The organism is Pseudomonas baetica, assembly GCF_051216495.1.
Classification (GTDB): Bacteria; Pseudomonadota; Gammaproteobacteria; order Pseudomonadales; family Pseudomonadaceae; genus Aquipseudomonas; species Aquipseudomonas baetica_B.
Window position 1 is genome coordinate 1 of record NZ_JBPKAM010000013.1, and the last position, 87,330, is coordinate 87,330.

An 87,330-nucleotide genomic window follows, 5' to 3' on the forward strand; every position below is an offset into this window, starting at 1 on the left:
GGCTCGCTCCCACATTGGAATGCATTCTCCTGTTGGAGCGAGCCTGCTCGCGAAGGGTGCGCCTCGGTCTATCAGTAGCCGTTAGAGCCGTAGTCCACCGTGAAGTCGAACCCGGTCAGCCGTTCCACGCCTGTTTCCAACCGCCCGTCCGGCATCAGTCTCAACCAGCGATAGCCCGGTGCTTGCTCACCCACCTTGAAATCCTCGCTGCCCGGCTCGAACTGGATGCAGGTCGACGGCGAAGCGATCAGTCGTACATTGTTACGCCATTGATCGATTTCCTGATGCACATGACCCCACAGCACCGCCCGCACTTGCGGAAAACGATCCAGCACATCGAAAAAGGCTTCCGGGTTGCGCAAGCCAATCGGCTCCATCCACGCACAACCGATCGACACCGGGTGATGGTGGAAACACACCAGATGATGTCGCTCAGGCGCCTCGCTCAACGAACGGGCCAGCAACTGCAACTGTTCTTCCTGCAAATACCCCGGCACCGAGCCCGGCACCGCCGAATCAAGCAGCGTCACCCGCCAGTTGCCAATGTCCACCACCGGCTCCAGCAAAGCGCTTTGCACCGCCGCTTCGGCCATGACTTGCGGCTCGTCGTGATTGCCGGGAATCCAGCGTGCCGGCGCATCGAGCTGGCGGGTCAAATCGCGAAACCGCTGGTAAGACTCCAGCGTGCCGTCCTGGGACAGATCACCCGTGGCCAGGATCAGATCGATCCGGGGCTGCTGCACGCGCACCTGTTCGATAACGGCTTGCAGGCTGTCGCCGGTATTCATGCCCAGCAGCGTGCCGCTTGCTTCGGCAAACAGGTGGCTGTCGGACAGTTGCACCAGCAGCGCCGGATCGGCGGTGGTCAATGTGGATACGCTCGGCAAGGCGTTCTCCCAGGGCGTGATCACGGAAGGGGGGTCAGTGGCGCAATTATGCTGGGGGATGCTCGAAAGGGGAAACCTGTGAACCTGACGCAGTTCACAAGAACGTTAACGTACTACTTCGTACTCATGACCCAGCGCCAGGCAATGGCTCAGCCATTCACCCAGAAACATGTTCAGTTGGGCTTTTTCGTCAGGCTGGTGCATGGACGCGTTCGGATAAGGGTAGATGCCGCGAAAGCGTCGCGCATGTTCGGCGCTGACCACTTCGGCCATGCAGGCATCGTGATACACCTGAACCTCCAGTTGCGGCACCGGCAGCCACGGCAAGCTGTGTTCCTGGCGCACCTGCAGGGTCGTGGTGTACGGACAGACTTGCAGCACTTCCAGCGCCAGCACACCGAGCATCTGGTCGCCATGGGTCACGGCAATGCGCCGTGCCGCCGGTTCGCTGCGCATGTCCGGCAACAGTCGCATCAGTCGCGCGTAGTTCGCCTCGCAGGACGCTTGCAGCCCCACCAGATCCACCCGATAGCGATCGCGCAGCTTGTTTACGACCATAACCCCCTCACTTCAACGCGGTTCAACGCCAGCCATTGCAAGGCGATGATACTGGCCGCGTTGGCAATACGTCCGTCGCGTACGGCTTGCAGGGCATCTTCAAAGGCCCACACCGTGACGCGGATATCTTCAGCTTCTTCCTCCAGCCCGTGCAGGCCGCCAACCCCGTTACTGTCGCAACGCCCCAGGTACAAATGGACGAATTCGTTGCTGCCGCCCGGCGATGGAAAATATTTGGTCATCGGCCAAAGCGCCCCGATCACAAGCCCAGCTTCCTCCTGCGCTTCGCGGTGAGCAACCTCTTCCGGTTGCTCGTCCTTGTCGATCAGACCAGCGACCAGTTCGATCAGCCATGGATTGTCGGTCTTGCCCACGGCACCGACGCGAAATTGCTCGATCAGCACCACTTCGTCGCGCTGCGGATCGTAAGGCAGCATGCACACGGCATCGTGGCGGACAAACAATTCCCGATGGATTTCACGACTCATACCCCCGGCGAACAATTCGTGGCGCAAGTGCACGCGATCGAGCTTGTAAAAGCCCTCGAAGCACTTTTCGCGCCGAACGATATCGACGGCGGTCGGAATGGCGTTGGCAAAATCGGTCATGACAATCCTCGTGTCTACAACGAGGCTCCAGCCTCGACTTCGCGCCATCCTAACGCGCCCGCGACATTTGATGCAGCCCCTTTCCCGTCAGCGGGATAGACGGTGAGGGCGAAACCCACTCTAATTAGCTTAGTGGCGAACTGACTGCTCCGTTGATAGTCGAAGCGGGTAACTTTTTGCCTTTCCCTGTTTTATGAAGGACGCCCATGTCGCTTTTTAAAATTGCCTCCGTGGCTGCAATCGCCCTGACACTGGGTGCCTGCCAGAGCCTGTTCCAACCGAACTATCGCGCGCCGCTGGATACCACCCGCGACGCCACCGAACAGCTCAAGCCAGGCTGCAAGGACCAGGACTGCCCGCTGGTCAACATCGACACCGTGCATTTCCCCGACGAGCCTGCGCTCGACGGCATCATCGAAAAACGCCTGCTGCAAATGACCCGCACGTCGCCCGATGCCCCGGCGGCACCGACGCTGGCGGCCTACCGCGAACAGTTTTTGCGCAACGCCGGCCCGCGCTACAGCAGCTACCTGCAAGCCAAGGTACGCGAGCAGCATGACGGACTGGTGATCATCGAACTGTCCAGTTACCTGGACACCGGCGGCGCCCATGGCACACCGGGTCGAGGTTTCATCAACTATTCACGCCAGCAGCATAAAGTGCTGACGCTGTCGGACATGCTGGTACCGGGACAGGAAGAAGCGTTCTGGAAAGCCGCACAAGTGGCGCACAACAGTTGGCTGATCAGCACCAAGCTCGATCAGGAACCGGAATTCGTGAAGAGCTGGCCATTCCAGAAAACCCAGAACGTGGCGCTGACCTATGGCGGGGTGATCCTCAAGTACGAAACCAGCAGCATCGCGCCTTACGCGCTGGGCCATGTCGAACTGAAGATCCCCTACCCTCGCCTGAACGGCATCATCAAGCCTGAGCTGTTTCCTGGTCGTAGCTGAAGGCCCTACCCAGTACCAGTTGCAACAGCCCTGCCAGGACCAGTGCCGGCAGGGTTGCACCGATATCCGGATACAAATTGGCCAGCAGATGATAAGTGCTGATCCCGCCCAACCAGGCGAGCAGTGCCGGCCAGCGCAATGCGGCTGACGCAACCTGGCCGCTGCGTTTGCGCAGGATGAAGTGATCCACCAGCACCACGCCGAACAACGGCGCAAATACCGAACCGATCAACAGCAGGAAGTTCTGGTACTGAGCCAGGGGCGCCAGCAACGCGATCAGGGTGCAGACCACACCGATGGCCAGTGCCAGGTGTTCGACTTTCAAGCGCAACAGGATGCCGCTGGACACTGCCGCCGAGTGAATATCGGCAAAGGCATTTTCTGACTCATCCAGCAAAATCAGCAGCAGCGGAATGCCCAGACCGGCACCGGCCAGCGCCAACAGCAAGGCATTGACTTCACCGCTCGGCGCAAACGCCAGGGTGTAGGCGACGCCCAGACTCATCAACCAGAAGTTACCGATAAAGAAGCCGATGGCCGTGCCACCAAAGACGTTTTTCGCGCGCTTGCCGAAACGCGAGTAGTCGGCAATCAACGGCAACCAGGACAGCGGCATGGCAATCGCGATGTCGAAACCCACGGCGAACGGCATCGAGCCGTCACCGGCCTGGGCCCAAAGAGCCGCCAGGTCGGCCTTGGCGAACAGGTTCCAGGTCAGCCAGGTGCAGGCGGCCAGCAGCAACCAGATACCCCATTTACGCAGGATCTGCCGCACGAACGTCAACGGACCGCTGACCGCCAGCAGGGTCGCCAATGCGCCGAAGAACAGCGTCCACAGCACCGGACTGGACATCAGGCTGCCTTCGCCGAAGGCACGGGCACCCAACAGACTGGCGGCGTCGCGCATGACGATGATTTCAAACGAGCCCCAACCGATCAGTTGCAGCAGGTTCAGCACCGCCGGCAGGCTCGCGCCCTTGGCACCGAGGCTGAGCTTGAGCGCGGCCATCGACGACAGGCCGGTGTCGCTACCGATCACGCCGACCGACGCCAGCAACAGCACACCGACGAGCGTGCCGAGAAAAATCGCCAGCAACGAGCCCGACAGCCCCAGGCCCGGCGCGAGCAATGCGCCGGTCTGCAGGACCATCAGGCCGATGCCGAGGGAAAACCACAGGGAAAACAGATCACGACCGCCGAACACACGCTTGTCGGTCGGCACCGCGATATCAGGAGAGTAAGTGCTGGGTTGAATGCTCAAGGGTGTTATCTCAGAGGGACATTTGTTGTTGTATAAATCGCTATCGCCAGCAGGCTGGCTCCCACAGGGGACATGTGAACGCCACAGATCCAATGTAGGAGCCAGCCTGCTGGCGATGGGGCCTGTGCAGCCCCACCTTTTCAGGTCAGATCAAACTTTCTGGTACAGCTGGCTGCCTTCCTGCTTGAAGCGCTCGGCCTGTTCGGCCATGCCTTGGGCGACGTCCACGTCGACTGCGTCGATCCGTTGGTTGGCCGCGTACTCACGGACTTCCTGGGTGATTTTCATCGAGCAGAACTTCGGTCCGCACATGGAGCAGAAGTGCGCGACCTTGGCCGAGTCCTTCGGCAGGGTCTCATCGTGATACGAACGGGCAGTGTCCGGATCAAGGCCCAGGTTGAACTGGTCTTCCCAACGGAATTCGAAACGCGCCTTGCTCAGGGCATTGTCGCGGATCTGCGCGCCCGGATGTCCTTTGGCCAGATCGGCGGCATGGGCGGCGATCTTGTAGGTGATGATCCCGGTCTTCACGTCATCCTTGTTCGGCAGGCCCAGGTGTTCCTTCGGCGTCACGTAGCAGAGCATGGCGCAACCGAACCAGCCGATCATCGCCGCACCGATACCGGAGGTGATGTGGTCGTAGCCCGGTGCAATATCAGTGGTCAGCGGGCCAAGGGTGTAGAACGGCGCCTCGTCGCAGCACTCGAGCTGCTTGTCCATGTTCTCCTTGATCAACTGCATCGGCACGTGGCCGGGGCCTTCGATCATGCATTGCACGTCGTGCTTCCAGGCAATCTTGGTCAGTTCTCCCAGGGTTTCCAGCTCACCGAACTGCGCTTCGTCGTTGGCGTCGGCAATCGACCCCGGACGCAGGCCATCGCCCAGCGAGAAGCTGACGTCGTAGGCCTTCATGATTTCGCAGATGTCTTCGAAATGGGTGTAGAGGAAGTTCTCTTTATGATGCGCCAGGCACCACTTGGCCATGATCGAACCACCACGGGAAACGATGCCCGTCACGCGCTTGGCGGTCATCGGCACATAGCGCAGCAACACACCGGCGTGGATGGTGAAGTAGTCCACGCCCTGCTCCGCCTGCTCGATCAGCGTGTCGCGGAACAACTCCCAGGTCAGATCTTCGGCCACGCCGCCGACCTTTTCCAGGGCCTGGTAGATCGGCACGGTACCGATCGGGACTGGCGAGTTGCGGATGATCCACTCGCGGGTTTCGTGAATGTGCTTGCCGGTCGACAGGTCCATGACCGTGTCCGAACCCCAGCGAATACCCCAGGTCAGTTTCGCCACTTCTTCTTCGATGGACGAACCCAGGGCGCTGTTGCCGATGTTGCCGTTGATCTTCACCAGGAAGTTACGGCCGATGATCATCGGTTCCAGTTCGGTGTGGTTGATGTTGGCCGGAATGATCGCGCGACCACGGGCGATCTCGTCGCGGACAAATTCAGGGGTGATGATTTTCGGCACGCTGGCACCGAAACTGTGGCCGGCGTGTTGCTGATCCAGCAAGCCGGCGGCACGGGCCACCTCCAGCTTCATGTTTTCGCGGATGGCGACGTATTCCATCTCGGCGGTAATGATGCCTTGGCGGGCATAGTGCATCTGGGTGACGTTGGCCCCGGCCTTCGCACGGCGCGGATTGTTGACGTGGGCAAAGCGCAGCTTGGTCAGTTCAGGATCGGCGAGGCGCTCCTGGCCGAAGTTCGAACTCAGGCCGCTCAGGCGTTCGGTATCGCCACGGGCTTCGATCCACGGCGAACGCACGTCGGCCAAGCCTTTGCGCACGTCGATGATGACGTTGGGATCGGTGTACGGGCCAGAAGTGTCGTAGACCGTGACAGGCGCATTGACCTCGCCACCGAAGTCGGTCGGCGTCACGTCCAGACTGATTTCGCGCATCGGCACGAGGATGTCGGGACGGGTGCCCTGAACGTAGATTTTTTTCGAGCGGGTAAACGGCTGAACCGATTGTTGATCGACCTTGGCCGAGTCACTCAGGTTGGTGGCGATTTTTTCTTTTATGGTCATCACGGGTCTCCAGACAGCATCCAGGCAGTGGAATTTTGTCGGAGCGAACCTGTAACGAATGGACGCACGTGGACTGGGGAAACCAGCCGTGCTGTGCTCAGTGCTCGAGGGGTGTTCGATGGTCGAACCACATCCCGGACGAAGCACAAGAGGACTCGCCGGGTGACGAGAAATCTTGTTCCCTACGCAGGCGCTAACCTGATCAGGTTCAACGGGATCCGAAATTATTCGATCTCAGCCTCATAGCAAGGCACCCCGACAAGAACGTGGCCAGTCTAGACACAACTGATCAAGAACGCCAACACCGCGATAAACACCGTGATGAATGGCGCATTTGCAGGATTGTTGCCGGACGAACGCACCACTACACTCGCAACGCCATGCTGCGCATTGACGCTGTGTGAGCCGCGCCGTAGCCTTGGCGCTCAAATTATCAGTGTAATTTCAGGGATCGCCTCATGCTGCGCAAACTCTCACTGGCCCTTGCCGTGTCTTGTGCGTCCAACGGAATGGCCTGGGCAGCAGAAGCGCCCTTATCGACCAAAACCGACCTGGTCAGCGTCTATCAGGAAGCGGTCGACAACAACGCCGATCTCGCGGCCGCCGTCGCCCAATATGGCGCGCAGAAAGAAGTCGTGCCCCAGGCCCGCGCCGGATTGCTGCCGAACCTGTCGGGCGGTGCCGATGTCACCAGCGTGCGCACCTCGATCGACCAACCTTCGGCCACCGCCAACCGCAATGCTCACTCGTACCAGGCCACCCTGGCGCAACCGCTGTTTCGTGCCGATCGCTGGTTCCAGTACCAGGCCGCCAAGGATGTGAACGAACAGGCCGCCCTGCAATTGTCGGCGACCGAACAAAACCTGATCCTGCAAACCGCCGACACCTATTTCAACGTGCTGCGCAGCCAGGACAACCTGGCCTCGACCAAGGCCGAGGAAGCCGCGTTCAAGCGCCAGCTTGATCAGTCCAACGAGCGCTTCGATGTCGGCCTTTCGGACAAGACCGACGTACTGAACTCGCAAGCCAGCTACGACACCGCACGGGCCAATCGCATCGTGGCGCAACGTCAGGTGGATGATGCTTTCGAGGCCCTGGTCACCCTGACCAACCGTCGATATAACTCGATCCAGGGCATCAAGCACAGCCTGCCGATCCTGCCGCCGGCGCCGAACGACGCCAAGGCCTGGGTCGAAACAGCGGCCCAACAAAACCTCAATCTGCTGGCCAGCAATTACGCGGTCAGCGCCGCCGAGCAAACCCTCAAGCAGCGCAAGGCCGGGCATGCACCGACCGTCGATGCAGTGGCGAGGTACGAGAAAGGCGACAACGACGCACTGGGCTTCAGCAACCCGAGCGCCTTCGGCGTGCCGTATAAGGGGGACGTCGAGCAATCGTCGATCGGACTGCAACTGAACATCCCGATCTACAGCGGCGGCCTGATCAACTCCCAGGTGCGCCAGTCGTACGCCCAACTGGACCAGACCGAACAGCAACGCGAATCCCTGCGCCGCTCAATCGTGGAAAATACGCGCGACCTGCACCGCGCGGTGAACACCGACGTCGAACAGGTGCAGGCACGCAAACAATCGATCATCTCCAACCAGAGCGCGGTGGAAGCGACCGAGATCGGCTATCAGGTGGGGACGCGCAACATCGTTGACGTACTGGATGCGCAGCGTTCGCTGTACACCTCGGTCCGTGACTACAACAACACCCGTTACGACTACATCCTCGACAACCTGCGCTTGAAGCAACAGGCCGGTACGTTGAACCCGGGGGATTTGCAGGATCTGGCGCGCTGGCTCAAGCCCGACTACAACCCGGACAAGGATTTCCTGCCGCCGGACCTGGCCAAGGCTGCGGCTGAACAGCTCAAGGCCCGACCCTGACGCGTTCCCTGTAGGAGCGAGCTTGCTCGCGATGGAGCTCAACGATTACGCGGGCTCTCTGAATACCCGCGTTGTCTGGACATTCATCGCGAGCATGCTCGCTCCTACAGGGATCAGGATCGCCAATCAGCGATTCATCAACCGCCCCAACCCATCCAGCAACCGCTGCAACGCGCCCTGATTGGTGCGCATCACCTTCAAGCCCGCGTCAGCCATACGCTGTGCATCCCGTGGCAACTCGAACAGGCGCTGCACCGCCAACGCCAACCCTTCGGCATCCTCCACTTCCTGCAACGCCCCGGCATTGCGCAACTGCGCGGCGATTTCGAGGAAGTTGAACAGGTGCGGTCCACTGAGCACCGGTTTGGCCAGTGCTGCCGGCTCCAGCAGGTTATGCCCGCCGTTAGGCACCAGGCTACCGCCAACAAAGGCGCTGTCGGCCAAGGCATAGAGAAACAGCAATTCGCCCATAGTGTCGCCCAACAACACGGAGGTGTTGGCGGTAACAGGCTCACCCGTGGAGCGTCGAACCGTGGCAAACCCTTGCTGCTTGCACAACTCGAACACCGGGTTGAAACGCTCCGGATGACGCGGCACCAGAATCAACAAGGCATCGGGATGACTTTCCAGCAACCGGCGATGGGCAGCCAGCACCACCTCGTCTTCGCCGTCATGGGTACTGGCAGCAATCCATACCGGGCGTTCCTGCGCTTGCCACTGGCCGCGCAACTCGGCGGCACGTTGTAACAGTTGCGGATCGATGGTCAGGTCGAACTTGATCGAGCCGGTGACTTCGACGGTTTCAGTCCGAGCGCCCAATTCACGGAAACGCTGCGCCTCGGCTTCGGTCTGCACGGCGAACAGGCTCATTTCGGCGAGCATCGGTCCGGTCAGCTTACCGAAACGGCCATAGCCTCTGGCCGAACGTTCGGACAATCGCGCATTGGCCAACGCCACGGGAATCCCACGCCTGGCGCATTGATGAATATGGTTGGGCCAGAGTTCGGTTTCCATGATCACTGCCAATTTTGGCCGAACCCGATCAAGGAAGCGCTTGGCCGCACACGGCAAGTCATAAGGCAGATAGCAGTGTTGAATGCGCGGCTCATTGGCAAACAAGGCCTGGATGCGCTCCGAACCGGTCGGCGTCATGCAGGTTACGGTGATCGGCAGTTGTGGATAACGTTGCAACAAGGCGCGAATCATCGGCGCGGCGGCAATGCTTTCACCCACCGACACCGCGTGCACCCAGATACCACCGGGTTTCATCGCCGGCATCCCGCAGGCGAAGCGCTCGCCGATACGTTTGGCATAAGCCGGCGCCTTGCGCGCCCGCAGCCACAGCCGAATCGCCACCAATGGCAGCCCCAGGTAAAACAGCGCGGTGTAGAGAGTTCTATTCATGGCGGCGGAGTTTATCGGTTTTTTCGCCGATCGCCTGCAAATGCACGGCAAATCGTTCCGCCAGCCAACGCGCCGCCGGTCCCAGTGGCTCATCACGACGCCAGACCAGTTCCACCACCAACGCCGGCGGGGTCCATTCGCTGTTCAGTTCAACCATCTGACCGTGATACGTCGGGTACTGCACCACATGGCGCGGCAGCCAGGCCCAACCGAGGCCACGCACCAACCATTCGGCCATCACGTAGAAACTGTCCGCACGCCACACTTCCGGGCTGGCCGGCTCACTGCCGGGGTAAATGCTGGATTGGGTCGACATCAGCAGTTGGCGATGCTGTGCCAGTTGCTGGCAATTGACCTGTGCCTGTTTCGCCAGCGGATGGCCGACACCACAGACGGTGACCATTTCCACGCTGCCGAGCACCCGCCGCTCCAGCGCCTCGGGGATTTGGTCGTGAAAGAACAGCAATCCGAGGTCGGCACGGCGCTCCACCAGCTTGCGCGCGACTTCGCCCTGAGCGGCGCTGGTCAGTTGCACTTCAAGACTGGGAAAACGCTCGGCCAGTGCCTCGAAACTTTCGATGATCGGTTGATAAGGCATCGCCTCGTCCTGGGCCAGACGCAGGCGCGCCTCCTGCCCGCGCATCATCGCCAGCGCCCGACCGTTGAGCCGCTCACACTGGCGCAACACCTCCCGTGCCTCTTCCAGTAGAGCATTACCGGCTTCGGTGAGTTTCGGCTGGCGCCCGCTGCTGCGGTCGAACAGGCTCACGCCCAGGTCTTCCTCCAGCAGCGCGATTGCGCTGCTGACCGCCGACTGCGCCTTGCGCTGGTCGCGTGCCACGGCAGAAAACGAACGCTGCTCCGCTACGCTCACGAACAAGCGAAGCTGCTCCAGATTCCATTGCATGTTCATGGCCAAACCTATCTTGCTGACAGATAGGTAATGACTTTACCGCATCTGAACAATCTCTAGAATGCCGACCTCAGAGAGCAACACTTCACACGAGGATTGACCCATGACCGCTTACTACTTCCTGGCCATTGCCATCTGCGCCGAAGTGATTGCCACTGTTTCGATGAAAGCGGTCAAAGGCTTCAGCACACCGCTACCTCTGATGTTGGTGATCGTCGGTTACGGCATTGCCTTTTGGATGCTGACCCTGGTGGTGCGCAGCGTGCCGGTGGGGGTGGCTTACGCGGTGTGGGCCGGGATGGGTATCGTGATGGTCAGCGTTGCGGCGCTGTTTATCTACGGGCAGAAGCTGGATATTCCGGCAATACTGGGGATGGCGCTTATCGTTTTAGGCGTCGTGGTGATTCAGCTCTTCTCAAAGACTGCCGGTCACTAAAACCCGAACGCCATCCCCTGTGGGAGCGAGCCTGCTCGCGAAGACGGTAGCCAACTCAGCACCTATGTTGAGTCACGCACCGATTCGCGAGCAGGCTCGCTCCCACAGGTACAACAGCCTCTCCAATCTTCGAGTCTGTATACTGCGCCCTTGTCTTGAACACTGAGGTCGCCGCATGCCATCCGTTATTTCCACCGACGTTCTGATTGTCGGCGCTGGTGTCGCCGGCCTCTGGCTGAATGCGCGCCTGCGCCGCCAAGGGTTTTCGACCGTGCTGGTGGAAAGCGCCAGCCTCGGCGGCGGCCAGACCATCAAGTCCCAAGGCATCATCCACGGTGGTGCCAAATATGCACTGCACGGCGCCCTCACCGGCGCGTCGGAAGCCATCGCCGACATGCCACGGCGCTGGCGCGAGGCCATGGCCGGAGACGGTGAGCTGGACCTGTCCGGCGTGCGCCTGTTATCCGAAGCCCATTACCTGTGGTCCCCCGGCACTATCGCCGGCAACCTGACCAGCTTCTTCGCCAGCAAAGCCGTGCGCGGTCGTGTCGATCAGGTCAAGGGCGACCAATTGCCACCGGCCCTGCAAGACAAGCGCTTCAAAGGCAAGGTCTACCGCTTGGCCGAATTGGTGATCGACGTGCCGAGCCTGATCCAGCGCCTGGCCGACCTGGCGGGTGACGGCTTGCTCGCCGGGCAAAAGATCGAACCGCTATTGGAAGGCGGCGTGTTGGTCGGCCTGAAGGTGGACGAACGCGAAATCCGCGCCCAGCGCATCGTCCTGAGCGCCGGAGCCGGGACGGCGGAACTGCTCGAAACCCTGGGACTGAGCCGCCCCGCCATGCAACGCCGTCCACTGCACATGATCATCGCCAAGGGCCCGGGCCTCAAACCGTTGTATGCCCACTGCCTCGGCGGCGGCACCAAACCGCGCATTACCGTGACCACCCACCCGGCCGCCGATGGTCAGTGGGTCTGGTATATGGGTGGTGATATCGCCGAAGCCGACGGCGTGGCCCGTGAACCCGCCGAGCAAATCGCCACAGCCCAAAAAGAACTCGCCCAGTTGCTGCCTTGGATCGACCTGAGTACCGCGCAATGGGCCACCTTGCGCGTGGATCGCGCCGAGCCGCTGCAGTCGGGGCTGACTCGCCCAGACAATGCGTTTCTCGCCGAGGAAGGTCGGCTGCTGGTGGGTTGGCCTACCAAGTTGGCACTGGCGCCCGACTTCGCCGACCGGGTGATCGCCAGCCTTGAACGCGACGGCATTCATCCCGGCCCGGCAACCGAGCTGCCGCCCCTGCCTAAACCGCCGATGGGCATTCCTGCCTGGGAGCGACTGCTGCCATGAGCCAGCCGACCCTGCACGACCTGCATCGCCCCCTGGGCAGCACCGGCCTGCTGGTGTCTCCACTGGGCCTGGGCACCGTCAAACTTGGCCGCGATCAAGGGGTGAAGTACCCCAGCGGTTTTCAAATTCCCGATGACGACGATGCACGCAGACTGCTCAAACTCACCCGTGACCTGGGCATCAACCTGATCGACACCGCGCCAGCCTATGGGCGCAGCGAAGAGCGTCTCGGTCCGCTGCTGCGTGGGCAGCGACAGGACTGGGTAATTGTCAGCAAGGTCGGCGAAGAATTCAGCGACGGCCAGTCCCGCCACGACTTCACCGCCGCTCATACCCGACTGTCAGTGGAGCGCAGCCTGAAACGCCTGGAAACCGACTTCATCGATCTGGTACTGGTGCACTCCGACGGCAACGATCTGGCGATCCTCAACGACTGCGAGGTCTATGCGACGCTCGCCGCACTTAAGGCCGAAGGCAAGATTCGTGGGTTCGGCTTTTCCGGCAAGACTGTCGAAGGTGGTTTGAAGGCGTTGGAGCAAGGTGATTGCGCGATGGTCACCTACAATCTGAACGATCAAAACGAAAAGCCCGTGATTGACTATGCTGCTGCTCACGGCAAAGCCATTCTGGTAAAAAAAGCCCTCGCCAGCGGTCACGTGTGCCTGAGTCCAGGTGTCGATCCGGTGCGCGCCAGTTTCGAGCTGCTGTTCGAACATCCGGGTGTTGCCAGTGCTATTGTCGGGACCATCAATCCGCTGCACCTCGCCCACAACGTCGCGACCGTTGCCCAGGTCCTACGTAGCAACTGATGCCGCCCAACGCGGCCTTAAGCAGGAGCCGACATGCCGCGTACGCTCATTAGAAAGAACCCGAGCAACTTCAAGACCCTGCCATTGTTCGTCGAAGCGACCCCCGAAGGCCTGAGTTATCAAAGCGTCGGGAGGCCGCTCAACTTCTCCCAGATCCTGCAACGTCGCCGCCCGGTAACAGTCGCCAGCACTGAACGGTTTGCCCTTGAGCTGGCCAACCTCGGGGTGTCGGTGCGCCTGACGCTGCATTGGCAGAACCGCGATTATTGGGTGCTGGTGCGGCAACGCCGACAAGACCGTGGCGACGTGGTGCTCAAGTTGATTTCCGGCTACGTGCCGGCCCATGAGCTGAACCTGCCGCTGCACACGGCGATTCAGGAGATTGCCGAGGAGTGTCTGCTGGAAACACCGGAAGGCTGGCTCGGTGGACGCTTCAACGACACCTGGCTGCCGGCGCCCTACTCGTCGGCCCTGCATTACCGTGAGGCCATGCCCTTTCGCCTGTCGCCGTTGTCGGGCTCGGCGCGGCCGGTACGTTGCGCCAACCTGCCGTTGATCGAACGCCCACGGGCCTATGTGCACTTGCCAACGGCATCATTGCAGTTGATCTACGACTTGCGCCTGGACGTACCCAAGGAAGCTAAATCCTTGAGCCTGTTCCACGTCGACGAGCGACTGGAGGGCGATCAACTGGTAGCCCGGCTGGACCGCAAGCGCCCCGACCTGTACCTGATGCCCTTGCAGGACGGCCATCCGCTGGCCGAGCTCTACACTTTGAAGAAAGATCAGCTGTACCCGGCGAGCACACGCGGGCTCTACCTGGCCGAAAGCTTTGCCCGACAGGAAGGCTGGCTGGTGAAGGATGAGCGGATTCGCTGGAAGGATTGGGTACGGCAGCAGGGTTTGACGCCGCCGGGGAAAAACTCGGGACTGGCGCTGTTGCGTGGCAAGGCGAAGCTACTGCTGAAGAAGATGGTGCCGCGTAAAAAGGTCAGCTCTTAAAACAAAAGATCGCAGCCCTTGCAGGAGCGAGCTTGCTCGCGATGGACGTTAACGAAAACGCGTGCTATCTGGATGAACGCGTTGCCCAAACGTTTTTCGCGAGCAAGCTCGCTCCTACAGGGTATTACTCAGTCTTGCGGATTTTCTCGACGATCGCAGTCGTCGAGCTGTTCTCTACCAGACCCAGCACTTTCACCGTCCCGCCGTATGCGGTCACGATGTCCGCACCAACCACCTGGTCAATCCCATAGTCCCCGCCCTTGACCAGCACGTCCGGCTTGACCTCGCGCAGCAGGTTTTCCGGCGTGCCTTCAGGGAAACTGATTACCCAGTCCACGGCCCCCAGACCTGCCAGCACGGCCATGCGCCGGTCGACGCTGTTAATCGGCCGGCCCGGCCCTTTCAAGCGGCTGACCGACGCATCGTCATTAACGGCAACGATCAACCGATCACCCTGCGCCCGCGCCTGTTCAAGGTACGTCACGTGGCCGGCATGCAGGATGTCGAAGCAGCCGTTGGTGAAGACGATCTTCTCTTTGTGCGCACGGGCATCATCGACGGCCAGCAACAGTTGCTCGAGACCCAGCACGCCACGTTCCGAACCTTCTTCGCGCTGTATCGCACGACGCAGTTCCGGTGCACTGATGGCCGCCGTACCGAGCTTGCCGACCACGATGCCTGCCGCCAGGTTGGCCAGGCCCACCGCGTGAGGCAGTTCCTCGCCTGCGGCAATCGCTGCCGCCAGGGTGGATATCACCGTGTCGCCGGCACCGGTCACGTCGAACACTTCACGGGCACGGGCCGGCAGGTGCAGCGCCGGATGATCCGGGCGCAGCAGGGTCATGCCGTGCTCGCCACGGGTCACCAGCAAGGCGCCAAGCTCAAGGTCATGCATCAACTGCGCGCCTTTGCTCACCAACTCGTGTTCATCGGCACAACCACCGACAATGGTTTCGAACTCGCTGAGGTTCGGCGTGATCAGGCTTGCACCACGGTAAATCGAAAAATCCTTGCCCTTGGGATCGGCCAGTACCGGAATGCCACGGGCACGGGCGGCCTGGATGAGCACCTGGTGATTTTTCAGCGCACCCTTGCCGTAATCGGACAGCACCAGCACCTTGATGCCTTCGAGCAACTCGTCGACCTGCGCTGCCAGTTCGAGCGCATCGGTGGCGAACGGTTCTTCGAAGTCGATACGCAGTAGTTGCTGGTGACGGCTCATGACCCGCAGCTTGACGATGGTCGGCTGGTGCGCAACGCGCTGGAATAACGCCCGCACGCCGGCGCCCTTGAGGCTGTTGGCCAGACTGTCGGCCGCCTCATCGTCGCCAGTGACGCCGACCAGCGAGGCTGGCGCGCCAAGGGCGGCAATGTTCAACGCAACGTTGGCGGCACCGCCCGGGCGGTCCTCGATGTGATCGACTTTGACTACCGGTACAGGTGCCTCAGGGGAAATCCGTGAGGTACCACCATGCCAGTAACGGTCGAGCATGACATCGCCGACCACCAAGACAGGGGCTTGATCGAATCGCGGCATGGACAACTTCATGGAGCAACCCACATACAAAATGAACAGGGGCGCGATATTAACACAGGGCAAGCATCCGCTTGTGTGACCGCTGCAAAGGGATGATACGGAACTGCATCTTGATCATTTTTTGAGCAGAAAATTCACCAAACGCTGGCAGGCTTGGGCCATGTCCAATGTCTGGGTATCAATCTCGCACTCTGGGTGCCGCGGCGTTTCGTACGGGCTATCGACGCCCGTGAAATCCTTGATCCGTCCTTGCCGGGCCGCCAGGTACAAGCCTTTGGTGTCGCGTTGTGCGCAAACCGCGAACGGCGTGCTCACATGCACTTCGATAAAGTCCCCCTCGGCGAACAGCCGGCGGGCAGCGTCACGGTCGGCCCGGAACGGCGAGATCGCTGCCACGATTACAATCAGGCCGGCATCCACCATCAGCCGCGCCACCTCGGCCATGCGCCGGATATTTTCCCGGCGACAGTCGGAACTCATCCCCAGATCACGGCAAAGACTTCCACGCAGGTTGTCACCATCGAGCACGAACGTGTGCAACCCGCGCTGATAGAGTTGCTGCTCCAGAGCATTGGCCAGGGTCGACTTTCCTGATCCGGACAACCCCGTCAGCCAAAGACAGCGCGGCCGTTGTGACTTGAGCGCGGCACGGTCGGCGCTCGACAGCGAGAACGCATAGGGACTGATCCGTGGAGCCGATGTCGACAGCACTTCATTCATAACCGAGCAACTCGTAATCGCGCTGGTACACGCGACGGACCCATCGACGGGTCCGCAGGGAGCAGAAATCCCGCGCAGGTCCGGCGTAGCGATGATCCGAACCATTGATACGAGGCAACGGTGACGTGTGCCCCAGTTGTTCGCAAACCAACTGGAAATCCCGCTCCAGATGTTCCTGATAACCGAGGAAATCCAGTGCCAGATGCCCAAAGGAGTCGGTGAGAAAATCGGTCTGTGCAGCGAAATGCACCTGCCGCCGAATCGTTTCCGGGTGCAGCCAGCGTGCGACGAAATCGTCGAAGTCACGATACTGGCTGACCAGTTTTTGCGCGCACTGATCGCGCTGGCTCAATGCATTGCCCCTTAAAAAGGCATAGGCCGAATACGCCCTCTCAAGAGGATCGCGAACGAAGGCAAACTTGAAACTGCTGGAAAACCGGTCGGGAAATTGTTGCTCGTACCAATACAAAGGCAGGTGCCCGGGACTCCAGCCATCGAACAACGCGGCACAGATGCTGCTGCCGGCACATTTGGGCACGTGGATGAACAGGCAGGAACGCTGTGCAAAGGGCCGGGGGAAATGCAAACTCGCCGACATCGACTTATTCACCGCCTGGCGATCCACGACCGACAGCCGGCCCAGCAAGAAATGCCGTTGCGTCTTGGGCAACAGCTTCCAGAGATAACGTTGCAACATTGCAGCACCCGCGCGAAAGGGATGGCCCTCTCGATTGAAGTCAAAGTTCGTTCAGGAACCTTAACAAGCGTGCTGCCAGGATTTATTCAGGTTTGGTCAAGTCACGTAAGGGTTCGGATACAAATCCCCGAGCGCATTGCACGCCGGAACGGCAACAGGGTGAGTCAGCCTCACCCTGTTGCCGGGACTCAAGCGATGTCTTCGGCCGGAGCATCCAGCCCCATCGCGTGCAGGCGCGAGTAGTAGCCGTTTTGCGCTAACAGCTGAGCGTGGGTGCCTCGCTCGACGATCTGGCCCTGGTCCATCACCAGAATGAGATCGGCCTTTTCGATGGTCGACAAACGGTGAGCAATGACCAGCGTCGTACGGCCTTTCATGACCTGATCGAGCGCTGCCTGAATGTGACGCTCGGACTCGGTATCGAGTGCCGATGTCGCCTCGTCGAGGATCAGCAGCGGCGCATTCTTCAACAGTGCGCGGGCAATTGCCAGGCGCTGACGCTGGCCGCCGGACAGCAACACGCCATTTTCCCCGACCTGGGTATCCAGGCCTTCGGGCATTTGCGAGATGAAGTCCATTGCGTAGGCGTCGGTGGCGGCTTTTTCAATGTCGGCCCGAGGCGCACCAGCCAGATCACCGTAAGCGATGTTGTTGGCAATGGAGTCGTTAAACAAGGTCACATGCTGGGTGACTTGCGCCACATGCCGGCGCAGATTGCGCAGACGATAGTCTTCGATCTCGACGTCATCGAGCAGGATTTCGCCGATGTCGTGATGATAGAAACGGGGAATCAGGCTGGCCAGGGTCGACTTGCCGCTACCGGAGCGGCCAACCAAGGCGATCATCTGCCCCGGTGCCGCCGTGAAGCTGATGTTTTTCAATACTTCACGGTCGGTTCCAGGGTACGTGAAGCTGAGATTACGCACTTCCAGGCGACCTTCGATACGCTCACGCTCGATGGTGCCGTTATCAACTTCAGGTTCAACGTCCAGTTGTTCGAAAATGCTTTCGGCACCGGCAACGCCTTTCTGGATGGTCGAACTGACTTCCGACAGCTGCCGGATCGGCTTGGGCAGCAAGCCCGCGGCGGTAATGTAAGCCACCAGATCACCGGCCGTGGCGTCGCCGCGCAGAAACAGGACCAGGAACATCAGCACCGCCATGGCGGTATAGATCACCAACTGCAACATCGGTGTATAGACCGCACCGGTCTTGGTCATGCGCAGTTGCTTGTCGGTGTTGCCCTGGCTGGCGGCAGCAAAGCGACGCTCTTCATAGCTCTCGCCGCCGAAGCTGCGTACCACGCGATAACCCTGGATGGTCTCGGAAGCCACATGGGTCACATCGCCCATGGCCACCTGGATTTTCTTGCTCTGCTTGCGGAATTTCTTGCTGGTGCTGCTCACCATGAGCGCAATGAGCGGCAGGATCGCCAGCATCACCAGGGTCAGCTTCCAGTTCATCCACAACAAATAGGCAAACAGGAACACCACCGTCAGGCCTTCACGGATCACGACTTTGATGGCGTCGGTGGCGGCACCGGTCACCATGGTCACGTTGAAGGTGATGCGCGAAATCAGGTGGCCGGAGTTATGGGTGTCGAAGTAGCGGTTGGGCAGCACCAGCAACTTGTTGAACAACTCGACCCGCAGATCGTGGACCAGCCCCAGCGAAACCTTCGCCAGGTAGTAGTTGCCAAGAAACGAGCCAAGGCCCTGCCACGCAGCGATCAGAATGATCAGCAATGGCACGGCCATCAGCAGCTGCAAGTCTTTCAAATAGGGAACATTGGGGAAGAGCACCGCTTCAGGGTTACTCAAGCCATCGACGAAATACTTGAGGATGCCGGCCAGCATCGGCTGCGTCGAGGCAAAAATCACGAAGCCAACGATACTGAGCGCAAACATGCCCCAATACGGACGCACATACGACAGCAGGCGCAGGTAAATCTTCAAGCTCGACGGCGCAGGCGAATCAGGGCTAGTCATGAGAACCCGTTGTATGAGAAAAGAGCCCGCGAGTGTAACACAGGCCATTTTAGTCGCTGAGCTGCGGTAACATGGCCGGCTATCCATGCCTCATGGCGTCGAACCCCGGAGTATTGATGCAAGCGCTTGATCACAGCCGATACCTTGCCCTGCGCGAGGGAGCACAGGTCCTTGAAGCGGATGGTTCGGGGGACAAGGTCTTGCGCCTGACAGATGGCTCGATCCTCAAGCTGTTCCGTCGCAAGCGCCTGCTGACATCGGCGGCCTGGTATCCCTACGCCAAGCGGTTTGCCGACAATTGCGATGCGCTGCGCGAGCGACAGATTCCCTGCCCGTCGATCCGGCAGGTTTATCGCATTCCAAGTATCGAGCGTGATGCCGTGCACTATGATCCGCTGCCAGGGCAAACCCTGCGCCAGCTGCTGGATATCCAGGACGACGCCGATCCGCTGCGTGGTCAACTTGGTGTTTTCATGGCCACCTTGCATGAGCGCGGGATCTATTTCCGTTCGGCGCACCTGGGCAACATCGTGCTCACGCCTGAGCATCAGCTTGGCCTGATCGATATCGCCGATTTGCGTGTGTATCGCCGCCCGCTGCGCAAGACACTGCGGCTGCGCAATTTCAAGCACATGGTGCGCTACCCGCAGGATCGTCAGTGGCTGCTCGACGCGCAGGGTAAAGTGTTCATGCAGCATTATGGCCAGACCCAGACCACCTGCTCCCCGGAAGAACTGAACCGGGCCCTGCAGAAATAATCTGGCCACCTTCACCCCCGGGGAGGGGGCGAAGGTCAGGTGTCATGCCAGCGCGGTGCGCTGCGCCTTCAGCACGCGTCCCATGATCATGGCCCCCGGCAGCAGCACCAGAGGCCATAACTCGTCAGGGTTACCGATCAGCAAGCTGCCATCGAAGTTCAGCATGACCAGCGCACAGGCCAGGTACATGCCCCAGGCATCACGCAGACGCCAGGCCTGCCAAAGCGAGGCCGCCATCACCCCGATGAACAGCACCAGCGCCACTGCGCCGCTGTACAGCCCCAGCGCTACATAGATGTTGTGCGGATGCTGGATTGGCATCCAGCCATCCAGTACTTGATCAGTGTGGAAGTTGACGCCACAACCCAGCATCCAGCCGCAACGCTGCCACTCACCAACCATGATGTGAAAGATCTGGATGCGATAGGAGTCACCCCGGGCCCAGAGTGACTGGTACCAGGCTTCGTCATGCACCACCAGGTACAACGTGCCGATCACAACCAGGCTGATTGCCACCGCAGTGCCAACCAATCGCGGCCTGTAGTAGAGACCATAAAGCAACCACATCCCCAACAGGAACGCGACCCCAACCAACGCCGTCCGCGTCTGCAGAACAAAGGTCACCGCGAAAATCGACAGGACAATGGCCAGTACACCTTCGATCCAGCGACGCTCCCTGAACCACAAGGGCAACGCCAGTGCCAGCGCACACCACAGCCAAATACTGGCGTAGATGACATTCTGCAAGCGTGCCGGTAATAGCGCCATCCGGTCGCCGATGACGTATTCATTGGTGACCCAGCTGTAAAGGGCGCAACCGTAGATATACAGCACCAGGATCCAGAACTGCGCACGGACAAACCCCCGGCTGCGGAAAAACTGTGGATCGCTGAAAGCGCCAACCACCATGATGAACATCATCACGTAGAAGACATGCTTGAAAAACTGCAGTTGCCCGGCAATGGCTGCCGGCACCAGAAACCACAGAATGAATACCAGCCAGCCCAAGACCAACGGCTGCCTGAGCAAGCCTGCACCACGCTCCTTGATCAGGAACACCAGACCCGGCACCACCATCAGGCCGTAGAACAGATTGTTGGTCCACTTCGAGGACCAGCCCACCACAAAGCTCAGCAGGAACAGGCAGAGCACTGCTCCAAAATACGAGGTGACGGTCATTTTGCCGGGCTTCATACCACTAGATCCCATGGAGCACCCAACCTGCAACCAGACCGAAAACCAGGGCCGCAATCAATTTGAGTCGATCGAGACGTTTACGTCGCATTTTGTCCAGGCGCTCCTGCGGGACCACCACATGCTCACCGAAGCCTGTGTGTAATACCGCGTCGTTTTCGAGAATCAACGCATAGCGGTTTTGCGCCGCGTACAGGCGCGACAGGTCTTTTTCTCCGGAGAACGCGGAGTAAGGTGCGTGGACCAGATAGTCCGCACGTCGCCGCAGCCCCGGATTGAAGGAGAAACCCTGCCAGTCAGCCTTGTGCGAGCCCAACACATAATAAGGAATGCCGTGACTGACCTTGCGCTCGTTCAGGAACACGTAAGGGCTGTGAACCATCAAATCGTGATTGAAACTGCGCAACCATACCTGAAGCGCCTGCGGATCTTCCTCCAGCAGGCACTGGGACTCTTCGATAAACCCTTCACGGTAAAAATCCCAGTCGTCCTCGCAATGGAAAATCCACGACGTCTGCACCTGAGCATAGGCGGCATCGATGGACTTCAATTGACCCAGGCGCGGGTTATTGATGAAAAACTGGGTATGCGCCCGCCAGTGTTCCGGGATACAGGCCTCTACGGCACTGTCGCCGGAGTCCTCGGTAATGAACACTTTACGGATGGGAGCCGTGTTGAACCGGTCAAACGTTTCGAGGGTTCGCTTCAACAAATCGAAGCGACCGCAACTGGTGATGACGACCGAAATATCGCTAGTCTCGCTGAACAGCATGTGTTTACACCGCACCCTTGATTGTTGAATCGCCTGGCCTCACAGCCCCAGCGACAAGCGTAATTTTTCTTTCCAGTTCAGCGGAGCCCGCTCGCGCAACGGAGCGCGCATCGCGTCGACAATCGCATGTCCCACCGCACGGAAGCTGTACCGCTGCTCTACCAGTGCTTGCCCGGCCAAAGAAATGGACTCGGTCAGCTGAGGTGACTCACGCAATACGGCCAGTTTTTCCCGGAGTTCATCGCGCGTTCGGTAAAGCACTATGTTGTGCATGTCGACAAAACCCAGGGCGCGATTCTCTTCCTCTCCCTGATCGTAGGCAAACAGCACGCAGCCGCAGGCCATGGCTTCGAAGTTCTTGATCATGTACTCGCCCATGCCGACATCGGCACTGACGAAATAACGAATCCGGCTCAGCGTTTCGCAGTATTCCTCGCCTGACTTGGTGCGCGTGACCAGCAGGTTTTCAACCTCGCCCACGGACTCAAGCATCGCCTTGCGCCCGGCATAGGCAACGCTGTTAAGACTGCCGACGAAACCCAGTTCGATATCGCGTTCACGCTGGCGGTTTTGCAACAACGCCTGGTCGTAGCCTTTGGGCACGAAATGGGCATCAAAACCCTCATCGCGCAAACGCTGGCTGACCATATAGCCCGAGCTGATCACCCGCGCCCACGGCAATTTGCGGTAATGGGCACTGAATTTCCCGGTGTATTTGCACGGAATGTAATTCTGATAGGCATCGTGTTCCAGAATAACCAGATTGGGCAGCGTTTGTATGAACCGCACCTGTCTGATTTCTTTTTTGAAGCGCAGGAAGAACACAATCCGGTCGTAACGGGTGACGTCGACATGCTTGCGGAAATACCCTCGCAAGTCGTCCTGCTCTGCACTGCTCAGTTCGCGCTTGTCGCAGTCGCACTGTTCGGCGATTCCGTCATACAGCCGATCCAGGATCGCTCGCTGTTCTTTCTGCACCAGAAACAGAACTTTCAATTGGTCTCTCTCTTGCCAGTCAACTCTTGGACCCAGAACAGCTCGTGGCGTCGCACTGCTTTTCGGAAGAACTCGTTTTCACCAAAAGCCGGCCAGCGTCGGGCTGCAAGCAAACGTTGAATTCCCCGGCGAACCAGACGCTTGAGGGGGAGACGGGGCTGAAGGTCATGCATCATGCCCAATGACATAGCCTTGTTCCACTGCTCTTGAGTCGATAGAGAAGACGTCCACGGTAGCAAGGGCTCAACAGCTTCAAACTGAGGTGGTAGCGCCACCCCCGTACCTGAATCGCCCATAGGCCAGCGATCGTTGTCGTGCAAGTGATTGGCGTAATGCAACAGCCTATCGGGCTGCCAGGTGGTGCCGCTCAGAGCTTGCATCACCGCTTGCTGGGAGCACAGATGGTCCGGATGCGGATCGAAGTGCGGATGTGGCAAAACAATCACCTGAGGCTGAATGCGTTCGATCAATTCGCGCAGATCGGCCAGCAGATTGTTCCAGGACGGCACACCATCGATGTCACTGCCCAAGGTAAATGGATTGAACCTACGGAAATACCGGGTATCGCCAAGTTCGGCCTCGCGGGACGCCACGGCTTCGCCCGGTGCGCTTTGCATCGCAGGCAATTGCAGACAGAAATATCCCAGCTGGATACAACGCTCCTGAGGGACGCCGCCCCACAGCGGCACACTGACACTGTCCCAGGCACGAAGCGAACCCTTCAATCGCGACGCCTCGACACCCTCAAGCCCCATTTGCTGATAGTGCTTGGTTTCGATTTCACCGGCGGTCATGGTCACGATCCAGCTTTCACTGGCGCGACTGTACAACCCGAATGCAGCCAGTTCAGCATCATCAGCGTGCGGTGCAATCACCATCACCCGCTGCCGGCTGTAATCCGGATGCTCGAAGGCCCACAATACAGGCTCGCCGAGCAATCGACAAAAACGCCCTCGCAGACGTAACTCCCCTCGCGACAACACCTGCGCCTGACCACTGAGATTGAGGTAGCGCACACCGTTCACGCCACGCTCGAAGGTTTGTCGGTCAGGGTTATCGCCCCCGGACAACTCGACCACCGGATCGAGGAAGCGCCCCAGCCATGTGCTTTTGATCTGCAGCGCCAACACCAGGGTCGCGTCGTCAACCAGCATCACCCCCTCATCCAGCCGCAGGCGATCGCCACTCAGATGAACTTTGGGCTGCGGCGTATAGGGTGGGAATTTGTACTTGTAATCGCCTTTTGGCGAGTAGAACAGATGGTCGGCAAACCAGGCTTCGTGGGCAACCCAAGTCAGTATCGCGAGCACCAGGCGCATCCACCAGGACACCATCACGCCAATGCCAATCAGTACAACCAGTGTGATAAACAGGGCGATGTGTTTGTTGCGCCGATGGCGCTTGAGCAATTGCTGTTTGCGACTCATGGGTTGTCTCATACGGTGAAGACCGGAACGGGGTTGCACCAGCGATCCTTGTATTCACGGTCGGCGCGACCGAAGGAAAAGCGCAATGGCTTGTCCAGCGCACGGGCATGCTCCCAGGCACTTTGGGTATTGAGGAAGCTCAGTACGCTGCCGGGGCTGAATTCACGGGTCTCAGGGTCGACACCGCCATTAATGTACTCGACACTGATCCACTGCGGCGTCTCGACGCGATACACCAGTTGAATCGCAATCGGCGCATCATTGAGGAAAATAACCGAGCCGATCAGCAACTCGCGCAACAGTTCGATCACCTCGGCCATGCGCGCGGCACCTGTGGCCGGGAAACCCCAGCGGCGCTGAAACAAGTCGCAGTAAATCGCCGCCAGCTCAGCACTGGAGAATTCAGACACCGGTCGCACAACGCCACCTGCCTCTTCCAGCAATCGCAGTTCGCGACGCTGGTTGTAGCGAAACTTCTTCGACAGCTCTTCAGGCGTGCGGGCCATGGCCAGTTGTTCGGCCTGCAGCTTGATGCCGGTGAAGCGGTGTTCGTTCAGCGCCGACAAATAACGACCGCGATGACGCAACGGAGCCTGGGCATCATCGGCAGCCGGCAAGATGATTTCGGCGTTGCCGAGGTCGAACAGGCCCTTCTTGCCACTGCGCTTGAGCACGTCCTTGGACAACGCGAGATCGCGACCCCAGGTCGGAATCGCCGCTTTAACTTCGCCGTTTTGCTGCCAGGCCAGGTAACGCACTGGAATATCGGCCAGGTTCGCCAGGCGCTCGACCACCATCGGATGGGTCGCCACGCTGCCGCCGTAACGCTGCCAGGCTTCTGCATACGTCGAGGCGTCGGCTACCGACCAGCCACGTTCGCGCCAGCCTTGAAATCGGTTGAGCATCAGCCCCTCGGTGCCAGTTCGATAACGTGTGGCAAATGCCAGAAAGCATCACGCACCGCGCGGTCGGAGAAACGTTCACGCAAGCGCTCGAGCATCAGCTCGGCGCATAGATGACGTTGCTGCGAGTCCATCGCGGCCATGTGTTGCAGCCCTTGAGCCAAATGTTCGGCATCGCCAAGCGGGAACAGAATGCCCACGCCTTCGACTACTTCCTTCGCCCCGCCACAAGCGGTAGCGAGCAAGGGCACGCCGGCAGCCATGGCTTCGAGCAGCACCATGCCGAACGGTTCGTGATCGGAGCTCAGGGCGAACACATCAAAAGCACGGAAATAACGCCGCGCCTCAGGCACTTGACCGAGGAACAGCACGCGATCGCCGATGCCCAGCTCGCGGGCCTGGGCCTTGAGATCCTGCTCCAGACGGCCGCTCCCCAGAATCACCAGTTGGCTGTTGGCTGGCAAACCCGGCAGCGCCGCGGCGAAACCGTCCAGCAGCGTGGCCTGGTCCTTGTCCGGATGCAGGCGCCCGACATTGCCGACGATCCAGGCATCCGCCGCCAGGCCAAGGGTTTCACGGGCTTCAGCCGCCGACACCTGCGAAGCCTGCAAGGTGTCAACGTCAATACGGTTGTACAGCGTCTGAATCCGTGAATCCGGCCATTTCGGCAAACAGCGGCGTATATCGTCGCGCACGGCGTCCGACACGCCGAGCAAACTCAGGCGCTTGCGGAAAATATGCGCGAACAGTTTGCGCGTACCGCGTTTGTAATCGTCAAACGCATGGTGCACACCAATCACTGGCAGTGACGTGCCGAGCAGGGCGATATAAATGGGCTTGAAACGGTTAGCGATGCAGAAACTGAAATTGCGCGAGGCGGCGATCTTGCGCAGATCACCGATGGCACCCAGTTTCAGGCCACGAATCGCCTTGGAGCTGTACTCCATGAACAGCACTTCATCGCTGGCGCATTGTGCGGCGACTTCGGCATCGGCAACCCCGGTCAGAAACACCGTGGTCACGCGATAGCCGGTCCCCGCGAACAGGCTGGCGTACTGCCGGGCGCAGTCCAGAAACGGCCCGTCATAGCCGTGGCAGAACTGCAGCACATGGCGTTCAGCCGAGCGTGTCATAGGCGTCCGCACCCTCTTTGACCACCAGGATGTCTTCCATGATCAGGTACTGCAGATCGGAGCCGAAGAACATGTTCAAGGCGTCCGTCGGCGAGCAGATCATCGGTTCGCCACGACGGTTGAGCGAGGTATTGAGCGACACGCCGTTGCCGGTCAGGACTTCCAGCGCTTTCATCATGTCGTAGTAGCGCGGGTTGTATTCGCGCTTGAGCACCTGGGCGCGGGAAGTGCCGTCTTCGTGGACAACTTCCGGCACGCGGGTTTTCCACTCTTCAGCCACTTCGAAGGTGAAGGTCATGAACGGAGCCGGGTGATCGATCTTGATCATCTGCGGCGCCACGGTGTCGAGCATCGACGGGCAGAAAGGCCTCCAGCGCTCGCGGAACTTGATCTGGTGGTTGATGCGGTCAGCCACGCCGGCCACGCTCGGGCAACCGATGATCGAACGACCGCCCAGCGCACGCGGACCAAACTCCATGCGCCCCTGGAACCAGGCCACCGGGTTGCCATCGACCATGATTTTGGCGATCTGCTCCGGCATGTTGTCGAGCTTGCGCCAGGTGGGCTTGTTCTCGTGACGCGCGCAGGCAGCGATCACGTCCTCGTTGCTGTACGACGGGCCGAGGTAGACGTGTTCCATCTTCTCGACCGGTACGCCACGGGCGTGGGACACATAGGCCGCAGCGCCTACCGCGGTACCGGCGTCGCCGGAGGCAGGCTGCACGAACAACTCTTTGACGTCGTCGCGGGCGATGATTTTCTGGTTGAGCTTGACGTTCAGCGCACAGCCTCCGGCGTAGGCCAGCTTGCCAGTTTGCTTGAGTATGTCGCCCAGGTAGTAATCGATCATCTGCAGCGCAATTTTTTCGAACAGCGCTTGAATGCTGGCAGCGTAGTGAATGTAAGGCTCGTCGGCGATGTCGCCTTCGCGCTTGGGACCCAACCACTCGATCAGCTTCGGCGAGAAGTAGTAACCCTTGCCCTTCTCTTTGTAGCGACGCAGGCCAATGACGTTGGCGTAGTCGGTGTTGATCACCAGTTCGCCGTTTTCGAACGAAGCCAGGCGCGAGAAATCGTATTTGCTGGCGTCGCCGTACGGCGCCATGCCCATGACCTTGAACTCACCGTCGAGCATATCGAAACCGAGGAACTCGGTGATAGCGCCGTACAGGCCACCAAGGGAGTCCGGATCGAAGAATTCCTTGATCTTGTGGATCTTGCCGTTTTCGCCATAACCGAAGAAGGTCGTGGCGTATTCGCCTTTGCCGTCGATGCCGAGGATCGCGGTTTTCTCTTTGAAACCGGAGCAGTGATAAGCGCTGGAGGCGTGGGCCAGGTGGTGTTCGACCGGCTCGATCTTGATCTTCTTCGGATCAAAACCCAGTTGTTCCAGACACCAGACGATCTTGTTGCGATAGCGCTTGTAGCGACGGTTACCCATCAGGATCGCGTCGAGTGCGCGGTCCGGGGCATACCAATAACGCTTGGCATACTGCCAACGCGCCTTGCCGAACAAGCTGATCGGCGCGAATGGAATCGCTACCACATCAACGTCGGAAGGCTTGATACCGGCTTGTTCCAGACAGAATTTTGCCGATTCGTAGGGCATGCGGTTCTTTGCATGTTTATCGCGTACGAAGCGCTCTTCTTCAGCCGCCGCGACCAGCTTGCCGTCGATATACAGGGCTGCGGAAGGATCATGGCTAAGGGCGCCGGACAGGCCAAGAATCGTCAATGCCACAGGGGTCTAGCCTCTTTAGTCTGCATGCAGGCGCCGTGGCGCCTCAAAAAATGATGTGCCTTCGCAAAGAGCGCGAGGCAGCTAAAGGGCGGGATTATAGCTCAAAAGCAGCTTCAAGCCTCTAGCCACAAGCGGCAAGCATGCGCGACGGAAGCGCAGGCCTGTTTATTCGCGTGCAGTCCGCCAGTAATACGGATATTGCGATCCTCGCTCTGCCGGTAAATCGTGTACGGCAACACCGCCGTGTCCAGCCCATCAGACGAGCGCCAGGCAAACTAGCATCATGGTTACCCAGGCCACAGTTCATGGCTTCCCAAGATCATGTAGGACGAATCACAAGAACTTGCCCCCTTTTCTCGAGCGGATGTTCCGGCCCTTTCGCGAGCAGGCTCGCCCCCACAAGGGCACGCATTACGCTGTGGGAGCGAGCCTGCTCGCGAAGGCGATTCAGCCAGCGCCGGAGATGTCTTTGGGCAGACGCCGATCAATGACTTGATACAACGCACTACTCTCAGGCCAGTTGCGCATGAACCGCGCCCGATCCCGCACATAGGCCGGGGCGAAACTGCTGAGGGAGCGGTGCTGACACATCGAATCCAGATCAATCAACGCCCAGCGATCTTCCTGCCAAAACAGATTGTGCCCTTTGAAATCGCCATGACTGATTCGCTCACGAACCAGTTCTGCGAACAAGTGATCGAGCGCCCGCAATTCGGCTTCTGGTGCATTGCCGCTTTCTACATACGGCGCAAAGCGTTCAATAATGTCCGGGCCTGGCAGATGCTCGGTGATCAGATAAGCCCGACTGCGCAACCAGAGAAAACGCCTTTCCAATAGCGCCAAAGGCTTTGGCGTGGCGATTCCGAGGAACGCCAGGCGATTGCCTTCCTGCCAGGAATGCCAGGCCCGGCTCGGGCGCCAGAAGCGCTTGAGCCAATGGGCGAAGCCTTTGATGTTGTAACGCTTGATCACCAGCGTACGACCGTCCACCTCGACCTTGCCGACGCTTGCCGCACCGCCGGTCTTGTACAGGTGCCCCTGATCGAGCAAGGCATCGGCCTGCGCCAGTACCGGCAGCAGCGCTGTTTCCTCCTCGCGACGAATGGCCCGCAGGCCGAACGCGCCGCGCTGGACACTAAACAGTGTGCATTCGCGACCGACCTTGATCAGGAAGTCTTTGAGCCGCCAGTTGCGCACCTTATCGATCTGCTTCTGTAAAGCCTCCATGGGCAAGGCATGCTCGCCATTGCTCAGCAGGTAATACACCAGCAACTCTTCAATGAACGGCTCCAGCGCCTTGGGCAACTGGGCAAAAAACACACCGAGGTTTTCCAGGACTTTCTGCCGCGACAATGGCTGACCAGGTGTTTCAACGCAAATCCCGGCGCCATCGATCAAATACAGTCGATTGCCTTGGCGCAGCAGGTTGTCCAGGTGCAGGTCTTCCTGCCACAGGCCTTTGCGATGCATCTGCCCGATTGCACCCAACGCCTCTGCCAGCACCGCCGTTTGTTCATCGGCCAGTACCGGCAAGGGTTCGACCTGCTTCCAGGCGTCGCCCAGGCTTGTCGCGCCCTCCAGAAACTCGAATAGCAGCCAACCGCCCTCGCCGTCCTTGAGCCCATCGGCCAATAGCAGCGGCGTGGTCAGGCCTTGCTCTGCGAGCAAGCGCACGCCATCCAGCTCCCGCTGAAAATGCCGCGCCGCTTTGCTGCCGACCAGCAGTTTGGCCAGTACCGGGCGACCGCGCCAAACACCGGCACCGACATAACGCTGCCCGGGCAACACCCGCAACAGGCTCAGCAGCTGCAATTCGGCTGACCCCGCAGCATCGGCCAACGAAAGGCTCAGCGGCAGTGTTGGGCTGCGGCCAGCGTTTTTCAGTTCGGACAAACGCATCAGCGCTTCTCCTTGTAGCTGCGCCGCGAGGTCAAGCGACCAAGCCAGCTATCGATCAGCGTACTGTCCTGCGGCTGATCCAGGTAGGCAGCCAGCAAAATGCGCAGCTGCGTTTCGCTCCACTCCGGCGCGCGACGCAGCAGTGGCTCCAGATCCTTGACCCGGTCGCGCTGACCGAACAGCAACGGACGGGTCTTTTCCAGGTCGATCAGTTGGGCCTGATAGCCGTCGCCGGTGGCGCACAGAAAAATGTGCTTGGGATAAAAGCAGCCATGCACCTGTCGCTTGCCGTGCAGGCGCTGCGCCAGTTTCCCGCAAGCTTGCAAAATGGCGGTGTGTTGCGCTTCGCTCAGGTCCGACCAGCGCTGCAACAACGAATCCAGATCATCCCAGCCGTCCAGGGCACGGGTCAGCAAGATTGCGCGGACCTCACCGTCGACCTTGCGCTCACCGAAAAACGCCGCTTTCAGCGCTGGAATGCCAAGCGCCTCATAACGACTGATGTTGCGAAACTCCCGGGCAAAACTCGGCTCGCCAAAGGGCGCGTGCAAGGTGCGCATCTGGTAGTTGCTTTGACGCTTGAGGTAGAAACCACGACCTTCCAGATCCAGTCGAAACACACTACTCCAGCCATCGCGAAGGGTGTTGGGCTCGTCCACGGCATCAAGCTGCCGGGCCCAGAGCGCGTCGAACGTACCGAGGCCGTGGCGTTCGAGCAGCGCACGGTCTTCAGCGGCCAGAAAATCAGTCATTCGCGTCCCTCGAAAAATCTCACCACGTGCCGGATCCGCTTTTTGTCAGCGGCCGTAAGGCGGGTCCTTTGGCGGTATTGCAGGTAAAAGCGCAGGCGTTGGGTCGCCGACAATTGATACTTGGCGACCTTGTCCAGGCACGCCAGGTCCTTGGTGATGCGGTACTTGAGCCAGAACCCGCTCCAGAAATCACCGTTGGGGCAGTCGATCAGGAACAATTTGGCCTGATCGTCGATCAGCAAATTGCGCCACTTCAAATCGTTATGAGTAAAGCGGTGCTCGTGCATGGTCCGCGTGTGGCTGGCCAACTGACGACTGACCGTGTCGACCCAGGCGCGGTCCGCCAGCTTTGGGTCGTGCCGCTCGGCCAGGGCCGACAAGTCTTCGGTATGCGGCAGTTCACGGGTGATCATCGCCCCGCGAGCGTAGGCCGCTCCGCGACGCTCCAGCCCCCAGGCCACCACTTCGGCGGTGGGGATGCCCCATTTGGCGAAACGCTTGAGGTTTTGCCATTCCATTTTCACCCGTGGCTTGCCGATATACCGACGCAAGCCTTTACCGGCACCCACGTAGCGCTTGACGTAGTAGTTGACGCCATTGCGCTGAACACGAATGACCTCCGACAGCGGGTCGTGGGTCAGGCGCTCGCCCTGAAGCGCAAACACAGCGTCAAGACTGCCGAAATCCTCGGCCAGATCGCTGTAAGCCGGTTCCAGTGTCCAACCCGCCATCAGAGCGCGTCCCCGTATCGCTGTTTGCGGTCGTAGAGTTTATTGGCTTTACCTTCGAGCCAGCTCAGCAACCCGGCTTCTTCACTGAGAATCTGCCGCAGCGGCTGCTGGAAGTAGCCTTTGAGGAAGCGCAGTTTGTCCCGGCGCGTCAGGCCGATATCCAGGGCCGAAAAGTACAACGCCGCCAGATCCTTGTTGCGCCAGCGCCGGGTGATGGCCTGACGGGTCTGGGCGCGGTGCAGGTCGATCACCGAGAGCTTGAAGTCGTCGGCGGTCACCGGCTTGTCGGTGTGCAGCAAGAAGTGGCAGATATAGCAGTCGCGATGGTTGACCCCCGCGCGATGCATCATGCCGGTCATGCGTGCCACTTCGCCGATGAGCGCGCGCTTGAGCACAGGCGAAGGCGGCTGCTTGACCCAATTGATGCTGAAGTCTTCGAGGCTGATGGTCGGCGCCAGCTCTTCGGTGACGATGAAGGAATGCTGATCCGCCGGATTGCTGCCCCTCTCACCATAGGCGACGGCGGTCATGGTCGGCACCCCGACTTCCTGCAAGCGCTGAATGGCCTTCCATTCCTGGCCCGCGCCGAGTACCGGCAATTTGGCGGTCAGCAGGTTCTTGAAGATCTCGCCCCAACCGATGCCGCGGTGGATCTTCACGAAAAATCCGTCGCCATTCACCTCGGTGCGCAGGGTGCGGCGAGCTTCAAGCTCGCGGTACACCTCGCCTTGGAGCCCTTCGACTTCGGTGAACGGATCGCGGCCCGCCCAAAGGCTCTTGAACGGTTCAGCCAGCATCAACTTCATTTAAGCGTGCTCCGCCAGAATCACATCGGCCGCGTGCTGCGGCATGCTATAGAGGTCGGCCGTCTCAGCGAAGGCCAGACCGTTGCGGCTCCAGGCCGCCCGTGCTTGAGCGTCGTTCAGCATACCGGTCAGGTACTGCGTCAATTGCCCCTGTTCGAACGGCTCGTCCAGCACCAGGCCGGCATCGGCCTCGGCAATGTAATGTGCATAACCACAGACCGCGCTCACCAGCACCGGCAACCCGGCCACCAGGGCCTCAAGCAGCACAGTACCGGTGTTTTCGTTGTAGGCCGGATGGATCAACAGATCGGCGCCCAACAGGAAACGCGGGATGTCGCTGCGCCCCTTGAGGAATGTCACGTTGTCGCCAAGACCCAATGTCGCGCTCTGCATCTGGAATAACTTGGGGTCGTCCTGACCAATTACAAACAGCCGGGTGCGTGCCTTCAAATCAGGATGTAACGCCGCCAGTGCCTTGAGACTGCGATCCACGCCTTTGGTCTTGAACCCGGAACCGATCTGCACCAGCAACAGCTCATCGTCCTTGAGGTTGAATTCGGCGCGGAACCCGGCGCGAATCTCGTCAGCATCCGCGGGCCGGCGGCGATCCTGAGCGATGCCAGGCGGCAGCAAATGGAAACGCTCCAGAGGCGTGTCGTAGTGCTTGATGAACAGCGGTTGCTGCACTTCGGAAATCATCAGCACTTCGGTCTTGGCGTCTCTGGCGAACACGGCGCGCTCGTATTCGGCAAAGTGGCGGTAACGGCCCCAGCGCCGGTACAACGAGTTGCGCAGGTTCTGCGCCTTGTCCTCGAAGCAACCGTCGGCAGCGTAATACACGTCCAGACCGGGCATCTTGTTGAAGCCGATCAAACGGTCGACGGGACGCTTGGCCAGGTCCGCTTCCATCCATTCACTGAGCTTTTCATTGCGCCGATGGTTGAAGAACGCCTTGACCGGCGCCACCAGCACCTCAAAACCCGGCGGCACATCGCCTTCCCAGATCAGCGTGTAGACGCGAATCTGGTGGCCGCGCTTTTGGCATTCCAGGGCAATGCGCATGAAGTCGCGTTGCAAGCCACCAAAGGGAAAGTATTTGTACAGGACGAATGCCAATTGCATCAGCGCAGCTCCTCAGCCAGTAACAACGTGCTCAGTCGGCTCGCGACACGCTCGGGATTCAGGCGCGTGAAGCACAATGGCAACTCGCGCGTCAGGTCAAATTGACGGGCATCTTCAGCCGTCGGCTGGTAAGTGCATTTTTTTTGCAGGCACGGCGCGCAGGGGAAGTCACTGGCCATGTGTATCTGCGATTTGCCATAGGCACCGGTCAGGCCGGGGTTGGTCGGACCAAACAGCGACAACGTCGGCACGTCCAGCGCGGCAGCCAGGTGACCGAGGCCGGTGTCTACCGCCACGCAGGCCTGGGCGCCGGCCAGCACTTTGCCGACACCGGCCAGATTCAGCTTCGGCAGCACCTCGACGTGCTTCATGTCCTTGGCGATGCGCTCGGCGCGAGCCTTCTCGATGGCATTGCCCCAGGGCAGCTTCACCCCGACACCCAGATAACCGACCCGCTCGGCCAGCTCGCGCCAGTAGGCTTCAGGCCAGTGCTTGGTGTCCCAGGTGGTGCCGTGCAGGAACAACACATAAGGATTTTTGCGTGGCAGCTCCACCAGGCGCTCGACGTTCAGGCCATAGTCACCCAGGCCTTTGGGCAAGTCGTATCCCAGGGCCACGGCGAATAGCTGACGCACCCGCTCCACCGCATGTTGTCCGCGAGCCACGGCCAGACGCCGGGAATAGAAGCGTGCGGCAATCGGCTCACGGGCGGAATCCTTGTCGAGACCCGCCACCGGCGCTTTGACATAGCGGGTCAGCAAGGCGCTTTTCAACAGGCCCTGGGCATCGATGACCAGATCGTATTGTGTGGCACGAAGGCTTTGCTTGAAACGCTTCCACTCGCCACTCTTGATGGTTTGCCAGATGTTCTTGCGCCAGCGACGGATCGCCACCGGAATCACCTTGCCCACTGCCGGGTGCCAGGTGGGAATTTCGGCGAAGCCTTCTTCCACCACCCAGTCGAAGGTGATACCGGGAATCGCCCGCGCCGCGTCGGTCAACGCCGGCAACGCGTGAATCACGTCGCCCAGCGATGAAGTCTTGATCAGCAGTACCCGCAAACTATTTGACCTCGACCACAGTGCCCTGCAAACGCTGCAAGGCTTCGTTCACCGCTTGCGGCATCAGCTGGCGCAGGCAGTTGTAATGACCGAATCGACACGTGCGATCGAAGCACGGGCTGCACTCGATGCCCAGGCGCACGATCTCGACATGCTCGGCCAGCGGCGGCGTGAACCCCGGAGACGTTGAACCGTAGACCGCCACCAGCGGACGGTTCAGCGCGGCCGCGACGTGCATCAAGCCGGAGTCGTTGGACACCACCGAGTCGGCGCACGACATCAAATCGATCGCCTCGGCCAGCGAGGTGCCGCCACTGAGGTTCACCGACTCTTCACGCAGACCGGGAATCAACCGCGAACGAATGTCTTCGCCCACCGCATGATCATTCTTCGAACCGAACAACCAGACTTGCCAGCCTTCGCGAATCTTCGCTTCGGCGACCTTGGCGTAGTGCTCGGACGGCCAGCGCTTGGCCTCGCCAAACTCGGCGCCAGGGCACAACGCAAGTACCGGACGATCGAGGACCAGACCGAACTTGGCCAGTGCCGCTTCGCGGGTCACCGGATCGATCTGCAGGCTGGGGCGCGGATAAGGCTTGGGCAGCTCAAGGCCAGGCTCGTAAGCCAGGGCCATGAATCGCTCGATCATCAGCGGGTAACGCTCTTTGTCCAGCGTACGCACATCATTGAGCAGGCCATAGCGGAATTCGCCACGCCAGCCGGTGCGCTTGGGGATACCGGCGAAGAACGGCACCAGCGCCGACTTCAGGGAATTGGGCAGCAGGATGGCCTGGTCGTATTGGCCGGCCAGGGATTTTCCGATGCGCCGACGCGTTGCCAGCTCCAGCACGCCGTGGCCGAGCGGGAAGCTCAAGGCCTGGCGCACTTCGGGCATGCGTTCAAGAATCGGCCGGCTCCACTCGGGGGCCAGCACGTCGATTTCGCATTGCGGGTGGCGCTGCTTGAGGCACTGAAACAGTGTCTGCGCCATCACCATGTCACCGACCCAACTGGGCCCAACGATCAAAATATTCATGTGGCTTCCATAAACGAACCGGGGAGGCATACGCCTCCCCGCCTCGATAATTCTACATTCACTGCAAGGCGACTGTAGGAGCGAGCTTGCTCGCGATGAACCTGAGCGCCCCGCGGGGTATCAGATTAGCCGAGTTATCGTTAACGACCATCGCGAGCGAGCTCGCTCCTACAGCCCCAGCTCACGCCAGATTCGCATGACCTGTCGCCGTTCGTCCGCGAACTGGTCGCCCGGTATCACCCCGGGGTCCTTCTGCAAGGCCTGCCGGTGGGCGGCGGAGCGGTAAGCCTTATAGGCTTCACGCAACAGGCTGGCATCTTCGGCGGGCATCAGCCCCTCGCGCTCCAGCTCTTCCAGAATGCGGATATTGTCAGTCCAGCGCAGCAATGGCGGGTGTGATTCGGACCACGCCAGGGCCGCGTATTGCACCATAAATTCAATATCGACGATACCACCGGCGTCCTGCTTGAGATCGAAGGGCACCGTGGCCTCGAAGGCATTTGCCCCGGTGCCGGCCGCCGTCCCCTTGCTGCCCAGGTTGTCGCGCATCTTGGCGCGCATCTCGCTCACTTCCTGACGCAGCTTGGGCAGATCGCGCGTCTTGCCCAGGATCGCCGCCCGTACCAGCTCGAACGCCCGGCCGACATCTTCACTGCCCACCAGCACCCGCGCCCGCACCAGCGCCTGATGCTCCCAGGTCCAGGCTTCGCCCTCCTGATATCGGGCAAACGCACCCAGCGAACTTACCAGCAGACCCGACGCACCGGACGGTCGCAGACGCATATCCACCTCATACAGCTGGCCGGAGTTGGTCTGGGCCGTGAGCAAGTGAATGATCCGCTGCCCGAGCCGGGTAAAAAATTGCGCGCCATCGATGGGTTTCGGTCCGTCGGTTTCCGCCTGCGGGTCGCCATCGTGGATGAACACCAGATCCAGATCCGAACCATGCCCCAGTTCCAGACCGCCGACTTTCCCATAACCGACAATGATGAAGCCGGGATCGCACAAAGTGCCGTCGGTGCGCAGCGGCGTGCCGTACTTGGCCACGGTCTGACGCCAGGCCAGGGCCAGCACTTGCTCCAAAATTGCTTCGGCGAGCCAGGTCAGGTAATCGCTGACCTTCATCAGCGGCAGGTGACCGGCGATTTCCGAAGCCGCAACTCGCAGGCGATGCGCCAGCTTGAAATGGCGCAAGGCTTCCATTTGCTGCTCGAGGTCGTCCTCGGGAATCCGCGTCAGGCGCTCACGCAATTCGGCAGCCAGCTCAGGCGCCAACGGCGGCTTGAACAGCCGGCCTTCATTGAGCAGTTCGTCGAGCAGTAACGGGAAGCGAGTGATCTGTTCGGCGATCCATGGGCTGGCTGCGCACAAGGTCAGCAAGCGGCGCAGCGCGCCGGGGTTTTCAGTCAGCAATACCAGGTACGCGGAACGACGGGCCACGGCTTCTACCAACGGCAGCACCCGCTCCAGCACCAGATCCGGATTGGCGTGCTCCACCGCCTGAGCCAGCAAACGCGGAATAAAGGCATCGAGACGCTCGCGCCCAAGACGCTGCATGGCACGCAACTGCGGACTGCCGCGCAGACTGGCCAGCGCTTTCAGCGCCTTGGGAGGATCGGTGAAACCGCCCTCCTGCAATTGACGACAGGCAGCTTCTTCATCCTGGACTTCTTCCCACAACGGCAGCCACTCACCGCCGACCACCATTTCACTTTCCGCTCCCTGCTCCTCGTCGGGATCGGCGATCACTTGCCCGAAGTGCCAGGCCACACGGCCGCGCCAGTGCATCAATTTTTCATGAAAGGCTGCCCAGTCGTCGAAGCCCAACATAAAAGCAATACGTGCCTGGTCCTGGGCGCCGTCCGGCAGCATCTGGGTCTGGCGGTCGGCAATCGCCTGGATTGCATGTTCGGTGTAGCGCAGGAATTCGTAACCTTCGCGCAGCTCGCTGACCACCGCCGGCGGCAAATAGCCCTGCCCTTCGAGCGTGCTCAACACCTTCAACAGCGGACGCTGTTGCAGGCTCAGGTCGCGGCCGCCGTGAATCAGCTGGAAGGCCTGGGCGATAAACTCCACCTCGCGAATGCCGCCAGAGCCCAGCTTGATATTGTCGGCCATGCCCTTGCGCCGGACTTCCTGCTGGATCAGTTGCTTCATGGTGCGTAGCGCTTCGATGGCGGAGAAGTCCAGGTAACGCCGGTAAACGAACGGCCGCAGCATGTCTTGCAGTTGCGCGCCGGCCACTTGATCGCCGGCGACCACCCGCGACTTGATCATCGCGTAGCGCTCCCAGTCGCGCCCCTGGTCCTGGTAATACTGTTCCAGTGCATTGAAGCTCAGGACCAACGCCCCCGACGAACCATAGGGGCGCAGGCGCATGTCGACGCGGAATACGAAACCGTCGACGGTCATCGGATCCAGGGCCTTGATCAGGCGCTGGCCGAGACGGATGAAAAACTCCTGGTTATCCAGCGGGCGTTTTGCACCGACGGTTTCGCCACCTTCGGGGTAGGCGAAAATAAGGTCGATGTCCGACGACAGATTGAGCTCCACCGCGCCCAGTTTGCCCATGCCGAGGACAACCATTTGCTGGGGCTCACCGCTGCGGTGACCCGTGGGCACGCCGAATTGCTGGCAATGCCGCGCGTACAACCATTGATAAGCCTGATCGATGCTCGCGTCGGCCATGTCCGACAGATCGCGGCAGGTCTGAATCAGATCGGCCTGGCGGGTCAAGTCACGCCAAATGATGCGCACTTGATGACGGGCGCGCTGTCGGCGCAAGGCGCGCCCCAGCAAATCATCGGTTTCAGCGGCGGTCGCCACTGCCGCAATCTGCGCGCACAACTCACCGGGCGCAAAAGCACGGTCCAGTTCGCCGGACCGCACCAGCTCGAGCAACATCACGGGATCGCGCACGCTTTGTTCGGCGACGAAGTCGCTGGCGGCCGTCACCCGGGCAAATTGGCCCCAGCGTTCAGGGGACCAAGTGGACAAGCCATGGTCGTCATCCAGGGAAGCAACGGCAGCACGGAACGACTGCTCGGCGCGGGTGACAAACGGCAGCAGGATGGAGGGCAGTTCGGCAAGCGAAGGAAGGCTCATGGTCTATCCTTGATCGGCGTGTATTGGGCCGAATGTAGTGATTTGCAGGAATGCACTACCTGGAGGACTGTCGAACAAAAGTTAGAAATAGCTGTAATCTCTTCATTTTTGGCAGCCAACATCAAACTTTCACCTTTTCGGGTTGGTAAAAGACCAACCTTAACGATTATTCTCACAACGCAGCCGGGGGCCACAAGCCGCTCATCTGTAGTTTTACTACTCGTATATACATTAGTAAGGCTGAAATGCCGGATGATTTGTAGTAAAACTACACACCGCCGGAACAACCTGTCGGCAATCCAAGAATTCATAACGTCTGCCCACAAGGCCAGTCGCTAACTCAGGCAACCGATTCTGGTAGCCTTTCCGCCCTGGAGCAAGCCATGCAAGACCTCGATCCCGTCGAAACCCAGGAATGGCTGGACGCCCTGGAATCGGTTCTCGACAAAGAAGGCGAAGACCGTGCTCACTATCTGATGACCCGTATGGGCGAACTCGCGACCCGCAGCGGCTCGCAATTGCCTTACGCCATCACCACGCCTTACCGCAACACCATCCCGGTTACCCACGAAGCACGCATGCCTGGCGACCTGTTCATGGAACGCCGCATTCGCTCGCTGGTACGCTGGAACGCGATGGCCATGGTAATGCGTACGAACCTGAAGGATTCTGACCTGGGTGGTCACATCTCCAGCTTCGCATCCAGCGCGACCCTGTATGACATCGGCTTCAACTACTTCTTCCAGGCCCCGACCGACGAACACGGCGGCGACCTGATCTACTTCCAGGGTCACACCTCGCCAGGCGTCTACGCCCGTGCGTTCATGGAAGGCCGCATCAGCGAAGACCAGATGAACAACTTCCGCCAGGAAGTCGACGGAACGGGCCTGTCGTCCTATCCGCACCCTTGGCTGATGCCTGACTTCTGGCAGTTCCCGACCGTATCCATGGGTCTGGGCCCGATCCAGGCGATCTACCAGGCGCGCTTCATGAAGTACCTGGAGTCCCGCGGTTTCATTCAGCCTGGCAAACAGAAAGTCTGGTGCTTCCTGGGCGACGGCGAGTGCGACGAGCCGGAATCCCTGGGCGCCATCTCCCTGGCCGGCCGCGAGAAGCTCGACAACCTGATCTTCGTCATCAACTGCAACCTGCAGCGCCTCGACGGCCCAGTTCGCGGCAACGGCAAGATCATCCAGGAACTCGAAGGCGTGTTCCGCGGTGCTCAGTGGAACGTGACCAAAGTCATCTGGGGCCGTTTCTGGGACCCACTGCTGGCCAAGGACGTCGACGGCATCCTGCAACGTCGCATGGACGAAGTCATCGACGGCGAGTACCAGAACTACAAAGCCAAAGATGGCGCGTTCGTTCGTGAACACTTCTTCAACACGCCAGAACTCAAGGCGATGGTTGCAGACCTGTCCGACGACGAGATCTGGAAACTCAACCGTGGCGGCCACGACCCGTACAAGGTCTACGCGGCGTACCACGAAGCGGTCAACCACAAGGAACAACCGACCGTCATCCTGGCCAAGACCATCAAGGGTTATGGCACCGGTGCCGGCGAAGCGAAAAACACCGCGCACAACACCAAGAAAGTCGACGTCGACAGCCTGAAGCTGTTCCGCGACCGCTTCGACATCCCGGTCAAAGACGACGAGCTGGAAAACCTGCCGTTCTTCAAGCCTGAAGCAGGCAGCGCCGAAGCCCGTTACCTGGCCGAACGTCGCGCCGCACTGGGCGGTTTCGTGCCACAACGTCGCGCCCAGAGCTTCAGCGTTCCGACGCCACCACTGGATACCCTGAAGGCGATCCTAGACGGCACCGGCGACCGTGAAATCTCCACCACCATGGCCTTCGTGCGAATCCTCGCGCAATTGGTCAAGGATAAGGAAATCGGCCCGCGCATCGTTCCGATCATTCCGGACGAAGCCCGTACCTTCGGTATGGAAGGCATGTTCCGTCAGTTGGGCATCTACTCGTCCGTCGGCCAGCTCTACGAGCCAGTCGATAAAGACCAAGTGATGTTCTACAAGGAAGACAAGAAGGGTCAGATCCTCGAAGAAGGCATCAACGAAGCGGGCGCCATGAGCTCCTTCATCGCTGCCGGTACTTCGTACTCCAGCCACAACCAGCCGATGCTGCCGTTCTACATTTTCTACTCGATGTTCGGCTTCCAGCGTATCGGCGACCTGGCCTGGGCTGCCGGCGACAGCCGTACCCGTGGTTTCCTGATCGGCGGTACCGCCGGCCGTACCACCCTCAACGGTGAAGGCCTGCAGCACGAAGACGGTCACAGCCACCTGCTGGCTGCCACCATCCCGAACTGCCGCACCTATGATCCAACCTACGGCTACGAGCTGGCGGTGATCATTCAGGACGGCATGAAAAAGATGACCGAAGACCAGGAAGACGTCTTCTACTACATCACCGTGATGAACGAGTCCTACCAGCAGCCAGCCATGCCGGCCGGTGCCGAAGAAGGCATCAAGAAAGGTATGTACCTGCTCGAGGAAGACACCCGCGAAGCGGCGCACCACGTGCAGCTGATGGGCTCCGGCACCATCCTGCGTGAAGTACGCGAAGCGGCGAAGATCCTGCGTGAACAGTTCAATGTCGGCGCCGATGTGTGGAGCGTAACCAGCTTCAACGAACTGCGTCGCGATGGCTTGGCCGTCGAGCGCACCAACCGTCTGCACCCAGGCCAAAAGCCTAAACTGAGCTACGTGGAAGAGTGCCTGAACGGCCGTAAAGGTCCGGTCATTGCCTCTACCGACTACATGAAACTGTTCGCCGAGCAGATCCGTCAGTGGGTACCGTCCAAGGAATTCAAGGTCCTGGGCACCGACGGTTTCGGCCGCAGCGACAGCCGCAAGAAACTGCGTCATTTCTTCGAAGTCGACCGTCATTTCGTGGTGTTGGCAGCCTTGGAAGCACTGGCTGACCGTGGCGATATCGAACCTAAGGTGGTGTCTGAAGCCATCGCCAAGTTCGGGATCGACCCGGAAAAACGCAACCCACTGGACTGCTGAGGAGAGATTCTGTGAGCGAACTCATTCGCGTACCTGACATCGGCAGCGGTGAAGGTGAAGTAATTGAACTGTTTGTGAAGGTCGGCGACCGTATCGAAGCCGATCAGAGCATCCTGACCCTGGAATCGGACAAGGCGAGCATGGAAGTGCCTGCGCCGAAGGCCGGTATCATCAAGAGTCTGAAAGTGAAGCTGGGCGATCGCCTGAAAGAAGGCGACGAACTGCTGGAGCTGGAAGTCGAAGGTGCCGCTGCGGCGGCCCCGGCGCCTGCCGCTGCTCCTGCTGCCAAGGCTGAAGCTGCACCGGCAGCCGCGCCCGCACCGGCTGCACCAGCCGCAGCAGCGGCTGCCGCTTCGGTTCAGCAAGTGCACGTGCCGGACATCGGTTCGTCGGGCAAGGCCCAGATCATCGAGATCCAGGTCAAGGTCGGCGATAAAGTCGAGGCTGATCAGTCGCTGATCACCCTGGAGTCCGACAAGGCGAGCATGGAAATCCCGTCGCCTGCCGCTGGCGTGGTCAAGGCCATCAGCGTCAAGCTCAACGACGAAGTCGGCACTGGCGACCTGATCCTGGACCTGGAAGTGGCGGGTGCTGCGGCCCCTGCTGCTGCCGCTCCGGCTCAGGCTGCTGCTCCTGCTGCCGCTGCTCCTGCGCCAGCCGCTGCAGCTCCGGCTGCCCCCGTGGCCGACAGCGTTCAGGACATCCACGTTCCGGACATCGGTTCGGCCGGCAAGGCCAAGATCATCGAAGTTCTGGTCAAGGCCGGCGACAGCGTTGAAGCCGACCAGTCGCTGATCACCCTGGAATCCGACAAGGCGAGCATGGAAATCCCATCGCCTGCCGCTGGCGTGGTGGAAAGCGTTTCCGTCAAGCTGGACGACGAAGTCGGTACCGGCGACCTGATCCTCAAGCTGAAGGTCAAAGGCGCTGCTCCGGCCGCTGCTCCTGCACCTGCCGCTGCTGCTCCAAGCGCACCTGCGCCTGCTGCTGCTCCGGTCGCTGCAGCACCGGCTCCGGCTCCTGCTGCCGCCCCAGCCGCTGCTCCAGCCAAGCCGGGCGCCAAAGTTCACGCCGGCCCTGCCGTGCGTCAACTGGCCCGCGAGTTCGGCGTCGAGCTGAGCGCTGTCGGCGCCAGCGGTCCGCACGGTCGCATCCTGAAGGAAGACGTGCAGGTTTACGTCAAAGCCATGATGCAGAAGGCCAAGGAAGCGCCAGCCGCTGCCGCCGGCGCAACCGGTGGCGCGGGCATCCCGCCGATCCCGGCCGTGGACTTCAGTCGCTTCGGTGAAATCGAAGAAGTGCCGATGACCCGCCTGATGCAGGTCGGCGCTGCCAACCTGCACCGCAGCTGGCTGAACGTACCGCACGTGACGCAATTCGACTCGGCGGATATCACCGAGCTGGAAGCGTTCCGTAACGCCCAGAAAGCCGTTGCAGAGAAGGCCGGCGTCAAGCTGACCATCCTGCCGCTGCTGCTTAAGTCCTGCGCGCACCTGCTCAAGGAACTGCCGGACTTCAACAGCTCGCTGGCTCCAAGCGGCAAAGCGATCATCCGCAAGAAATACGTAAATATCGGCTTCGCCGTCGACACCCCGGATGGCCTGCTGGTACCGGTCATCAAGAACGTCGACCAGAAGAGCCTGCTGCAACTGGCCGCCGAGGCTGCTTCCCTGGCTGAAAAAGCCCGGACCAAGAAGCTCTCGTCGGATGAGATGCAAGGCGCCTGCTTCACCATTTCCAGCCTCGGCCACATTGGCGGTACCGGCTTCACGCCGATCGTCAACGCGCCGGAAGTGGCGATCCTCGGTGTTTCCAAGGCGACCATCCAGCCAGTCTGGGACGGCAAAGCCTTCCAGCCGAAACTGATGCTGCCACTGTCGCTGTCCTACGATCACCGCGTGATCAACGGCGCCGCTGCTGCACGCTTCACCAAGCGTCTGAGCGATCTGCTGGCGGACATCCGCACCATCCTGCTGTAACCCCGGCCGGCCCTCCTTCACCGGAGGGCCTGTCGCGTTTCACGTTTTCCGAGCGCCACGCTCGTACCTCAACCCCGCCAATTTGGCGGGGCTTTTTTTGCCTGATGCTTTTATATAAAGAGAAGGCTTTCCTACATTTGTGGCTGATATCGCCCACAACTCAAGTCCATTTCGCCTCGATATTTTTTGGGGCTCAATAACTAGCCTTGATTGAAGACTGAGAAAAACAGTCAGCACGCTGGTTACTTTTGATCAACTAAATATCGAATGGACTCGACTATGTTCAAGCCAACTGTCGGCCCTATTATTGGCCACACAACGACTGATCAAGCCCGGATTTTTTTACGAGGAGAGTGGCAAAAAGAGGCTTCCGTATTTGCTGGCATACGCTACCGGCGGGTCGGTGATGAATATTGGAGCAAAGGCATTTTTACCCAATTAACTGACGCGCACGATATGACCGCCGTCATTGTTCTTCACAAACTTTTCGCCAATACCGAGTATGAATATCAGGCTGGTTGGTTCAGCCCCATGAACCCGGTGCATACCGTGGAATCCATTCAGGAACTTCCCATTCAATGGCCTAAACACCTTTACCGTCTGCGCACGCAATCAGGCCACCCCACCACTTCGCGGGCCTATATCGTCGGTTCATGCCGATACTTGAACATGACCGCTGGCAGGCCATGGGCACCCCAACTGGGCGACCGGATTTTCGCCGCCATCTCAACATTGGCACAACAGAGCAGCCCACCGATCAGTGCCATTTTGATGACGGGCGACCAGGTCTATGTCGATGATTTGAACGTTATTGCACCCGATCGCGACTACGAAGAAATACTCGCCAAATACCGCGCTGCGCTCTCCCAGCCACACATTGGAAAGTTGATGTCCAGCATTCCGACTTACATGATCCTCGACGATCATGAAATCGAGGACAACTGGCCAGCCAATAGAGCCAGAAGCGATGATGCCTTATACAAGAACGCGATTGCTGCCTATGAGTTATATCAAGCCAGCCACAGCCCGGCCCATGGATTAAATAGCGATGGACAAATCAGTCGCACATTAAATAAATACTGGTATCAGTTTACCCATGGCGATATCGAGTGGTTTGTCACCGACAGTCGTACCCGACGCAGTCTGGCGGCTGATGACCGGCGCATCCTTGATTTCGAACAGGAACAGGCTTTATGCGACTGGTTGACCCACAGCCCGGCCCGGGTCAAATTCGTGGTCACCAGCGTCATGTTCTACCCCGATCGCAAGCGCCAGGGCGATGACGCCTGGAAAGCCTTTCCCGAGCAGCGACTGCGGTTGCTGGAGACGATTCGTACGCACAGGATCAAGAACGTCATCTTCATTTCAGGCGACGTTCACGGCTCCTTGAGCAGCCGCCTGACTCACAGCGAGGATGCAGAGTTCAACATCCATACCATCGTCTCCTCTCCCCTGTGCAACAGCACACTACTGCCCTATGCCAAGGACTCCACCTTTATCCTCGATCAACCGCTGGTGCAAACGGCAGCAGGCGATTATCGACATGAACTGACCGGCAAAGTGATCAGCCAGGACAACTTCGCGCATCTGATTGTCGATACGGAACAGATTCATGTGCGCTATCACGATCGGGACGGCAACCTGTTGCAATCGACAAGTATTCACTTGCGCTAAAAAGCAAAAATCGCAGCCTTCGGCAGCTCCTACAGAGGTATACATAGCCCTGTAGGAGCTGCTGAAGGCTGCGATCTTTTAACAAACAGCCTTACTTTTGATTCAAATTGAAGAAAACTTGTCTGCTGCCGACATATTCTTATAGCACTTGGCCTTCATGTCTCTTGTCAGTCGGTGTCGCAATGATGCAACCTTGCCGCAGGCAACAGTAAAGAGGGCGAGAGCCCGCCGCGTCCAGCAAATACGAAGCGAGTTTCCTTCCCTATGAAGAGCCAACCCGATGCCGCCAGCCGTATGGTGGCCGAGGTAGTGACACAGTTGCCTGTGCCCTCGCGGCTCGGCATGCTGCGTTTCGAACGGCTGAATGAACCTAGCTGGGCGCTGCTGTTTCTCGACCCCAATTGCGAACGACAGTTCGGTTTGCCAGCCGTGGAACTTTGCGCCCTGGTCGGCTCGCCCTACGCCAGCCTGATGGAGCCGGAAGCGCGCTATCAGCTGCATGACGCCATCCAGCAACAACTGAGCGAAGCCTCGCATTACCTGATCCGCTACACCCTGCACACTGCCACAGGCTCGCTGAACCTGCTGGAACTGGGTGAAGGCTATAAACAGCACAATCGACACCTGTTACGCGGCTACCTGCTGGTCATCGACGGGCTGTTCGAAGACGACCCGTTGCTGCCCGCGCTGGATCTGGAAACCCAGAACTCACGCCTGCAAATCGCCCTGGAACTCAACCAGCGCGCCCAGCAGGAGCAACTGCTGCATCTGGACCGGGTGCGCGCCCAGCAGGATTTGATCCTGCTGCTGACCCGCCAGCGCTACAGCAGCAACAACTCCCTGCAAGAAGCCGCCGAACTGATCACCCGCAGTGCCTGCGAGATTTATGAGATCGACTGTGCCAGCCTGTGGCACCTCGATGGCTCGATGCTGATGCCGATTTCGGCCTATCACCGCGCCAGCCAGGAATACCTGCTGCCGGAGCCGATCGACGCCAGCGGCTTTCCCAACTATCTGGACGCCTTGCACACTGGCCGCGCCATTGATGCCCATAACGCCATGCGTGATCCGCGCACCCGGGAAATCGCCGAAGCCCTGCGCCCCCGTGACGTCAACGCCATGCTCGACGCCAGTATCCGCGTCGACGGCCAGGTGGTGGGCGTGCTCTGCCTTGAGCAAACCGGTGCAACCCGCGCCTGGCAGTCGGATGAAATCGCCTTCGCCGGCGAGCTGGCGGACCAGTTCGCCCAGGTTATCAGCAACCATAACCGACGCACCGCCACCAGCGCCCTGCACTTGTTCCAGCGTGCGGTCGAGCAAAGCGCCAACGCCTTCCTGCTGGTCAATTGCGACGGCGTGGTGGAATACGTCAACCCGAGCTTCACCGCGATCACCCAGTACAGCACCGAAGAAGTCCACGGGCAGCGCCTTTCGGAACTGCCAGCCCTGGAAAACCTCAGCGAGTTGCTGTTCGACGCGCCTTCGGCGCTGGCCAAGAGCAACAGTTGGCAGGGCGAGTTCAAGAGCCGCCGCAAAAACCTCGAGCCCTACTGGGGCCAGTTGTCGATTTCCAAGGTCTATGGCGATAACCGTGAACTGACCCACTACATCGGCATTTACGAAGACATCACCCAGACCAAACTCGCCCAGCAACGCATCGAGCGCCTGGCCTACACCGACAACCTGACCAACCTCGGCAACCGTCCCGCATTCATCCGCAACCTCGACGAGCGCTTCGCCCGAGACAGCGATACCCCCATCAGCCTGTTGCTGGTGGACATCGACAACTTCAAGCGGATCAACGATAGCCTCGGCCACCAGACCGGCGACAAGTTGCTGATCAGCCTGGCCCGGCGCTTGCGCAACAGCCTGAGCCCAAGTGGCAGCCTGGCGCGGTTTGCCAGTAACGAGTTCGCGGTGCTGCTGGACAATACCGACCTCCACACCGGCCAACAGGTCGCCAACCAATTGCTGGCCACCCTCGACAAACCGATGTTTGTCGACAACCAGTTGATCAGCGTCACCGGTTCCGTGGGCCTGGCTTGCGCACCGCTGCACGGTCGCGACCCGCAAACCCTGATGCGTAATGCCGGGCTGGCCTTGCACAAAGCCAAGGCCAACGGCAAACATCAGGTGCAAATATTCACCGAAGCGCTGAACGCCGAGGCCAGTTACAAACTGTTCGTCGAGAACAACCTGCGCCGCGCCCTGACCCAGAACGAACTGGACGTGTTCTATCAACCCAAGCTCTGCCTGCGCACCGGTCGCCTGCTGGGAATGGAAGCGTTGCTGCGCTGGGATCACCCGGAAAAAGGCATGATCCGGCCGGACCAGTTCATCAGCGTCGCGGAAGAAACCGGCCTGATCATTCCGATTGGCAAATGGATCGCCCGCCAGGCCTGCCGCAAGAGCAAAGAACTGACGGCCGCCGGACTGGGCAATCTTCAAGTGGCGATCAACCTGTCGCCCAAACAGTTCTCCGACCCGGACCTGGTGGCCTCCATCGCCAACATCCTCAAGGAAGAGGAGCTACCGGCGAACCTGCTGGAGCTGGAGCTGACGGAAGGCCTGCTGCTGGAAGCCACCGAAGACACCCACTTGCAACTCGACCAGCTCAAGCGCCTGGGCCTGACCCTGGCCATGGACGACTTCGGCACCGGTTACTCGTCGCTCAGTTACTTGAAAAAATTCCCCATCGATATCATTAAGATCGATCGAAGCTTCATTCACGAAATCCCGGACAACCAGGACGACATGGAAATCACCTCCGCGGTGATCGCCATGGCCCACAACCTGAAACTCCAGGTCGTGGCTGAAGGCATCGAAACGGCCGCGCAGTTATCTTTCCTGCGTCGCCATCGTTGCGACGTTGGCCAGGGTTACCTGTTCGACCAGCCGATCCCGGGCGCCGAGCTGATCGAAAAGCTCAAACGCTACCCGCGCGGCCCGATCGCCTGACATTGTCGTAGCACTTAGCCCCTGTGGGAGCGAGCCTGCTCGCGAATGCGCTGCGGCTGCTACGTTGATGTCGACTGACACTCCCTATTCGCGAGCAGGCTCGCTCCCACAGAGGTAGTGCTTAACTGGCCGGCATTCGGCACACTGACAGCCTGTTTATTTACTTTCCATCCTGACTGAGGACTGATAATGGTTCTGCGCTCGGAAATTCTGGTGAACAAAAACGTGCTCCCTACCAAAGAACAAGCTCTGCCTGGCCGTGAAACCCCGATGTCCCTGCCTGAGAAACACTACGTTTTCGAAGACACCCCGCTGCTGGGCCCCTTCTTTCAGGACGTGGACTTCGCCATCTTCGGCCTGGGCTGCTTCTGGGGTGCCGAACGGCGGTTCTGGCAGCGCGAAGGCGTGGTCAGCACCGTGGTGGGTTACGCCGGCGGGTTTACCCCGAACCCGACCTACGAAGAAGTTTGCTCGGGCCTGACCGGCCATGCCGAAGTGGTGCTGGTGGTGTATGAACCGAAGAAAGTCAGCTACAAAGAGCTGCTGGCCATGTTTTGGGAACTGCATAACCCGACCCAAGGCATGCGCCAGGGCAACGACATCGGCACCCAGTACCGCTCGGTGATCTACTGCACCACCCCGGAGCAGCTGGATGAAGCACAAGCCAGCAAGAAGGTCTTCCAGTCTGAATTGAGCAAGGCCGGTCTGGGCGAGATCACCACCGAAGTCGATCAGGCGCCGACCGTCTACTTCGCCGAGACTTATCACCAGCAATACCTGGCCAAGAACCCTGAAGGCTATTGCGGGATTGGTGGCACTGGCGTCACCTGCCCTATATAAGCAGCCACAAGCTGCAAGCCTCAAGCTACAAGTTGAAAGCACCCTGCTTGAAGCTTGAAGCTTGAAGCTTGCAACTGCTACTCAGCGATCAACCAATCCATCTTCCACCCGCCCTGGGTCTGTCCAAGTTTCTCGGACAACCAAGGCAGCAACTCACGCAACTCTTCCTCCAGCCCCCACGGCGGATTGGCAATCGCCAAACCGGAACCGTTCAGACTGTTGGGCGTGTCCAGTGGATGCACCAGCAATTCCACGCGCAACAACTTCGGCGCACCCGTACCGGCCAAGTCCTGATAGAAGCGACGCAATGCACGCTGATCCTTCACCGGGTACCAGATCGCCGCCACGGTTTGGCGCATCCGGCCAATCGCCTCCTTCATCGCCAGTGCGCAACGCTGCATCTCATCAAGCTTTTCGAAGGGCGGGTCGATCAGCATCACCGCGCGCTTTTCCGGAACCGGCAGCAAGGCTCGCGGTACATGCCAGCCTTCGCCCAGGTGAACCTTGACCCGACGATCACCGGCCATGTTCTCCTTGAGCAACAGGCCGTCCTCGGGATGCTTCTCGTTGATCAGTACGCGATCCTGCGGGCGGGTCAGTCGCCGCGCCAACTCCGGCGAACCCGGGTAGTAGCGCAACTGGCCATCCGGGTTCATCTCATGCAGCACTTGCATGTAATCGGCGGTCAGGATCGGCAGATCCGGCTGATCCCACAAACGTGCGATGCCTTCCAGGTACTCGCCGGTACGACTGGCCTGATCGCCCTGCAAGTCATACAGACCAATGCCAGCGTGTGTATCAAGATAGGCAAACGGCTGCTCCTTGCGCGACATCAGGGCGATGAGGCGGGTCAAGGTCAAGTGTTTGAATACATCGGCGTGATTGCCGGCATGGAAGGCGTGACGATAATTCATGGCTGCTCCTGCGAAGGCCGGGAAGTTTACCTTTTACCGGCCTGCAAGTCAGGCAATCACGGCTGAGCGGCTTTGTTGGCCGCAGAAATGCCCCGGGACCTACTGCACTTCCTCCATCAAGTACGCCAACAGTTCATCTTTCGGCGCGAGCGGCAAATCAGACTCCTCGAGAAAGTTCGCGACCTTGCTGCGTAACACACGCTCGGGAAACGCCTCAAAAACGCCTGATTGCTCTTCACTCAACCACTGCATCAAGTTGCCGATCTGCGTTGAGGGATCTTCATCACCAAGTTGTCGCAACAGAGTTTCTGGCACCTCCCACCATGGGAAAACCTTCGATGTTTCCTGCACACCGCCACCGATTTCCAGGGACTGCCCATTGATCAAACACCGCGCGATCGCCGGTAGCAAATGCGCCCCCTCGACCTCACCGCACTGGAGCATCGGCAGCAAGTAACGCCCATCCCAAAAACGGAAAAACACCCTGCTGCCATTAGGGAGAAAAACCTGTGTAAGACTGCGCAGGTGCTCGACCAGCACCTGCTGGCTCGCCGAAGAAACCGCCAGCCAGCCCCAGTCGCGAGGCGCCGTGCTCGCTACCCAACTCAGGAACTCACTGTCCACAGCGACAACTCCGACAAAGGGCATCACCTCTTCCCACTCGGCATAGGCGGTATCGGCCCAGATTGGGCTCGGTTTTATTGACGCAGCCAAACGCTGCCAGGCTGCGAGCGGTTCGGCGGCACTGGCGCTGCTGAAGATCGCGAACAGTTGCTCGGACGGTTGCAGCGGCTGGTGCTCCAACCAAGCGTGGGGCGATAGTATTTCAGGCCGCACAAACCCCCTCCTTGCATCGCTCGCACTCTTCACAGAATGGCGCGTTGCTTTTCAGGCTGAGTATTTGCGCCATGTTCAAGGCCGCGCCTTGCACAGGTACGCTCGATTGCCCCATCGGCGGCATCAACGCCCCGCCCACCCCAATGGGCACACTGCTGAAAATCCCTTCAGGCCCGATATTGATCCAGTGCCCACCGGCCTGAATCGTTGCATGGGCACCACCGTCGATGACGATTTGACGACTGGCACTGACGCGATATTGCCCACTGGCATTGACACTCTGACTGCTGACGCGGATGTGTCGATCACCGCTGACGTCCAGGTATTCGTTTTGCCCGACCTGGACGCGCATGTCGTTCAACACTTGCTGACTCCAATTTCGCTGGGCACGCAGAGAAATTTCCTCGGCGCCTTTGCGATCCTCAATGCGCAATTCATTGAAGCCTCCTCCACCGGGACTGCTTTGGCTGCGGAAAATACTGCGGGTTTTATCTGCCGGCAGATCCAATGGCGTTGGCCTCAAGGCATTGGGCAAACAGCCCATCACCAAAGGTTTGTCGGCATCGCCGTCGACGAAACCCACCAGTACTTCCATGCCGACCCGCGGGATCAACACGGCACCGTAACGGTCGTGCGCCCAACCGCTGGCGACCCGCAGCCAGCAACTGGAATGCTCGCTCCACTGCCCCTCGCGATCCCACATCAGCCGCACCTTGACCCGACCGTACTCGTCGCAATGGATCTCACTGTTTTCCGGACCGGTCACTAGCGCGGATTGATACCCGACGACACGAGGCTTCTCGATCAACGGCGCACGAAAGAAAACATCCCTCGGTGTCGCCAGAAACGTATTGCGATAACCCTGGAAATCGTCCGAACCATCACTGCCAAAAAACTCCTCAAGCACCTGCGGCTGTCGACCGTGATGCTCTATTTCAGTCAGCAGCCAAAGATTGTTCCAGTCCTGACGTGGATGCTCCTCGAGCGGCAGAAAATGTCCGCTGACCAGCGCCGATTGATCGCTGCGGCCCCGAGCCTGACGGTAATCCGCACGATGACGTTCCAGCGCTCGCCCCGCCAGATGATTGCCGACTTCCCGGTCGCTGAATTGCCCTGGGAAACCGTAGTCCTCGAGCACCGGCTGTTGCTTGCTGTCACGACGACTTTCCAGTTGCAGATGAGGTTTATGAAAGTCGTAATCGCGGCGCACCACAGCAGTTGGCCGTGTTTCCAGGCGTACACTGAAACTGCTGATAACCGGCACCTGCACCGCCATACCGCTACCCGACAAGTACCGGATCGACTCGGGTAGACGCGGAAAAACGGCCTGGTCATCGCCGAAAACCAGCAAATGCCCACCCGGGCCATGCTGAAAATGGTAGTGAATGCCGAACTCGGAACACAGTCGCTGAATGAATGCCAGGTCGCTTTCCGCGTATTGCACGCAGTATTCACGCTTGGGGTAATCACGGCTGAGCTGAAACCTGAAGGCGTCGCCGAGGATGCCGTGGTCCTTGAGAATCCGGGTGATGATCATCGGCACACTTTGGTGCTGAAAGATCCGCTGATTGATGCGCTGCCCCAGGTACGCCAGTCGCGGCACCAGACTGATCTGGTATTGCGTCAGACGCTTGCCCGAATCACCTTGGCCAATGCGAAAAATCTGCCCGTGAATACCGGAACCCTGTGCATCAAAACTCAGAAACGCCTGACGATGCAGCACGCTTTCGAGCTCAATGTCCGGTCGCTCGCTGACCAATTCAAGATCAAAACGGTAAGGTTGGCTGATGCCCTCCTTGCCCGTGAATTCAAGCACCTTGAACTCACTGTCGACGCCGTCGACGGTCAACGTGAAGCGCGGTTGATTGGCAGAAGCGAACATCCGATGTGTCTCTGCAGATGGGAAGCCGGCGATTCTGCATGAGCAAACAGGTGAATGACCGAGGGGCAGGAAAAACAGAAATGCCCTACTTCCTTTGAAGCTTTAGCTTTCAGAACATGGCTCTATTGGCTATAGACACCACTACAAAAAACACTGCTAGCCCTGTGGGAACTCACACGTTTCGCGAAAGCATAAAAAACGGCCCGCCTCCAAAGGAAGCGGGCCGTTTTCTTTCAAGCGATGGCTCAGCGCATGCGCTCAACCCATCACTTGTTCAGGCGGAAATCACTCTCGGCCGCGGCAAAGCGCTGCAACATGCCGGCGGTCGGGGCGCCCAGCTTGCTGACGATGTAGATCGCCAGGCTGGCGAAGATGAAACCAGGGATGATTTCGTACAGCCCCAGCAGCTCGAAGTGTTTCCAGACGATCACGGTGATCGCGCCGACCAGGATACCGGCCAGTGCGCCATTGCGGGTCATGTCTTTCCAGATCACGGAGATCAGCACCACCGGGCCGAATGCGGCACCGAAACCGGCCCAGGCATAGCTGACCAGACCCAGCACGCGGTTTTCCGGGTTAGCGGCCATCGCGATGGCAACCAGGGCAACCAGCAGCACCATGGCGCGGCCGACCCAGACCAGTTCCAGCTGGGAAGCGGATTTGCGCAGGAAGGTCTTGTAGAAGTCTTCGGTCAGCGCGCTCGAGCACACCAGCAACTGGCAACTCAGGGTGCTCATGACGGCCGCCAGAATGGCCGACAGCAACACACCGGCGATCCACGGGTTGAACAGGATTTTTGCCAGTTCGATGAACACACGCTCGTGGTTCTCACTCACCGGCATGGCCACGGCCGGGTTGGCCGAGAAGTAAGCGATGCCGAAGAAGCCGACAGCGACGGTGCCGCCCAGGCACAGGATCATCCAGGTCATGGAGATGCGACGGGCGTTGGCGATCGACTTGACCGAATCCGCCGCCATGAAACGCGCCAGGATATGCGGCTGACCGAAATAGCCCAGCCCCCAGCCCATCAGCGAAATGATACCGATGAAGGTGGTGCCCTTAAGCATGTCGAAGTTGGCAGGATCCTGCGCTTCAATGGCCAGGAACGTGGTGTCAACGCCACCAGTGGCCAGCAGCACGATGATCGGCGTGAGGATCAGGGCAAAAATCATCAGCGTGGCTTGTACGGTGTCAGTCCAGCTCACCGCCAGGAAACCGCCTACAAAGGTGTAGGCAATGGTCGCCGCCGCGCCGGCCCACAGCGCCGTCTCGTAGGACATGCCGAAGGTGCTTTCGAACAGACGGGCACCGGCGACGATGCCGGAGGCGCAGTAAATGGTGAAGAACACCAGAATCACGACCGCGGAGATGATTCGCAGCAAGCCGCTCTTGTCTTCGAAGCGGCTGGCGAAATAGTCCGGCAGTGTCAGGGCGTCGCCATTGTGCTCGGTCTGCACGCGCAGGCGGCCAGCGACGAACAGCCAGTTCAGGTAAGCACCGACGATCAGGCCGATGGCGATCCAGCTTTCGGAAAGACCGGACATGTAGATCGCGCCCGGCAGGCCCATCAGCAACCAACCGCTCATGTCGGAGGCACCGGCGGACAACGCGGTCACGACGCTGCCCAGGCTGCGACCGCCAAGAATGTAGTCGGACAGGTTGTTGGTGGAGCGATAGGCCATGAAGCCAATCAGCACCATGGCAGCGATGTAGATCACGAAGGTGATCAGGGTTGGATTCGTTACGCTCATTAAGTGACGCCCTGGCTTTGTTTTTATGTAGCAACGACTGTTGAATCGCTTGCAAACGATGACGTTTGGCAGACGATTCGGGACAACGCGCATTTAAGACTGATGTTTCCCCAGGAAAGCCATCAGCCGGCGCACCCTCGATTCAGACGGGTTGCACCTTGGGGCGCGAATGCTAGTCAACAAAGCAAAGAGGGTGCAACCTTTTATTGAGAATTAGTTGCACCCATACGAACCAAATTCGCAACCATCTGTTTTTACTGTCGTTTTTACCCAACCTCGACAATTTTCAAAAAGTAAAAACACCCAGCGGGAACGGCACGTTCGTACCAGAATATATTTCCTGATCTAGCGCGGAATTTTCCGACAAAAAAAGGGTTGCACCCGGTTGCACCTCTGTCAGTGCACGGCTAATCTTGCCGCCAGCTGATGCCACGCAGTCGTGGCAAACATGAGGACAAAAAACATGGCTACCACCACCCTTGGCGTCAAACTTGACGACCCGACCCGCGAGCGCCTGAAGGCGGCCGCGACTTCGATTGATCGCACGCCTCACTGGCTGATCAAGCAGGCAATTTTCAATTACCTGGAAAAACTCGAGGGTGGTGCAACCCTGACCGAGCTGAACGGATCGCCCCGCATCGACGGCGATGACGCCGGTGAAGTGCAGACCGATCACGCGCACCAATGCTTCCTCGAATTCGCCGAAAGCATCCTGCCGCAATCGGTACTGCGTGCCTCGATCACCGCCGCCTACCGTCGCCCTGAGCCGGAAGTGGTGCCGATGCTGATCGAGCAGGCGCGCCTGCCTGCACCGATGGCCGAAGCCACCAACAAACTTGCCGCTTCGATTGCTGAAAAATTGCGCAACCAGAAGAGTGCTGGCGGCCGTGCCGGTATCGTTCAGGGGCTGCTGCAGGAATTTTCCCTGTCGTCCCAAGAAGGCGTGGCACTGATGTGCCTGGCCGAAGCGCTGTTGCGCATCCCGGACAAAGGCACCCGTGACGCGCTGATCCGCGACAAGATCAGCACCGGCAACTGGCAGCCACACCTGGGCAACAGCCCGTCGCTGTTCGTCAACGCTGCCACCTGGGGCTTGTTGCTGACCGGCAAGCTTGTGTCAACGCACAACGAAGCCGGCCTGACTTCGTCCCTGAGCCGCATCATTGGCAAGAGCGGCGAGCCGATGATCCGCAAGGGCGTCGACATGGCCATGCGCCTGATGGGTGAGCAGTTCGTCACCGGTGAAACCATCGCCGAAGCCCTGGCCAACGCGAGCAAGTTCGAAGCCAAGGGCTTCCGCTACTCCTACGACATGCTCGGTGAAGCGGCGCTGACCGAACACGACGCGCAGAAGTACCTGGCCTCGTACGAACAAGCCATCCACTCGATCGGCAAAGCCTCCCACGGTCGTGGGATTTATGAAGGCCCGGGCATCTCGATCAAGCTGTCCGCCCTGCACCCGCGCTACAGCCGCGCCCAGTACGAGCGCGTGATGGACGAACTGTACCCGCGCCTGCTGTCGCTGACCCTGCTGGCCAAGCAATACGATATCGGCCTGAACATCGACGCCGAAGAGGCCGACCGCCTCGAACTGTCGCTGGATCTGCTGGAGCGCCTGTGCTTCGAGCCGCAACTGACCGGCTGGAACGGCATCGGTTTCGTGATCCAGGCTTACCAGAAGCGCTGCCCGTACGTGATCGACTACGTGATCGACCTGGCTCGTCGCAGCCGCCATCGCCTGATGATCCGCCTGGTAAAAGGCGCGTACTGGGACAGCGAAATCAAGCGCGCCCAGGTCGAAGGACTGGAAGGCTACCCGGTCTACACCCGCAAGGTTTACACCGACGTGTCCTACATCGCTTGCGCGCGCAAACTGCTGTCGGTGCCGGAAGTCATTTACCCCCAGTTCGCCACGCACAACGCCCACACGCTGTCGGCCATTTACCACATCGCCGGTCAGAACTACTACCCAGGCCAGTACGAGTTCCAGTGCCTGCACGGCATGGGTGAACCACTGTACGAGCAGGTTGTAGGCAAAGTTTCCGAAGGCAAACTGAACCGTCCGTGCCGCGTGTACGCACCGGTCGGCACCCACGAAACCCTGCTGGCCTACCTGGTGCGTCGCCTGCTGGAAAACGGCGCAAACACCTCTTTCGTCAACCGCATTGCCGACCAATCGATTTCGATCCAGGAACTGGTGGCCGATCCGGTGGCCAGCATCGAACAGATGGCAACCCTGGAAGGCGGCTTCGGCCTGCCGCACCCGCGCATCCCACTGCCGCGTGATCTCTACGGTTCCGAACGCGCCAACTCCAGTGGCATCGACATGGCCAACGAACATCGCCTGGCCTCCCTGTCCTGCGCCCTGCTCGCCACTGCGCATAACAACTGGAAAGCCGCGCCGATGCTGGGTTGCGCCTCCAGCAATGAAGCGCCGACTCCGGTCTTGAACCCGTCCGATCTGCGTGACGTGGTTGGCCACGTGCAGGAAGCCACCGTCGATGACGTCGACAACGCCATTCAATGCGCCCTGAACGCCGCACCGATCTGGCAGGCCACCCCGCCCGCCGAGCGTGCCGCGATTCTGGAGCGTGCCGCCGACCTGATGGAAGGCGAGATCCAGCCGCTGATGGGCCTGCTGGCTCGCGAAGCCGGAAAGACCTTTGCCAACGCCATCGCTGAAGTGCGCGAAGCCGTGGATTTCCTGCGTTATTACGCGGTACAGGCACGCAACGATTTCACCAATGACGCCCACCGCCCATTGGGTCCGGTAGTGTGCATCAGCCCGTGGAACTTCCCACTGGCAATCTTCAGCGGCCAGGTCGCTGCTGCACTGGCTGCCGGTAACCCGGTACTGGCCAAGCCCGCTGAACAGACGCCGCTGGTGGCTGCCCAGGCCGTGCGCCTGCTACTCGAAGCCGGTATTCCGGAAGGTGTGCTGCAACTGCTGCCGGGCCGTGGCGAAACCGTTGGTGCCGGCCTGGTTGGCGACGATCGCGTCAAAGGCGTGATGTTCACCGGCTCCACTGAAGTCGCGCGCCTGCTGCAACGCAACATCGCCGGTCGCTTGGACAGCCAGGGCCGTCCGATTCCGCTGATCGCCGAAACCGGCGGCCAAAACGCCATGATCGTCGACTCCTCGGCGCTGACCGAACAAGTGGTCATCGACGTCGTCTCCTCGGCCTTCGACAGCGCCGGTCAACGCTGCTCGGCATTGCGCGTACTGTGCTTGCAGGAAGATTCCGCCGACCGCGTCATCGAAATGCTCAAAGGTGCAATGGCTGAAAGCCGCCTCGGCAACCCTGAGCGCCTGTCCGTAGACATCGGCCCGGTGATCGACGCCGAAGCCAAAGCCGGCATCGAGAAGCACATCCAGGCCATGCGCGACAAAGGTCGCAGCGTGTACCAGGTGGCCATCGCCGATGCCGAAGAAGTCAAACGCGGCACCTTCGTGATGCCGACCCTGATCGAGCTGGAAAGCTTCGACGAACTGCAACGGGAGATCTTCGGCCCGGTGCTGCACGTGGTTCGCTACAAGCGCAAGGACATCGATCAACTGATCGGCCAGATCAACGCATCCGGCTACGGCTTGACCCTGGGCGTGCACACCCGCATCGACGAGACCATCGCCAAGGTGATCGACACCGTCAACGCCGGTAACGTCTACGTCAACCGCAACATCGTCGGTGCCGTGGTCGGCGTGCAACCGTTCGGTGGCGAAGGCCTGTCGGGTACCGGTCCGAAAGCCGGTGGTCCGCTGTATCTGTATCGCCTGCTGTCGACGCGTCCTACGGATGCCATCGAACAATCCTTCGCTCGCGGCGACGCCGTCGTAGCGCCGGACATGCGCCTGCGTGAAGCCATGAGCAAGCCACTGACCGCCCTCAAAGCCTGGGCCGACAGCCATAAGTTCGCCGACCTAAGCGCCCTGTGCGTGCAGTTCGCCGCGCAATCGCAGAGCGGTATCACCCGCGTACTGGCCGGCCCGACCGGCGAGCGCAACAGCTATGCGATCCTGCCGCGTGAGCACGTGCTGTGCCTGGCGGAAGTCGAAGGCGACCTGCTGACGCAATTGGCAGCGGTACTGGCCGTGGGCGGTTCGGCAGTGTGGCCGGAAACTGACCTGAGCAAGGCATTGTTCGCACGCCTGCCGAAGGACATTCAGGCACGCATCAAGCGAGTATCCGACTGGAACAAAGACGAAGTGGTGTTTGATGCGGTTCTGCATCACGGCCATTCCGATCAATTGCGTGCTGTTTGCCAGCAGGTTGCCAAGCGTGCCGGCGCCATCGTCGGTGTGCAGGGTCTGTCCCAGGGCGAGTCCAACATTGCACTGGAACGCCTGGTGATCGAGCGGGCGCTGAGCGTCAACACCGCTGCGGCCGGTGGTAATGCCAGCCTGATGACCATCGGTTAAACGCAACAAAACCGGGCAACCGCAATGGTTGCCCGGCTTGCAATATCCCTGTGGGAGCGAGCCTGCTCGCGAAAGCGCTGTGTCATCCAACACGGTTGTTGGATGTGACGACGTCTTCGCGAGCAGGCTCGCTCCCACAATTGTTTGTGGCACCTGCTAAGTCGTCGCTCTGCCCCACCATCACGCACATCAATCATCCTGTTCAACCACTATTCCCCAACCTAGACTCGGCCCATTCCAATAAAAGGTAGGCCGCCATGTCCGAGACGTTGCTCAGTTCCCGCAATCTGGCTTTCGAGCTGTATGAAGTCCTTGATGCCGAGGGCCTGACCCGGCGTGAGCGCTTTGCCGAACACAACCGTGAAACCTTCGATGCCGCCCTTGGCACCGCCCGCAACATTGCCGAGAAGTTCTTTGCCCCGCACAACCGCAAGGGTGACGAGAACGAGCCACGCTACGAAGACGGTCAAGCGATTCTGATACCGGAAGTCAAACCCGCGGTAGACGCCTTCCTCGAAGCCGGCTTCCTCAATGCGGCGCGCAGTTTCGACGCCGGCGGCATGCAACTCCCTACGCTGCTATCCCAGGCCTGCTTCGCCCACTTTCAATCGGCCAACGCGGCGTCGACTTCGTACCCGTTCCTGACCATGGGCGCGGCGAACCTCATCGAAAGCTTCGGCACCGATGAGCAAAAACGCCGCTTCCTGCAGCCGATGATCGACGGGCGCTTCTTCGGCACCATGGCCCTGACCGAACCCCATGCGGGGTCGTCACTGTCGGATATTCGCACCCGCGCCGAGCCTGCACCCGACGGCACCTATCGCCTGAAGGGCAACAAGATTTTCATCTCCGGCGGCGATCATCCGCTGTCGGAAAACATCGTGCACATGGTGCTGGCCAAGCTCCCGGATGCGCCGGCCGGGGTGAAAGGTATTTCGCTGTTCATCGTGCCCAAGTTCCTGGTCAACGATGACGGCAGCCTCGGCAAGCGCAACGATGTGCTGCTGGCCGGCCTGTTCCACAAGATGGGCTGGCGCGGCACCACCTCCACCGCGCTGAATTTCGGCGATAACGGTGAGTGTGTCGGCTATCTGGTGGGCAAACCGCACCACGGCTTGAGCTACATGTTCCAGATGATGAACGAAGCGCGGATCGGCGTCGGCATGGGTGCGGTGATGCTCGGCTATGCGGGCTATCTGTATTCGCTGGAGTACGCCCGGGAGCGTCCGCAAGGTCGCGTGCCGGACAGCAAAGACCCGAACACCGCACCGGTGGCGATCATTCAGCACGCCGACGTCAAACGTATGCTGCTGACCCAAAAGGCCTACGTCGAAGGTTCGTTCGACTTGGGCTTGTACGCTGCACGACTGTTCGATGACACCACGACTCTTGAAACCGAGGCCGAACGCAAGCAGGCTCATGAGCTACTGGATTTGCTGACGCCGATCGTCAAATCCTGGCCGTCGGAGTTCTGCCTGAAGGCCAACGAACTGGCGATCCAGATCCTCGGCGGCCATGGCTACACCCGCGAGTACCCGGTTGAGCAGTACTACCGCGACAATCGCTTGAACCCGATCCACGAAGGCACTCACGGCATTCAGTCACTGGACTTGCTGGGCCGCAAACTGGCGCAGAACGGTGGCGCCGGACTCAAGCAACTGATCCGCCTGATCGCCGACACCGCCGAACGCGCCCAAGCCCATGAGTCACTGACCGCACTGCGTGAGCCGCTGGAGAAACTGGTGTCGCGCCTGCAAACCGTGACCATCGGCCTGCTGACGGACCTGGCTCAAGGCAAGGTCAACAGCAGCCTGGCGAACTCGGCGCTGTATCTCAAAGTGTTCGGCCACACGGTGATCGGCTGGCGTTGGCTGGAACAAGCCATTCGCGCCGAGGAAGGGCTGGCCAGGGGGAATGCGGCGGATGCAAGTTTCTATAAAGGTAAGTTGCAGGCGGCGCGCTACTTCCTGACCTGGGAAATTCCGGGCTGCCATCATGAGCTGGCGATTCTTGAGGCTCGGGATGATGTTTGCCTGAACATGCAGGATGAGTGGTTCTGATCCCGAATCCTTGGCGCAGCTAACATTCGCGAGCAGGCTCGCTCCCACACTGGAATGCATTCCCCTGTGGGAGCGGGCTTGCTCGCGAGGAGGCCCGCACCGGCAAAACATCAACCCAGCTTGAACCCACCCATCTGCCGCGCCAAATCATCGGCCAACCGCTGCAACGTCTGACAATCTTCCCGACAAGCCCTGACCTCTCCCGCCGTCGCCCGCGCCAGATCGGAAATCCCCTGCACGTTGCGATTGATCTCTTCAGTCACTGCCGACTGCTCTTCCGTCGCAGTCGCGACCTGATGGTTCATGTCACTGATGCGTTCGATCTGGCCGGTAATCGCCGTCAGCGATATCCCGGTCTTCTGACTGGATTCAACGCCGGTGCCCGTCGCTGCTTGCCCGGTATGCATCGAAGACACCGCATTCTCGGCGCCCTGCTTGAGGCTGCCGATGATCTGCTGGATTTCATCGGTAGAAGACTGTGTACGTCGAGCCAAGGTGCGGACTTCATCGGCAACCACCGCGAATCCACGCCCCATATCCCCTGCCCTTGCCGCTTCGATGGCCGCGTTCAAAGCCAGCAGGTTGGTCTGCTCGGAAATCCCGCGAATCACCGCCAGCACCTGATCGATCGACGCCACCTGATCGGCCAATTCGCCCACCGCACTGGCGGCGACTCCAATTTCGTCAGACATGCCTTCGATATGGCGAATCGAGCCGCCGACCACTTCCCGCGCCTGCATCGCCTCATCGCGAGCCGTTTGCGAGGCGAGCGCCGCATTGCCGGCGTTCTGCGCGATTTCCTGTACGGTCAGGCCCATTTCGTGAACGGCGGTGGCGACCATGTCGGTCATCTCCTGCTGCCGACCGGAACGCTGTGCGGTGTTGTCCACCACCCGCGCTACCTGGCCGACCGCCGTGCGCAAGCGTTCGCTGGTGGTCAGCACTTCACCAATCATGTCGCGTTGACTGTCGAGGAACCGATTGAAACCACGCGCCAGGTCACCCAGCTCATCGGCACGGCCGGAATCTAACCGGTGAGTCAAATCTCCACCACCGCTACCGATGGCCACCAGCGCGGCTGTTACTTGGCGAATCGGACGCACCAAACCGCGAGCCAGCAATACCACCAGCAACAGGCACACCAACGCCACAGCCAGGCCAATGCCGCTGCTCATCCACATGGCGCGCCGCGCCTCGGCGTAGATTTGCGATTGCGGCACTTCGGCCACCAACGTCCAGCCCAAGTCCCGCAGTGGCAGACTCAATGCCAGAAAGTCCTCGCCATTGCGCAAAAAGTTGACGCTCGTGGCAACTTTTTGACCCATGGCGGCTTGCGCGGCCGACTCGCCAATCTGTTCGCTCAGGGTGCGCTTGCCGCTGAATTGCGCCTCGGGATGAACCTGAATCAAACCGTCAGAACGCACCAGATAGACCTTGCCGCGCTCCCCGAAGCTGAAGTTGTGGATCAACTCCGATAGCTCTTTCATGCTCAGGCCAAGCCCGGCAACGCCCACGACTTTGCCGGCCTGCTCGACTTTGAAGTCGATGAACAGCGCCAATTCTCCGGTGGCCTTGTCGTTATCGATATTGAGGGTGCGCGGCTGATTGCTGTCGAGAAACGAGTAGAACCAGCCGTCATTTGGGTTGGATCGGCTCAGGGTCCGGTCCAGGCCTTTCTCCGTGTAGTAACGGTTGGAAGTCCCGATAATCAGCGCTGTAAAGGCCTTATGCTCGGCGCGAAGGCCCTCCAGATACTGCACGAACCCTGCGGTCCGGGCTGGGTCTTCACCCCCGGCCAGCCAATCACGCACCATGCTGTTGCTGGCGATATCCTTGGCCGCGGTGAGGGGTTGAACGAGGATTCGCTCGATGTCGTTGCGCATCGCTTCGATGCTCGACGGCAACGCTTGTTCGACCAGATAGCTCTGGGCGAGACGGTTGACCACAAGGGTATAAATGCCAACCACAATCAGCATGCTGACCAGCAGGGCACTGCCCATGCTCAAGATCAACTGCCATTGAATACTGCGTCGCCAGAACTGCATGGAGCACCCCCAAAGAATAAGAGGCTGAAACACTGCAACAGCCATGCCGATTGTATACAGCTAAACCGACAATTTATTCCTTGGTTGTGCGCACAATCAGTCAAGCCTGATTGATCGTCTTGGAGATCACTTCAACCGTGGCGCTGACTTGCTCTTGGTAACGGTCGAGTTCGAGCTTGTGCTGCTTTTGCATCTCGATCTGCTGGGAACACAGATTCATCGCGGCCAGCACCAGCAATCGGTCACCGATCAATGTCGGGTACTTCTTTTTGGTCTCGGCCAGGGCAGCCTTCAACATCAACGCAGCATCCAGCAGGGTTTGCTCCTCCCCGGCCGGTGCCTTGATCGAATAGTCCTCCCCCAGGATCGAGACGACTTTTACCCCTGCGCCGTAACTCATGCGCTGACGGGCCCAGCGCTGACGCGCTCAACCAAAGCCTGAATGCGTGCCGCCGTGGCGCCGTGCTTTTCTTCCTGCTCCATCAGGCTCAGTTGCAGGCTTTCGTTTTCATCCTTGGCCTGAGCCAGTTCCGCGCTCAAGGCTTGGTTAGTGCCGATCAGGGTCTGATTCTGCTGTACCAGGTCGCTGACCAGTTGTTCCAATTGGCTTAGGGAGGCTTCCAACATTTTGATATCCAGGCATTTTCAAAGGGCGCGTACGATAAAGAAAACTCACCGTGGATGCCAGGGTTATACAGGCGCAAAGCCTTGATTTTCCTGGCCAGTGACCTTTCTCGCGAACTTTAAAGACTGTGATTGGCCGATCTGGTTCCTGCACTTCGTCGCCCGCCCTTTGTGGGAGCAAGCCTGCTCGCGATGGAGACACAGGCACCGCGTGCTTTCAGGCAGCCCTCGTTATCGTTAACGACCATCGCGAGCAGGCTCGCGCCTACAAGGGTATGAGGTAACCAAAAAGCTTTTTGACAGCATCACATTTCAGCAGGTTAGAATCGCTGGCACGCAGACTGCATGGTCAGTTTGTGCCCGCCTTTCAGCTTTTTGGAGTACTGCCTTTGAATGCGACGACCATCAACAGCCTGTTCTTGATCGGCGCGTTGCTGGTAGGTGCGAGCATTCTGGTGAGCTCACTTTCTTCGCGCCTCGGCATTCCGATTCTGGTCATCATCCTGGCCGTGGGCATGGCCGCCGGTGTCGATGGCGGGGGCATCATCTTTGATAACTATCCCACTGCTTATCTGGTCGGCAACCTCGCACTGGCGGTGATCCTGCTGGACGGCGGTTTGCGCACCCGGGTGTCGAGTTTCCGCGTGGCGTTATGGCCGGCGTTGTCACTGGCCACGGTCGGGGTGTTGATTACCACCGGGTTGACCGGCATGGCCGCCGCGTGGCTGTTCGACCTGAACCTGATTCAAGGCCTGCTGATCGGCGCCATCGTCGGCTCCACAGACGCCGCCGCGGTGTTTTCATTGTTGGGCGGCAAGGGGCTGAACGAACGGGTGACCGCGAGCCTGGAAATCGAGTCCGGCAGCAACGACCCGATGGCCGTGTTCCTCACCGTGACCCTCATCGACATGCTCGCCAGCGGCCAGACGGGCCTGCACTGGAGCCTGCTGACTCACCTGTTGCGCGAGTTCGGCATCGGCTCCGTCATCGGTCTGGGCGGCGGCTGGCTCATGCTCCAGCTGGTCAACCGCATCAACCTGGCCACCGGCCTCTATCCGATCCTGGTCATCGCCGGCGGTCTGGTGGTGTTTGCCCTGACCAACGCCCTGCATGGCAGCGGCTTTCTGGCGGTGTACCTGTGCGGCCTGGTGATCGGCAACCGTCCGGTGCGCAGTCGCCACGGCATCCTGCATATGCTCGACGGCATGGCCTGGCTGGCGCAAATCGGCATGTTCCTGGTGCTGGGGCTGCTGGTCACGCCCCACGACCTGCTGCCGATTGCCTTGCCGGCCCTGGGCCTGGCGCTGTGGATGATTCTGTTTGCCCGGCCGTTGTCGGTGCTGGTTGGCCTGCTGCCGTTCAAGGCCTTCCATGGACGCGAAAAGGCCTTCATTTCCTGGGTTGGCTTGCGCGGCGCGGTGCCGATCATTCTGGCGGTGTTCCCGCTGATGGCGGGCCTGCCCAACGCCCAGCTCTATTTCAACCTCGCGTTCTTTATTGTGCTGGTGTCGCTGCTGGTGCAGGGCACGAGCCTGCCGTGGATCGCCAAACTGTTGAAGGTGACAGTGCCTCCGGAACCGGCACCGATCTCCCGCTCCGCCCTGGAAGTGCATGTGACCAGCGAATGGGAGCTGTTCGTTTATCGTCTCGGCGCGGAAAAATGGTGCATCGGTTCGCACCTGCGTGAACTGAAAATGCCCGAAGGTACCCGGATCGCTGCCCTGTTTCGTGGCGAGCAACTGCTCCATCCGTCGGGTAGTACGGTGCTGGAAGTCGACGATTTGCTCTGTGTAATTGGCCACGAACACAACCTGCCCGCCCTCGGAAAACTGTTTAGCCAGGCGCCGCAGCGCGGCCTCGATTTGCGCTTCTTCGGCGACTTCGTACTCGAAGGAGACGCCCAGCTGGCCGCGGTTGCTGCCCTGTACGGGCTGAAGGTCGAAGGCATCGATCCGGACATGTCCCTGGGCCGCTTCATTGCCCAGAAAGTAGGGGGCGCACCGGTGGTCGGTGACCAGGTGGAATGGAACAACACTATCTGGACCGTCGCGGTCATGGACGGGAACAAGATCGGCAAAGTGGGCGTCAGATTCCCCGAAGGAAGTCGCCCGGGTCCGGGTCTCTTCCTCTAAACTCCATACTTCGTCCTGTTTTTTGATCGGTCTTTATGTCAAGCCTGCGCACCTTTTTCGTCATGGTCCTGTTGGGCCTGAGCCTCTCCGTCGGCACGCTGCAAGCCGCCGAACCACCCACCCGCGAATCCGTGCAGGCAAGCCTGGACAAAATCGCCGACCGCAAACTGCCGGAGGCCGATCAAAAAGCCTTGCAGTCGGTGCTGCAGGGCACGCTCACGCAGCTCAACAATCGGCGTGATTACGAGCAGAAGCTCAGCGATCTCAAGCAGCAATTGGCCACAGCCCCCAAGCAGACCGTCGAGAACCAGCGTGAGCTGACACGCCTGAAGGCCAGCACTGTGCTGCCGGTTGCCCAGCGCTTTACCAAGGAGTCGATTCCACAGCTCGAGCAAATGCTCACCGAGCGCTCGACCCAGCAAGCCGATCTGCAAAAAGCCCTGGCCGACGCCAACAGCCTGATCATTACCGCCCAGACGCGTCCCGAGCGTGCCCAGGCGGAAATTGCTTCCAGTCAGACGCGCATCCAGCAGATCAACAACATCCTCAAGTCCGGCAAGGACAGCGGCAAGACCTTGAGCGCCGAGCAGCGTGACCAGCTCAACGCCGAACTGGCAGCACTCAATGCCCTGATCCCTCTGCGCCGCCAGGAATTGGCCGGCAACACTCAGTTGCAAGACCTGGGTAACAGCCAACATGACTTGCTGTCGGAGCGATCCGACCGCCTGGATCATGAGATCCAGGAGCTACAAAACCTGATCAACCAGAAGCGCCTGGCTCAATCCCAGGAGACGGTGACACAGCAATCGATCGAAGCGCAGAAGGCCGGTGGCAGCAGCCTGCTGGCCACCGAAAGCGCCGCCAACCTGAAGCTTTCCGACTATTTGCTCAAAAGCACCGACCGCCTCAACGAAGTCACCCAGAAGAACCTGCAGACCAAACAACAACTGGACAGCGTGACCCAAAGCGATTCGGCCCTGGACGAACAGATCAACGTGCTCAAGGGCAGCCTGCTGCTCTCGAAGATTCTCTACAAACAGAAACAAGCCTTGCCGCGCCTCAGGGTCGACCGCGACCTGGCCGACCAGATCGCCGACATTCGCCTGTATCAGTTCGAAGTCAGCCAGCAACGAGAGTTGCTCAGCAACCCGATCACCTACGTCGAAAACCTGCTGGCGACCCAACCTCCCGAGCAAGTCACCCCGCAGCTGCGCAAGAGCCTGCTGGAACTGGCCACCACCCGTGCAGACTTGCTGGAACGGCTGAGTCGCGAACTGAGCGCCGTGCTCAACGAATCCATCACCCTGCAACTGAACCAGAAGCAACTGCTGAGCACCGCACAAAGCCTGCGGGCAACGCTCGATGAGCAGATGTTCTGGATTCCCAGCAACAAGCCACTGGATGTGGAATGGATACGCGGCGTGCCGGATCGCCTGAAGCGCCAGATCGATACGCTTCCCCTGGCTTCCAGCCTGAGCGAACTGACCGACGGCCTGACCCAGCGGCCATTGCTGTTCCTGCCACTGGCGCTGCTGATCGGTGCACTGCTGTGGCGTCGCAAGCAACTCTATGCCCGACTGAACAAGGTTCACCAGGACATCGGCCACTTCAAGCGCGACAGCCAGTGGCACACACCGCAGGCGATTCTGATCAATATCTTGCTGGCGATGCCGGTGTCGTTGGGCCTTGCCTTATGCGGCCTGGCCCTGCAAATCGACGCTCGCGGGCAGAATGCCAACATGGGTGCGGCCTTGCTGCAAATGGCCCAGGCCTGGCTGGTGTTCTACACCGCCTATCGCATCCTGGCGCCGGGCGGCGTGGCTGAGCTGCATTTCCGCTGGGAAAAACCCCAGGTCGAATTCCTCCGCGGCTGGGTCCGCCGGCTCGGCATGGTGGTGATGGCACTGGTCGCCGTGGTGGCGGTGGCCGAACTGCAGCCGGCGGCCCTGGCCGACGATGTGCTGGGCATGCCGGTGGTACTGATCTGCTATGCCTTGATGACCTGGCTGCTCAGCCGCCTGCTGCTCAGCAGCCCGACCCACGAAAATGCACCGCTGTTCCGCAAGGCCGTGGCCGTTATGTTCACTGCCCTGCCGGTCGCCTTGTTCATCGCCGTGTGCTTCGGCTACTACTACACCGCGCTGAAGCTCAGCGACCGGTTGATCAACACCCTGTACCTGCTGATGTTCTGGATAGTGATCGAAGCCACCTTCGTGCGCGGCCTGAGCGTTGCGGCACGCCGCCTGGCCTACCATCGCGCCCTGGCCAAACGCCAGGCCGCGAAAGAAGCCGGCGATGGCGAAGCGGTCATCGAAGAGCCGACCATGGACATAGAGAAGGTCAACGAACAGTCCCTGCGCCTGATCCGCCTGGCACTGCTCGGCGGCTTCATGGCACTGCTGTACTGGGCCTGGGCCGACCTGATCACGGTGTTTTCGTACCTGGACAACATCACCCTCTACGAATACACCAGCGGCACCGGCGCCAACATGAGCATGGTGCCGATAAGCATCGGCGACATGCTCGGCGCGCTGATCATTGTCGGCATTACCTTCGCCCTCGCTCGCAACCTGCCAGGCCTGCTGGAAGTGTTCGTGCTATCGAAACTGAATCTGGCCCAAGGCAGCGCGTATGCCACGACCACGCTGCTGTCCTACGTGATCGCCGGCGTCGGCTTTGTCTCGACCCTCTCGACGCTCGGCGTCAGCTGGGACAAGTTGCAGTGGCTGGTGGCGGCGCTGTCGGTGGGCCTGGGCTTTGGTATGCAGGAGATTTTCGCCAACTTCATCTCCGGCATCATGATCCTGTTCGAGCGCCCGGTACGGATCGGCGACACGATCACCATCGGCAACCTGTCGGGTACGGTGAGCAAGATCCGTATCCGTGCCACGACCATCACCGACTTCGACCGCAAGGACATCATCGTCCCGAACAAGACGTTCATTACCGGGCAACTGATCAACTGGTCCCTGACCGACACCATCACCCGGGTGACGCTCAAACTCGGGGTCGATTACGGCTCGGACCTGGACCTGGTGAAAGAGCTACTGTTGAAAGCCGCGCGGGAAAACCCACGGGTGCTCAAGGAGCCGGAGCCGCACGTGTACTTCCTGAACTTCGGCGAAAGCACGCTCGACCACGAGTTGCGCATGCATGTGCGCGACCTCGGCGACCGCAACCCGGTGCTCGACGAGGTCAACCGCTTCATCAACCGCGAGTTCAAGAAGCAGCACATCAACATCTCGTTCCGGCAGATGGAGGTCTACCTCAAGAACCTTCATGGCCAGGAATACAAGATGGTACCCATCGAGCCGGAAGCCAAAACCATCGTGCCACTCAACGATGACAAGCAACCGCCGCTGGCACCGCCCGCCGCCAAACTCGACTAACCGGCCATTCCCCAGCAGAATGCTCGGACATTCTGCTGGAGCCGGCCTTTGAAAGCCCTCGACGAACTGACCTTCGATAATCGCTTCGACCGCCTGGGCGATGCGTTTTCCGCCCATGTGCTGCCCGAGCCGATCGACAATCCGCGTATGGTAGTTGCCAGCCCCGCCGCCATGGCGTTGCTGGACCTCGACCCGTCGGCGGCCGAAACCCCGGAGTTCGCCGAGCTGTTCAGCGGCCACAAGCTCTGGGCCGACGCGACCCCGAGGGCGATGGTCTATTCCGGTCACCAGTTCGGCTCCTACAACCCGCAGTTGGGCGATGGGCGCGGTCTGTTGCTGGGCGAGGTGTACAACGAGGCTGGCGAGCATTGGGACCTGCACCTCAAGGGTGCCGGGCAGACTCCCTTTTCGCGCATGGGTGACGGGCGGGCGGTGCTGCGGTCCTCGATCCGCGAATTCCTCGCCTCCGAAGCCCTGCATGCGCTGAACATCCCGACCACCCGGGCACTGTGCGTGATTGGCTCCGACACGCCGGTCTGGCGCGAGAAACAGGAACGCGCGGCCATGCTCCTGCGTCTGGCACCAAGCCATGTGCGTTTCGGACATTTCGAATACTTCTACTACACCAAGCGCCCCGAGATGCAAAAGGTGCTTGGCGACCACGTACTCGCCATGCATTTTCCTGAGTGTCTTGAACAGCCGGAACCCTATCTGGCGATGTTCCGCGAAATCGTCGAGCGCAATGCCGAATTGATCGCCAAATGGCAGGCTTATGGCTTCTGCCACGGCGTAATGAACACCGACAACATGTCGATCCTGGGCATTACCTTCGACTTCGGCCCCTTCGCCTTCCTTGACGACTTCGACGCTAACTTTATCTGTAACCACTCCGATGACCGGGGTCGCTACTCCTTCAGCAATCAGGTGCCGATCGGTCAATGGAACCTCAGCGCCCTGGCCCAGGCCCTGACGCCATTCATTAGTGTCGAGGCCCTGCGCGAAACCCTCGGTTTGTACCTGCCGCTGTTCCAGGCCCATTACCTGGACCTGATGCGCCGTCGCCTGGGCTTCACTACCGCTGAAGACGATGACCAGCAATTGCTGGAGCTACTGCTGCAACTGATGCAGAACAGTGGCGTCGACTACAGCCTGTTCTTCCGTCGACTCGGTGAAGAGTCACCAGTGGCGGCCATGCAGCGTCTGCGCGATGACTTCGTCGACCTCAAGGGCTTCGATGCCTGGGGCGAGCGCTACGTCGCCCGGATCAATCGCGAAGGCACGCTTGACCAGGACCAGCGTCGCCAACGGATGCATGCCGTTAACCCGCTGTACGTCCTGCGCAACTACCTGGCGCAAAACGCCATCGACGCCGCAGAAAAAGGCGACTACTCGGAGGTTCGCCGGCTGCATGCTGTGTTGTGCAACCCGTTCGAGGAGCAGCCTGGGATGGAAAGCTACGCGCAGCGGCCACCGGAGTGGGGCAAGCATTTGGAGATCAGTTGTTCGTCGTGAGGCGACTCAAATAAAGACGTCCACTGGCACATTGAATCGCTCGGCCAACCAGCGGATCTGCCGCAGGTTGAGCTGGCGTTTTCCGCTCAGGATCTCGGAAACAACCGACTGAGGGCCGACACCTGGCAGGTCGCTTTGAGTCAATCCGTGTTCGCGCATCATGTAACCAAGCACTTCGGCACCAGTGGCTTCGGGCATAGGGCGATGCTTGTGATCCCATTCCTCAATCCAGTCACCGATGATATCCACCAAACTCATCAGAGGATGCGACTCGTCAACTCCGGTCATCTCGAGTAACTCGTCGAGTGCCAGCACCAGCGCATCATAGTCGTCTTCGTTTTTGGGTTTACGCAGCAATGGCGATACGAACTCCCAATGCTCAGCCGCGTTTTTGATCAGAACGCTCATGTTCATCCCTCCTTCCATTTACCGCGGTCATACTCGCGGTGATCCAGCACATGTTTGATGTAGATTTTTTGATGCGGATATCGAACATAGGCGATCAGCCGTAATTTGTTACCGCAAATATCGAAAACGTGAAACTCATAGACCTTGTCGGTTGCGGGAAATGAAGATTTCATTTCCGCAAAATCCCTTGGCTTGACGCGCTTTGCGGTTCGATACCACTGGTCCAGTGCGCCGGCCGCTTGCGGCCATCTTTCCTTGGCGTCCCAGATTCGTTTTTCGGAAAACACTCGCATGCAATATCCTTATCGCATTCTGCTATGGGGAGTTAATCACAGATCAAAAATATCGCAAGTTGCGATATTCAGCGACAGACCAGCGGTCTGACCCAGCAGGACTCAGCCTAGTTTTATCGCCAGACACTGCGCGATTGAAATATGAGCAAACGTCTCCAACTAGGTGCTATCAGCTTTCGATTGGATATCGCTCATGTCAGAACCACTCCTCATCCCCTGCCCCCACTGCAACGGCCTCAACCGCATCCCCGCCGAGCGCCTGAACGACCACCCAAAATGCGGCCGCTGCAAGTCCGATGTACTGCTGAACAAACCCTTTGACTTGAAGCAAGGCGACTACGCCAGCCAGATCAAGGGCGATCTGCCGCTGTTGGTGGATGTTTGGGCAGATTGGTGCGGGCCGTGCAAGTCGTTTGCGCCGGTGTTCGAACAGGCGGCGGGGCAGTTGGCGGGCAAGTGCCGGTTGGCCAAGCTGGACAGCGAGGCGAATCAGCAGTTGTCGGCGCAATTGGGGATTCGTTCGATCCCGAGCCTGATTTTGTTCAGGAATGGCCGGGAAGTCGCACGTCAGAGCGGGGCCTTCCCGTTGCCGCAGTTGATGAGCTGGCTGCGTAGCCAGGGGATTTAACGGCCGCGTTGATCGACCTGTGGGAGCGAGCCTGCTCGCGAAAGCGGAATGTCAGCCACTGATGTGTTGAATGTGCTGCCGTATTCGCGAGCAGGCTCGCTCCCACAATGGATCGGTTTCAACAGCAGAGATCAGGCGTTTTCCAGCAGGTTATGCAGCTCGACAAACTGCTGCGTCAGCTTGTGCCGCGGGTCGAGGTGGATCAACGGTATGTTCGCCTGGTGAGATTCGCGCATGCGTACCGAACTGCCCAGATACACCGGCAGTACCGGCAAGCCTTCGGCAATCAATTCGTCGAGCATTTGCTGGGGCAGGCTGGCGCGGGCCTGGAACTGGTTGACCACGATACCTTCGACCGCCAAACCTTCGTTGTGGTCATCCTTTAACTCGTCGATCTCCGCAAGCAGGCCGTAGAGCGCCTGACGCGAAAAACTGTCGCAATCGAAAGGAATCAGCACGCGATCTGCAGCAATCAGCGCTGAAACAGCATAAAAATTCAATGCTGGCGGCGTATCGAGGTAAATCCGATCGTAGTCTTCGTCGAGTTCTTCCAGCAACTTTCGCAGCTTGTTGATCTTGTGCTTGGCTTCAAGCTTGGGCTGCAAATCCGCCAGCTCGGACGTGGCGGTGATGACATGAAGGTTGTCGAACGGGGTTTCGTAGATATCGACCTGGTTTTTCTTGGAGAAAGGCCCGGATGAGAGGGTCTGCTTGAAAAAATCGGCAATCCCCATCGGAATATCATTGCCGGTGAGTCCCGTCAGGTACTGAGTGGAGTTGGCCTGGGCATCGAGATCCACCAACAAGGTCCGATAACCCTCGCTGGCGCTGACCGCCGCCAGATTGCAGGCAATGCTGGATTTGCCCACGCCACCTTTCTGATTGAACACCACGCGCCGCATGTCTAGACCTCCGTGTATCAAAGAATGACCGAGTGTAGTGGTCCACGGCATGGCTTAGCTACCTCCCTGGCTCGCGGACTACACAGTCATCGGTCACTTCCCGCGGAAATAGCGGCAAACTCGTCTGCAAGCCTCAACCAGAGCCGACAGACGGCCCGTTTGCAATGTGAATAATTGGCAAACACTCAATTTTTTCGATCTGGTCGGTACAACTCGCTGTGCAAAATGTAACCAGCATTTGCTACACGTTCCCGGCACCGGGATAATGCGCACCACTCGGCGCCAAGCGCCACGTAGGCCCGCAGGGGCGGGATGAATGTCTGTGATCAATTTCAACATCGCCCAGTGGCGCGCGTGGGCCCCGGGGCTCGAAAGCGTGGACGATTGGCTGGCCTGGAGCCGACAACCGGTCGAGCTGCCGGTCAGCGATGCGGCTCCCGACGTGTCGTTTCTGCCTGCCATGCAGCGCAGACGCCTCAGCCGACTGGCGCGGATGGCATTCAGTGTCGGCTGGCCATTGGCCGAGGGACGCCAGGACCTGCCGCTGGTCTTTGTTTCCCGCCACGGCGAAACCCCGCGCACCTTCGACATACTCAGCGATCTGGCTGCCGATCAGCCACTGTCACCGACCCAGTTCAGCCTGTCGGTACATAACGCGATCATCGGCCTTTGGTCGATCATGCGTGGCGAAACCAGCGAAATGACGGCCCTCGCTGCTGCCGGTGACGGTCTTGAAAACGGCATGCTGGAGGCGGTGACCCTGCTTAATGAAGGCGCGCCCGCGGTGTTGCTGGTGGTGACCGAAGAACAACCGCCCGAGGCTTACTCGGCCTGGATCGACGATGTGCCATTCCCTTATGCCGTCGGCCTGCTGATCACGCCTGGCAATGACTGGCAGTTGTCCCTGAACAGCCCCACGGATGCGTTGTCCAAATCCCGCTGGCCGCACGCACTGAACTTGTTGCGAATGCTGTTCGGTCAGCAAACCCACTGCCAACATGCCTGGAAAAATCGTGTATGGACCTGGCAACGCAATCCGTGACCGAAAAGAATCGCGACGCCTATTACTGGCGCCTGCTGGCCACCGCCGCGAGCTTCGCCCTGTTCGGGCTGGGCGGGCTGTTCCTGCGCCTGGTGGTTTTCCCGCTGCTGAGCTGCCTGCCGGGCGATGCAGAGGCCCATCGGCTGCGCGCACGGCAAACCGTCAGTCGCTGCTTCTGGTTTTTTGTCCGATTCATGGCCCGCGCCGGCGTGCTGACCTACGACATCCAGGGTGCGGAAAAGCTGGGACGACCCGGGCAGATGATCATCGCCAATCACCCGTCGCTGATCGACGTGGTGTTTCTGATCGGCCTGGTACGGCACGCCAACTGCGTGGTCAAGCAAAGCCTTTGGGAGAACCCGTTTACCCGCAGCCCGCTGCGCCGTACCGAATACATCAGCAACGACGGCAGCATGGACATGCTCGATGCCGCCGCCGACGCGCTCAAAAGCGGCCAGACCCTGATCATCTTTCCCGAAGGCACCCGCACCCAACCGGGCCAAGCGCCGGCCTTTCATCGGGGGGGAGCGGCAATTGCCGTGCGGGGTGCGAAAATCCTCACCCCGGTCGTGATCAAGGTCAAACCGACCACATTGACCAAGGCCGAACCCTGGTATCGGATCCCAAAACGCCGCGTGCACTTCAGTTTTCGTGTTGGCGCCGATATAGACCCACAGGCCTTCGCCGCGCTGGGCCCGGCCCCTCAGGCCTCGCGCAAGCTCAATGATTATCTGCATTCTTACTTTATTAAGGAGCTCGCCGAAGATGAGCGATCTGAACACTCATAACCTGGTGCTGGAAATCAAAGACCTGATCATCGAAGCCCTCGGCCTCGAAGACATCAGTGCCCAGGACATCGGCGACGACCAGACGCTGTTCGGCGAAGGCCTGGGCCTGGACTCGGTGGACGCCCTGGAGCTCGGCCTGGCCATCCAGAAAAAGTACGGCATCAAGATCGATGCCGACGCCAAGGACACTCGTAATCACTTCAGCAACGTGGCGAGCCTTGCGGCGTTCGTCACTGCAAAACAGGCAGCTTGAGACCGGACCATGCAAACTCGTGACGACATTTTCAATACATTGCGCGATGCCTTGGTCGAGCTGTTCGAGCTGGACCCCCAGCGGGTGAGCCTCGAATCCAACCTGTACCAGGACCTGGAAATCGACAGCATTGACGCGGTCGATCTGATCGATCACATCAAACGTCAGACCGGCAAGAAAATCGCTGCCGAGGAATTCAAATCGGTGCGTACCGTCAGTGACGTGGTCGAGGCGGTCTACCGTCTGGTTCAACCGGCCGCATGAGTCGATTGATCGGCCTCGGCCTGCTGTTGGCGGGCCTGCTGTACCCCTTCGCGGTGTATTTCGGCATGGAGCACTTTGCGCCGTGGCAGTTCGGTCTGTTGCTGGGCAGCCTGTGGCTGGCGCGGGTACTGACCGGCAAACGACGACCCGGCAGCGTGTGGATGGCCATGGTGGCCATTGTTTTTTGCCTGTTGCTGGCGCTGTTCGACAGCCCGGCGCTGTTGCGCTGGTACCCGGTATTGATCAGCGGCTTCATGCTGGCGCTGTTTGGCGGGAGCCTGATTTACGGCCCGCCGGTGGTGGAGCGTTTGGCCCGTGTGCGTGAACCGGATCTGCCGGACGAGGGCATTCGCTACACCCGCCAGGTGACCATCGCCTGGAGCGTGTTTTTTCTCTGCAACGGCTTGTGCGCCGCCGCCCTGACGCTTTGGGCACCGCTGAGCTGGTGGATGGTGTACACGGGGCTGATTTCCTACGGATTGATAGGCCTGATGTTTGCCATCGAGCTGCTCATACGAATACGGGTACGAGGCCGTATATGAATTGGATAAAACTTGAGCACCTGCTGCTCAAGGCCCAGCCGGAGCGCGCCGTAACGGCCGAACCTGCGATGAATCATACGCAGCTGTGCGAACGGGCCCTGAGCCTGGCCGCCGCCCTGCAAGCCAAGGGCGTGCGGCGCATGGCCGTGCACCTTGAAGATGCCGCTGACTTGGCGATTGCCCTGCTCGGCGCCTGGCGTGCCGGCGTCGGTGTTTTGTTGCCGGCAGACCTCCAGCCCCACACTCGCCAGCGCTGGTCGAGCGAAGTCGACCTGTGGCTCACCGATCAGCCCGACGACCACCATCTGGACGGTTTCCAGCATCCGCCATTGGCCGCTGAAGCGCTGGATCCGAATCGCTGCTCGCTGAGCCTGTGCACCTCTGGCTCCAGCGGCGAACCCAAACGCATCGAAAAGAATCTGCGCCAACTGGTCAACGAAGTCGAAGCCCTGGAGCGGCTATGGGGGGCCGACCTGGGCCCTGCGTGCATCATCGGTAGCGTCGCCACCCAGCACATATATGGCCTGCTGTTCCGGGTGCTGTGGCCGCTGTGCGCCGGTCGCCCGTTCGTACGCAAGCAATTGGCCTTTCCAGAAGACCTGCAACGCGCCAGCCGCGAATACCCGGCATTTGCCTGGGTTGCCAGCCCGGCGCTGCTCAAGCGGATGGGCGACAACCTCGACTGGCCGGCCTTGAGTGCGGTGCGTCGGGTGTTTTCTTCAGGTGGTGCCTTGCCGGCCGAGGCGGCGCAGAGCCTGCACGAGCGCCTGCATCAATGGCCGACCGAAATCTTCGGCAGCTCGGAAACCGGTGGTATTGCCTGGCGCCAAGGGCAAGATCTGTGGCAGCCCTTCGCCGACGTCGAGCTAAGCCAGGACAATGACGGCGCGCTGCTCATCGCCTCGCCCTACTTGCCCGCCAACCATGTCGAACACACTGCCGATGCTGCACGAATCGCAGCCGATGGTCGCTTCGAACTACTCGGACGACTGGACCGGATTGTCAAACTGGAAGAAAAACGCATCTCGCTGCCCATGCTGGAGCAGGCGCTGGCGGCCCATGATTGGGTCGCCGAAGCACGGCTCGGTGTCGTCCAGGAGAACCGCGCCTCTCTGGGCGCCCTGCTGGTCCTGACCGATGCCGGGCTGCACGCTCTGCGCAATCAGGGTCGACGCTCGCTCACGGAGCAATTGCGCCAACACCTGAGCCAGCATTGCGAAGTCATTGCCCTGCCACGGCGCTGGCGCCTGCTGCGGCAAATGCCGCTGAACGCTCAAGGCAAACTGCCCCAGGCAGACGTCGAAGCGCTGCTGCTGGCGCCGCGTCCCAAGGCACCGCAAGTGCTGGAGCAAGTCGAAGCCGAGGGCGAGTGGAGCCTGCAACTGGCCGTGCCACCGGACCTGGCCTATTTCAGCGGCCACTTCCCGCAGGCTCCGGTGCTGCCGGGTGTGGTGCAGGTGGAGTGGGCGATGAGCCTGGGCCAGCAATTGATGAACCTGCCGGAAAAATTCGCCGGCATGGAAGTGCTGAAGTTCCAGCAATTGGTGCGTCCAGGGGATGAAGTTCAATTACACCTGCGTTTCGACCCGACCCGCAGCAAACTGTATTTCGCCTATCGCAATGAAACCGCCACCTGCTCCAGCGGGCGGATTCTGCTGGAGGCGGCGCATGCATAACCTGTGGCGCAAGGACTTTTTGTGGCGAGGGAGCTTGCTCCCGCTCGAGTGCGAAGCACTCGCCATGAAGTCGGTGCCGGATGGATTTGGGTCTGCTTCGCAGCCCAGCGGGAGCAAGCTCCCTCGCCACAAGGGTTCTTTGCAGGCTTCCAATCATGCATAACCCCTGCGCCGTCATCCCGGTCTACAACCATGAAACCGCGATCACCACCGTGGTCGATGCGCTGCTCGCCAGCGGACTGCCCTGCATTCTGGTGGACGACGCCAGCGACAGGCCCTGCGCCGAGGTGCTGGATCAACTGGCCCTGCGCGACAAGATCCACCTGATCCGCCTCGCCACCAACCAGGGCAAGGGCGGTGCAGTGATGACCGGCCTGCGTGAGGCATCGCGACTGGGCTTCAGTCATGCCTTGCAGGTGGACGCCGACGGCCAGCACGACCTGCAAGACGTTAAACGCTTTATCGAACACTCACGCAGCCATCCCGAGGCCTTGATCTGCGGTTATCCGCAATACGACGCCAGCGTGCCGAAAGGCCGCTTGTACGCCCGCTACCTGACCCACGTCATGGTCTGGATCAACACCCTGTCGCTGCAAATCCGCGACTCGATGTGCGGGTTCCGCGTCTATCCGTTGCCACCGGTTCTGGCACTGATCGACAGCGCGAAGATCGGCAAGCGCATGGATTTCGACTCGGACATTCTGGTGCGCCTGGCCTGGCGCAACCAGCCGATGAAGTGGCTGCAAACCCGGGTTCATTACCCGCTGGATGGTGTTTCGCATTTTCGGATGTTCCATGACAACGTGTTGATTTCGAGCATGCACACCCGGCTGTTCTTCGGCATGTTGCTGCGCTCGCCCCTGATCCTCTGGCGACGGTGGCGAACATGAACGCCGACAAGCAGCATTGGGCCGACCGCGAGGAGCGCGGCAGCTTCTGGCTGATGAAGTTCACGGCGTTCGCCGCCAAAGTGCTCGGACGCCGACTGTTGAGCCCATTGTTGTATGGCATCGTGCTGTACTTTTTCCTGTTCGGTCGCAGCGCCCGCCACAGTGCCTGGCAGTACCAGCGGCGGCTCGCCGACTGGAGCGGTCGCAACGCATTGCGCCCAACCCATTGGCGGGTGTTCGGTCAGTTCATGGCCTTCGCCGACTCCATGCTCGACAAGCTCGACGTGTGGAACGGCAAGCTGAGCATCGAGCAGATCGAAATCATCGACCCGGCCCTGCTGCGCAACCAATTGCGTGGCATGCGCGGGCAGATGCTGGTGGGGGCGCACCTGGGCAACCTGGAGGTCTGTCGCGCGCTGGCGGAGATCGGCGAGAAGGTGACGATGAACGTGCTGGTGCACACCAAGCACGCCGAGCAGTTCAACCGTTTGCTGGGCGAAGCCGGGGCCACCAATCTGCGCCTGATTCAGGTCAGTGAACTGGACCCGATGATCATGTTGCAACTGCACGAACGCCTGGAGCGCGGCGAGTGGCTGGCGATTGCTGGCGACCGTGTGCCGCTGCATGGCGGGCGCAGCGTGACGGTGGATTTCCTGGGCCACCCGGCCCGTTTTCCACAAGGGCCCTGGCTGCTGGCCGGCCTGCTCAAATGCCCGGTCAACCTGCTGCTGTGCCTGAAGAAACCCGACGGCGATTACCGTCTAACCCTGGAACCCTTCGCCGAGGTGATCACCTGGAAACGCAGCGATCGCGAGCAGGTCATTCATCAGTGGGCTTGCCGCTATGCCGAACGCCTGGGTCACTATTGCCTCGAAGCACCTCAACAATGGTTCAACTTTTACCCATTCTGGAAGACCGATGACGACGCCAATGCTTGAGCCGGTAACCTTCGGCGAACGCCCTTTGCGCATTGAAGACGTGCTGGCCCTGGCCAACCGCCAGGTGCCGACGCAGTTGCAGGACGACGCCGCGTACCGCGAGCGCATCGCCAAGGGTGCACGATTCCTCGACTCCCTGCTGGACAAGGAAGGCGTGATCTATGGCGTGACCACCGGTTATGGTGATTCCTGCGTGGTGGCGGTGCCGCTGCATCACGTCGAGGCGCTCCCGCAGCACCTGTTCACCTTCCACGGCTGCGGACTGGGCAAGCTGCTCGACGCCCAAGCCACCCGCGCGGTGCTGGCGGCGCGGTTGCAGTCGCTGTGCCATGGTGTTTCCGGAGTGCGCGTGGAACTGCTGGAACGCCTGCAAGCGTTCCTTGAGCACGACATTCTGCCGCTGATTCCCGAGGAAGGCTCGGTCGGCGCCAGCGGTGATCTGACGCCACTGTCCTATGTTGCCGCGACCCTGTCCGGCGAACGCGAAGTGATGTTCCGCGGCGAACGCCGTCAGGCCGCCGATGTGCACCGCGAACTGGGCTGGCAGCCACTGGTCCTGCGTCCGAAGGAAGCCCTGGCACTGATGAACGGCACGGCGGTGATGACCGGTCTTGCCTGCCTGGCCTACGCCCGCGCCGATTACCTGCTGCACCTGGCCACCCGCATCACCGCGCTGAACGTCGTCGCGCTGCAAGGCAATCCGGAACACTTCGACGAGCGCCTGTTCGCCACCAAACCGCATCCGGGGCAAATGCAAGTCGCCGCGTGGTTACGCAAGGATCTGGCCATCGACGCACCGACCGCGCCGTTGCACCGCTTGCAGGACCGCTACTCCCTGCGCTGCGCCCCTCACGTCCTAGGCGTTTTGGCGGACAGCCTGAATTGGCTGCGTTCGTTCATCGAGACCGAACTCAACAGCGCCAACGACAATCCGATCATCGACGCCGAGGCCGAGCGCGTGCTGCACGGCGGGCACTTCTATGGCGGTCACATCGCCTTTGCCATGGACAGCCTGAAAAACCTGGTGGCCAACGTCGCCGACTTGCTGGATCGCCAACTCGCGCTGCTGGTGGACGAACGCTATAACCATGGCCTGCCGAGCAACTTGTCGGGCGCCAGCGCCGAGCGGGCGATGCTCAACCACGGCTTCAAGGCCGTGCAGATCGGCGCCAGTGCCTGGACCGCCGAAGCGCTTAAAAACACCATGCCGGCCAGCGTGTTTTCCCGCTCCACCGAATGCCACAACCAGGACAAGGTGAGCATGGGCACCATCGCCGCCCGTGATGCGATTCGCGTGCTGGAGCTGACCGAACAGGTCGCCGCCGCTACCTTGCTGGCCGCTAACCAGGGCGTGTGGCTGCGTGGACAAGCCGAAGATGCGCGGCCGTTGCCACCGGCCCTGGCCGCCATGCACGAGGAACTGGCCAAGGACTTCCCGCCAGTCATCGAAGACCGCGCACTGGAAGGCGAACTGCGCCTGTGCCTGAAACGCATCGCCGAACAACACTGGAGGCTGCATGCGTAGCAAGGGAGTGCTCCACACCGATACGGAAATCCTCGTGCCGTTCTTTGACGTCGACAGCATGAACGTCGTCTGGCACGGCCATTACGTGAAATACCTGGAAGTCGCCCGCTGCGCGTTGCTGGACAGGATCGGGCACAACTACGCGGCCATGTCCGAATCGGGCTATGCCTGGCCAGTGATCGACCTGCAACTGCGATACGTGCGTGGCGCAGTATTTGGCCAGCGACTGAACGTGCGCGCCAATCTGGTGGAGTGGGAGAACCGTCTGAAGATCAACTACCTGATCAGCGATATGCAAACCGGTGAGCGATTAACCCGCGCCGTTTCCGTGCAGGTCGCCGTCGATATGAGCAGCCGCGAGATGCAACTGGCTTCGCCGAAGGTCTTCACCGAGGCTGTCGAGAGGGCCCTGCCATGATTTCCTGCCGCCCCCCTGTAGGAGGGAGCTTGCTCGCGATGAACGCAAGGACACCGCGGGGCATCAAGCTTCCCGCGTTATCGTTGACGTCCATCGCGAGCAAGCTCGCTCCTACAGTTTTTTGCGTGCTGCTGGGTATTCCAGGGCTGGCCCAGGCTTTCGATCTGCAACAACTCAGCGATCAACTGGCCAAACCCGAAGTGATACACGGCAACTTCATCCAGGAAAAACACCTGCGCGCCCTGCCCCAGCCGCTGACCAGCAAGGGCACTTTCGTCCTGGCGAAAAACCACGGCTTGCTGTGGCTGCTGAAAACCCCGTTGCAACAGGATTACCGCATCACCGCCAAGGGCATTGCCCGACGTGACACAAGCGGCTGGCAGATGTTGCCGAACAAGAGCGCCGGTGCCGAGCAGAACCGCTTGTTCCTCGCCGTACTGCAAGGCGACAGCAGTGGGCTGCAACGGGATTTCGAGTTGTCGCTGGCCGGCGAAGCGCTGGACTGGAAGTTGACGCTGGTACCGCGTTCGTTGCTGCTCAAGCAGGTGTTCAATCAGATCAACATCACGGGCGGCGAGCTGGTACACAGCATCGAACTGCTGGAAACCCAGGGCGACAGCACCCTGTTGCGCATGCAGGACAGCACCAGCACCCAACCGTTGAGCGATGCGGAGCAACATGACTTTGCCGAGTGAACGGATGCTGCCGCGGCTGTTCCTGATCCTGCTGCTGGCGGTCCTGGCGCTCGCCGGTTGGCAGTGGCGCGACGGCGCACCGCTGTCGGCCAACCTGATGGAACTGGTGCCCGGCACCGCCCCGGACGCCCTGGAACTGCGCGCCGAACAGCGCATGCAGGAACCGCTCAACCGCGAAATGCTGGTGCTGGTCGGCCACACCGACCGCCAGCAAGCCATCGCCATGGCGCAGAAACTGGGTGATCAGTGGCAAGCCAGCGGCCTGTTCGAAAAGGTCCAGTGGAACCTGCAAGCCGACTTGCCGGCGTTGCGCACGCAACTGTTGCAAGGTCGCCTGGCGATGCTTTCGCAGGAAGATCGCCGACAACTGATCGAGCACCCCGATGCCTTCATCCAGCAACGGGTCCAAGCCCTGTTCGACCCGTTCACCGGTTTCAGCCTGGTGCCGAGCCAGGACGATTGGCTGGGCCTGACCGGGCGCATCCAGAGCAGCCAGCCGCAGCGCGGTTCGGTGCAACTGGACATCGGCAGCGGTGCCTTGATCGCCGACGCTGACGGCAAGAGCTGGGTGCTGCTGCGCGCGCGTACCACCGGCAACGCCTTCGACATGAACCTGCCATTGCAAGTGGATGACCTGCTCCAGCACAGCCGCGAAGAAGCCGCCGAGTCCGGTGTGCAATTGCTGGCGGCCAGCGGTCTGCTGTATGCCGCCAACGGCCAGAAACAGGCTTCCCGCGAAATGACCTGGGTCGGTGGCGGTGCCACGGCGGGGATTCTGTTGCTGCTGTTGCTGGCCTTCCGTCGTTGGCGCGTGCTGCTGGCCTTCGTTCCGGTGCTGGCGGGTATGTTGTTCGGCGCGGTGGCCTGCGTGGCGCTGTTCGGCCACATGCATGTGATGACCCTGGTGCTGGGTTCGAGCCTGATCGGCGTCGCCGTCGACTACCCGCTGCATTATCTGTCCAAGAGCTGGAGCATGAAGCCCTGGAACAGCTGGCCGGCCCTGCGCCTGACCTTGCCGGGGCTGACCCTGAGCCTCATCACCAGCGCCATCGGCTACCTGGCGCTGGCCTTTACCCCGTTCCCGGCGCTGACCCAAATTGCGGTGTTCTCCGCCGCCGGCCTGCTCGGCGCCTACTTGTCCGCCGTTTGCCTGTTGCCGGCACTGCTCAAGGGCCTTGAGCTGCGCCCGGCGCAGTGGCCGTTGAAGGTGTCCACGTATCTGTTGGGACGTCGTGAAGCACTGCTCAAGCACCTGAGCACACCCGTATTACTGGCGCTGCTGATTGCCTTTTGCGCCGGTGGCCTGTTGCAACTCGAGACGAAAAATGACATCCGCCAGTGGGTAGGCGCGCCTCGACAACTGACCGACGAAGCGCAAACCATTGCACGGATCACCGGTTACCAACCCACCAGCCAATTTTTCCTGGTGCAAGCCGCCGATCAGCAGCAACTGCTCGAACGCCAGACCGCGCTGAGCGAACGCCTGGATCAACTGGTCAACCTGGAAAAACTTCAGGGTTACCTGTCGCTCAATCAGTTGGTCAGCCCGCCGAGCGAACAACGCAAGGTGCGCGAAGCATTGAACAAGCTGCCGCCGTTCTGGCAGCCGTTGCTCGATGTCGGCGTTCCGGTCGAGGCGCTGCAAGCCGAATTGACGACATTGCAGGCACTGCCCGTCGAAGACATCGACGCCGCGCTGGCCGGCCCCTTGGCCGAGCCTTATCGCCTGTTGTGGCTGGGGCCGACCGATGACGGCGTGGCCGCGATGGTCAGTCTGCAAGGCCTGAACAATCCGTCGCTGTTGCGGGTCCAGGCCGAAGACTTACCCGGCGTGAAACTGGTGGATCGGCTGGGCGAGTTGAACAACGTGTTTGCTGCGACCCAGATCAGTGCCGCCGAGCTGAAACTCGCCTCCTGCGTGCTGATCGTGCTGGTGCTGATCCTGCCCTTCGGGGTCGGCGGTGCATTGCGCATCGTGTCCCTGCCGTTGCTGGCGGCACTGTGCAGCCTGGCCACTCTTGGTTGGCTGGGGCAACCGTTAACCCTGTTCAGTCTGTTCGGCCTGCTGCTGGTGACGGCCATCAGCGTCGACTACGCAATCCTTATGCGCGAACAGGTGGGCGGCGCCGCCGTGAGCCTGCTGGGCACCTTGCTGGCGGCATTGACCACCTGGCTGTCGTTCGGCCTGCTGGCGGTGTCGAGCACGCCGGCGGTGAGTAATTTCGGCCTGTCGGTCAGCCTGGGTCTGATATTCAGCTTCATGCTCGCCCCTTGGGCCGGTCGCCAGGCGCATGCGGCGACGGTCGCGGAGCCGACAGCATGATGATCGCTCTGTTCTGGGCGATGGCCCTGCTGCTGTTCGCCGTGGCAACCCGGCTCGGTCGCCACGTCGGCTTGATCCCGATCGTCAGCCAGTTACTGTTGGCGACCGTTGGCTTGCCGCTGCTGATGTACTTCTGGATCGAACCGCAATGGCAATTGAGCGGTGCGGCGCTGGTGTCGCCGGTCTGGCTGAAAAACCTCTACAGCCTGAGTTTCGCACTGTTGCTGGGCTATATCCTCAGCGACGTGATCGACCTGAAACTGGACCGCCAGAGCCTGAAAATTGCCCTGCCGAGTTTCTGCATTCCGTTTACCTGTGGCCTCGCCACGGCCCTCTGGCTGCTGCCGCCGCAGCCGTGGCTCAGTTCTCTGGCAGTGGGTCTGCTGTTTGCCATTACCGCGATCCCGGTGCTGTACCTGTACCTGCGGCATATCGATTACCCAACCACCGCGACCCGGCGACTGGTGCAAACCGCAATCCTCATCGACCTCACCTGCTGGACCCTGTTCGCCATCGCCCAAGGCACCCTGCACCTGAGCAGCCTGCTGCTGCCGCTGGCCGGCGCCTGCCTGCCGGTGTTGCTGAGACTGCTGGGCCTGCGTCAACTGTGGCTGTACAGCCTGGGCTTTTTCGCCCTGCTGATGGTGGCTGAACACTACAAGCTCAATGCGCTGATTTTCGGTATCGGTTATGTGTTGATCATGGCCGCGCTGAAGGCACCGCTGGTACTGCCGTTACCGGCGATCTGGATGAGCCGTTTGCAGACCTACCTGGCGATTCCGCTGATCCTCACGTTCGGCATCGTGCAGATCAACGTCCACAGTGCGATTGACAGCCTGGGCTGGGTGCAACTGGCGGCGCTGCTGCTGTTGCCGATTGCCAGCAAATTGATGGGCAATTGGTTCGGCCTTACGTGGGCTGGCGACTCGTTCCAGGGTGCCAGTCGCTGGCGAGAGAGCGTGCTGCTGAACATTCGTGGCTTGAGCGAAATCGTGTTTCTCAACCTGCTGCTGCAACAACAGCTCATCAGCCCCGCACTGTACTTTGCGCTGATGCTGATGGGCTTGGTCGCAACACTGCTGCCGGCACTGGCCGGCATGCACCGGATTCCCCTGAACGCTGCCGCCCCGGCAAGGAGCCCCCATGCCAACCGTTGAAACGGAACGTCGCCAGATCGTGATTATCGGCGCAGGCCCTTCGGGTGCCATTGCCGCCGCGCTGCTCAAGCGCAAGGGCCACGATGTGCTGGTGATCGAGCGCCAGCATTTCCCACGGTTTTCCATCGGCGAAAGCCTGTTGTGCCATTGCCTGGATTTCGTCGAAGAGGCAGGCATGCTCGACGCCGTCAACGCCGCCGGTTTCCAGCTGAAAACCGGTGCTGCGTTTGCCTGGGGCGAGCAGTACAGCACCTTCGATTTCAGTGAAACCTTCACCGACGGCAAACCGACGACCTTCCAGGTGCAACGCGCCGATTTCGACCAGTTGCTGGCCGATCAGGCGGCACTGCAAGGCGTGGAAATCCGCTATGGCGAAACCATCGTCAGCGTCGACATCGAGCCAGGCAAACCGTGGTTGGAAGTACGTCGCGAGGACGGCAGCGAGTACCGCATCGAAGCGGATTTCATGCTCGACGCCAGCGGCTATGGGCGCGTCCTGCCACGCCTGCTCGACCTCGAGGCACCGTCGAACTTCCCGGTGCGCCAGGCAGTGTTCACCCACGTCGAAGACCAGATAGACCATCCGGGTTTCGACCGAACCAAGATCCTCGTCACCACCCATCCGACCCAGCGCGATGTCTGGTTCTGGACCATCCCGTTCAGCAACGGGCGTTGTTCGGTGGGCGTGGTGGCCGCCATGGAACACTTCGAGGGCCGCACCGACAACCTTGACGACTGCCTGCGTGGCTTCATTGACGAAACCCCAAGCCTGGCCGGCGTGCTGGAAAACGCCGTGTGGGATACGCCGGCGCGAACCATTGGCGGTTACTCGGCCAATGTCAAAACCCTGCACGGGCCGGGTTTTGCGCTGCTGGGCAATGCGGCGGAATTCCTCGACCCGGTGTTTTCCTCCGGCGTCACCATCGCCATGCGTTCGGCGAGCATGGCGGCCGAGGTTCTGCACCGCCAGCTGCAGGGCGAAGCCGTCGACTGGCAACGGGAATTCGCCGAACCGCTCAAGCGCGGGGTCGATACCTTCCGTTGCTATGTCGAAGGCTGGTACGCAGGGACCTTCCAGGACGTGATTTTCCACGAGGGCAGCTCACCGGAAATCCGCCGCATGATCAGTTCGATCCTGGCCGGATACGCCTGGGACGAACGCAACCCGTTCGTCAGCGAGGCCAAGCGTCGGTTGAAGGTGATTTCAGAACTCTGTGCAAGGAATGCATCTTGAGCTATTTAAGCGATAACTACGTCGAAGAAACCCGTTTCGGCTTGTGGTTCCTGCGCAGCCGCACTTGGCAGCACTATGTGCTGCGCGTGGCGATCAACGATTTGCGCAGCTTGTTCAGCGAAGCCCCTCCGAGCCACCCGGTGCTGCTTGATGCTGGCTGCGGTCAGGGCAAGTCGTTCCAGCTCCTGCGTCAGACTTTCATGCCCGGACGTCTGATTGGCGTGGATGCCGACCCATACAGCCTGAACCGCAGCGGTGCAGAAGCGGTCAATCAGGGTATAAAAGTAGAGTTGATCGGCAGCGATTGCGCGAACCTTCAGGTACCGGATGCCAGTGTCGACCTGCTGTTCTGTCATCAGACCTTCCACCATCTGGTGGAGCAGGAGCAGGCTCTGGCCGAGTTCTACCGCGTACTCAAGCCTGGCGGTTATCTGCTGTTTGCCGAATCCACCGAGGCTTACATTGATACCTGGGTCATTCGCTGGCTGTTCCGCCACCCGATGCAGGTGCAGAAAAGCGCGGCGCAGTACCTGGAAATGATTCGCCGCCAGGGTTTCGAATTCGGTGCACAGAACGTGTCTTATCCTTATTTGTGGTGGAGCCGCGCCAAGGACTTCGGGCTGCTGGAACAGCTGGGCGTGTGCAAGCCAAAACCCTTTGGCCAGCGGGAAGAGACCCTGGTCAATGTGGTGGCGCGCAAGCCGCTGGAAGGTGCTGTTTGATGTTCATCGCCCGTCGACTGAAGCACTCAACCTGTGGGAGCGAGCCTGCTCGCGAAAGCGGTACATCTGTCAATAAATATGTTGAATGTGATGCCCTC

Annotated in this window: 69 protein-coding genes, 1 pseudogene and 1 riboswitch; of the genes and pseudogenes, 33 read left to right on the forward strand and 37 right to left on the reverse strand. The window is 60.1% G+C overall.

Features of this window, described 5'->3' with window-relative positions:
- Nucleotides 1-71: 71 nt before the first annotated feature.
- From cpdA to ACSFE6_RS07300, 3 genes are all read right to left on the reverse strand, one after another.
- Entirely contained in the window at nt 72-887 is an 816-nt protein-coding gene (cpdA, locus tag ACSFE6_RS07290) for a 3',5'-cyclic-AMP phosphodiesterase (protein ID WP_435427030.1), read from the reverse strand.
- A 105-nt stretch (nt 888-992) separates the two neighbouring features.
- Nucleotides 993-1,445 carry a DUF1249 domain-containing protein gene (locus tag ACSFE6_RS07295; RefSeq protein WP_008063540.1) on the reverse strand — a complete coding sequence of 151 codons (453 nt, stop codon included), beginning with the start codon at nt 1,443-1,445 and terminating at the stop codon, nt 993-995.
- The gene (locus ACSFE6_RS07300) at nt 1,436-2,053 is read right to left on the reverse strand and encodes an NUDIX domain-containing protein (RefSeq protein ID WP_435426966.1); all 618 of its coding nucleotides are present in this window, start codon (nt 2,051-2,053) and stop codon (nt 1,436-1,438) included. The genes ACSFE6_RS07295 and ACSFE6_RS07300 overlap by 10 nt, the downstream gene beginning before the upstream one ends.
- A gap of 206 nt (nt 2,054-2,259) precedes the next feature.
- Between ACSFE6_RS07300 and ACSFE6_RS07305 the strand changes: the two genes are divergently transcribed.
- Nucleotides 2,260-3,006, forward strand: a complete 747-nt coding sequence (locus tag ACSFE6_RS07305) for an RsiV family protein (RefSeq protein ID WP_435426967.1) — start codon at nt 2,260-2,262, stop codon at nt 3,004-3,006.
- On the opposite strand, the gene cytX is transcribed toward ACSFE6_RS07305, so the two are convergent.
- A complete protein-coding gene (cytX, locus tag ACSFE6_RS07310) occupies nt 2,975-4,267 on the reverse strand; it encodes a putative hydroxymethylpyrimidine transporter CytX (protein WP_435426968.1) in 1,293 nt (430 codons plus the stop codon). The two genes, ACSFE6_RS07305 and cytX, sit on opposite strands and share 32 nt — an antisense overlap.
- 150 nt (nt 4,268-4,417) lie before the next feature.
- Nucleotides 4,418-6,307: a phosphomethylpyrimidine synthase ThiC gene (thiC, locus tag ACSFE6_RS07315; protein WP_435426969.1), complete on the reverse strand. Its 1,890-nt coding sequence runs from the start codon at nt 6,305-6,307 to the stop codon at nt 4,418-4,420.
- 162 nt (nt 6,308-6,469) lie between these two features.
- Nucleotides 6,470-6,575, reverse strand: a riboswitch (TPP riboswitch).
- A 190-nt stretch (nt 6,576-6,765) separates the two neighbouring features.
- Here thiC and ACSFE6_RS07320 point away from each other — a divergent pair.
- On the forward strand, nt 6,766-8,199 hold the full coding sequence (locus ACSFE6_RS07320; RefSeq protein ID WP_435426970.1) for a TolC family outer membrane protein: 1,434 nt from the start codon (nt 6,766-6,768) through the stop codon (nt 8,197-8,199).
- Nucleotides 8,200-8,325: 126 nt separating this feature from the next.
- Here ACSFE6_RS07320 and waaA read toward each other — a convergent pair whose 3' ends face one another.
- Together waaA and ACSFE6_RS07330 are read right to left on the reverse strand one after the other, a co-directional pair.
- The gene (gene waaA, locus ACSFE6_RS07325; protein ID WP_435426971.1) at nt 8,326-9,603 is read right to left on the reverse strand and encodes a lipid IV(A) 3-deoxy-D-manno-octulosonic acid transferase; all 1,278 of its coding nucleotides are present in this window, start codon (nt 9,601-9,603) and stop codon (nt 8,326-8,328) included.
- Entirely contained in the window at nt 9,596-10,516 is a 921-nt protein-coding gene (locus ACSFE6_RS07330; protein WP_435426972.1) for a LysR family transcriptional regulator, read from the reverse strand. Before ACSFE6_RS07330 ends, waaA begins: the two co-directional genes overlap by 8 nt.
- A 103-nt stretch (nt 10,517-10,619) precedes the next feature.
- Between ACSFE6_RS07330 and ACSFE6_RS07335 the strand changes: the two genes are divergently transcribed.
- From ACSFE6_RS07335 to ACSFE6_RS07350, 4 genes are all read left to right on the forward strand, one after another.
- Complete coding sequence (locus tag ACSFE6_RS07335) at nt 10,620-10,952, forward strand: DMT family transporter (protein ID WP_435426973.1); 333 nt, start codon at nt 10,620-10,622, stop codon at nt 10,950-10,952.
- A 175-nt stretch (nt 10,953-11,127) separates the two neighbouring features.
- Nucleotides 11,128-12,303 carry an NAD(P)/FAD-dependent oxidoreductase gene (locus ACSFE6_RS07340; RefSeq protein WP_435426974.1) on the forward strand — a complete coding sequence of 392 codons (1,176 nt, stop codon included), beginning with the start codon at nt 11,128-11,130 and terminating at the stop codon, nt 12,301-12,303.
- Nucleotides 12,300-13,112 (forward strand): aldo/keto reductase, encoded by an 813-nt coding sequence (locus tag ACSFE6_RS07345; RefSeq protein WP_435426975.1) that lies wholly within the window; start codon nt 12,300-12,302, stop codon nt 13,110-13,112. Before ACSFE6_RS07340 ends, ACSFE6_RS07345 begins: the two co-directional genes overlap by 4 nt.
- A gap of 33 nt (nt 13,113-13,145) precedes the next feature.
- Nucleotides 13,146-14,114 carry a metal ABC transporter ATPase gene (locus ACSFE6_RS07350; protein ID WP_435426976.1) on the forward strand — a complete coding sequence of 323 codons (969 nt, stop codon included), beginning with the start codon at nt 13,146-13,148 and terminating at the stop codon, nt 14,112-14,114.
- Between the two features lie 124 nt (nt 14,115-14,238).
- Here ACSFE6_RS07350 and hldE read toward each other — a convergent pair whose 3' ends face one another.
- The 4 genes from hldE to msbA form a co-directional block, all read right to left on the reverse strand.
- Nucleotides 14,239-15,663, reverse strand: coding sequence for a bifunctional D-glycero-beta-D-manno-heptose-7-phosphate kinase/D-glycero-beta-D-manno-heptose 1-phosphate adenylyltransferase HldE (hldE, locus tag ACSFE6_RS07355; protein WP_435426977.1), 1,425 nt, complete (start codon nt 15,661-15,663; stop codon nt 14,239-14,241).
- 102 nt (nt 15,664-15,765) lie between these two features.
- Nucleotides 15,766-16,371, reverse strand: coding sequence for an adenylyl-sulfate kinase (cysC, locus tag ACSFE6_RS07360; RefSeq protein ID WP_435426978.1), 606 nt, complete (start codon nt 16,369-16,371; stop codon nt 15,766-15,768).
- Nucleotides 16,364-17,068, reverse strand: coding sequence for a sulfotransferase family 2 domain-containing protein (locus ACSFE6_RS07365; protein WP_435426979.1), 705 nt, complete (start codon nt 17,066-17,068; stop codon nt 16,364-16,366). Before ACSFE6_RS07365 ends, cysC begins: the two co-directional genes overlap by 8 nt.
- Before the next feature lie 188 nt (nt 17,069-17,256).
- Nucleotides 17,257-19,056: a lipid A export permease/ATP-binding protein MsbA gene (msbA, locus tag ACSFE6_RS07370; protein WP_435426980.1), complete on the reverse strand. Its 1,800-nt coding sequence runs from the start codon at nt 19,054-19,056 to the stop codon at nt 17,257-17,259.
- A 116-nt stretch (nt 19,057-19,172) separates the two neighbouring features.
- Here msbA and ACSFE6_RS07375 point away from each other — a divergent pair, with 116 nt between their 5' ends.
- A complete protein-coding gene (locus ACSFE6_RS07375) occupies nt 19,173-19,814 on the forward strand; it encodes a toluene tolerance protein (protein ID WP_435426981.1) in 642 nt (213 codons plus the stop codon).
- A 42-nt stretch (nt 19,815-19,856) separates the two neighbouring features.
- Here the strand turns inward: ACSFE6_RS07375 and ACSFE6_RS07380 are convergent, their stop codons facing one another.
- The 15 genes from ACSFE6_RS07380 to glnE all read right to left on the reverse strand — a co-directional run bounded on the left by ACSFE6_RS07380 (nt 19,857) and on the right by glnE (nt 38,491).
- Nucleotides 19,857-21,008, reverse strand: coding sequence for an O-antigen ligase domain-containing protein (locus tag ACSFE6_RS07380; RefSeq protein WP_435426982.1), 1,152 nt, complete (start codon nt 21,006-21,008; stop codon nt 19,857-19,859).
- A gap of 4 nt (nt 21,009-21,012) precedes the next feature.
- Complete coding sequence (locus ACSFE6_RS07385) at nt 21,013-21,780, reverse strand: glycosyltransferase family 2 protein (protein WP_435426983.1); 768 nt, start codon at nt 21,778-21,780, stop codon at nt 21,013-21,015.
- A gap of 39 nt (nt 21,781-21,819) precedes the next feature.
- A complete protein-coding gene (locus tag ACSFE6_RS07390) occupies nt 21,820-22,776 on the reverse strand; it encodes a glycosyltransferase family protein (protein ID WP_435426984.1) in 957 nt (318 codons plus the stop codon).
- A complete protein-coding gene (locus tag ACSFE6_RS07395; RefSeq protein WP_435426985.1) occupies nt 22,773-24,203 on the reverse strand; it encodes a PIG-L deacetylase family protein in 1,431 nt (476 codons plus the stop codon). Before ACSFE6_RS07395 ends, ACSFE6_RS07390 begins: the two co-directional genes overlap by 4 nt.
- Nucleotides 24,204-24,211: 8 nt before the next feature.
- A complete protein-coding gene (locus tag ACSFE6_RS07400) occupies nt 24,212-25,108 on the reverse strand; it encodes an antimicrobial resistance protein Mig-14 (RefSeq protein ID WP_435426986.1) in 897 nt (298 codons plus the stop codon).
- On the reverse strand, nt 25,108-26,238 hold the full coding sequence (locus ACSFE6_RS07405) for a glycosyltransferase (protein ID WP_435426987.1): 1,131 nt from the start codon (nt 26,236-26,238) through the stop codon (nt 25,108-25,110). The genes ACSFE6_RS07400 and ACSFE6_RS07405 overlap by 1 nt, the downstream gene beginning before the upstream one ends.
- Nucleotides 26,222-27,979, reverse strand: coding sequence for a carbamoyltransferase family protein (locus tag ACSFE6_RS07410; RefSeq protein WP_435426988.1), 1,758 nt, complete (start codon nt 27,977-27,979; stop codon nt 26,222-26,224). The genes ACSFE6_RS07405 and ACSFE6_RS07410 overlap by 17 nt, the downstream gene beginning before the upstream one ends.
- Before the next feature lie 447 nt (nt 27,980-28,426).
- The gene (locus tag ACSFE6_RS07415; RefSeq protein WP_435426989.1) at nt 28,427-29,878 is read right to left on the reverse strand and encodes a lipopolysaccharide kinase InaA family protein; all 1,452 of its coding nucleotides are present in this window, start codon (nt 29,876-29,878) and stop codon (nt 28,427-28,429) included.
- Nucleotides 29,878-30,630 carry a lipopolysaccharide kinase InaA family protein gene (locus ACSFE6_RS07420; protein WP_435426990.1) on the reverse strand — a complete coding sequence of 251 codons (753 nt, stop codon included), beginning with the start codon at nt 30,628-30,630 and terminating at the stop codon, nt 29,878-29,880. The genes ACSFE6_RS07415 and ACSFE6_RS07420 overlap by 1 nt, the downstream gene beginning before the upstream one ends.
- Nucleotides 30,627-31,361 carry a lipopolysaccharide kinase InaA family protein gene (locus ACSFE6_RS07425; protein WP_435426991.1) on the reverse strand — a complete coding sequence of 245 codons (735 nt, stop codon included), beginning with the start codon at nt 31,359-31,361 and terminating at the stop codon, nt 30,627-30,629. The genes ACSFE6_RS07420 and ACSFE6_RS07425 overlap by 4 nt, the downstream gene beginning before the upstream one ends.
- Entirely contained in the window at nt 31,361-32,167 is an 807-nt protein-coding gene (gene rfaP, locus ACSFE6_RS07430; protein WP_435426992.1) for a lipopolysaccharide core heptose(I) kinase RfaP, read from the reverse strand. The genes ACSFE6_RS07425 and rfaP overlap by 1 nt, the downstream gene beginning before the upstream one ends.
- A complete protein-coding gene (locus ACSFE6_RS07435; RefSeq protein WP_435426993.1) occupies nt 32,168-33,289 on the reverse strand; it encodes a glycosyltransferase family 4 protein in 1,122 nt (373 codons plus the stop codon).
- Nucleotides 33,289-34,350, reverse strand: coding sequence for a lipopolysaccharide heptosyltransferase I (gene waaC, locus ACSFE6_RS07440; RefSeq protein WP_435426994.1), 1,062 nt, complete (start codon nt 34,348-34,350; stop codon nt 33,289-33,291). The genes ACSFE6_RS07435 and waaC overlap by 1 nt, the downstream gene beginning before the upstream one ends.
- A gap of 1 nt (nt 34,351) precedes the next feature.
- Nucleotides 34,352-35,386, reverse strand: a complete 1,035-nt coding sequence (gene waaF, locus ACSFE6_RS07445; RefSeq protein ID WP_435426995.1) for a lipopolysaccharide heptosyltransferase II — start codon at nt 35,384-35,386, stop codon at nt 34,352-34,354.
- Between the two features lie 168 nt (nt 35,387-35,554).
- On the reverse strand, nt 35,555-38,491 hold the full coding sequence (glnE, locus tag ACSFE6_RS07450) for a bifunctional [glutamate--ammonia ligase]-adenylyl-L-tyrosine phosphorylase/[glutamate--ammonia-ligase] adenylyltransferase (RefSeq protein ID WP_435426996.1): 2,937 nt from the start codon (nt 38,489-38,491) through the stop codon (nt 35,555-35,557).
- Nucleotides 38,492-38,874: 383 nt separating this feature from the next.
- Between glnE and aceE the strand changes: the two genes are divergently transcribed.
- From aceE to msrA, 5 genes are all read left to right on the forward strand, one after another.
- Nucleotides 38,875-41,520: a pyruvate dehydrogenase (acetyl-transferring), homodimeric type gene (aceE, locus tag ACSFE6_RS07455; RefSeq protein WP_435426997.1), complete on the forward strand. Its 2,646-nt coding sequence runs from the start codon at nt 38,875-38,877 to the stop codon at nt 41,518-41,520.
- Between the two features lie 11 nt (nt 41,521-41,531).
- Nucleotides 41,532-43,499, forward strand: coding sequence for a dihydrolipoyllysine-residue acetyltransferase (gene aceF / locus ACSFE6_RS07460; RefSeq protein ID WP_435426998.1), 1,968 nt, complete (start codon nt 41,532-41,534; stop codon nt 43,497-43,499).
- A 279-nt stretch (nt 43,500-43,778) separates the two neighbouring features.
- Nucleotides 43,779-45,173 carry an alkaline phosphatase D family protein gene (locus ACSFE6_RS07465; protein ID WP_435426999.1) on the forward strand — a complete coding sequence of 465 codons (1,395 nt, stop codon included), beginning with the start codon at nt 43,779-43,781 and terminating at the stop codon, nt 45,171-45,173.
- A gap of 264 nt (nt 45,174-45,437) precedes the next feature.
- Complete coding sequence (locus ACSFE6_RS07470) at nt 45,438-48,131, forward strand: sensor domain-containing phosphodiesterase (RefSeq protein WP_435427000.1); 2,694 nt, start codon at nt 45,438-45,440, stop codon at nt 48,129-48,131.
- A 189-nt stretch (nt 48,132-48,320) separates the two neighbouring features.
- Nucleotides 48,321-48,971 (forward strand): peptide-methionine (S)-S-oxide reductase MsrA, encoded by a 651-nt coding sequence (gene msrA / locus ACSFE6_RS07475; RefSeq protein WP_435427001.1) that lies wholly within the window; start codon nt 48,321-48,323, stop codon nt 48,969-48,971.
- A 77-nt stretch (nt 48,972-49,048) separates the two neighbouring features.
- Here the strand turns inward: msrA and ACSFE6_RS07480 are convergent, their stop codons facing one another.
- The 4 genes from ACSFE6_RS07480 to putP form a co-directional block, all read right to left on the reverse strand.
- The gene (locus ACSFE6_RS07480; RefSeq protein WP_435427002.1) at nt 49,049-49,885 is read right to left on the reverse strand and encodes a 23S rRNA (adenine(2030)-N(6))-methyltransferase RlmJ; all 837 of its coding nucleotides are present in this window, start codon (nt 49,883-49,885) and stop codon (nt 49,049-49,051) included.
- A 99-nt stretch (nt 49,886-49,984) separates the two neighbouring features.
- The gene (locus ACSFE6_RS07485) at nt 49,985-50,722 is read right to left on the reverse strand and encodes a DUF4123 domain-containing protein (protein ID WP_435427003.1); all 738 of its coding nucleotides are present in this window, start codon (nt 50,720-50,722) and stop codon (nt 49,985-49,987) included.
- Entirely contained in the window at nt 50,712-52,604 is a 1,893-nt protein-coding gene (locus ACSFE6_RS07490; RefSeq protein ID WP_435427004.1) for a type VI secretion system tip protein VgrG, read from the reverse strand. The genes ACSFE6_RS07485 and ACSFE6_RS07490 overlap by 11 nt, the downstream gene beginning before the upstream one ends.
- 266 nt (nt 52,605-52,870) lie before the next feature.
- Nucleotides 52,871-54,355, reverse strand: coding sequence for a sodium/proline symporter PutP (gene putP / locus ACSFE6_RS07495; RefSeq protein ID WP_435427005.1), 1,485 nt, complete (start codon nt 54,353-54,355; stop codon nt 52,871-52,873).
- A gap of 463 nt (nt 54,356-54,818) precedes the next feature.
- On the opposite strand from putP, the gene putA reads away from it, so the two are divergent.
- Both putA and ACSFE6_RS07505 read left to right on the forward strand, forming a co-directional pair.
- Entirely contained in the window at nt 54,819-58,772 is a 3,954-nt protein-coding gene (gene putA, locus ACSFE6_RS07500) for a trifunctional transcriptional regulator/proline dehydrogenase/L-glutamate gamma-semialdehyde dehydrogenase (protein ID WP_435427006.1), read from the forward strand.
- A 257-nt stretch (nt 58,773-59,029) separates the two neighbouring features.
- Nucleotides 59,030-60,832, forward strand: coding sequence for an acyl-CoA dehydrogenase (locus ACSFE6_RS07505; RefSeq protein WP_435427007.1), 1,803 nt, complete (start codon nt 59,030-59,032; stop codon nt 60,830-60,832).
- Between the two features lie 110 nt (nt 60,833-60,942).
- Here ACSFE6_RS07505 and ACSFE6_RS07510 read toward each other — a convergent pair whose 3' ends face one another.
- From ACSFE6_RS07510 to ACSFE6_RS07525, 4 genes and pseudogenes are all read right to left on the reverse strand, one after another.
- Nucleotides 60,943-61,788, reverse strand: coding sequence for a methyl-accepting chemotaxis protein (locus ACSFE6_RS07510; RefSeq protein WP_435427031.1), 846 nt, complete (start codon nt 61,786-61,788; stop codon nt 60,943-60,945).
- 18 nt (nt 61,789-61,806) lie between these two features.
- Nucleotides 61,807-62,922 (reverse strand): annotated as a pseudogene (locus ACSFE6_RS07515) (HAMP domain-containing protein); the annotation flags it as partial.
- Between the two features lie 55 nt (nt 62,923-62,977).
- A complete protein-coding gene (locus ACSFE6_RS07520; RefSeq protein WP_435427008.1) occupies nt 62,978-63,277 on the reverse strand; it encodes a cell division protein ZapA in 300 nt (99 codons plus the stop codon).
- Nucleotides 63,274-63,504: a hypothetical protein gene (locus ACSFE6_RS07525; RefSeq protein WP_435427009.1), complete on the reverse strand. Its 231-nt coding sequence runs from the start codon at nt 63,502-63,504 to the stop codon at nt 63,274-63,276. Before ACSFE6_RS07525 ends, ACSFE6_RS07520 begins: the two co-directional genes overlap by 4 nt.
- A gap of 386 nt (nt 63,505-63,890) precedes the next feature.
- Between ACSFE6_RS07525 and ACSFE6_RS07530 the strand changes: the two genes are divergently transcribed.
- Genes ACSFE6_RS07530 through selO form a run of 3 tightly spaced genes read left to right on the forward strand, consistent with a single transcriptional unit; the run spans nt 63,891 to nt 70,534 of the window.
- A complete protein-coding gene (locus tag ACSFE6_RS07530; protein WP_435427010.1) occupies nt 63,891-65,633 on the forward strand; it encodes a potassium/proton antiporter in 1,743 nt (580 codons plus the stop codon).
- A gap of 35 nt (nt 65,634-65,668) precedes the next feature.
- On the forward strand, nt 65,669-69,022 hold the full coding sequence (gene mscK, locus ACSFE6_RS07535) for a mechanosensitive channel MscK (RefSeq protein ID WP_435427011.1): 3,354 nt from the start codon (nt 65,669-65,671) through the stop codon (nt 69,020-69,022).
- A 48-nt stretch (nt 69,023-69,070) separates the two neighbouring features.
- The gene (selO, locus tag ACSFE6_RS07540) at nt 69,071-70,534 is read left to right on the forward strand and encodes a protein adenylyltransferase SelO (protein WP_435427012.1); all 1,464 of its coding nucleotides are present in this window, start codon (nt 69,071-69,073) and stop codon (nt 70,532-70,534) included.
- A 6-nt stretch (nt 70,535-70,540) separates the two neighbouring features.
- On the opposite strand, the gene ACSFE6_RS07545 is transcribed toward selO, so the two are convergent.
- Both ACSFE6_RS07545 and ACSFE6_RS07550 read right to left on the reverse strand, forming a co-directional pair.
- A complete protein-coding gene (locus tag ACSFE6_RS07545; protein WP_435427013.1) occupies nt 70,541-70,942 on the reverse strand; it encodes a helix-turn-helix domain-containing protein in 402 nt (133 codons plus the stop codon).
- A 2-nt stretch (nt 70,943-70,944) separates the two neighbouring features.
- The gene (locus ACSFE6_RS07550; RefSeq protein WP_435427014.1) at nt 70,945-71,235 is read right to left on the reverse strand and encodes a type II toxin-antitoxin system HigB family toxin; all 291 of its coding nucleotides are present in this window, start codon (nt 71,233-71,235) and stop codon (nt 70,945-70,947) included.
- A 193-nt stretch (nt 71,236-71,428) separates the two neighbouring features.
- On the opposite strand from ACSFE6_RS07550, the gene trxC reads away from it, so the two are divergent.
- Nucleotides 71,429-71,863 carry a thioredoxin TrxC gene (trxC, locus tag ACSFE6_RS07555; protein ID WP_435427015.1) on the forward strand — a complete coding sequence of 145 codons (435 nt, stop codon included), beginning with the start codon at nt 71,429-71,431 and terminating at the stop codon, nt 71,861-71,863.
- A gap of 131 nt (nt 71,864-71,994) precedes the next feature.
- Here trxC and ACSFE6_RS07560 read toward each other — a convergent pair whose 3' ends face one another.
- Nucleotides 71,995-72,765 carry a ParA family protein gene (locus tag ACSFE6_RS07560; RefSeq protein ID WP_435427016.1) on the reverse strand — a complete coding sequence of 257 codons (771 nt, stop codon included), beginning with the start codon at nt 72,763-72,765 and terminating at the stop codon, nt 71,995-71,997.
- A 316-nt stretch (nt 72,766-73,081) separates the two neighbouring features.
- Between ACSFE6_RS07560 and ACSFE6_RS07565 the strand changes: the two genes are divergently transcribed.
- The 15 genes from ACSFE6_RS07565 to ACSFE6_RS07635 all read left to right on the forward strand — a co-directional run bounded on the left by ACSFE6_RS07565 (nt 73,082) and on the right by ACSFE6_RS07635 (nt 87,232).
- Entirely contained in the window at nt 73,082-73,807 is a 726-nt protein-coding gene (locus tag ACSFE6_RS07565) for a beta-ketoacyl synthase chain length factor (protein WP_435427017.1), read from the forward strand.
- Nucleotides 73,783-74,595, forward strand: coding sequence for a lysophospholipid acyltransferase family protein (locus tag ACSFE6_RS07570; RefSeq protein WP_435427018.1), 813 nt, complete (start codon nt 73,783-73,785; stop codon nt 74,593-74,595). Before ACSFE6_RS07565 ends, ACSFE6_RS07570 begins: the two co-directional genes overlap by 25 nt.
- Nucleotides 74,573-74,848: a phosphopantetheine-binding protein gene (locus ACSFE6_RS07575; protein ID WP_175387804.1), complete on the forward strand. Its 276-nt coding sequence runs from the start codon at nt 74,573-74,575 to the stop codon at nt 74,846-74,848. The genes ACSFE6_RS07570 and ACSFE6_RS07575 overlap by 23 nt, the downstream gene beginning before the upstream one ends.
- 9 nt (nt 74,849-74,857) lie before the next feature.
- On the forward strand, nt 74,858-75,112 hold the full coding sequence (locus ACSFE6_RS07580) for an acyl carrier protein (protein WP_090328312.1): 255 nt from the start codon (nt 74,858-74,860) through the stop codon (nt 75,110-75,112).
- Nucleotides 75,109-75,654 (forward strand): hypothetical protein, encoded by a 546-nt coding sequence (locus tag ACSFE6_RS07585; RefSeq protein ID WP_435427019.1) that lies wholly within the window; start codon nt 75,109-75,111, stop codon nt 75,652-75,654. Before ACSFE6_RS07580 ends, ACSFE6_RS07585 begins: the two co-directional genes overlap by 4 nt.
- Nucleotides 75,651-77,330 carry an AMP-binding protein gene (locus tag ACSFE6_RS07590; RefSeq protein ID WP_435427020.1) on the forward strand — a complete coding sequence of 560 codons (1,680 nt, stop codon included), beginning with the start codon at nt 75,651-75,653 and terminating at the stop codon, nt 77,328-77,330. Before ACSFE6_RS07585 ends, ACSFE6_RS07590 begins: the two co-directional genes overlap by 4 nt.
- Nucleotides 77,331-77,485: 155 nt before the next feature.
- Complete coding sequence (locus ACSFE6_RS07595; RefSeq protein WP_435427021.1) at nt 77,486-78,220, forward strand: glycosyltransferase family 2 protein; 735 nt, start codon at nt 77,486-77,488, stop codon at nt 78,218-78,220.
- Nucleotides 78,217-79,158, forward strand: coding sequence for an LpxL/LpxP family acyltransferase (locus tag ACSFE6_RS07600; protein ID WP_435427022.1), 942 nt, complete (start codon nt 78,217-78,219; stop codon nt 79,156-79,158). The genes ACSFE6_RS07595 and ACSFE6_RS07600 overlap by 4 nt, the downstream gene beginning before the upstream one ends.
- Entirely contained in the window at nt 79,139-80,683 is a 1,545-nt protein-coding gene (locus ACSFE6_RS07605; RefSeq protein ID WP_435427023.1) for an HAL/PAL/TAL family ammonia-lyase, read from the forward strand. Before ACSFE6_RS07600 ends, ACSFE6_RS07605 begins: the two co-directional genes overlap by 20 nt.
- Nucleotides 80,676-81,101 (forward strand): acyl-CoA thioesterase, encoded by a 426-nt coding sequence (locus ACSFE6_RS07610; RefSeq protein WP_435427024.1) that lies wholly within the window; start codon nt 80,676-80,678, stop codon nt 81,099-81,101. Before ACSFE6_RS07605 ends, ACSFE6_RS07610 begins: the two co-directional genes overlap by 8 nt.
- Nucleotides 81,098-81,796 (forward strand): outer membrane lipoprotein carrier protein LolA, encoded by a 699-nt coding sequence (locus ACSFE6_RS07615; RefSeq protein ID WP_435427025.1) that lies wholly within the window; start codon nt 81,098-81,100, stop codon nt 81,794-81,796. Before ACSFE6_RS07610 ends, ACSFE6_RS07615 begins: the two co-directional genes overlap by 4 nt.
- Nucleotides 81,780-84,119 (forward strand): MMPL family transporter, encoded by a 2,340-nt coding sequence (locus ACSFE6_RS07620; protein WP_435427026.1) that lies wholly within the window; start codon nt 81,780-81,782, stop codon nt 84,117-84,119. The genes ACSFE6_RS07615 and ACSFE6_RS07620 overlap by 17 nt, the downstream gene beginning before the upstream one ends.
- The gene (locus ACSFE6_RS07625; protein WP_435427027.1) at nt 84,116-85,276 is read left to right on the forward strand and encodes a sodium:proton antiporter; all 1,161 of its coding nucleotides are present in this window, start codon (nt 84,116-84,118) and stop codon (nt 85,274-85,276) included. The genes ACSFE6_RS07620 and ACSFE6_RS07625 overlap by 4 nt, the downstream gene beginning before the upstream one ends.
- The gene (locus tag ACSFE6_RS07630; RefSeq protein WP_435427028.1) at nt 85,263-86,510 is read left to right on the forward strand and encodes an NAD(P)/FAD-dependent oxidoreductase; all 1,248 of its coding nucleotides are present in this window, start codon (nt 85,263-85,265) and stop codon (nt 86,508-86,510) included. The genes ACSFE6_RS07625 and ACSFE6_RS07630 overlap by 14 nt, the downstream gene beginning before the upstream one ends.
- On the forward strand, nt 86,507-87,232 hold the full coding sequence (locus ACSFE6_RS07635) for a class I SAM-dependent methyltransferase (protein ID WP_435427029.1): 726 nt from the start codon (nt 86,507-86,509) through the stop codon (nt 87,230-87,232). The genes ACSFE6_RS07630 and ACSFE6_RS07635 overlap by 4 nt, the downstream gene beginning before the upstream one ends.
- Nucleotides 87,233-87,330: the final 98 nt, after the last annotated feature.

Excerpts from the sequence above, each read along its gene's own strand:
- ACSFE6_RS07295 (WP_008063540.1), bottom strand. The coding sequence starts at position 1,445 with ATGGTCGTAAACAAGCTGCGCGATCGCTATCGGGTGGATCTGGTGGGG.
- ACSFE6_RS07300 (WP_435426966.1), bottom strand. The coding sequence starts at position 2,053 with ATGACCGATTTTGCCAACGCCATTCCGACCGCCGTCGATATCGTTCGG.
- ACSFE6_RS07305 (WP_435426967.1), top strand. The coding sequence starts at position 2,260 with ATGTCGCTTTTTAAAATTGCCTCCGTGGCTGCAATCGCCCTGACACTG.
- thiC (WP_435426969.1), bottom strand. The coding sequence starts at position 6,307 with ATGACCATAAAAGAAAAAATCGCCACCAACCTGAGTGACTCGGCCAAG.
- ACSFE6_RS07320 (WP_435426970.1), top strand. The coding sequence starts at position 6,766 with ATGCTGCGCAAACTCTCACTGGCCCTTGCCGTGTCTTGTGCGTCCAAC.
- waaA (WP_435426971.1), bottom strand. The coding sequence starts at position 9,603 with ATGAATAGAACTCTCTACACCGCGCTGTTTTACCTGGGGCTGCCATTG.
- ACSFE6_RS07330 (WP_435426972.1), bottom strand. The coding sequence starts at position 10,516 with ATGAACATGCAATGGAATCTGGAGCAGCTTCGCTTGTTCGTGAGCGTA.
- ACSFE6_RS07335 (WP_435426973.1), top strand. The coding sequence starts at position 10,620 with ATGACCGCTTACTACTTCCTGGCCATTGCCATCTGCGCCGAAGTGATT.
- ACSFE6_RS07340 (WP_435426974.1), top strand. The coding sequence starts at position 11,128 with ATGCCATCCGTTATTTCCACCGACGTTCTGATTGTCGGCGCTGGTGTC.
- ACSFE6_RS07345 (WP_435426975.1), top strand. The coding sequence starts at position 12,300 with ATGAGCCAGCCGACCCTGCACGACCTGCATCGCCCCCTGGGCAGCACC.
- ACSFE6_RS07350 (WP_435426976.1), top strand. The coding sequence starts at position 13,146 with ATGCCGCGTACGCTCATTAGAAAGAACCCGAGCAACTTCAAGACCCTG.
- hldE (WP_435426977.1), bottom strand. The coding sequence starts at position 15,663 with ATGAAGTTGTCCATGCCGCGATTCGATCAAGCCCCTGTCTTGGTGGTC.
- cysC (WP_435426978.1), bottom strand. The coding sequence starts at position 16,371 with ATGAATGAAGTGCTGTCGACATCGGCTCCACGGATCAGTCCCTATGCG.
- ACSFE6_RS07365 (WP_435426979.1), bottom strand. The coding sequence starts at position 17,068 with ATGTTGCAACGTTATCTCTGGAAGCTGTTGCCCAAGACGCAACGGCAT.
- msbA (WP_435426980.1), bottom strand. The coding sequence starts at position 19,056 with ATGACTAGCCCTGATTCGCCTGCGCCGTCGAGCTTGAAGATTTACCTG.
- ACSFE6_RS07375 (WP_435426981.1), top strand. The coding sequence starts at position 19,173 with ATGCAAGCGCTTGATCACAGCCGATACCTTGCCCTGCGCGAGGGAGCA.
- ACSFE6_RS07380 (WP_435426982.1), bottom strand. The coding sequence starts at position 21,008 with ATGAAGCCCGGCAAAATGACCGTCACCTCGTATTTTGGAGCAGTGCTC.
- ACSFE6_RS07385 (WP_435426983.1), bottom strand. The coding sequence starts at position 21,780 with ATGCTGTTCAGCGAGACTAGCGATATTTCGGTCGTCATCACCAGTTGC.
- ACSFE6_RS07395 (WP_435426985.1), bottom strand. The coding sequence starts at position 24,203 with ATGAGTCGCAAACAGCAATTGCTCAAGCGCCATCGGCGCAACAAACAC.
- ACSFE6_RS07400 (WP_435426986.1), bottom strand. The coding sequence starts at position 25,108 with ATGCTCAACCGATTTCAAGGCTGGCGCGAACGTGGCTGGTCGGTAGCC.
- ACSFE6_RS07405 (WP_435426987.1), bottom strand. The coding sequence starts at position 26,238 with ATGACACGCTCGGCTGAACGCCATGTGCTGCAGTTCTGCCACGGCTAT.
- ACSFE6_RS07415 (WP_435426989.1), bottom strand. The coding sequence starts at position 29,878 with ATGCGTTTGTCCGAACTGAAAAACGCTGGCCGCAGCCCAACACTGCCG.
- ACSFE6_RS07420 (WP_435426990.1), bottom strand. The coding sequence starts at position 30,630 with ATGACTGATTTTCTGGCCGCTGAAGACCGTGCGCTGCTCGAACGCCAC.
- ACSFE6_RS07425 (WP_435426991.1), bottom strand. The coding sequence starts at position 31,361 with ATGGCGGGTTGGACACTGGAACCGGCTTACAGCGATCTGGCCGAGGAT.
- rfaP (WP_435426992.1), bottom strand. The coding sequence starts at position 32,167 with ATGAAGTTGATGCTGGCTGAACCGTTCAAGAGCCTTTGGGCGGGCCGC.
- ACSFE6_RS07435 (WP_435426993.1), bottom strand. The coding sequence starts at position 33,289 with ATGCAATTGGCATTCGTCCTGTACAAATACTTTCCCTTTGGTGGCTTG.
- waaF (WP_435426995.1), bottom strand. The coding sequence starts at position 35,386 with ATGAATATTTTGATCGTTGGGCCCAGTTGGGTCGGTGACATGGTGATG.
- glnE (WP_435426996.1), bottom strand. The coding sequence starts at position 38,491 with ATGAGCCTTCCTTCGCTTGCCGAACTGCCCTCCATCCTGCTGCCGTTT.
- aceE (WP_435426997.1), top strand. The coding sequence starts at position 38,875 with ATGCAAGACCTCGATCCCGTCGAAACCCAGGAATGGCTGGACGCCCTG.
- ACSFE6_RS07465 (WP_435426999.1), top strand. The coding sequence starts at position 43,779 with ATGTTCAAGCCAACTGTCGGCCCTATTATTGGCCACACAACGACTGAT.
- ACSFE6_RS07470 (WP_435427000.1), top strand. The coding sequence starts at position 45,438 with ATGAAGAGCCAACCCGATGCCGCCAGCCGTATGGTGGCCGAGGTAGTG.
- msrA (WP_435427001.1), top strand. The coding sequence starts at position 48,321 with ATGGTTCTGCGCTCGGAAATTCTGGTGAACAAAAACGTGCTCCCTACC.
- ACSFE6_RS07480 (WP_435427002.1), bottom strand. The coding sequence starts at position 49,885 with ATGAATTATCGTCACGCCTTCCATGCCGGCAATCACGCCGATGTATTC.
- ACSFE6_RS07490 (WP_435427004.1), bottom strand. The coding sequence starts at position 52,604 with ATGTTCGCTTCTGCCAATCAACCGCGCTTCACGTTGACCGTCGACGGC.
- putP (WP_435427005.1), bottom strand. The coding sequence starts at position 54,355 with ATGAGCGTAACGAATCCAACCCTGATCACCTTCGTGATCTACATCGCT.
- putA (WP_435427006.1), top strand. The coding sequence starts at position 54,819 with ATGGCTACCACCACCCTTGGCGTCAAACTTGACGACCCGACCCGCGAG.
- ACSFE6_RS07505 (WP_435427007.1), top strand. The coding sequence starts at position 59,030 with ATGTCCGAGACGTTGCTCAGTTCCCGCAATCTGGCTTTCGAGCTGTAT.
- ACSFE6_RS07510 (WP_435427031.1), bottom strand. The coding sequence starts at position 61,788 with ATGATTGGTGAAGTGCTGACCACCAGCGAACGCTTGCGCACGGCGGTC.
- ACSFE6_RS07520 (WP_435427008.1), bottom strand. The coding sequence starts at position 63,277 with ATGAGTTACGGCGCAGGGGTAAAAGTCGTCTCGATCCTGGGGGAGGAC.
- ACSFE6_RS07525 (WP_435427009.1), bottom strand. The coding sequence starts at position 63,504 with ATGTTGGAAGCCTCCCTAAGCCAATTGGAACAACTGGTCAGCGACCTG.
- mscK (WP_435427011.1), top strand. The coding sequence starts at position 65,669 with ATGTCAAGCCTGCGCACCTTTTTCGTCATGGTCCTGTTGGGCCTGAGC.
- ACSFE6_RS07545 (WP_435427013.1), bottom strand. The coding sequence starts at position 70,942 with ATGAGCGTTCTGATCAAAAACGCGGCTGAGCATTGGGAGTTCGTATCG.
- ACSFE6_RS07550 (WP_435427014.1), bottom strand. The coding sequence starts at position 71,235 with ATGCGAGTGTTTTCCGAAAAACGAATCTGGGACGCCAAGGAAAGATGG.
- trxC (WP_435427015.1), top strand. The coding sequence starts at position 71,429 with ATGTCAGAACCACTCCTCATCCCCTGCCCCCACTGCAACGGCCTCAAC.
- ACSFE6_RS07560 (WP_435427016.1), bottom strand. The coding sequence starts at position 72,765 with ATGCGGCGCGTGGTGTTCAATCAGAAAGGTGGCGTGGGCAAATCCAGC.
- ACSFE6_RS07565 (WP_435427017.1), top strand. The coding sequence starts at position 73,082 with ATGTCTGTGATCAATTTCAACATCGCCCAGTGGCGCGCGTGGGCCCCG.
- ACSFE6_RS07570 (WP_435427018.1), top strand. The coding sequence starts at position 73,783 with ATGGACCTGGCAACGCAATCCGTGACCGAAAAGAATCGCGACGCCTAT.
- ACSFE6_RS07575 (WP_175387804.1), top strand. The coding sequence starts at position 74,573 with ATGAGCGATCTGAACACTCATAACCTGGTGCTGGAAATCAAAGACCTG.
- ACSFE6_RS07580 (WP_090328312.1), top strand. The coding sequence starts at position 74,858 with ATGCAAACTCGTGACGACATTTTCAATACATTGCGCGATGCCTTGGTC.
- ACSFE6_RS07585 (WP_435427019.1), top strand. The coding sequence starts at position 75,109 with ATGAGTCGATTGATCGGCCTCGGCCTGCTGTTGGCGGGCCTGCTGTAC.
- ACSFE6_RS07590 (WP_435427020.1), top strand. The coding sequence starts at position 75,651 with ATGAATTGGATAAAACTTGAGCACCTGCTGCTCAAGGCCCAGCCGGAG.
- ACSFE6_RS07595 (WP_435427021.1), top strand. The coding sequence starts at position 77,486 with ATGCATAACCCCTGCGCCGTCATCCCGGTCTACAACCATGAAACCGCG.
- ACSFE6_RS07600 (WP_435427022.1), top strand. The coding sequence starts at position 78,217 with ATGAACGCCGACAAGCAGCATTGGGCCGACCGCGAGGAGCGCGGCAGC.
- ACSFE6_RS07605 (WP_435427023.1), top strand. The coding sequence starts at position 79,139 with ATGACGACGCCAATGCTTGAGCCGGTAACCTTCGGCGAACGCCCTTTG.
- ACSFE6_RS07610 (WP_435427024.1), top strand. The coding sequence starts at position 80,676 with ATGCGTAGCAAGGGAGTGCTCCACACCGATACGGAAATCCTCGTGCCG.
- ACSFE6_RS07615 (WP_435427025.1), top strand. The coding sequence starts at position 81,098 with ATGATTTCCTGCCGCCCCCCTGTAGGAGGGAGCTTGCTCGCGATGAAC.
- ACSFE6_RS07620 (WP_435427026.1), top strand. The coding sequence starts at position 81,780 with ATGACTTTGCCGAGTGAACGGATGCTGCCGCGGCTGTTCCTGATCCTG.
- ACSFE6_RS07625 (WP_435427027.1), top strand. The coding sequence starts at position 84,116 with ATGATGATCGCTCTGTTCTGGGCGATGGCCCTGCTGCTGTTCGCCGTG.
- ACSFE6_RS07630 (WP_435427028.1), top strand. The coding sequence starts at position 85,263 with ATGCCAACCGTTGAAACGGAACGTCGCCAGATCGTGATTATCGGCGCA.